93 protein-coding genes, 8 tRNA genes, 1 other RNA gene and 10 pseudogenes (2 of these 112 only partly in view) are annotated in these 115343 nt (G+C 68.9%); 48 read left to right on the top strand and 64 right to left on the bottom strand.

Annotated features, from left to right (window positions below):
• The 3 genes from OG734_RS24320 to OG734_RS24310 all read right to left on the bottom strand — a co-directional run.
• Nucleotides 1-1404: the 5' portion of a DEAD/DEAH box helicase gene (locus OG734_RS24320; RefSeq protein ID WP_330289608.1), read on the bottom strand. It extends 870 nt beyond the left edge of the window; only the first 1404 of its 2274 coding nucleotides appear in the window; the start codon lies at nucleotides 1402-1404; its stop codon lies off the left edge, out of view.
• A gap of 244 nt (nucleotides 1405-1648) precedes the next feature.
• Nucleotides 1649-2209, bottom strand: coding sequence for a hypothetical protein (locus OG734_RS24315; protein ID WP_330289607.1), 561 nt, complete (start codon nucleotides 2207-2209; stop codon nucleotides 1649-1651).
• A gap of 132 nt (nucleotides 2210-2341) precedes the next feature.
• Entirely contained in the window at nucleotides 2342-2692 is a 351-nt protein-coding gene (locus tag OG734_RS24310) for a metallopeptidase family protein (protein WP_330289606.1), read from the bottom strand.
• Nucleotides 2693-2807: 115 nt separating this feature from the next.
• Between OG734_RS24310 and OG734_RS24305 the strand changes: the two genes are divergently transcribed.
• Nucleotides 2808-4412, top strand: a complete 1605-nt coding sequence (locus OG734_RS24305) for a metallophosphoesterase family protein (protein ID WP_330289605.1) — start codon at nucleotides 2808-2810, stop codon at nucleotides 4410-4412.
• A 76-nt stretch (nucleotides 4413-4488) separates the two neighbouring features.
• A tRNA-Glu gene (locus OG734_RS24300) sits at nucleotides 4489-4561 on the top strand.
• A 93-nt stretch (nucleotides 4562-4654) separates the two neighbouring features.
• Here OG734_RS24300 and OG734_RS24295 read toward each other — a convergent pair.
• Together OG734_RS24295 and OG734_RS24290 are read right to left on the bottom strand one after the other, a co-directional pair.
• Complete coding sequence (locus OG734_RS24295) at nucleotides 4655-4933, bottom strand: hypothetical protein (RefSeq protein ID WP_330289604.1); 279 nt, start codon at nucleotides 4931-4933, stop codon at nucleotides 4655-4657.
• A 381-nt stretch (nucleotides 4934-5314) separates the two neighbouring features.
• Nucleotides 5315-5686 (bottom strand): helix-turn-helix transcriptional regulator, encoded by a 372-nt coding sequence (locus tag OG734_RS24290; RefSeq protein ID WP_330289603.1) that lies wholly within the window; start codon nucleotides 5684-5686, stop codon nucleotides 5315-5317.
• A gap of 134 nt (nucleotides 5687-5820) precedes the next feature.
• Here OG734_RS24290 and OG734_RS24285 point away from each other — a divergent pair, with 134 nt between their 5' ends.
• A complete protein-coding gene (locus OG734_RS24285; protein WP_330289602.1) occupies nucleotides 5821-6666 on the top strand; it encodes an ANTAR domain-containing protein in 846 nt (281 codons plus the stop codon).
• Nucleotides 6667-6932: 266 nt separating this feature from the next.
• Here OG734_RS24285 and OG734_RS24280 read toward each other — a convergent pair whose 3' ends face one another.
• Nucleotides 6933-7124, bottom strand: a complete 192-nt coding sequence (locus OG734_RS24280; RefSeq protein ID WP_330289601.1) for a CsbD family protein — start codon at nucleotides 7122-7124, stop codon at nucleotides 6933-6935.
• A 48-nt stretch (nucleotides 7125-7172) separates the two neighbouring features.
• Nucleotides 7173-7833 (bottom strand): annotated as a pseudogene (locus OG734_RS24275) (Ppx/GppA phosphatase family protein); the annotation flags it as partial.
• A gap of 305 nt (nucleotides 7834-8138) precedes the next feature.
• Here OG734_RS24275 and OG734_RS24270 point away from each other — a divergent pair.
• The 5 genes from OG734_RS24270 to OG734_RS24250 all read left to right on the top strand — a co-directional run bounded on the left by OG734_RS24270 (nucleotide 8139) and on the right by OG734_RS24250 (nucleotide 13018).
• Nucleotides 8139-8213 (top strand) — tRNA-Asp (locus tag OG734_RS24270).
• 31 nt (nucleotides 8214-8244) lie between these two features.
• Nucleotides 8245-8318 (top strand) — tRNA-Phe (locus OG734_RS24265).
• Nucleotides 8319-8459: 141 nt separating this feature from the next.
• Nucleotides 8460-12509 (top strand): ATP-dependent RNA helicase HrpA, encoded by a 4050-nt coding sequence (gene hrpA, locus OG734_RS24260; protein WP_330289600.1) that lies wholly within the window; start codon nucleotides 8460-8462, stop codon nucleotides 12507-12509.
• A gap of 94 nt (nucleotides 12510-12603) precedes the next feature.
• A tRNA-Asp gene (locus tag OG734_RS24255) sits at nucleotides 12604-12678 on the top strand.
• 133 nt (nucleotides 12679-12811) lie between these two features.
• Nucleotides 12812-13018 carry a DUF6274 family protein gene (locus tag OG734_RS24250; protein ID WP_330289599.1) on the top strand — a complete coding sequence of 69 codons (207 nt, stop codon included), beginning with the start codon at nucleotides 12812-12814 and terminating at the stop codon, nucleotides 13016-13018.
• A gap of 442 nt (nucleotides 13019-13460) precedes the next feature.
• Here the strand turns inward: OG734_RS24250 and bldC are convergent, their stop codons facing one another.
• Together bldC and OG734_RS24240 are read right to left on the bottom strand one after the other, a co-directional pair.
• Nucleotides 13461-13667, bottom strand: a complete 207-nt coding sequence (gene bldC / locus OG734_RS24245; RefSeq protein ID WP_003949541.1) for a developmental transcriptional regulator BldC — start codon at nucleotides 13665-13667, stop codon at nucleotides 13461-13463.
• A gap of 512 nt (nucleotides 13668-14179) precedes the next feature.
• Nucleotides 14180-15031, bottom strand: coding sequence for a hypothetical protein (locus tag OG734_RS24240; RefSeq protein WP_330293771.1), 852 nt, complete (start codon nucleotides 15029-15031; stop codon nucleotides 14180-14182).
• A 242-nt stretch (nucleotides 15032-15273) separates the two neighbouring features.
• On the opposite strand from OG734_RS24240, the gene OG734_RS24235 reads away from it, so the two are divergent.
• Both OG734_RS24235 and OG734_RS24230 read left to right on the top strand, forming a co-directional pair.
• Nucleotides 15274-16368, top strand: coding sequence for a Leu/Phe/Val dehydrogenase (locus OG734_RS24235; protein WP_330289598.1), 1095 nt, complete (start codon nucleotides 15274-15276; stop codon nucleotides 16366-16368).
• A 288-nt stretch (nucleotides 16369-16656) separates the two neighbouring features.
• A complete protein-coding gene (locus OG734_RS24230) occupies nucleotides 16657-16923 on the top strand; it encodes a DUF3073 domain-containing protein (RefSeq protein ID WP_330289597.1) in 267 nt (88 codons plus the stop codon).
• Between the two features lie 243 nt (nucleotides 16924-17166).
• Here the strand turns inward: OG734_RS24230 and purM are convergent, their stop codons facing one another.
• The 6 genes from purM to OG734_RS24200 form a co-directional block, all read right to left on the bottom strand.
• On the bottom strand, nucleotides 17167-18246 hold the full coding sequence (gene purM, locus OG734_RS24225; RefSeq protein ID WP_330289596.1) for a phosphoribosylformylglycinamidine cyclo-ligase: 1080 nt from the start codon (nucleotides 18244-18246) through the stop codon (nucleotides 17167-17169).
• A gap of 37 nt (nucleotides 18247-18283) precedes the next feature.
• Complete coding sequence (gene purF, locus OG734_RS24220; protein ID WP_330289595.1) at nucleotides 18284-19813, bottom strand: amidophosphoribosyltransferase; 1530 nt, start codon at nucleotides 19811-19813, stop codon at nucleotides 18284-18286.
• A gap of 94 nt (nucleotides 19814-19907) precedes the next feature.
• Complete coding sequence (locus OG734_RS24215) at nucleotides 19908-20747, bottom strand: META domain-containing protein (protein ID WP_330289594.1); 840 nt, start codon at nucleotides 20745-20747, stop codon at nucleotides 19908-19910.
• Between the two features lie 110 nt (nucleotides 20748-20857).
• A complete protein-coding gene (locus OG734_RS24210) occupies nucleotides 20858-21673 on the bottom strand; it encodes a maleylpyruvate isomerase family mycothiol-dependent enzyme (protein ID WP_330289593.1) in 816 nt (271 codons plus the stop codon).
• A gap of 9 nt (nucleotides 21674-21682) precedes the next feature.
• On the bottom strand, nucleotides 21683-21892 hold the full coding sequence (locus tag OG734_RS24205; protein ID WP_330289592.1) for a DUF397 domain-containing protein: 210 nt from the start codon (nucleotides 21890-21892) through the stop codon (nucleotides 21683-21685).
• A complete protein-coding gene (locus OG734_RS24200) occupies nucleotides 21889-22809 on the bottom strand; it encodes a helix-turn-helix domain-containing protein (protein WP_330289591.1) in 921 nt (306 codons plus the stop codon). Before OG734_RS24200 ends, OG734_RS24205 begins: the two co-directional genes overlap by 4 nt.
• 188 nt (nucleotides 22810-22997) lie before the next feature.
• On the opposite strand from OG734_RS24200, the gene OG734_RS24195 reads away from it, so the two are divergent.
• Genes OG734_RS24195 through OG734_RS24185 form a run of 3 tightly spaced genes read left to right on the top strand, consistent with a single transcriptional unit; the run spans nucleotide 22998 to nucleotide 24087 of the window.
• Complete coding sequence (locus OG734_RS24195; RefSeq protein ID WP_330289590.1) at nucleotides 22998-23255, top strand: hypothetical protein; 258 nt, start codon at nucleotides 22998-23000, stop codon at nucleotides 23253-23255.
• Nucleotides 23252-23506: a hypothetical protein gene (locus OG734_RS24190; RefSeq protein ID WP_330289589.1), complete on the top strand. Its 255-nt coding sequence runs from the start codon at nucleotides 23252-23254 to the stop codon at nucleotides 23504-23506. The genes OG734_RS24195 and OG734_RS24190 overlap by 4 nt, the downstream gene beginning before the upstream one ends.
• Nucleotides 23503-24087, top strand: a complete 585-nt coding sequence (locus tag OG734_RS24185) for a Uma2 family endonuclease (RefSeq protein WP_330289588.1) — start codon at nucleotides 23503-23505, stop codon at nucleotides 24085-24087. The genes OG734_RS24190 and OG734_RS24185 overlap by 4 nt, the downstream gene beginning before the upstream one ends.
• 69 nt (nucleotides 24088-24156) lie before the next feature.
• Here OG734_RS24185 and purL read toward each other — a convergent pair whose 3' ends face one another.
• From purL to purS, 3 genes are read right to left on the bottom strand one after another with little or no spacing between them, the layout of a single operon-like run.
• Nucleotides 24157-26415, bottom strand: coding sequence for a phosphoribosylformylglycinamidine synthase subunit PurL (gene purL, locus OG734_RS24180; protein WP_330289587.1), 2259 nt, complete (start codon nucleotides 26413-26415; stop codon nucleotides 24157-24159).
• A complete protein-coding gene (purQ, locus tag OG734_RS24175) occupies nucleotides 26412-27116 on the bottom strand; it encodes a phosphoribosylformylglycinamidine synthase subunit PurQ (protein WP_330289586.1) in 705 nt (234 codons plus the stop codon). Before purQ ends, purL begins: the two co-directional genes overlap by 4 nt.
• Nucleotides 27113-27376: a phosphoribosylformylglycinamidine synthase subunit PurS gene (purS, locus tag OG734_RS24170; RefSeq protein WP_006377276.1), complete on the bottom strand. Its 264-nt coding sequence runs from the start codon at nucleotides 27374-27376 to the stop codon at nucleotides 27113-27115. Before purS ends, purQ begins: the two co-directional genes overlap by 4 nt.
• Before the next feature lie 359 nt (nucleotides 27377-27735).
• Between purS and OG734_RS24165 the strand changes: the two genes are divergently transcribed.
• The 8 genes from OG734_RS24165 to OG734_RS24130 all read left to right on the top strand — a co-directional run bounded on the left by OG734_RS24165 (nucleotide 27736) and on the right by OG734_RS24130 (nucleotide 32359).
• On the top strand, nucleotides 27736-28053 hold the full coding sequence (locus OG734_RS24165; RefSeq protein ID WP_330289585.1) for a histone-like nucleoid-structuring protein Lsr2: 318 nt from the start codon (nucleotides 27736-27738) through the stop codon (nucleotides 28051-28053).
• A 131-nt stretch (nucleotides 28054-28184) separates the two neighbouring features.
• Nucleotides 28185-28256: transfer RNA gene (locus OG734_RS24160), tRNA-Gly, on the top strand.
• A gap of 80 nt (nucleotides 28257-28336) precedes the next feature.
• Nucleotides 28337-28412, top strand: a tRNA-Gly gene (locus OG734_RS24155).
• 135 nt (nucleotides 28413-28547) lie between these two features.
• Nucleotides 28548-29519 carry an ABC transporter ATP-binding protein gene (locus OG734_RS24150; protein WP_330289584.1) on the top strand — a complete coding sequence of 324 codons (972 nt, stop codon included), beginning with the start codon at nucleotides 28548-28550 and terminating at the stop codon, nucleotides 29517-29519.
• A gap of 44 nt (nucleotides 29520-29563) precedes the next feature.
• Entirely contained in the window at nucleotides 29564-30307 is a 744-nt protein-coding gene (locus OG734_RS24145; protein WP_330293770.1) for an ABC transporter permease, read from the top strand.
• A 19-nt stretch (nucleotides 30308-30326) separates the two neighbouring features.
• Nucleotides 30327-31613 carry a sensor histidine kinase gene (locus tag OG734_RS24140; RefSeq protein ID WP_330289583.1) on the top strand — a complete coding sequence of 429 codons (1287 nt, stop codon included), beginning with the start codon at nucleotides 30327-30329 and terminating at the stop codon, nucleotides 31611-31613.
• Nucleotides 31610-32221, top strand: a complete 612-nt coding sequence (locus OG734_RS24135; protein WP_327696382.1) for a response regulator transcription factor — start codon at nucleotides 31610-31612, stop codon at nucleotides 32219-32221. The genes OG734_RS24140 and OG734_RS24135 overlap by 4 nt, the downstream gene beginning before the upstream one ends.
• Nucleotides 32222-32283: 62 nt before the next feature.
• Nucleotides 32284-32359: transfer RNA gene (locus OG734_RS24130), tRNA-Gly, on the top strand.
• 54 nt (nucleotides 32360-32413) lie between these two features.
• On the opposite strand, the gene OG734_RS24125 is transcribed toward OG734_RS24130, so the two are convergent.
• The 6 genes from OG734_RS24125 to ffs form a co-directional block, all read right to left on the bottom strand.
• A complete protein-coding gene (locus OG734_RS24125; protein ID WP_330289582.1) occupies nucleotides 32414-33325 on the bottom strand; it encodes a phosphoribosylaminoimidazolesuccinocarboxamide synthase in 912 nt (303 codons plus the stop codon).
• An 85-nt stretch (nucleotides 33326-33410) separates the two neighbouring features.
• Complete coding sequence (locus OG734_RS24120; RefSeq protein WP_330289581.1) at nucleotides 33411-34931, bottom strand: N,N-dimethylformamidase beta subunit family domain-containing protein; 1521 nt, start codon at nucleotides 34929-34931, stop codon at nucleotides 33411-33413.
• Between the two features lie 217 nt (nucleotides 34932-35148).
• Nucleotides 35149-36969: a hypothetical protein gene (locus OG734_RS24115; protein ID WP_330293769.1), complete on the bottom strand. Its 1821-nt coding sequence runs from the start codon at nucleotides 36967-36969 to the stop codon at nucleotides 35149-35151.
• Between the two features lie 335 nt (nucleotides 36970-37304).
• A complete protein-coding gene (purD, locus tag OG734_RS24110; protein WP_330289580.1) occupies nucleotides 37305-38558 on the bottom strand; it encodes a phosphoribosylamine--glycine ligase in 1254 nt (417 codons plus the stop codon).
• Nucleotides 38559-38720: 162 nt separating this feature from the next.
• The gene (locus OG734_RS24105) at nucleotides 38721-41093 is read right to left on the bottom strand and encodes a DNA polymerase III subunit gamma and tau (RefSeq protein ID WP_330289579.1); all 2373 of its coding nucleotides are present in this window, start codon (nucleotides 41091-41093) and stop codon (nucleotides 38721-38723) included.
• 81 nt (nucleotides 41094-41174) lie between these two features.
• Nucleotides 41175-41271, bottom strand: an RNA gene (ffs, locus tag OG734_RS24100) — signal recognition particle sRNA small type.
• A 73-nt stretch (nucleotides 41272-41344) separates the two neighbouring features.
• On the opposite strand from ffs, the gene OG734_RS24095 reads away from it, so the two are divergent.
• From OG734_RS24095 to OG734_RS24080, 4 genes are all read left to right on the top strand, one after another.
• Nucleotides 41345-41432: transfer RNA gene (locus tag OG734_RS24095), tRNA-Ser, on the top strand.
• 298 nt (nucleotides 41433-41730) lie between these two features.
• Nucleotides 41731-44163 carry a helicase-associated domain-containing protein gene (locus OG734_RS24090; protein ID WP_330289578.1) on the top strand — a complete coding sequence of 811 codons (2433 nt, stop codon included), beginning with the start codon at nucleotides 41731-41733 and terminating at the stop codon, nucleotides 44161-44163.
• A 94-nt stretch (nucleotides 44164-44257) separates the two neighbouring features.
• Nucleotides 44258-44473 (top strand): type II toxin-antitoxin system VapB family antitoxin, encoded by a 216-nt coding sequence (locus OG734_RS24085; protein WP_330289577.1) that lies wholly within the window; start codon nucleotides 44258-44260, stop codon nucleotides 44471-44473.
• Nucleotides 44470-44892 (top strand): PIN domain nuclease, encoded by a 423-nt coding sequence (locus OG734_RS24080; protein WP_330289576.1) that lies wholly within the window; start codon nucleotides 44470-44472, stop codon nucleotides 44890-44892. Before OG734_RS24085 ends, OG734_RS24080 begins: the two co-directional genes overlap by 4 nt.
• Before the next feature lie 185 nt (nucleotides 44893-45077).
• On the opposite strand, the gene OG734_RS24075 is transcribed toward OG734_RS24080, so the two are convergent.
• Nucleotides 45078-46499: an IS110 family transposase gene (locus tag OG734_RS24075; RefSeq protein ID WP_330289575.1), complete on the bottom strand. Its 1422-nt coding sequence runs from the start codon at nucleotides 46497-46499 to the stop codon at nucleotides 45078-45080.
• A 298-nt stretch (nucleotides 46500-46797) separates the two neighbouring features.
• Between OG734_RS24075 and OG734_RS24070 the strand changes: the two genes are divergently transcribed.
• A complete protein-coding gene (locus tag OG734_RS24070) occupies nucleotides 46798-47286 on the top strand; it encodes a hypothetical protein (RefSeq protein ID WP_330289574.1) in 489 nt (162 codons plus the stop codon).
• Here OG734_RS24070 and OG734_RS24065 read toward each other — a convergent pair.
• Nucleotides 47264-48165, bottom strand: a pseudogene (locus OG734_RS24065) (IS3 family transposase); the annotation flags it as partial. The gene OG734_RS24070 and the pseudogene OG734_RS24065 sit on opposite strands and share 23 nt — an antisense overlap.
• A 63-nt stretch (nucleotides 48166-48228) precedes the next feature.
• Between OG734_RS24065 and OG734_RS24060 the strand changes: the two are divergent.
• On the top strand, nucleotides 48229-49923 hold the full coding sequence (locus OG734_RS24060; RefSeq protein ID WP_443064902.1) for an ISAzo13 family transposase: 1695 nt from the start codon (nucleotides 48229-48231) through the stop codon (nucleotides 49921-49923).
• Between the two features lie 11 nt (nucleotides 49924-49934).
• Here the strand turns inward: OG734_RS24060 and OG734_RS24055 are convergent, their stop codons facing one another.
• Nucleotides 49935-50234: a transposase gene (locus OG734_RS24055; RefSeq protein WP_330289573.1), complete on the bottom strand. Its 300-nt coding sequence runs from the start codon at nucleotides 50232-50234 to the stop codon at nucleotides 49935-49937.
• Between the two features lie 1424 nt (nucleotides 50235-51658).
• Nucleotides 51659-52381, bottom strand: a complete 723-nt coding sequence (locus OG734_RS24050) for a DUF5677 domain-containing protein (RefSeq protein WP_330289572.1) — start codon at nucleotides 52379-52381, stop codon at nucleotides 51659-51661.
• 341 nt (nucleotides 52382-52722) lie between these two features.
• Between OG734_RS24050 and OG734_RS24045 the strand changes: the two genes are divergently transcribed.
• Nucleotides 52723-53937 (top strand): IS110 family transposase, encoded by a 1215-nt coding sequence (locus OG734_RS24045; protein ID WP_330285624.1) that lies wholly within the window; start codon nucleotides 52723-52725, stop codon nucleotides 53935-53937.
• A 217-nt stretch (nucleotides 53938-54154) separates the two neighbouring features.
• Entirely contained in the window at nucleotides 54155-54517 is a 363-nt protein-coding gene (locus OG734_RS24040) for a hypothetical protein (RefSeq protein WP_330294044.1), read from the top strand.
• Nucleotides 54518-54644: 127 nt separating this feature from the next.
• On the opposite strand, the pseudogene OG734_RS47990 reads toward OG734_RS24040, so the two are convergent.
• From OG734_RS47990 to OG734_RS24020, 4 genes and pseudogenes are all read right to left on the bottom strand, one after another.
• A pseudogene (locus OG734_RS47990) lies at nucleotides 54645-54853 on the bottom strand (protein kinase family protein); the annotation flags it as partial.
• 55 nt (nucleotides 54854-54908) lie between these two features.
• Nucleotides 54909-55481: a hypothetical protein gene (locus OG734_RS24030; RefSeq protein WP_330289571.1), complete on the bottom strand. Its 573-nt coding sequence runs from the start codon at nucleotides 55479-55481 to the stop codon at nucleotides 54909-54911.
• Between the two features lie 13 nt (nucleotides 55482-55494).
• A complete protein-coding gene (locus OG734_RS24025) occupies nucleotides 55495-56577 on the bottom strand; it encodes an MGDG synthase family glycosyltransferase (RefSeq protein ID WP_330289570.1) in 1083 nt (360 codons plus the stop codon).
• 1014 nt (nucleotides 56578-57591) lie between these two features.
• Nucleotides 57592-59682 carry a pectinesterase family protein gene (locus OG734_RS24020; RefSeq protein ID WP_330289569.1) on the bottom strand — a complete coding sequence of 697 codons (2091 nt, stop codon included), beginning with the start codon at nucleotides 59680-59682 and terminating at the stop codon, nucleotides 57592-57594.
• 176 nt (nucleotides 59683-59858) lie between these two features.
• Between OG734_RS24020 and OG734_RS24015 the strand changes: the two genes are divergently transcribed.
• Together OG734_RS24015 and OG734_RS24010 are read left to right on the top strand one after the other, a co-directional pair.
• Nucleotides 59859-63659 carry an nSTAND1 domain-containing NTPase gene (locus tag OG734_RS24015; RefSeq protein WP_443064901.1) on the top strand — a complete coding sequence of 1267 codons (3801 nt, stop codon included), beginning with the start codon at nucleotides 59859-59861 and terminating at the stop codon, nucleotides 63657-63659.
• A 435-nt stretch (nucleotides 63660-64094) separates the two neighbouring features.
• Complete coding sequence (locus OG734_RS24010; RefSeq protein ID WP_330289568.1) at nucleotides 64095-64952, top strand: hypothetical protein; 858 nt, start codon at nucleotides 64095-64097, stop codon at nucleotides 64950-64952.
• Nucleotides 64953-65145: 193 nt separating this feature from the next.
• Here OG734_RS24010 and OG734_RS24005 read toward each other — a convergent pair.
• The 10 genes and pseudogenes from OG734_RS24005 to OG734_RS23960 form a co-directional block, all read right to left on the bottom strand.
• Nucleotides 65146-65349, bottom strand: a pseudogene (locus OG734_RS24005) (site-specific integrase); the annotation flags it as partial.
• A gap of 347 nt (nucleotides 65350-65696) precedes the next feature.
• A complete protein-coding gene (locus OG734_RS24000; RefSeq protein WP_330289567.1) occupies nucleotides 65697-66332 on the bottom strand; it encodes a CoA transferase subunit B in 636 nt (211 codons plus the stop codon).
• Complete coding sequence (locus OG734_RS23995) at nucleotides 66329-67111, bottom strand: CoA transferase subunit A (RefSeq protein WP_330289566.1); 783 nt, start codon at nucleotides 67109-67111, stop codon at nucleotides 66329-66331. The genes OG734_RS24000 and OG734_RS23995 overlap by 4 nt, the downstream gene beginning before the upstream one ends.
• 35 nt (nucleotides 67112-67146) lie before the next feature.
• Entirely contained in the window at nucleotides 67147-67884 is a 738-nt protein-coding gene (locus OG734_RS23990; protein WP_330289565.1) for an SDR family NAD(P)-dependent oxidoreductase, read from the bottom strand.
• A gap of 11 nt (nucleotides 67885-67895) precedes the next feature.
• Complete coding sequence (locus OG734_RS23985; protein WP_330289564.1) at nucleotides 67896-68861, bottom strand: fumarylacetoacetate hydrolase family protein; 966 nt, start codon at nucleotides 68859-68861, stop codon at nucleotides 67896-67898.
• Nucleotides 68862-68945: 84 nt separating this feature from the next.
• Complete coding sequence (locus OG734_RS23980) at nucleotides 68946-69896, bottom strand: VOC family protein (RefSeq protein WP_330289563.1); 951 nt, start codon at nucleotides 69894-69896, stop codon at nucleotides 68946-68948.
• A gap of 11 nt (nucleotides 69897-69907) precedes the next feature.
• Nucleotides 69908-70915, bottom strand: coding sequence for an amidohydrolase family protein (locus OG734_RS23975; RefSeq protein ID WP_330289562.1), 1008 nt, complete (start codon nucleotides 70913-70915; stop codon nucleotides 69908-69910).
• Entirely contained in the window at nucleotides 70912-72060 is a 1149-nt protein-coding gene (locus tag OG734_RS23970; protein ID WP_330289561.1) for an FAD-dependent oxidoreductase, read from the bottom strand. Before OG734_RS23970 ends, OG734_RS23975 begins: the two co-directional genes overlap by 4 nt.
• A gap of 104 nt (nucleotides 72061-72164) precedes the next feature.
• On the bottom strand, nucleotides 72165-73142 hold the full coding sequence (locus tag OG734_RS23965; RefSeq protein ID WP_330289560.1) for a cyclase family protein: 978 nt from the start codon (nucleotides 73140-73142) through the stop codon (nucleotides 72165-72167).
• Nucleotides 73139-74137: a fumarylacetoacetate hydrolase family protein gene (locus OG734_RS23960; protein WP_330289559.1), complete on the bottom strand. Its 999-nt coding sequence runs from the start codon at nucleotides 74135-74137 to the stop codon at nucleotides 73139-73141. Before OG734_RS23960 ends, OG734_RS23965 begins: the two co-directional genes overlap by 4 nt.
• Before the next feature lie 133 nt (nucleotides 74138-74270).
• Here OG734_RS23960 and OG734_RS23955 point away from each other — a divergent pair, with 133 nt between their 5' ends.
• The 5 genes and pseudogenes from OG734_RS23955 to OG734_RS23935 all read left to right on the top strand — a co-directional run.
• Complete coding sequence (locus OG734_RS23955) at nucleotides 74271-75215, top strand: LysR family transcriptional regulator (protein ID WP_330289558.1); 945 nt, start codon at nucleotides 74271-74273, stop codon at nucleotides 75213-75215.
• Nucleotides 75216-75333: 118 nt separating this feature from the next.
• Nucleotides 75334-76617, top strand: a complete 1284-nt coding sequence (locus OG734_RS23950) for an MFS transporter (RefSeq protein ID WP_330289557.1) — start codon at nucleotides 75334-75336, stop codon at nucleotides 76615-76617.
• 230 nt (nucleotides 76618-76847) lie between these two features.
• On the top strand, nucleotides 76848-77063 hold the full coding sequence (locus OG734_RS23945; protein WP_330289556.1) for a type II toxin-antitoxin system VapB family antitoxin: 216 nt from the start codon (nucleotides 76848-76850) through the stop codon (nucleotides 77061-77063).
• Nucleotides 77060-77483 (top strand): annotated as a pseudogene (locus OG734_RS23940) (PIN domain nuclease). Before OG734_RS23945 ends, OG734_RS23940 begins: the two are co-directional and overlap by 4 nt.
• Nucleotides 77484-77945: 462 nt before the next feature.
• A pseudogene (locus OG734_RS23935) lies at nucleotides 77946-78566 on the top strand (putative T7SS-secreted protein); the annotation flags it as partial.
• Between the two features lie 89 nt (nucleotides 78567-78655).
• Here the strand turns inward: OG734_RS23935 and ltrA are convergent.
• Nucleotides 78656-79915 carry a group II intron reverse transcriptase/maturase gene (gene ltrA, locus OG734_RS23930; protein WP_330289555.1) on the bottom strand — a complete coding sequence of 420 codons (1260 nt, stop codon included), beginning with the start codon at nucleotides 79913-79915 and terminating at the stop codon, nucleotides 78656-78658.
• A gap of 570 nt (nucleotides 79916-80485) precedes the next feature.
• Between ltrA and OG734_RS23925 the strand changes: the two genes are divergently transcribed.
• Together OG734_RS23925 and OG734_RS23920 are read left to right on the top strand one after the other, a co-directional pair.
• The gene (locus OG734_RS23925; protein ID WP_330289554.1) at nucleotides 80486-84427 is read left to right on the top strand and encodes a DUF6531 domain-containing protein; all 3942 of its coding nucleotides are present in this window, start codon (nucleotides 80486-80488) and stop codon (nucleotides 84425-84427) included.
• A gap of 7 nt (nucleotides 84428-84434) precedes the next feature.
• The gene (locus OG734_RS23920; RefSeq protein WP_330289553.1) at nucleotides 84435-84977 is read left to right on the top strand and encodes a barstar family protein; all 543 of its coding nucleotides are present in this window, start codon (nucleotides 84435-84437) and stop codon (nucleotides 84975-84977) included.
• A 37-nt stretch (nucleotides 84978-85014) separates the two neighbouring features.
• Here the strand turns inward: OG734_RS23920 and OG734_RS23915 are convergent.
• The 3 genes and pseudogenes from OG734_RS23915 to OG734_RS23905 form a co-directional block, all read right to left on the bottom strand.
• A pseudogene (locus tag OG734_RS23915) lies at nucleotides 85015-85340 on the bottom strand (transposase family protein); the annotation flags it as partial.
• A 209-nt stretch (nucleotides 85341-85549) separates the two neighbouring features.
• Nucleotides 85550-85831 carry a type II toxin-antitoxin system RelE family toxin gene (locus OG734_RS23910; RefSeq protein WP_330289552.1) on the bottom strand — a complete coding sequence of 94 codons (282 nt, stop codon included), beginning with the start codon at nucleotides 85829-85831 and terminating at the stop codon, nucleotides 85550-85552.
• Nucleotides 85832-85835: 4 nt separating this feature from the next.
• Nucleotides 85836-86117 (bottom strand): type II toxin-antitoxin system Phd/YefM family antitoxin, encoded by a 282-nt coding sequence (locus OG734_RS23905; protein ID WP_330289551.1) that lies wholly within the window; start codon nucleotides 86115-86117, stop codon nucleotides 85836-85838.
• 169 nt (nucleotides 86118-86286) lie between these two features.
• On the opposite strand from OG734_RS23905, the gene OG734_RS23900 reads away from it, so the two are divergent.
• Nucleotides 86287-86484, top strand: a complete 198-nt coding sequence (locus OG734_RS23900; RefSeq protein ID WP_330289550.1) for a SpoIIE family protein phosphatase — start codon at nucleotides 86287-86289, stop codon at nucleotides 86482-86484.
• 88 nt (nucleotides 86485-86572) lie between these two features.
• On the opposite strand, the gene OG734_RS23895 is transcribed toward OG734_RS23900, so the two are convergent.
• From OG734_RS23895 to OG734_RS23875, 5 genes are all read right to left on the bottom strand, one after another.
• On the bottom strand, nucleotides 86573-88252 hold the full coding sequence (locus OG734_RS23895) for a caspase, EACC1-associated type (protein ID WP_330289549.1): 1680 nt from the start codon (nucleotides 88250-88252) through the stop codon (nucleotides 86573-86575).
• A 7-nt stretch (nucleotides 88253-88259) separates the two neighbouring features.
• A complete protein-coding gene (locus OG734_RS23890) occupies nucleotides 88260-88700 on the bottom strand; it encodes a hypothetical protein (protein ID WP_330289548.1) in 441 nt (146 codons plus the stop codon).
• Between the two features lie 244 nt (nucleotides 88701-88944).
• A complete protein-coding gene (locus OG734_RS23885; protein ID WP_330289547.1) occupies nucleotides 88945-89436 on the bottom strand; it encodes a DUF5990 family protein in 492 nt (163 codons plus the stop codon).
• An 8-nt stretch (nucleotides 89437-89444) separates the two neighbouring features.
• Entirely contained in the window at nucleotides 89445-89588 is a 144-nt protein-coding gene (locus OG734_RS23880; RefSeq protein ID WP_330289546.1) for a hypothetical protein, read from the bottom strand.
• A gap of 54 nt (nucleotides 89589-89642) precedes the next feature.
• Nucleotides 89643-89810: a hypothetical protein gene (locus OG734_RS23875; RefSeq protein ID WP_330289545.1), complete on the bottom strand. Its 168-nt coding sequence runs from the start codon at nucleotides 89808-89810 to the stop codon at nucleotides 89643-89645.
• 505 nt (nucleotides 89811-90315) lie between these two features.
• Between OG734_RS23875 and OG734_RS23870 the strand changes: the two genes are divergently transcribed.
• Nucleotides 90316-91149 carry a PIG-L family deacetylase gene (locus OG734_RS23870; RefSeq protein ID WP_330289544.1) on the top strand — a complete coding sequence of 278 codons (834 nt, stop codon included), beginning with the start codon at nucleotides 90316-90318 and terminating at the stop codon, nucleotides 91147-91149.
• A gap of 140 nt (nucleotides 91150-91289) precedes the next feature.
• Here the strand turns inward: OG734_RS23870 and OG734_RS23865 are convergent, their stop codons facing one another.
• The gene (locus tag OG734_RS23865) at nucleotides 91290-94325 is read right to left on the bottom strand and encodes a FlgD immunoglobulin-like domain containing protein (protein ID WP_330289543.1); all 3036 of its coding nucleotides are present in this window, start codon (nucleotides 94323-94325) and stop codon (nucleotides 91290-91292) included.
• A 275-nt stretch (nucleotides 94326-94600) separates the two neighbouring features.
• Nucleotides 94601-95731 (bottom strand): hypothetical protein, encoded by a 1131-nt coding sequence (locus OG734_RS23860; RefSeq protein WP_330289542.1) that lies wholly within the window; start codon nucleotides 95729-95731, stop codon nucleotides 94601-94603.
• Nucleotides 95732-95952: 221 nt separating this feature from the next.
• On the opposite strand from OG734_RS23860, the gene OG734_RS23855 reads away from it, so the two are divergent.
• On the top strand, nucleotides 95953-96822 hold the full coding sequence (locus OG734_RS23855; protein ID WP_330289541.1) for a calcium-binding protein: 870 nt from the start codon (nucleotides 95953-95955) through the stop codon (nucleotides 96820-96822).
• A 150-nt stretch (nucleotides 96823-96972) separates the two neighbouring features.
• Here OG734_RS23855 and OG734_RS23850 read toward each other — a convergent pair whose 3' ends face one another.
• Nucleotides 96973-99936 (bottom strand): SpoIIE family protein phosphatase, encoded by a 2964-nt coding sequence (locus tag OG734_RS23850; RefSeq protein ID WP_330289540.1) that lies wholly within the window; start codon nucleotides 99934-99936, stop codon nucleotides 96973-96975.
• 246 nt (nucleotides 99937-100182) lie between these two features.
• Here OG734_RS23850 and rutA point away from each other — a divergent pair, with 246 nt between their 5' ends.
• The 3 genes from rutA (at nucleotide 100183) to OG734_RS23835 (ending at nucleotide 102867) form a co-directional block, all read left to right on the top strand.
• Entirely contained in the window at nucleotides 100183-101265 is a 1083-nt protein-coding gene (gene rutA, locus OG734_RS23845; RefSeq protein WP_330289539.1) for a pyrimidine utilization protein A, read from the top strand.
• A complete protein-coding gene (locus tag OG734_RS23840; protein WP_330289538.1) occupies nucleotides 101262-101951 on the top strand; it encodes an isochorismatase family protein in 690 nt (229 codons plus the stop codon). The genes rutA and OG734_RS23840 overlap by 4 nt, the downstream gene beginning before the upstream one ends.
• 121 nt (nucleotides 101952-102072) lie before the next feature.
• Nucleotides 102073-102867, top strand: a complete 795-nt coding sequence (locus OG734_RS23835) for an ATP-grasp domain-containing protein (RefSeq protein WP_443065098.1) — start codon at nucleotides 102073-102075, stop codon at nucleotides 102865-102867.
• Nucleotides 102868-103182: 315 nt separating this feature from the next.
• On the opposite strand, the gene OG734_RS23830 is transcribed toward OG734_RS23835, so the two are convergent.
• From OG734_RS23830 to OG734_RS23810, 5 genes and pseudogenes are all read right to left on the bottom strand, one after another.
• Complete coding sequence (locus OG734_RS23830; RefSeq protein WP_330289536.1) at nucleotides 103183-103413, bottom strand: hypothetical protein; 231 nt, start codon at nucleotides 103411-103413, stop codon at nucleotides 103183-103185.
• 109 nt (nucleotides 103414-103522) lie between these two features.
• Nucleotides 103523-103975: a DUF5707 domain-containing protein gene (locus tag OG734_RS23825; protein WP_330289535.1), complete on the bottom strand. Its 453-nt coding sequence runs from the start codon at nucleotides 103973-103975 to the stop codon at nucleotides 103523-103525.
• A 190-nt stretch (nucleotides 103976-104165) separates the two neighbouring features.
• Nucleotides 104166-104357: pseudogene (locus tag OG734_RS23820) on the bottom strand (alpha/beta fold hydrolase); the annotation flags it as partial.
• Nucleotides 104358-104363: 6 nt separating this feature from the next.
• Nucleotides 104364-105070: pseudogene (locus OG734_RS23815) on the bottom strand (HARBI1 family protein).
• 107 nt (nucleotides 105071-105177) lie between these two features.
• Nucleotides 105178-105693: a hypothetical protein gene (locus OG734_RS23810; protein WP_330289534.1), complete on the bottom strand. Its 516-nt coding sequence runs from the start codon at nucleotides 105691-105693 to the stop codon at nucleotides 105178-105180.
• Between the two features lie 135 nt (nucleotides 105694-105828).
• Between OG734_RS23810 and OG734_RS23805 the strand changes: the two genes are divergently transcribed.
• The gene (locus OG734_RS23805; RefSeq protein ID WP_330289533.1) at nucleotides 105829-107115 is read left to right on the top strand and encodes a sensor histidine kinase; all 1287 of its coding nucleotides are present in this window, start codon (nucleotides 105829-105831) and stop codon (nucleotides 107113-107115) included.
• Nucleotides 107103-107753: a response regulator transcription factor gene (locus OG734_RS23800; RefSeq protein WP_330289532.1), complete on the top strand. Its 651-nt coding sequence runs from the start codon at nucleotides 107103-107105 to the stop codon at nucleotides 107751-107753. Before OG734_RS23805 ends, OG734_RS23800 begins: the two co-directional genes overlap by 13 nt.
• 61 nt (nucleotides 107754-107814) lie before the next feature.
• On the opposite strand, the pseudogene OG734_RS23795 reads toward OG734_RS23800, so the two are convergent.
• A pseudogene (locus tag OG734_RS23795) lies at nucleotides 107815-108626 on the bottom strand (alpha/beta hydrolase); the annotation flags it as partial.
• Nucleotides 108627-108999: 373 nt separating this feature from the next.
• Here OG734_RS23795 and OG734_RS23790 point away from each other — a divergent pair.
• The gene (locus OG734_RS23790) at nucleotides 109000-109869 is read left to right on the top strand and encodes a helix-turn-helix domain-containing protein (protein WP_330289531.1); all 870 of its coding nucleotides are present in this window, start codon (nucleotides 109000-109002) and stop codon (nucleotides 109867-109869) included.
• Nucleotides 109870-110031: 162 nt separating this feature from the next.
• Entirely contained in the window at nucleotides 110032-110940 is a 909-nt protein-coding gene (locus OG734_RS23785; RefSeq protein WP_330289530.1) for a hypothetical protein, read from the top strand.
• 198 nt (nucleotides 110941-111138) lie between these two features.
• Here OG734_RS23785 and OG734_RS23780 read toward each other — a convergent pair whose 3' ends face one another.
• The 4 genes in view from OG734_RS23780 to OG734_RS23765 are tightly spaced (at most 55 nt apart) and all read right to left on the bottom strand, a layout consistent with a single transcriptional unit that may run on beyond the window.
• On the bottom strand, nucleotides 111139-113154 hold the full coding sequence (locus tag OG734_RS23780; RefSeq protein ID WP_330289529.1) for a beta-galactosidase: 2016 nt from the start codon (nucleotides 113152-113154) through the stop codon (nucleotides 111139-111141).
• A 55-nt stretch (nucleotides 113155-113209) separates the two neighbouring features.
• Nucleotides 113210-114124 carry a carbohydrate ABC transporter permease gene (locus OG734_RS23775; protein WP_330289528.1) on the bottom strand — a complete coding sequence of 305 codons (915 nt, stop codon included), beginning with the start codon at nucleotides 114122-114124 and terminating at the stop codon, nucleotides 113210-113212.
• Nucleotides 114121-115119: a carbohydrate ABC transporter permease gene (locus OG734_RS23770; protein WP_330289527.1), complete on the bottom strand. Its 999-nt coding sequence runs from the start codon at nucleotides 115117-115119 to the stop codon at nucleotides 114121-114123. Before OG734_RS23770 ends, OG734_RS23775 begins: the two co-directional genes overlap by 4 nt.
• Nucleotides 115116-115343 carry the end of an ABC transporter substrate-binding protein gene (locus OG734_RS23765; protein WP_330289526.1) on the bottom strand. It continues 1083 nt past the right edge of the window, so only the last 228 of its 1311 coding nucleotides appear in the window; its start codon lies off the right edge, out of view; it ends in the stop codon at nucleotides 115116-115118. Before OG734_RS23765 ends, OG734_RS23770 begins: the two co-directional genes overlap by 4 nt.

The raw sequence follows: 115343 nt of genomic DNA, 5'->3' as shown, positions 1-115343 counted from the left end.
CAGTTCGGACGCACGGCGCGTGGCGCGCTCCAGTTCCTTGGTGAGCTGCGAGACCTCACGCTCGGCCTGCTGCGCGGAGTTGCCCGCGGACTCGGCCTGGACCTCGGTCATCGAACGGGCGCCGGTGATCTCGGCGACGTCCGGCTCGAAGGCCGCACCGCCCTGGATGATGTGGCGCGAGGCGTCGACGCCCGCGTCCTCCATCAGCCGGAAGATCTGGCGGCGCTGGTGCGGCAGGGACAGCGACACGACCGTGCCGGAGCGGCCCGCGCGGGCCGTACGGCCGGAGCGGTGCAGGTAGTCCTTGTGGTCGCCGGCCGGGTCCACGTTCAGGACCAGGTCGATGCCGTCGACGTGGATACCGCGGGCGGCGACGTCGGTGGCGACGAGCGCGTTGACGTAGCCCTTCTTGAAGTCCTCGAGCACGCGGGTACGCGCGCCCTGCGTCATACCGCCGTGCAGCGCGTCGGCCTTCACACCGGAGTCGCACAGCTGCTCGGCGATACGGTCGGCGCCCAGCTGGGTGCGGACGAAGATGATCGTGCGGCCCTTGCGGGAGGCGATCGCGGCCGTGACCGGCGCCTTGTCCTTGGGCTTCACGATGAGGATGTGGTGGGACATCGTCGTGACGTTGCCCTGGGCGCTGTCGACCTCGTGCGTGACCGGGTTGGTCAGGTAGCGCTTGACCAGCGTGGAGATCTCGTTCTCCATCGTGGCCGAGAACAGCATGCGCTGGCCGCCGCCCGGGATCTGGTCGAGCAGCTCGGTGACCTCGGGCAGGAAGCCCAGGTCGGACATCTGGTCGGCCTCGTCGAGGACGGCGACCTCGACGTTCGCCAGGGAGCAGGCGCCGCGGTTGATGATGTCGCGGAGGCGGCCGGGCGTGGCGACGAGGACGTCGACGCCGCGCTCCAGGGCGTAGATCTGGTTGCTCATCGACGTGCCGCCGCAGACGACCTTCATCTTCAGGCCGAGGACGTCGCCGTACGGCTGGAGGGCGTCCGCGACCTGCATCGCGAGCTCACGGGTCGGCGTGAGGATGATGCCGCGGGGCTTCTTCTTGTCGGTGTGGCCGCCGGACAGCTTCGTCAGCAGCGGCAGACCGAAGGAGAGGGTCTTGCCGGAGCCGGTACGGCCCCGACCGAGGATGTCCTTGCCGGCCAGGGCGTCCGGGATGGTCGCGGCCTGGATCGGGAAGGGGCTGGTCACACCGTTCTGCGTGAGCTTGCGCACGACGCCCTCGGGGAGACCGAGATCGGTGAAGGTGATCTGCGGCTCGCCGGACTCGGTGTCGGCGGTGTCAGCGGCGTCGGTGTCGGCAGCCGTCTCAGCGAGGTCGAGGTCGATGGCCTCGTCGTTCTCGTTCTCGGGCACGACGATGTGATCAGTACTGGAAATGGACATGCGAATGCGAAACCTTCCGGAGTCTCGTCGGCACGCGCCCGTCAACTCCGTGATTTCGCAATTCGACCGCCTCAATGCGGTCAGCCACGGCAAGGGAGAGTACGCGCCACACGCGGCGCGTCTCTTCAAGGCGCCAGGCAATGGGATCAAACGATCTACTACCATACGCACCCATCACCCACTTAGGCAAATTGGGTACCGTCCTCGCAGGTCAGCACCCTTTCGGGCCCTCCCGTAGCCACCGTCAGGCGGGCGACCCGGCCTCCGGTGCCGGCTCCCGCGTCACCAGCTGCGGCTCGGCCTGCGGCTGCACAGAGGACGACGGTTCCGCGACCGGCGACGAGGGCGGGGGCGGCGGCGGAGGGGTGGGCGACTCCGCCGGCGGTTCCGGCTCCGGCTCGGCGGTCTTCGTCGGCGTCGGAGGCGCCTTCGTCGGCGTCGGCACACCCGGATCGACGGGCCCGGCACTGGCCCCGCCCGGCCTGGCGGGCGCCGACGCCGGGGCGCTCCGCCTGGCGGACGGGGAGGCGCCCGGGGACGCGGGCGCCCCGCCGGCCTCCTTCGCGCCCCCCTTGGCCTTCCCGTGCCCGCGCTTGCCGTCGCCCTCGGAGCCGCCTGCCCACCCGGTACCGCCACCGCCGGTCACCGCGGTCCCTCCGTCGGGCGCCTTCCCGCCCTTCTGGCCGACGGAGTGGGAGGGCTTGACCCGGGCGGCGTCGTCGTCACCCACGCTCATACAGCCGGCGGCAGCGGCGACCGCCACGACCGTGGCGGCCAGACGGACAGGTACATGCAAGGGGCGCACGGGCAGCCACCTCCGGTGGGGAGTCGAGGAGTCAACGTGCTCAACTCCCGTCGCCCACAAGAAGACACGCGCCCCTCAGCAGCCTCCGCGCGCCCGGCCCCGTAGCCCCACCCCCTGTAGCCCCAGGGCCCGTCAGCCGTAGCCGAGCGCGTGCAGCCGCTCGTCGTCGATCCCGAAGTGGTGGGCGATCTCGTGTACGACGGTCACCTCGGTCTCCGCGACCACGTCGTCCCGCGTATCGCACATCCGCAGGGTCGGCCCCCGGTAGATCGTGATCCGGTCGGGCAGCACCCCCGCGTACCACTCCCCGCGATCGGTCAGTGGCGTCCCCTCGTAGAGCCCGAGCAGCTCGGGATCGTCCGTCGGGGGCTCGTCCTCGACGAACACCGCGACGTTGTCCATCAGCCGCGTCAGCTCCGGCGGAATCCGGTCCAGGGCCTCGGCGACCAGTTCCTCGAACTCCTCGCGCGTCATCTCCAGCACACGCCCATTGTCCGGTACGGGCCACCCGTACGGGGGTCATGGACCCGGGCTCTCCGGAAAGCCGTACCCACAGCCACCCCGCATAGCCGCGCCACGCATTGGGCATACGGGACCAATGGCACGCGTACCCGCCAACACCCCGCGCCCCGAAAGCACCCGCACAACCCCTGGTCGCCTCACCCGCCCCTTGACCGCCCTCACCGGCCCGTACCGCGCCCGGCGCGCGCATCCGGCCGCCGAGCTGGTCAATCCGCCGCACCCCTGGACCCGCGCCCTGGGCCTGGTCGCAGTGGTCCTTCTGGGTGCCTGGCTGGGTCTGCTGATCGTCGGCAACGTACGCGCGCCGGTCGGCCCGATGAACACCACGATGACCCTGCGCCCGTCCCTCACCGGCGGCACGAAGATCAACGTCTCCCCGCTGGGCGCCCTGGAACTCAGCAGCCACACAGCCCCCGTCCGCCTCGACGTGAACGTCGACCAGCTGGACCCGGTCCGCGCCCAGGCCCTCGTCGACCACCCCGAACGCCTTTCCGGCCTCCAGGACGAGGTGGCCCAGGACGTCGGCCACGGCACCCTCGACCTGGCCGTGCGCTCCTGCGTCGCCGTCGTGTCCGGAGCCACCGCCCTCGGCCTCGCGGTCTACCGCCGCCCCCGGCGGGCGCTCGCGGCCGGCGGCCTCGCCCTCACTCTCCTGATGGCGTCGGGAGCGACGGCGTACGCGACCTGGAACCCCAAATCGGTCCTGGAACCGAAGTTCTCCGGACTTCTCTCCTCGGCCCCCTCGCTGGTCGGCAACGCGCGCAACATCGTCACCGAATTCGACGTCTACCAGAAGGAGTTGGCCCGCCTGGTGACAAACGTGACGAAGCTGTACGACGTCACGTCCACACTCCCGACGTACCAGCCCGACCCGGCCACGATCCGCGTCCTGCACGTCTCGGACATCCATCTCAACCCGGCGAGCTGGAAGATCATCGCGTCGCTGGTGGAGCAGTACGACATCAATGTCATCGTCGACACGGGCGACACGATGGACCACGGCACGGCCGCCGAGAACGGCTTCCTGGACCCGATCAGGGATCTGGGCGCCCCGTACGTCTGGGTGCGCGGCAACCACGACTCGCGGCTCACCCAGCGCTATCTGCAGCGCATGAAGAACGTGCACGTCCTGGACGACGGCCGCGCGGTCACCGTCGGGGGGCTGCGCTTCGCGGGCATCGGCGATCCGGCGTTCACCCCGGACCGCTCGGCGGGCGAGCAGGACGGCGGCCCGGCCCAGGAGCTGGCCGGCGACCGGCTGGCGTCGGCCATCCTCGACCAGCGGACCCTGGGCACGCCGGTCGACGTCGCGATGGTCCACGAGCCGAAGGCGGCGCGGCGGACGGACGGCGTGGTCCCGCTCGTGCTGGCCGGGCACCTCCACCACGAGGAGATGGAGGTCATGAAGAACGGCACCCGGCTGCGCATCGAGGGCTCGACGGGCGGCAGCGGACTGCGCGCCCTGGAGAAGCGGTACCCGGACCAGATCGAGGCGTCCGTCCTCTACCTGGACCGCGACACCCGTCGCCTCCAGGCCTGGGACGAGATCAAACTGGGCGGCCTCGGACTGACCACGGCGGAGGTGAGCCGCCATCTGCCGAAGGAGAACCAGCCAGGCGCGACACCGGTTCCCTCACCGCCGCCCTCACCTTCGCCTTCTCCCTCGCCCTCGCCGTCTTAGGTTCCGAGCCCATAAACCGTTCCCGTAAACCGTTTTGGCGAAGCTCCCCGGCATCACCTATGCTTCTCACGTCCTCGCCCCCATCGTCTAGCGGCCCAGGACGCTGCCCTTTCAAGGCGGTAGCACGGGTTCGAATCCCGTTGGGGGCACAGGTAAGTACGGTGGCGGCATCCCGCATCAGGGGTGACCGCCATTTCGTGCGTTACGGACGTTGCGGAACGCCAAGAAGGCAACGGTGAAGATCAGGCCGTCGGCTCGTCGGGCACAGGGTGCTCGGGGCGCCGGCTGCCGGAGTGCGGGGCGCCGCGCCTGCCCGTACCGGCTTCGTCCGTGTCGGGGACCTGCGGGTCGGGCCGCTCCTGCGCCTCCGCGCCCGCCGGGTTGTCATCGACCTCCCAGGGGTCCCCGTCGGCGCCCGCCTGCTGGTCGGGCATGTCCCTGGGGAGGGGCTTCGGCCGGGAGTCCGGGTCCTGTGCTCCGTCTCCGTCGTCCCCGGGGGTGTTCATGCGGTGGTCGTTCACAGCACTGTCCCTTCGTCTCGTCCCGTCTCGTCCTGACGGCGGGACCGGTCGCACACGCGGGTACCCCGGAGGGCGCCCGCCAAGGCCCGCCGCCTCGATCTCGCCCTGCGTGGCGGGGTGCCCGAAGGACGCCTCGGCGCCCAGTCGGTCGAGGGCGGGACGACGGTCCGGCCCTGTTCGAAGAGCTCGACCGTCCGCGGCACGGTGGCGTGCCAGGTTCTGGAGTCCTTTGCCGGTACACGAAGAGCCGGGGCCGCCGCCGCTGCGGCGCATGAGCGAGCACAAGGCACGACTCAGGCGCACAGGACATCCCTGACACCACTCCATGTCCCCTACCGACTACGGGAGGGCGGGAAGCACGCGGAGACGACGCTCAACGCCTCACTGGTCGTCCTCCGAGGCTCTCGCGTGCGGGGCCGTCGACTGCAACTCGCGCTGACCGTCGATGTGTTCGACATCGTGCCGAGCGAGGAGAGACAGCAGTTCCGCCACACTCAGCCCCTCGTCGGCGGGATGTCGCAGGATGGTCCCGTCCTCGATGCGATACGCGTTGGAGCGTCCGCGCCGGGTGTGGGTGAGATAGCCGGCCGTCTCCAGATCCGAAACGATCTTCTGTACGGCACGCTCCGTGAGCCTGCAACGTGCGGCGATGTCGCGGATGCGGGTGGTGGGGTCCTCCGCGATGGCAGCCAGCACGCGGGAGTGATTGGTTAGGAATGTCCAACCGGTGTGTGATTCGGGTACTCCACGCATGCAACCCAGGATAGGCCCATCGATTCACGTATTCAAAAGGCCGAACTCAGTTTCATGTATCGCTTGACGTACGAGACCCTTGGGAGCGAATCTGGAGAGGGCGTGAATTGCCGGATGTCTACGGAGTGGCCGCGATGTCAGAACAAGCAGTTACTACGCAGCTCACAGGGCCGGACCGGGTCCCCAAGACCCCGCCCGCCCGTACTCGAAGCGACGGCCGGTACGGCCAGGACGACCAGATGGCACTACTGGGGATCGAGACCCACCCTGCGGGCCACGAAACGCTGGTCGTGGTGTCCGGTGCGATCGACATCGTCACAGAGCAGGCACTGCACAACGGTCTACGCCAAGCCCTTGTCCGCTCGGACCGCGGCATCGCCCTCGATCTGAGCGGCGTGGACTTCTGTGACTGCTCCGGACTCAACGTTCTGCTGCGCCTGCGCAGGCACGCACTCGAACAGGGCAAGTACCTCACCGTTCGGGCGGCCGGCGCCGCGGCACTGCGGCTCTTCTCGATCACCGGCACACTGCCGCTGTTCACCGCCAACGGCCATCCCGACGGAACCGCCGTCACGAGCGTCATGAGCGTCACGAGCGAGGTCGACGGAACCGACCGGCCCGCGGAGGCACCCACGGCCGTGGCACTTCCCCTCGGGGCGGACATCCCACTGGGCGATACGAACCAGGACCTGCGGGTCGAAGTGGCTCAACTCCGGCGGGCCATGCAGACGCGGCCCGTCATCGACCTTGCCCGCGGCGTCCTCATGGCGTCTTTCGGGCTGAGCGCCGAGGACTCCTGGCAGGTGCTGGTCAGGGTCTCCCAGAACACCAACACCAAACTGCGCGAGGTGGCCGACCACCTCGTCAGCGCTGTCACAGGCGACCCGCTCGCCGAGGTGTTCCGGCAGCAGATCGCCGAGACGGTCGCCGGCCTGCGGGCACTGTCGGAGGCCCCGGAGCCCCCTAGTCCTCACCCCTGACGATGTTGCTCTCCTGACCGGAGCCCTCCGACTCACGCTCGCCGACACCTCGACGCTGCCGAGGGCCCGGCGGCACTCTCGCGTCTCGCGTCGACCCGGCCGCCGTGAGGGTGTCCCTTTCGAGCACCCGATACGCCCTGCCCAAACCGACCTCGCACCTGTCGGCCGACGTGGGGTGGGGAGCCCGGCCGTGCCGGGCTCCCCACCCGCAAGGACTTGTCGGACTCGCCGAAGGTGGAACTCGTCGAAGGGATACGCCGAAAAGCTCAACCGCGATCCCGCATGTCCGAGGGCGCGGCCTTCTCGGCACGTTCCTGAGCCTTTCCCCTGATCTTCTTGGCCTCGCCGCGAGCCTGCTCCAGCTTGCCTTCCAGCTCCTGCTCGTGATCGCTCGTGGCCTTACCGGCCACCTCCTTGGCCTTGCCCTTGATCTTGTCGGTCCGGCCCCTGTCCACCATGGCTCCTCCTGGGTTGGGGGTGGCTCGCCCGCTGAGGCGCCGGCATCTCGGGCTCCGGCATCGCGACCGCAGCGGCGTCGGCCCCGCGGGCACTGCTTCATCCTGTTCCTGCTGTTCCTGCTGTTCCTGCTGTTCCTGGGTGATCTCCGCAGCAACACTCCTTCGCGGATGGCCCACGGGCAGATGGTGAGCGTCTTGATCCCCGTGAGCTTCATCGCCGGGTGCCCCACCACCGCTCCGGCCAAACTCTGCAGGGCCCGCGGCGCGGAGATCCCCTCGGGTCGGGCGCCGCGCCACGAACAAACCCTGGCGACCGGGTGCGGCACCGCACAGCCGGGCCAGCTGCTGGAAGGTCCGCCGGCCCGCGCCGAGCGGCAGAGACACCGCGAAGTCGGGCAGCCTGCCACCACGCCCGCAGGCCACCTCCGGCGAGCCGCCCCGATGTCGAACAGCGCGAGAGACCCGGCGCGCCGGCCATCCACCGCCGGGCACCGAGAAACGTGAGCTCGACCTCGGCCTCGCCCGGCAGCGTGCACAGTCATACGCCCGTCTCGGTCCGCACGGTCCGCACGGTCCGCAGTACGTCGAGCCGGTTCGGCGCGGAGCGCACGGCCGCCGTCGCGAAGGCCGGCGGCCCTCCCGCGCCCCACCGCTGAGCGGTCTCGGCGGCCCACGCGACCGCCTTCACGAGCCGCCGCACGGACGCCTCCGCATGCGACCCGGAGTACCGAGCACCGCCCGCTCCAGTCCCTCCGATCTGCCCCAGGGCTGCTCGCAAACCGGACGGAATAGCCCTCGACCTGCACTGTCGCGCGGGCAGAGCACCCCCCGTGGTCTGATACGCTTTTCCAGCGACATCGGCCCGCCAGCCAGCCTCAACCGGTCACTCAGAACCACCAGATCGGCGAGAGCGAGCAGGCAGTCCGGGTTCGCAATCAGTGTCGGTTCACGACGGGAAATCCCGTTGGGAGCATGCGACACGGTGTGCAAGACTTACGTCGCGCACAACAGCAAGGTCCTGTGGAGCAGTTTGGAGTGCTCGCCACCCTGTCAAGGTGGAGGCCGCGGGTTCAAATCCCGTCAGGACCGCTGAGGTTGCATGTTTCACGTGAAACCTCGTGGCTGGGTAGCTCAGTTGGTACGAGCGATCGCCTGAAAAGCGATAGGTCGCCGGTTCGACCCCGGCCCCAGCCACATCCCGAAGGCCCCGTCCGTTGGACGGGGCCTTCGTCGTGCCCACGCCGTGTCTTCAGCGGGATGGGACGGGCAGGGGCGGCGGGGGCGAGACAAAAGGGTTCGCCAGTAATTTGGCCGAGGTGAGATCCTGGACCGCGTATGTCTACGCAACCCGCCTCCGCCCCCGGCCCCGGCGCTCCCGCCCTCGGCGATCTCGCCCCCCGCCTGACCGAGCTGTCCCTGCGCGACGCGCACCGGCTCGGGCGCAGGCTCGAAGGTGCGCGCAGGATCCGCAAGCCGGAAGCCCGTACCGCCGTCCTCGCCGAGATCGAGGCGGAGGTGGCCAAGGCCGAGCTGCGAATGGCCGAGCGGCGCAGCCGTGTGCCCTCGGTCAGCTACCCCGAGCAGCTTCCCGTCAGTCAGAAGAAGGACGAGATCGCTGCCGCCATCCGCGATCACCAGGTCGTCATCGTCGCCGGTGAGACCGGGTCCGGGAAGACCACCCAGATCCCGAAGATCTGCGTGGAGCTCGGACGCGGCGTACGCGGCATGATCGGGCACACACAGCCCCGTCGTATCGCCGCCCGTACCGTCGCCGAGCGGATCGCCGACGAGCTGGACACGCCTCTCGGGGAAGCCGTCGGCTGGAAGGTCCGGTTCACCGACCAGGTGAACCAGGACGCGACGGTCATCAAGCTGATGACGGACGGCATCCTGCTCGCCGAGATCCAGACCGACCGCGAACTGCGCGCCTACGACACGATCATCATCGACGAGGCCCACGAGCGGTCCCTCAACATCGACTTCCTGCTCGGGTATCTGGCGCAACTGCTGCCCCAGCGGCCTGACCTGAAGGTCGTCATCACCTCGGCGACCATCGACCCCGAGCGCTTCTCCAGGCACTTCGGCGACGCACCCATCGTCGAGGTCTCCGGCCGTACGTACCCGGTCGAGGTCCGCTACCGCCCGCTTCTGGAAGAGGACAGCGAGGATTCCGACCGCGACCAGATCACCGCGATCTGCGACGCCGTCGAGGAGCTCCAGGGCGAGGGCAAGGGCGACATCCTCGTCTTCCTCTCCGGCGAGCGCGAGATCCGGGACACGGCGGACGCGCTGGGCAAGAAGAACTACCGGTTCACGGAAGTCCTGCCCCTCTACGCCCGCCTCTCGCACGCCGAGCAACATCGCGTGTTCCAGCAGCACACAGGACGCAGGATCGTTCTGGCGACCAACGTCGCCGAGACCTCGCTCACCGTGCCCGGCATCAAGTACGTCATCGACCCGGGCTTCGCCCGTATCTCCCGCTACAGCCACCGCACCAAGGTCCAGCGGCTGCCCATCGAGGCGATCTCCCAGGCCAGCGCCAACCAGCGCAAGGGCCGCTGCGGGCGTACGTCGGACGGTATCTGTATCCGGCTCTACAGCGAGGACGACTTCGAGGCCCGCGCGGAGTTCACGGACGCCGAGATCCTGCGGACGAATCTCGCCTCCGTCATTCTCCAGATGACGGCGGCCGGCCTGGGGGACATCGAGAAGTTCCCCTTCATCGACCCGCCGGACCACCGCAACATCCGCGACGGCGTCCAGCTCCTACAGGAGCTCAACGCGCTCGACCCCACCGAGAAGGACCCCCGCAGGCGGCTCACCGACACCGGGCGCAAGCTCGCGCAGCTGCCGGTCGACCCCCGGCTGGCCCGGATGGTTCTGGAGGCCGACAAGAACGGCTGTGTCCGCGAGGTCATGGTGATCGCCGCCGCGCTGTCTATCCAGGACCCGCGCGAGCGCCCCGTCGAGAAGCAGGCGCAGGCCGACCAGCAGCACGCCCGTTTCAAGGACGAGACGTCCGACTTCCTCGCCCTGCTCAACCTCTGGCGGTACGTCCGTGAGCAGCAGAAGGAGCGCGGCTCGTCCTCGTTCCGGCGGATGTGCAAGCAGGAGTACCTGAACTTCCTGCGCATCCGCGAGTGGCAGGACATCTACACCCAGCTCCGTACCGTCGCCCGCCAGATGGGCATCCACACCGACGAGACTGCATCCGATCAGGGTGCTCCGCCCCCGGGCGCCCCCGAGCAGAGCATCCACATCTCCGTCCTGGCCGGCCTCCTCTCCCACATCGGGATGAAGGACGTACCGAAGTCAACGAGCGGCGGAACCGGAGCGTCCACGACGACCGGCGACAGCGCCCGCAACACCTCGGGCAAGAACGAGTACGTCGGTGCCCGCAACGCCAAGTTCGCGATCTTCCCCGGCTCCGCCCTCTTCAAGAAGCCCCCGCGCTTCGTGATGTCGGCGGAACTCGTCGAGACGTCCCGCCTGTGGGCCCGCGTCAACGCCAGGATCGAGCCGGAGTGGGTCGAGCCCCTCGCCGAGCACCTCCTCAAGCGCACCTACAGCGAGCCGCACTGGGAGAAGGACCAGGCGGCCGTGATGGCGTACGAGAAGGTGACGCTGTACGGCGTACCGATCGTCGCGCAGCGGAAGGTGAACTACGGGCGCATCGACGCGGAGGTGTCCCGTGAGCTGTTCATCCGGAACGCGCTGGTCGAGGGCGACTGGCGGACGCACCACAAGTTCTTCGCCGACAACCGCCGGCTCCTCACCGAGGTCGAGGAGCTGGAGCACCGGGCCCGCCGCCGGGACATCCTCGTCGACGACGAGACCCTCTTCGACTTCTACGACGAGCGCGTCCCCGAACACGTCGTGTCGGGCGCCCACTTCGACTCCTGGTGGAAGCACAAGCGAACCGAGGAGCCCGAACTCCTCGACTTCGAGCGGGCGATGCTCATCAACGAGCGCGCCGGGGACGTCAGCAAGGACGACTATCCGGACGCCTGGCATCAGGGGCGGCTCAAGTTCCGGGTGACGTACCAGTTCGAGCCGGGCGCTGACGCCGACGGTGTGACCGTCCACATCCCGCTCCAGGTGCTGAACCAGGTCACCGACGAGGGCTTCGACTGGCAGATCCCGGGCCTGCGCGAGGAGTTGGTGACGGAACTCATCCGCTCCCTGCCCAAGCCGATCCGCCGCCACTACGTCCCGGCGCCCAACTTCGCCAAGCGCTTCCTGGACACCGCCACCCCCCTCCAGGAGCCCCTGACCACCACCATGGCCCGCGAGTTGAGGCGCATGGTCGGAGTCCCCTTCACCGCAGACGACTTCGACCAGGACCGGGTCCCCGACCATCTCCGCGTCACCTTCCGGATCATCGACGAGCGGCGCCGCAAGCTCGCCGAGGACAAGGACCTGGAGGTACTGCGCCTCCAGCTCAAGCCGAAGGCCCGCCAGGCCATCTCCCAGGCCGCGGCGGCCACCGCCGAGCGCGCAGGCGGCGAGTCCCTGGAACGCACCGGCCTGACGGACTGGTCGATCGGCACCCTGACGCCGCTCTTCGAGACGCGCCGGGCCGGCCAGCCGGTGAAGGCGTACCCGGCGCTGGTCGACAACGGCGACACAGTCTCCGTACGCCTCTTCGACACGGAGGCCGAGCAGCAGCAGGCGATGTGGAAGGGCACCCGGCGGCTCATTCTGCGCAACATCCCGGTCAATCCTGCGAAGTTCGCGTCCGAGAAGTTGACGAATGTTCAGAAGCTCGCGCTGTCGGCGAATCCGCACGGTTCGATCCAGGCGCTGTTCGACGACTGCGCGATGGCCGCGGCCGACAAGCTGATCGCCGATTTCGGGGGCCCCGCGTGGGACGAGGAGTCGCACCGGAAGCTGTACGAGAAGGTGCGCGCGGAGATCGTCGACACGACGGTCCGTACGGTCAACCAGGTGCAGCAGGTGCTGGCCGCCTGGCAGGCCTGTGAGCGCCGCCTGAAGGGCGTACGCAGCGCTGTGCTCCTCCCGAACCTGACGGACGTACGCAAGCAGCTGGACGCCCTCGTACGGCCCGGGTTCGTGACGGCGGCCGGTCTGCGGCGCCTGCCCGACCTGATGCGCTACCTCGTCGCCGTGGACCGGCGCCTGCAGCAGATGCCCACCAACGTCCAGCGGGACACCACCCGTATGGAGAAGGTGCACGAGATGCAGGACGAGTACGCGTGGCTGCTTGAGCAGTTGCCGCAGGGCCGGCCGGTGCCGTCTGCGGTGCTGGACATCCGCTGGATGATCGAGGAACTCCGCGTCAGTTACTTCGCCCACGCGCTGGGCACGGCGTACCCGGTGTCGGACAAGCGGATCGTGAAGGCGATCGACGCGCAGGCGCCGTAACGACCTCTGCACGTTGGGTGAGTTCGCCCCCGGGCTCACCCTCCTGTACAGTCTCTTTTCGCAGCACAGCGCAACATCAAGTGCCGCGAAACCTGGTCCTGTGGAGCAGTTTGGAGTGCTCGCCACCCTGTCAAGGTGGAGGCCGCGGGTTCAAATCCCGTCAGGACCGCAGTGAAGAACGAGAGGGCCCGAGTCTCACGACTCGGGCCCTCTGGCGTTGCCGTCTTCTTGACGGAGTCACCTTCCCCCGGTACCCAGAGAGCAGGGCCCTCGATGCCCTGTCCCCCTTCCGGAGGTGGCGTATGGCGGCGACCGTGCGACGGCATGAGACGCGTGCTCTGCTTCGGGCCCATCTGTCGGCCGCCAGCGGGTACCCGCATCTCACGCGGCACTGTCCGATCTGCCACCGGTTACAGAGGCTCGCCATGGAGCGCTGCACCGACGCCGACGGGGACGTCGAGAGCGACAGGGCCGACGAGGCACCGCGTGCCAACAGCAGCTCCCTTTAACACTCGTGCAGCAGCGTCAACAAGGCGCGCGGTGTGTGACGGGTGTCACTGCATGAGTTTTTAAAATGTGGGTTCTTACCCCTCACCTACAACTGGTCAATTTAATATGTGCAATTGCACCAGCCTCAGCAGGCTCCCACAGCGGATCCGACACCCCTCCCCAGACTCCAACAAGCCCGCTCACAGCACCCCGTGCCACCCCCGACCGCGGGCACAAAAAAGATCGCGCTGGACCCGGCGGAGTCCAGCGCGATCTCTACGACGCACCCTTGAAGCTGTGGAACTGCCTTGGGCGTCAGGCCTGTTGGGGCAGACCCACGTCGCTTGAAGCTGTTACTGGTGGAGCTGGTGACTCTGGCGTTGCTGGTGACTCTGGTGTTGCCAGTCGGACGACTCGGCCGATAGTTGGGGGACCTGCCGGTTCGTTCGACTATTCAGTTGGTCAGGCCTCGCTGCGCTGCTGCGGAATGCCCGCAAGCAGGGCGCGGACCTCGGCCTCGCGGTAACGGCGGTGTCCGCCGAGCGTGCGGATGGACGTGAGCTTGCCGGCCTTCGCCCACCGCGTCACCGTCTTGGGGTCAACACGGAACATGGTGGCGACCTCAGCCGGGGTCAGCAGCGGCTCGGCATCAGGGGTGCGAGCGGTCATGAGCGGCCTCCTCGGGAGAACCGAACCTTCTCGGTTCATTCCTCTAAATTCTGCACCTTGACCCGCGTTGCCCGAAATGGCGGATGCGGGTCGAGTCGGTTATAGGACGAACGGCTTGTCCTCGGCACTACAACTACACCATCTGTCCAACCGCGTAGGCCAAACCGATGGAATTGCCCTCCCAGGCGTCCATCGGCGACGGAAGCCAATGGACCATGCCATAGCGGACAGTCACGCCACTGTGACGATCAGTCACAGTGGCGATCAGGAGTCACGAGACCCCCCATAGCGTGCAATGCTGAGATTCCACCCATAGCTGGGCAGATAGAGCCTCCCCCGGACTCCTTGTCCTATTTTGGCACGAGGAGGGGCAAGGAAGGCAAGCCACCTGTACGTGCGGTCCGTCACGCTTGACACAAACGCCCGGATCGGGACCTACGTCCCACGGCAGCCCCAAGAGCGTCCCACAAAAATGGAACTCACGTTCCAGGGAGTCTTTTTTTGATGAACCGTCAGTTGGCCGACCGTCGGTCCAGCACCGCCCGCCACCGCTCCACGAGCCGCCCGTACGCCTCCCCGGCCGCCTCGCCGTCCCCGTCACGCAGCGCCTCGATCCCCGCCGCCACGTCCGCCGCCGAGTGGTCGCCCGCCAGATCGCCGGCCGGCAGCACATGCACGAGCCCGCCGTAGTCCAGCTCGACCAGTGAGCGCGGATGGAACTCCTCCAGCCAGCGCCCGACGTCCAGCAGCCCGTCGATGAGCGGCCCTTCGTCGAGGCTGTCCCGCAGGGTCCGCAGCCCCCGCGCCACGCGCCGCCGCGCCTGCACCATGGGCGTCCGGTAGCGCAGCACGGGCGCCGCGCCCCCGTCGGCTCCCGAGCCCTTTTCGTACTCGCGCTCCTCGTCGGACACGAGCACGAACCAGTTGAGCGGCACCTGCCAGGTCGCCGTACGGATCCAGGGCCGGGCGTCCGGGTTGCGGGTCAGCCAGCGCTCGTAGTCCTGGGCGGCCTGGTGGCGCACGAGGGGCGGCAGGACGGCGTCCAGGACCGAGACGGGCAGTTCCTCCCCGAGGTCACCCAGCGCCTGCCAACCGCGCAGCCGGGTGCGCCAGGGGCAGACGCACAGCACCCCCTCGACCTCGGTCACGAACGCGTCGGCACTCTCCTGCACGGGCACCGCGACCGGCGGCGTGGGCAGCAGGTCGGCCAGGGAACGGCGCAGTTCGTCCTGGTACGAGGGCCGGTCGGGCCGCCGGGCGTAGCGAGCCCAGTGGCTGCGTTCCGGCTCGGGGAAGGCCGCCAGCGGCTCGTAGACGCGCAAGTAGGACGCGTACGGGACGATCACTGCGGACACCTTGGGCACCTTGGGCACGCCTGCTCCCTCCCCCGTGGACGACCTGGACAACCCGTGAAAACAGCACACAGCAGCACGGGAAAATTATGCAAACCGTCGTACGGTTCCACGCCACCGGTGGGTGATCCTTGGCACTGCGGGGACGGTTGGCATACGGAGGCCGGGGAGGAGCTTTACTCTCATGCCCACGGAGGCCCGCCACCCGTACGGGCTCCAGCCCCACCCGCCGCTACTTCCCTGGAGTCACCACAGTGACCGACGTAACCGGCGCGCCTGCTGATGTACTGCACACCCTGTTCCACTCGGAGCAGGGGGGTCATGAGCAAGTCGTGCTCTGCCAGGACCGGGCCACCGGCCTCAAGGCCGTGATCGCCATCCACTCCACCGCTCTGGGCCCCGCGCTCGGCGGTACGCGCTTCTACCCGTACGCGAGCGAGGCGGCGGCCGTCGCCGACGCGCTGAACCTCGCACGCGGGATGTCGTACAAGAACGCCATGGCCGGTCTCGACCACGGCGGCGGCAAGGCCGTGATCATCGGCGACCCGGACATCGTCAAGAGCGAGGAACTCCTCCTCGCGTACGGCCGGTTCGTGGCCTCACTCGGCGGGCGGTACGTCACCGCGTGCGACGTCGGCACGTATGTGGCCGACATGGACGTCGTCGCGCGCGAGTGCCGCTGGACGACCGGACGGTCCCCGGAGAACGGCGGCGCCGGCGACTCGTCCGTGCTGACCGCCTTCGGCGTCTACCAGGGCATGCGGGCCTCCGCCCAGCACCTGTGGGGCGACCCGTCGCTGCGCGCCAAGCGGATCGGCATCGCGGGCGTCGGCAAGGTCGGGCACCACCTCGTGGAGCACCTGGTGGCGGAAGGCGCCGAGGTCTTCGTCACGGACGTGCGCGAGGAAGCCGTACGACGGATCACCGAGCGGCACCGGAACGTAGTGGCCGTCGCGGACACGGACGAGCTGATCCGCCTCGACGGACTCGCCGTCTACGCCCCCTGCGCGCTCGGCGGAGCCCTGAACGACGCCACCGTGCCCGTACTGACCGCCGAGGTGGTGTGCGGGGCGGCCAACAACCAGCTCTCCCACCCGGGCGTCGAGAAGGACATCGCGGACCGCGGGATCCTCTACGCACCCGACTACGTCGTGAACGCCGGTGGCGTGATCCAGGTGGCCGACGAGCTGCACGGGTTCGACTTCGAGCGGTGCAAGGCGAAGGCGGCGAAGATCTTCGACACCACGCTGGCCATCTTCGCACGTGCGAAGTCAGACGGGATTCCGCCGGCCGCGGCGGCCGACCGGATCGCCGAGCAGCGCATGGCGGAGGCCCGCCGGAACCGGTAGGCCGGCGGAGCGCGGAGGTACCTGTCGGCGGGGTGTTGGAGAGAACTCTCACTCCCGTCGGCGGGTCGGCCGCGAAGAAGTGGTTAAAATCGCGGTTGACCAGCGAGTACAGGGCACCTCGCGGGTTCTGGGCACCGCCACGTCCTGTGGGCGACGTACCGTATGGGCGTGGGCTCAGGTACCGTGGAAGCCCTACGGACCGGTCTCTCTGCGGAGAGCCCGTTCCAGAACATGAACGCGTGTCAAGACTCTGGGGCCACCGAGCCCCGTATCCGAGGGGGTCGAGCCATGGGGCGCGGCCGGGCAAAGGCCAAGCAGACGAAGGTCGCCCGCCAGCTGAAGTACAGCAGCGGCGGGACTGACCTCTCGCGTCTGGCCAATGAGCTGGGCGCTTCGACTTCGAGCCAGCCGCCGAATGGCGAGCCGTTCGAGGACGACGACGACGAAGAAGACGACCCGTACGCTCAGTACGCGGATCTGTACAACGACGACGATGAGGACGAGGACGATCAATCCTCAGGTCCCGCGTCGTCTCAACAACGCCGTGGGGCTTGACGTCTTACGTCTGCTGCGGCGCGCTGAACAGGTTGCACATTTCCTGTAGGGCATCAGCTGCACCTCACCCGGTCCGGGCGATCCAAGCGCCGGACCGGGTTTCGTGCGTTGCCGCTCCGCTTGGGTTGGGCGGGGGGCGCCTAATAGCTCGGGGCTGCTGTTGTTTGGCGGGTGCGGGTGCGTTGGGGCTGGTCGCGCAGTTCCCCGCGCCCCTGACGGCTCGGCGGCTGCGCCGCCTTGCCGTCAGGCGCGGGCGTAGTCGCCTACCAGTTCCGCGCCCGTCGCGTAGTCGCCTCGGTCGGTGATCTCGCCTGCCACCCATGCCTCCACGCCTCGGTCCGCCAGGGTGGCGAGGGCCACGTCCGCCGAGTCCTCCGGGACGATGGCGATCATGCCGACGCCCATGTTCAGCGTCTTCTCCAGCTCCAGGCGTTCGACGGAACCCGTCTTCCCGACGAGGTCGAACACCGGGGCCGGGGTCCACGTGGAGCGGTCGACGATCGCGTGCAGGGTGTCCGGAATCACCCGGGCCAGGTTGGCGGCCAGACCGCCCCCGGTGACGTGCGAGTAGGCGTGCACGTCGGTGGTGCGGGTGAGGGCCAGGCAGTCCAGGGAGTAGATCTTGGTGGGGACGAGGAGCTCCTCGCCGAGCGTGTGCCCGAACTCCTCGATGTGCGCGTCCAGGGCCAGCCCGCCCTGCTTCAGCAGCACATGCCGGACAAGCGAGTACCCGTTCGAGTGAAGCCCGGAGGCCGCCATGGCGATCACCGCGTCACCCGTACGGATACGATCCGCGCCGAGCAGCCGGTCGGCCTCCACGACGCCCGTACCGGCGCCGGCGACGTCGAAGTCGTCCGGACCGAGCAGACCCGGGTGTTCGGCCGTCTCGCCGCCGACCAGAGCGCATCCGGCCAGTACGCAGCCTTCGGCGATGCCCTTGACGATCGCGGCGACGCGATCGGGGTGGACCTTGCCGACGCAGATGTAGTCGGTCATGAACAGCGGTTCGGCGCCGCACACCACGATGTCGTCCATGACCATGGCGACCAGGTCGTGGCCGATGGTGTCGTACACGCCGAGCTGCCGGGCGATGTCGACCTTCGTGCCGACACCGTCGGTCGCGGAGGCGAGCAGCGGGCGCTCGAAGCGCTTGAGGGCGGAGGCGTCGAAGAGGCCGGCGAAGCCGCCGAGGCCGCCGAGGACCTCGGGGCGCTGCGTCTTCTTCACCCACTCCTTCATCAGCTCGACGGCGCGGTCGCCCGCTTCGATGTCGACGCCGGCGGCCGCGTAGGAAGCGCCGGAGGCAGAGTTGGTCGCAGACATTGCCTGGGATCTTTCGCGTTGATGTGAAGCGGAGGGCTTACGGGCGACGGATCGCGTCGGCCGCGGCCGTGGCGGCGGGCCCTGCGGCCAGCTCGGTCTCCAGGAGCTGCTTTCCGAGCAGCTCGGGGTCCGGCAGGTCCATCGGGTACTCGCCGTCGAAGCAGGCGCGGCACAGGTTCGGCTTGGCGATGGTGGTCGCCTCGATCATGCCGTCCAGGGAGATGTACGAGAGGGAGTCGGCGCCGAGCGAGGTGCCGATCTCGTCGATGGTCATGCCGTTGGCGATCAGCTCGGCGCGGGTGGCGAAGTCGATGCCGAAGAAGCAGGGCCACTTGACCGGCGGCGAGGAGATCCGGATGTGGACCTCCGCCGCGCCGGCCTCCCGCAGCATGCGCACGAGCGCCCGCTGGGTGTTGCCGCGCACGATCGAGTCGTCGACGACGACCAGGCGCTTGCCCTTGATGACTTCCTTCAGCGGGTTCAGCTTCAGCCGGATACCGAGCTGGCGGATCGTCTGGGAAGGCTGGATGAACGTACGTCCGACATAGGCGTTCTTGACGAGTCCGGCCCCGAACGGGATCCCGGAGGCCTCGGCGTACCCGATGGCGGCCGGGGTGCCCGATTCCGGGGTCGCTATCACCAGGTCGGCCTCGACAGGGGCTTCCTTGGCGAGTTTCCGACCCATCTCGACGCGGGAGAGGTACACGTTCCGGCCGGCGATGTCGGTGTCCGGGCGGGCGAGGTACACGTACTCGAAGACACAGCCCTTGGGCTTCGCTTCCGCGAATCGTGAGGTTCGCAGACCGTTCTCGTCGATGGCGACGAACTCGCCCGGCTCGATCTCGCGCACATAGGCGGCGCCGCAGATGTCGAGGGCGGCGGACTCCGAGGCGACGACCCAGCCGCGCTCCAGCCGGCCCAGGACCAGGGGGCGGATGCCCTGCGGGTCGCGGGCTGCGTACAGCGTGTGCTCGTCCATGAAGACGAGGGAGAAGGCGCCCTGGACCTGCGGAAGAATCCGCGCGGAGGCCTCTTCGATGGTCAGCGGACTGCCGTCGTCGTGGGTCTGGGCGGCCAGGAGGGCCGTCAGCAGATCGGTGTCGTTGGTCGCCGCGACGCGCGGAGTGCGGCCGTCGTGCTGCTTGGGCAGGTCGGCGACCATCTCGGCGAGCTGCGCCGTGTTGACGAGGTTGCCGTTGTGGCCGAGGGCGATGGAGCCGTGGCCGGTCGCGCGGAAGGTGGGCTGGGCGTTCTCCCAGGTGGAGGCGCCAGTGGTCGAGTAGCGGGCGTGACCGACCGCGATATGACCCTGGAGGGCGCCGAGCGAGGTCTCGTCGAAGACCTGGGAGACAAGGCCCATGTCCTTGAAGACGAGGATCTTCGAGCCATTGCTTACCGCGATACCCGCGGATTCCTGGCCTCGATGCTGTAGGGCGTAGAGCCCGAAGTAAGTGAGCTTGGCGACCTCTTCGCCGGGGGCCCAGACCCCGAAGACGCCGCAAGCGTCCTGGGGGCCTTTCTCGCCGGGGAGCAGATCATGACTGAGTCGACCGTCACCACGTGGCACGCCACCGAGTGTAGGCGAGATCGACCACTGGTCCGAATTAGGGAATGCGACTGTGACGTAAGGGTGCTGTGGGGCCGTGGACTGCGGTAGGGGCTCAATTGGCGGCGGTCGCGCTGACGGTGGTCCCGTTTGCGCTGGTCAGAGACAGGGCGCGGTGATCGATCTTGTACGCCGTCTTCCCGTCGAAGATCTTCAGCAGCGCCTTCTCGGTCTCCATGAGTGAGCCGTCGCACATCCTTCGGGTGGTCGCCGGGCTGCCGAAAGTGATAGTGCCGTCGCTCACCGTCGCCTCGGCAGAAACGTTGTTGCAACCAGCCTTGCCGCTGACGGTCCCCTTCTTCTGGTCGAGGACGAGATAGGCCTCGGCGCCGGAGGGAAGTGGGGAGACGCTGCCGGCGTCGGTCTCACCGACTGTCGTGATCGTCCACTTGGTGCCGTAGAGGGCGGCGGCCTTGTCTTCGGTGAGGTGGATGGTGGCGCCGGTCTCGGTGGTGAGGGTGAGCTTCCGGAGCTTGTCGTTCTTGGCGTCGGCTTTGGCGTCCTCCCCGGCCTTGGCGGTGAGGGTGCCGTCGGCGAGTGCCTTGGCGAAGCTTGTCTCGAAGGTCATCCGCTCTTTCCCGCAGCCCATGTCGGTCTGCTGGGCCTGTCCGATGTCTATGGCGTCGCCGTCGACCGTGGCGGTGGCTCCGAAGCCGTTGCAGCCGTAGTTGCCGCCGACCTCGCCGTTCTTGTCGATCTTCAGGTAGGCGCCGGCGGGGGCGGCGCTCTTCTTCCCGTCGACGGTGAGGTCCTCGACGGTCCAGCGGACGCCGGTGACCTCCGGTGTTCCCGATCCCGACCCTGTCCCGACGGTCTGGCTGCCGCCACCGTCCTTCTCAGTGCCGCAGGCTGCGGCCAGGGGGAGCACGGCCAGGGTCAGAAGGCCGAGGCTCACGCTCGTCAGTCGCTGCTTTTTCATACCGGTGGGACGGAAGGGGCGGGCGGGCGGTTCCCGTCCGGCCACTTTTCGGAGGAGGCTGCGGATTCTCCGTACGGGGGCTGCCGTCAGGCCATGAGGGGCAGTAGCCCTCCGAGGTCGGCGCGTTCGCCGCTCGCGCTGACCTGGGCGTCATCGAGGGCGTCGGCCCACTGGACCCGGCCGGTGGCCAGGCGGATCCAGGTCAGCGGGTCGGTCTCGACGACGTTGGGCGGGGTGCCACGGGTGTGCCTGGGCCCTTCGACGCACTGCACCACGGCGTACGGCGGGATCCGGACCTCCGTCGAGCCGCCGGGTGCCTTGGCGGCGAGGGTGTCGGCGAGGAGGCGGGTGCAGGTGGCGAGGGCTTGGCGGTCGTACGGGATGTCCAGGCCGAGGATCGCCGCGTTCAGGTCGTCGGTGTGGACGACCAGTTCGACGGTGCGGGTGACCAGGTAGTCGGCGAGGGTCATGGCGCCGGTGCGGGTGCCGAGCCGGCGAGTGCCGGGGGCCGTGGCCAGGCGTTGGGTGAGGCGCTGTTCGGTGAGGGCGTAGAGGGCGTTGAGGGAATCGGGGTCGGGGTGGGCGGCGGCCAGCTCGCGGGTGCCCCCGGCGATGTCTGCGGCGCGGGCGGCGGTGGCGAACGGCCAGTCCAGCAGGGCGAGTTCGGCTTTCTCCGGCTCGTCCCGGTCGAGGTTGCGGCTCACGGTCTCCACGGCCATGGTGACGTGCGCGGCCAGGTCCCGGACGGTCCAGTCCCCGAGGCGGGTGGGGAGGGCGAGTTGGGCGGGGGTGAGGGTGAGGACGGCGGTGCGGATGTTGGCGTACTGGGTGAGGACTGCGGTGCGGGTCTTGGCGGGGTCGTAGGTGCGGGTGCGGGGCTTTGGTTTTTTGGCTGGGGGCATGTGGAGGGGTCAACTCCGGAGGTGGTCGAGCAGGGCGGCGAAGGCTTGTGGGGGGAGGAGGAGGGCGGGGCCTTCGGGGAACTTGGAGTCGCGGACAGCCACCTGGGCTGAGGTGAGGGTGGCTGTCTCGACGCAGCTGCCACCCGCGTCGCTGCTGTAGGAGGATTTGAACCAGGCCGATTCCAGGTCAAGTTCACAGACATCTCGGTGGGCGCTCATCTCTGTTCCATCTCTCGTGCTAGCTGTTCCAGAAACCCAGGAGTTTCCATTGGCGCGGACGCCCCGGCTGCCATGGCGTGGAACCTGCGGGCGTACCGCCAGAGTTCCGTGTCCTTGTCCGTCAGACTCACCGTGTCCAAGGTGTCGATGCTGACCACGCGCGGCAGCGGCGGGTCGAACTCCATGAGGATGAAGTTGTCCGCGGCCCGGTAGACCGGCTGGGACATCGGCAGGATCTGCACGGTCACATGATCCAGTGCAGCAAGTTCCGCAAGGTGTACGTACTGCTCCCGCATGGTCTCCGAGCCACCGTAGACACGCCGCACCGCCGCCTCTTCGAGAATCGCGTGGACCTCGACGGGACGCTCGCTGCGCAGAATGGCTTCCTTACGTCGCATGCGGATCTCAACGTTCCGTTCGACAAACTCGGTTGTCCGCTCGTCGATCGGCTTGGCGATCTCGAACTGTGCCCGCGCATACGCCTCGGTCTGAAAGAGCCCGAACATCCTGTCCGGCTGGTAGACACGCAGGATCTTGGCATCGCCTTCCAGCCCCACACTCATGCCGAACCCCGAAGGCATGAGACTCCGGTACGGCGACCACCAGCCTCGGTGCAACGAGTTCTTGTGGACCTCCAACAGGAACTCCACGTCGTCCGGGTCCGTGACCCCGTACCGGTCGAGGAGTTCCTTGAGGTCCTGGACCTTGGGCAGGCCGGTCAGCCCGTTCTCGACGCGGTACAGCTTCGACTCCGTGAAGCCGAGTCCCTTCACCGCCTGCGCCAACGTCATGCCAGTGCCGTCACCGTCATCCCGAAGGGCGTTCTGACGCAGCCTCCGCAGCTCCTGACCGAGTTGCATCCGCCGGATCGTCGGCCCTGTCTTCGTCGCCACCGTGTCCGCTCCCTCTGCGGTCATGCCCGCCAACAGTACGTCCATGCCTGCCACTTGACGCCTCGTGTCCACCAAGTCACGGAACGTGCACTGAGTGTGGCAGCACTTGCCTGCCTTGCGCAGCCACATGCCAACTTTCCGGCATTTGCCAGTTCTCATGGAATTTCTACGTTCGATTGCCTAGCCGATGGAGCGAAGGAACCGTTGTCCCCATGACCACTCCTCCACTCCACCCCCAGCGCCTAGCCCGCAACGACGGCCCCTTCCTCGTAGGTGACCGAGTCCGCGGCACCACCTACGTCCCGCCCGACCTCCGTAAACGCGAGGCGCCCGAACCCTTCGAGGGCGTCGTCGTTCAGGTCGGGTCCGGTTACCCGAAGGTCGACACCGAGGGTGACTTCCTCTGGGTACGGCTCGCCGACTGCACCGAGCGTCAGGCGCTCACGACCGACACGGAGCCGAACCCGTGACCGGCGTCGAGGCGGACCCCCTATGCGACATCTGCAAGGTCGGCCGCGCCCCGTTCCTGCGCTACGGGACCCTGGAGAACACCGGCCGCATGTGCTCGGCGTGCCTGCACCGGACCCGCCTGTGCGCCATCTGCCAACAGCCCACCAGCACCCCACTGGTCGCCCTGCCCACGGTCGACCAGGCCACGGGGCCAGGTCGGACTACGTACGCGTGCCTGGACTGCACGGACCTGAAGGTCGTGGGAACGTGACTGCCATGGCCGAGCGCACACCCGAGATGTCGGTGGAGGAGTTCGAAACGATCGCCTCCGCCGCCCCCGAGACCGTGACGTTGGAGTTCGTCGGCGGACGCATCAGCGTCAAGAGAACACCGGACGGGGACCGCAGCACCGTCGTCGCCTGGCTGGCTCGGCGCTGTATGCAGGCCAGGCCCGACCTGGATCTGTACCGGGGCAAGGGGCTCCGGGTGGAGACGTACCGCGAGGGCAGAGCGAAGCCCGATGCCGTGCTCACGCCCGAAGCTCACTTCGCCGGGCACGGCGAGTGGGCCGACCCGGACGGGGCGCTCATGGCCGTTGAGGTCACCTCGTACGACTCCGACACCGACCGCCGGGACCGCCACGAGAAGCCGGCCGCCTACGGCCAGTCCGGCATCCCGCTCTATCTCCTGATCGACCGGGACTCCTGCACCGTCACGGTGCACAGCTCCCCGGACCGGAAAGTCGGCGGCTACCGCGACATCCACACCGCGAAGTTCGGCGAGAAGGTACTCCTCCCCGACCCGATCGGCATCGAGCTCGACACGGAGATCCTCAAGAACTACGTGCGTTGAGCCGAAGAAGTCCCGCCCGAACCCGGACGGGACCTCAACCTCGTACAGCCGAAGGACGGCTACAAACAACTACGCCAGCAGCGCCGGAATCGTCGCCTCGTGCGCTTCGCGCAGTTCGGTGAGCGTCAGGGTGAACTCGCCCTGGAGCTCCACCTCGTCGCCGTCGACGACGCCGATCCGCGTCACCGGCAGCCCCCGCGCCCCGCACATGTCGTTGAAGCGCAGCTCCTCCGAGCGCGGAACCGCGACCACCGCGCGGCCCGCCGACTCCGAGAACAGGAGGGTGAAGGCGTCCAGCCCGTCGGGTACGACGAGACGCGCGCCCTTCCCGCCCTGCAGCGCCGACTCGACGACCGCCTGGATCAGGCCGCCGTCGGACAGGTCGTGCGCGGAGTCGATCATGCCGTCACGGGAGGCGGAGATCAGGATCTCGGCCAGGAGCCGCTCCCTCTCCAGGTCGACCTTGGGCGGCAGGCCACCCAGGTGGTCGTGCACGACCTGCGACCACGCCGAGCCGCTGAACTCCTCGCGCGTGTCCCCGAGGAGGTACAGCAGCTGCCCCTCCTCCTGGAACGCGACCGGCGTGCGACGCGCCACGTCGTCGATGACGCCCAGGACTGCCACGACCGGCGTCGGGTGGATGGCGACATCGCCGGTCTGGTTGTAGAGGGAGACGTTGCCGCCGGTCACCGGGGTGCCCAACTGCTGGCAGGCGTCCGCGAGTCCACGTACCGCCTCGGCGAACTGCCACATCACCGCCGGGTCTTCGGGCGAACCGAAGTTCAGGCAGTCCGACACCGCGAGGGGCTTCGCACCCGTCGTCGCCACGTTCCGGTACGCCTCCGACAGCGCCAACTGGGCGCCCGCGTACGGGTCGAGCTTGGCGAAGCGGCCGTTGCCGTCCGTCGCGATGGCGACGCCGAGGCCGGTCGTCTCGTCGATGCGGATCATCCCGGAGTCCTCGGGCTGGGCCAACACCGTGTTGCCCTGCACGAAGTGGTCGTACTGGGAGGTGATCCAGGACTTCGAGGCCTGGTTGGGGGACGACACCAGCTGGACGACCTGCGCCTTCAGCTCCTCCGAAGTCGCGGGCCGCGCAAGCTTGTTGGCGTCGTCGGCCTGGAGGGCGTCCTGCCAGTCCGGGCGGGCGTACGGGCGCTCGTACACCGGGCCGTCGTGCGCGACCGTACGCGGGTCGACGTCGATGATCTTGCCGCCGTGCCAGAAGATCTCGAGGCGGTCGCCGTCGGTGACCTCACCGATCACCGTGGCGATGACGTCCCACTTGTCGCAGATGGCCAGGAAGCGGTCGACCTTCTCCGGCTCGACCACCGCGCACATGCGTTCCTGCGACTCGCTCATGAGGATTTCCTCGGGCGAGAGGGTCGAGTCACGAAGGGGTACGTCGTCGAGGGTGACGCGCATGCCGCCGGAGCCGTTCGACGCCAGTTCGGACGTGGCGCAGGAAAGACCCGCCGCACCGAGGTCCTGGATGCCGACGACCAGCTTCTCCTTGAAGGCCTCCAGGGTGCACTCGATGAGCAGCTTCTCCTGGAAGGGGTCACCGACCTGGACGGCGGGACGCTTCGACGGCTTCGCGTCGTCGAAGGTCTCGGACGCCAGGATCGACGCGCCGCCGATGCCGTCACCGCCCGTACGAGCCCCGTACAGGATGACCTTGTTGCCCGTGCCCGACGCCTTCGCCAGGTGGATGTCCTCGTGCCGCATCACACCGATCGCACCGGCGTTGACCAGCGGGTTCCCCTGGTAGCAGGCGTCGAAGACGACCTCGCCGCCGATGTTGGGGAGACCGAGACAGTTGCCGTAGCCGCCGATGCCCGCGACGACGCCCGGCAGGACGCGCTTGGTGTCCGGGTGGTCCGCCGCACCGAAACGGAGGGGGTCCACGACCGCGACCGGGCGGGCGCCCATCGCGATGATGTCGCGCACGATGCCGCCGACGCCCGTGGCCGCGCCCTGGTAGGGCTCGACGTAGGACGGGTGGTTGTGCGACTCGACCTTGAAGGTGACCGCGTAGCCCTGGCCGACGTCGACGACGCCCGCGTTCTCGCCGATACCGACGAGCAGGGCGTCCGACTGCGGGGCCTTCTCGCCGAACTGGCGCAGGTGCACCTTCGACGACTTGTAGCTGCAGTGCTCGGACCACATGACCGAGTACATGGCCAGCTCTGCGCCGGTCGGGCGGCGGCCGAGGATCTCCACGACCCGCTCGTACTCGTCCTTCTTCAGACCGAGTTCGGCCCAGGGCAGCTCGACGTCGGGGGTCTCGGCCGCGTGCTCGACCGTGTCCAGAGGCGTCCGGCTCATGCGTTGACCAGCTTCTTGAGGATCGAGGTGAAGAAGGGGAGGCCGTCCGTACGGCCGCTGCCGATCAGCGGCTCGACCGCGTGCTCGGGGTGCGGCATGAGGCCCACGACGTTCCCGGCGGCGTTGCTGATGCCGGCGATGTCCCGGAGAGACCCGTTCGGGTTGCCGTATCCATCAGTGGCTTCGCCACGGGCGACGTACCGGAAGACGACCCGGCCTTCCGCTTCCAGCTCGTCGAGCGTGTGCTCGTCGGCGACGTACCGGCCGTCCATGTTCTTCAGCGGGATGTGGATCTCCTGGCCGGCGGCGTAGTCGGCGGTCCAGGCGGTGTCCGCGTTCTCCACCCGCAGCTTCTGGTCACGGCAGATGAAGTGCAGGTGGTTGTTGCCGAGCATCGCGCCCGGGAGGAGGTGCGCCTCGGTGAGAATCTGGAAGCCGTTGCAGATGCCGAGGACCGGCATGCCCGACTTCGCCTGCTCGATGACCGACTCCATCACCGGCGAGAAACGGGAGATGGCGCCCGCGCGCAGATAGTCGCCGTACGAGAATCCGCCGGGCAGAACCACCGCGTCGACCTGCTTGAGGTCCTTGTCCTTGTGCCAGAGAGCTACCGGCTCGGCACCCGCGAGGCGGATCGCGCGCTGTGTGTCCCGGTCGTCCAGGGAACCCGGAAAGGTGACGACTCCAATACGAGCAGTCACTTCTCTTCCCCCACCATCTCCTCCACCTTCACGGTGAAGTCCTCGATCACGGTGTTGGCGAGGAAGGATTCCGCAAGATCATGGATGCGGGCGAGCGCGGCGTCGTCCACCGGTCCGTCAACTTCCAGTTCGAATCGCTTTCCCTGACGTACATCGGAGACACCCTCGAAACCGAGACGCGGCAGTGCACGCTGCACCGCCTGGCCCTGGGGGTCGAGGATCTCCGGCTTGAGCATGACGTCGACTACGACGCGTGCCACTGGCACTCCCGGTGTGTGGTGCTGAGCAGGTTCCTTCAGACTACCCGTACAAAATTTCTACGCGGGTAGATTCGTAGGAATCTACGGGAACCAAGGAGAACGGCATCACGATCCGGTATCGGAGCGGTGCCAGCATGAAAAATTCTGGGAAAGATCCGGGTTCGCATCCAGGATGTCTATTGCGGGGAGACACGCGGACAGATTTAGTCGGGCTTCCCATTGCAATGCCGGGCACTGTACAAAGGAAAAGGCATTAGCCGATACTTTGCCCAATAACAGTCGGACAACCGAGATCTCCCGACACCTCCCGGCGTCTTCGCACGTCGTGGTCGAGGTGTCGCACGAAGGGACCGATATTCGTGGCTCAGCGTGTCGTGGTCACACTCTCCGACGACATCGACGGCTCGGAAGCGGCGGAAACGATCGCCTTCGGACTCGACGGCAAGTCGTACGAGATCGACCTGAATCAAACCAATGCCAAGAAACTGCGTAGGGCTCTGGAGCCGTACGTGGACGCCGGCCGCAAGCGCTCGCGCTCCGGCAAGGCGTACAAGCAGACGGAGATCGCCCCCGACCCGTCGGCGGTCAGGGCCTGGGCCCTCGCCAACAAGTTCGACGTGCCGACCCGCGGACGCATCCCCAAGAAGGTGTACGAGGCCTTCAACGCCGCCCGGTAGCGGCCGGGCAATGCCCCAGCCGCCCCCCAGGAGCCCCTCGGCGCAACCGACTTGCGTTGCCCCCCTGCCGATCAGCTAGAGTTCGGAGCACGCCGAGGGGCGAGGCCAAAAGGCCCGGCTCACGGAGGCTTGCGGGTGTAGTTCAGTAGCAGAACATCCCCCTTCCAGGGGGAAGGCGCAGTGTGCAATTCCTGTCACCCGCTCTGCATCGCCGGTCTGACCACTCTTGTGGATCAGGTAGGCTGGTGCCCGCGCCAGTCGGTGAAAGCCGACTGGAGGCAATGCGGACGTAGCTCAGTTGGTAGAGCGCAACCTTGCCAAGGTTGAGGTCGCCAGTTCGAACCTGGTCGTCCGCTCCAGATCAAGGCCCCGGTCATTCGACCGGGGTCTTCTTCGTGTGCCCCTTTCATGTTTCTCGGACGCCTGACATTTGTCATGCCGGGTGATGACACCACGCACTGCCTCCCCCTCCTTCCGGCCGGGATGCTGAAGGCATGGAAACCAACGAACACGGACACGTGATTGAGGTCACTGACCTGCGGCGTGTGTACGGGGGCGGGTTCGAGGCGGTGCGCGGGGTGTCGTTCTCTGTGGGCCGCGGGGAGATCTTCGCCCTGCTGGGCACGAACGGCGCGGGCAAGACGTCGACCGTCGAACTGCTGGAGGGGCTGGCGCCACCGAACGGGGGGCGCGTGCGGGTGCTGGGCCATGATCCGTACACCGAGCGGGCCGTCGTACGGCCGCGTACCGGCGTGATGCTCCAGGAGGGCGGCTTCCCGTCCGAGCTGACCGTCGGCGAGACCGCGCGGATGTGGGCCGGGTGCACGAGCGGGGCACGGCCCGAGGCGGAGGCGCTCGCGCTCGTCGGGCTGGAGCGGCGGACCGACGTACGCGTGAAGCAGCTGTCCGGAGGTGAACGGCGGCGCCTCGACCTCGCGCTCGCGCTCCTCGGCAACCCCGAGGTGCTGTTCCTCGACGAACCGACGACCGGCCTCGACGCCGAAGGGCGCCGCGCCACCTGGGAGTTGGTACGGGAACTGCGCGCCGGCGGTACGACCGTGCTGCTCACCACGCACTACCTGGAGGAGGCCGAGGATCTCGCCGACCGCCTCGCCATCCTCCACGAGGGGCGCATCGCCGCCGCCGGTACGCCTGCCGAGGTGACCGCCTCGCAGCCGTCCCGGATCTCCTTCGAGCTGCCCCAGGGGTACTTCGTGGGCGATCTGCCGCCGCTCGGCTCGCTCGGGGTGAGCGGGTACGAGCAGGAGGGGCGCGTCGTACGGCTGCGTACCCATGAACTCCAGCGCGCTGCAACACGGTTGCTGGTGTGGGCCGAGGGGGCCGGGGTCACGCTGCGGGGGCTGGATGTGCGGTCGGCCTCGCTGGAGGAGGCGTTTCTGCGGATCGCCCGGGAGGCGTCGGCAGGCGTGGAGAGTTCCGTTGTCACTGAGGAGCGTGTCGCGTGAGCGCGATTGTCGGTACTGGCAGTACGACCACTCCCGCCGGGCGGATGCGGGCGCTGGCCCGGGCCGAGTCGACGTTGTTCCTGCGGAACAAGGGGACGCTCGTCGCCGCACTGTTCGTGCCGCTGGTGCTGCCGGTCAGTGTGCGGTCGGCCATCTCGGAGGTGGACCTGAAGGAGGCCGGGCTCAGCGTCGGGACGCTCGTCGTGCCCGCCGCGGTCGGCTTCTCGCTGCTCTTCGCCGTGTACGCCGCCCTCATCGGCGCCTTCGTCGCCCGGCGCGAGGAACTCGTACTCAAGCGACTGCGCACCGGTGAGCTGCGCGACATCGAGATACTCACCGGGACGGCACTCCCTGCGGCCATGACAGGCCTCGTACAGTGCCTGCTGCTGGCCGTCGGCTGTACCGTCCTGCTGGACCTCGAAGCACCCTCGGCGCCCCAACTCGCCGTCATCGGGCTGCTGTTGGGCCTGGTGACATGCGTGGCGCTGGCCGCTCTCACCGCCAGCTTCAGCCGGACCACCGAGAGCGCGCAGGTCACCTCGCTGCCGCTGATGCTCCTCTCGTTCATCGGCTCCGGGATCACCGTCCCGCTGGAGATGCTGCCCGACCGGCTCGCCTCGTTCTGCGAGCTGCTCCCGCTGACGCCCACGATCACCCTCGTACGCGGCGCCTGGACCGGCGACCTCTCGGCGTACGAGGCCATGGGCGCCGTACTGACCGGCCTGGCCTGGACCGTCCTGTCGGTGTTTGCTGTACGACGGTGGTTCCGCTGGGAACCGCGGCGGTAGGAGACGGGGGATCAGGAAAATGCGCAGGCCCGGGAACTGGTGGGGGCGCAAGAGCACTCCGGCGAAGGTGGAGACGTACACGCGCTGGTCGTTTCATCTGTTCCCCTTCGTCGAGGTCACCGCGATCGGACTGCCCCTCCTCGGGCAGGTGGGGGCGCGGCTCGCGCCCTGGCTGTTCCTGCTGGTGTGCGCGCACTCCGTGCTCTGCGCGGTAACCGCGTCCCGGGCGCTGGACTGGGTCCGCGGGACCCGGGAACAGCCCCTGCGACTGCTGGCCGTGCTCGGCGCCGTCACCGCGGCGACCGGGGTCGTGGCTCTCGTCCTGGCCACCCACGGGCCAGGCGGCGAGGATACGAAGACCGCCGCCGGGAGCCTGTTCGGCGGGGTGATGTCCTTCGGCGCCGGCACCCTCACCCTCGGTCTGCGCAGCAGACTGCGCATGCTGTCTCTGGTGGCCGGGCTGGCTGTGGGCTCGGTCGCCGTGGCCCTCCCGCTGGGCCTCCCGGTGGCCGCGGCCTTCGGCACGGGGCTGGCCGTACTCCTCGGCGCCGGGTTCATCTCGTTCACCTACGCCTTCTCCGTCTGGCTGCTCAGAGCCGTGTACGAACTCGACGAGGCCCGCGAGACCCGGGCCCGGCTCGCCGTCGCCGAGGAACGGCTGCGGTTCGGGCGTGATCTGCACGACGTGATGGGGCGGAACCTGGCGGTGATCGCCCTCAAGAGCGAGCTGGCCGTGCAGCTCTCCCGACGCGAGCGGCCCGAGGCCGTCGACCAGATGATCGAGGTACAGCGGATCGCACACGAGTCGCAGCGGGAGGTACGGGATGTCGTACGGGGGTACCGCGAGGCCGACCTCGGTGCGGAACTCCTCGGTGCGCAAGGGGTGTTGACCGCCGCGGGGATCTCGTGCGAGGTGACCGGGGAAGCGGTCGGGCTGCCTGGTGAGGTGCAGTCGGCGCTCGGGTGGGTGGTGCGGGAGGCGACGACCAACGTGCTGCGGCACGGGGATGCCGGGTGGTGCGGGGTGGAGGTTCGGGTCGGTGACGGGCGGGTGGTGCTGACCGTGGAGAACGACGGGGTCGGCGGTGGGGGTTCCGGTGGGGGCATCGGGTCGGGGACGGGGTCCGGGCTTGTCGGGCTGCGGGAACGGTTGTCGGCCGTCGACGGGCGACTGGAGGCGGGGGTGGTCGGTGCGGGCGAGGACCGGTTCCGGGTGGTCGCCACCGTGCCCCTCCCCGCGGGTTCGGGCTCGGGGTCTGGGTCTGGGTCTGATGCAGGGATCGTTGTGAGTGGGGTCACTTCATGAGCGGTGTACGGCTGCTGCTCGCCGACGACGAGCACCTCATCCGGGGTGCGCTGGCCGCGCTGCTCGGCCTGGAGGACGACCTCGTGGTGGTCGCCGAGGCTGCCACCGGGCCCGAGGCGCTGGCCATGGCCCGGGCGCACCGGCCCGACGTCGCGGTGCTCGACCTTGAGATGCCGGGCGCGGACGGTGTGAAGGTCGCCACATCGCTGCGGGCCGAACTGCCCGAGTGCCGGGTGCTGATCGTGACCAGTCACGGCCGCCCGGGGCATCTGAAGCGGGCGCTTGCGGCGGGTGTGCGGGGGTTCGTCCCCAAGACCGTCAGTGCCCAGCGGCTCGCCGAGATCATCCGTACCGTGCACGCCGGAAACCGTTACGTCGACCCCGAGTTGGCCGCCGACGCGATCTCCGCCGGGGACTCCCCGCTGACCGCGCGCGAGGCCGAGGTGCTCGAACTCGCCGCCGACGGCGCACCGGTCGCGGAGATCGCGGAACGGGCCGCGCTGTCACAGGGGACCGTACGGAACTATCTGTCGTCGGCCGTCTCGAAACTCGGGGCGGAGAACCGGCACGCGGCTGTGCGGCTCGCACGGCTTCGGGGTTGGGTATAGTTGGTCTCGCGCCACGGCACGTACGGCATGTATGACACGTACTGCACGTACTGGGACGCGATGCGGACGTAGCTCAGTTGGTAGAGCGCAACCTTGCCAAGGTTGAGGTCGCCAGTTCGAACCTGGTCGTCCGCTCCAGATCAAAGCCCCCCGGCTCCGGCCGGGGGGCTTTGTCGTGCGCGGGCGCCGTCGCTACGTCCAGCTCAGGCCCGTCAGGCGCTCGTACGCCTCGATGTACTTCGCGCGGGTCGCGTCGGTGACGATCTGCGGGAGCGGCGGCGGCGGCTGCTCGCTGGCGCGGACCCAGCCGGACTCCGAGGACGTGAGCCAGTCCCGTACGAACTGCTTGTCGAACGAGGGCTGCGCGTGGCCCGGCTCCCACTGGTCGGCCGGCCAGAAGCGGGACGAGTCCGGGGTGAGGACCTCGTCGGCCAGGATCAGCCTCTCGCCGCTCTCGGTGCTCTCGTACCCGAACTCGAACTTCGTGTCCGCGAGGATGATGCCCCGGTCGCGGGCGATGTCGCGGGCGCGGGAGTACACGGCGAGGGTCGCCTGGCGAAGCTGCGCGGCGGACTCGGCGCCGACCTGGCGGGCGACCTCCTCGTACGACACGTTCTCGTCGTGCTCGCCGACCGCGGCCTTCGTGGCCGGGGTGAAGATCGGGGCGGGGAGCTCGGAGCCGTCGGTGAGGCCCTCGGGGAGGGCCAGGCCGCAGACCGTACGGGAGACGTTGTACTCGGTGAGGCCGGAGCCGGTGAGGTAGCCGCGGGCCACGCACTCCACCGGCATCATGCGCAGGGACTTGCAGATCAGGGTGCGGCCCGCCCAGTCGGCGGGGGCGCCCGGCGGGAGGTCGGTGCTCAGGACGTGGTTGGGGGCCAGGTCGGCGAGCTGGTCGAACCACCAGAGCGAGAGCTGGGTGAGGACGCGGCCCTTGTCGGGGATCTCCGTCTGCAGCACCCAGTCGAAAGCGGAGATGCGGTCGCTGGCGACCATCACGAGGTCGCCCGCCTCGTTCTGGTACAGGTCGCGCACCTTGCCGGTGTGCAGATGCACCAGACCCGGAACCTGAAGGGGCTCGGGCTTTTCTACGAATCCGGACACGGTTCCTCCCCGTGGTGATGACCAAGTGGCTCGATTCTCCCGTATGCGGAGCACTCGTTCTCGCCAGGGGCAGGAGGAAGGCGGCTCAGTCCCGTTTGCAGATGCGGTCCAGGAGGTTCGCGGTGGCCCGCTGGACCCTGGGGTCCACGTGGCCGGGGCGGTCCAGGGACGGGGACCATGCGAACGTTCCGGACGCGAAGACCAGGGAGCCGGAGGGCGCCCTGTAGAGGGAGGTCTCCTGGTGACGGAGGGCGCCTTCGCTGTCGGCGTACGGGGAGTGCGCGAGGAGGATGCGGTCGTCGTGCTCGGGGAGCTGGGTGCGCGGGAAGTAGCGGTCGGCCTCGCCGGCCACCATGCCGTCGATCTCGTCGCCGTCGTGGGCGCCGGTCGCCTCCCACATCCAGTGGTCGGCGTTGCGGACGACCAGGGGAGTGGGCTCGGGGACCCGGCCCGCGTACTGGATGCCGATCAACTGCTGCTCGGGGCGGTCGATCTCGCGCCACAGGGCCGACTTTCCGGGGCCGCGCCGCTTTCGGCAGGTGAGGAGGCGGTCCGGGACGCCCGACGGGGACGGGCCCAGCTCCACCTGCCAGTACATGGTGTTGGCGGAGAGGAAGACGAGGGATGTGCCGTTCTCGCGGGCGAGTTCGGTGGTGCGACGCATCGACGTGGACCAGTACTCGTCGTGGCCCGGGAAGACCAGGCCCCGGTAGCGGGTGGGGTCGACGCGGCCGGCGTGCAGGTCGCGGGCGTCGGCGTAGGCGAGGTCGTAGCCGTAGCGCTCGGCGAAGCGGATGAAGTCGTAGGCGTGGCCCACATGGAGAGGGAGGCCCGCGCCGGCGTACGGGCGGTCGAAGGAGACGGTGGTCGCGGCGTCGGCCTCGCCGAGGAGCCGGCCGTCCTTGTCCCAGGCGTGGTAGAGACTCGCGCCGGTGCGGCCGTCCTCCGGGTAGAGGTTGTACGCCTGCCAGGTGATGTCCGGCAGGAGGAGCAGCAGGTCCGCCGGGTGGTTGTCGCGGACCGTGAAGGGGATGTGGGAGCGGTAGCCGTCGACAGTGGTGAGGACGGCGACGTATGCCCCGATGTTCCAGTACGTCGGGATCTGCAGGCGCCAGGACAGCCACCAGTGGTGGCAGGAGACGGTGCGGTCGGCGGTGAGCGGCGGGGGCTGGACGATGCCCGAGAGGCGGGGGCTCGTCGTGATCTTCGCAGCGCCGTCTCCGCCGTAGTGGCCGATCCGGTAGATGTCCACGGCGAACTCTTGCGGCGGATCGACGGTGATGTGGAAATCGATCGATTCGCCGGGGGCGGCCGGGCCGGTGGAGGCGAACCCCTTGATCTGACGGTGCACGTCGTCGGCGGCGCGGGGGCCGCCGGTCGTGGGGGGTGCGGTGCGGGGGGCGGGGACTCTGGCGGTGCCTTGGGCTCGGGCGGTGGGGGCGGGTGTGGGGTCTAAGGGGTCGACATACCAGGGGACCACGTGGCCGGTGTCGTCGAAGTAGGTCTCGCTGCCTCGGAGCCAGGGGACCGGGCCCAGGCCGAAGGGATCCGTGACGGCGTGCGCGAGTGCTCCCGACTCCCAGCGTCGGATCGGCTGCGACCCCATGACACCCTCCCTGGCTCCCCCGTCAGCTGCCTTACGTCCCGTGTCCTATGTCCCGAGCGATTGCCATGTGCGTGTTCGGTCCCAGCACATCACATTACGCACGCAGTCCGTCACCATTCGTCGCGAATTGGCCATAAGCGGAAGGGAGGGGTCCGACCGGTTTCTTCGCCCCCGCCACCCCTACCCGTCCCATCCCGTTCCCGGAAAGGCCTCGGGGTCAGACCAGGCGTACCGGCTTCTCCGGGCGTACCCCTGTCGTGCGGAGCCATGCCTCCAGGGGGGCCGGGTCGCCCGTTTCTATGAGGGTCAGGACCTTTGGGCCCAGGTCGGCCGCTCGTTCGCCGTGCAGGAGGAGGGAGGGGCCGTCGAGCCAGTCCAGGCCCGGTGTCGCGCCCGCCGTGTCCATCGCCGCGCAGCACACCATCGCGGTGACGTGATCGGCGAGCAGTTCGCGGCCCGTGCGCGGGGGCTGCAGCGGGAACAGGGGCAGCGTGCCGTCGTCCCAGAAGGCCGCTTCCGAGCCCTGGCTGCTCAGCCCTGCGGGGGCCTGTTGCCGGCCCGCCGGCGCCGCCGCCTCCTCCTCCCGGGCCACCTCCGCACTGAGCCCGGCGGCAAGAGCCTCACCGCGCTCGCTTCCCACCCGTTCGTCGTCCCCGTCCCCGTCGACCTCTCCGTCGACATCCCCGTACTCGTACTCGTCCTCTGCCGACTCCATCGCCGTCGTCGTCGCGGGGGTCTGGGGCGTCGCCAGGTGGTTCATCACCCGGGACAGGGTCGGGGCGACGGGGGCCTGGGGCGTGGGTGTCGTGGTGCGGTGGACTCCGAGGGCGTCCAGGACTCGGTGCAGGCGGGCCGCATCCGTACGCCACTTGCGGTCGACCACCTCGTCCGGGTACTCCTGCCAGTCGACCGGCGCCCAGTCCGGGCCGGACTCGGCCGGGCCGCCGTGGAACAGGCGGGCAGCCAGCAGTGAGGCCGCCTCGTCGACCAGGCCGGGCTCTTCCAGCAGGTCGCAGGCCGGGCGTTCGCCCAGACGGGAGGTGAAGCCCTCGGCCAGCCGATCGCGGCGGGACAGTTCCGTGAGCGCCGCGACGACGCCCGCGTCCAGCCGGGCCGGCCAGCGGCCCATCCGCCAGGCGGGAAGCGCGACCCGGGTCAGCAGCCGGTCCCAGCCCGCGTACGCCAGGCCGACCTGCTCCTGTGCAACGATCCGCAGCCCGTAGTCCACAGCCTGTGCACGCTCGGCGGCGGCCGACGCGACCCCGCGCTCCATCTCGGTCGCATGCACCCGACAGCTGCGCAGCAGCAGCCTCGCCACCCAGCCGACGCCCGCGAGCGCCGCACGGGACACGGGGCCGCGCTGCGGCGCCGTGGCCACGGCCACCGCCGCGTCCAGGCCCCGTACGAAGCGCCGGGCCCCCGCTATGTCCGGATGCGCCGAGGGCCCCGTACCCGCGACGACCGGGGCGAGGACCGCGCGCAGCTCGGCGACGCGCATCCACCACAGGAACGGCGAGCCGATCACGAGGACGGGGGACGCGGCCGCCGTCGTACGCCGGCGCTGCCCCTGGAAGGCGGGGCGCAGGCCTCGTACGCCCGATATCTCGTCACGGCCCGTCGGCGGGGGCGGGGCGTTGGCGGGGTGGGTGCGGTCCTCCAGCCAGCTGTCGCAGTCCGGGGTGAGCGCTATCGCGGAGGGCGCGGGGACGCCCAGGCGGTCGGCCAGGTCGCGCACCAGGTGGTAGAGGTCCAGGGCCGATTCCTCGGCGATCGGGACCGTGGGGCTCATCGCGGGGCGGGCACGGGCGACGACCAGGGCGATGACGGCCGCTGCGAGGAGTACGACGACTGCGGCGGCGCTCGTGATCAAGCGGGCCAGGTGCCAGCCGCCGCCCACGAGGTGGTCGGTGGAGCCGCCGGCCCAGAGCACTACGGCGAGGGCTGCGGGCAGCAGGGCGACGGCCAGAGCCCTGCTGCGGATGCGCAGCACGGCGAGGGCCCGGGAACGCGCGACCTGCGCGCCCGCCTCCACACCCATACCGGTCACGACCGGATGTCACCCCCTACCTTTTCCGCACACACCTGACATTGCTCACTCCCCCACTGTGGCACCCGGCACTGACATCGCAATGCCGGTGGGCCAAGTGCCGGAACGCTTGCGCCGCACCATAGTTGGGGGCTCGGTCGTCGTCAGCCGGATGGGGGATCGGTCACTCGATGGAATGGCTTTGGGGAGAGGTGGATGACACACGGCGACGACAAAGTTGCAGTTGGGAGAGGTTCGAGAGCCCCGCGGACGCGTCACAAAGACTCTCGGGCCCCGCATCCTTAGACGGATGCGGGGCCCGAGAGGTTCATCGCCGTGTGTCCGGACTACTCCCCTGCTGCCGCCTTCGCCGCGATGTCCGTGCGGTGCTGGGAGCCGTCCAGGTGGATGCGGCCGAGGGCGGTGTACGCGCGGTCGCGGGCCTGGCTCAGGTCATTGCCGGTCGCTGTCACGGAGAGCACCCTGCCGCCCGCGCTCACGACCGCGTCGCCGTCTCGCTTCGTACCGGCGTGCAGGACGTACGCGTGCGGGGCGTCCTCGGCGGCCACGTCGGCGAGGCCGGTGATCGGGTCGCCGGTGCGCGGGGTGCCGGGGTAGTTGTGCGAGGCGATGACCACGGTGACCGCCGCGTCATCGCTCCAGCGCAGCGGCTCCAGGTCGGCGAGGGTGCCGTTTGCCGCCGCGAGGAGGATGCCCGCCAGCGGGGTCTTCAGGCGGGCCAGGACCACCTGGGTCTCCGGGTCGCCGAAGCGGGCGTTGAACTCGATCACGCGGACGCCGCGCGAGGTGATCGCGAGGCCCGCGTAGAGGAGACCGGAGAAGGGGGTGCCGCGGCGGCGCAGTTCGTCGACCGTCGGCTGCAGGACCGTCTGGAGGACCTCCTCGACCAGCTTCGGGTCGGCCCAGGGGAGCGGCGAGTAGGCGCCCATGCCGCCCGTGTTCGGGCCCTCGTCGTCGTCCAGCGCGCGCTTGAAGTCCTGGGCGGGCTGGAGCGGGAGGACCGTCACGCCGTCGGTGATCGCGAAGAGGGAGACCTCGGGGCCGTCGAGGAACTCCTCGATGACGACGCGGTCGCAGGAGTTCGCGTGCGCGGCGGCCTCTTCGAGGTCGGCGGTGACCACGACGCCCTTGCCGGCCGCGAGTCCATCGTCCTTAACGACGTACGGGGCGCCGAAGGCGTCGAGGGCTTCGTCGACCTCCTCCGGCGTCGTGCAGACGTACGAACGGGCCGTGGGGACGCCGGCTCCCGCCATGACGTCCTTCGCGAAGGCCTTGGAGCCCTCCAGCTGCGCGGCCTCCCCGGAGGGGCCGAAGACCGGGATGCCCGCCTCACGCACGGCGTCGGCGACCCCGGCGACGAGCGGCGCCTCCGGCCCCACGACGACCAGTTCGGCGCCCAGCTCCAGGGCCAGCGCCGCTACGGCCTTGCCGTCGAGGGGGTCGACCTGGTGCAGCTCGGCGACCTCGGCGATGCCGGCGTTGCCGGGGGCGCAGTACAGCGCGGTGACGTCGGGGTCTAGGGACAGGGAGCGGCACAGGGCGTGTTCGCGGGCACCGTTACCGATGAGGAGGACCTTCACGGAGGTCAGCTTAGTGGTCGGGGTGGAGTGCTTGGCGGTGTCGGTGCGGGGCTCGCTGGGGGCTGGGGGTCAGGGGCCAGGGGGCTGGGGGCTGGGGGCTGGGGACTGGGGACTGGGGGCTGGGGGGTGCCGAAGGGGTTCCGGGAGCGAGTGGTGGGTGAACTACTCGTTCGAGAACTCCTCCACCACCGTCGCCCCCAGTTCACGCACGATCAGTTCATGGCCGGAGAGGGCGGACTCGTCGAGGTCGGGGTCGTCGTCCTCGGCGGTGTCGTCCTCGGGGGCGATGGGCGGCGGGGGTTCCGGGGCCGAGGGCTGCGGGACCGGGGCGGAGGACTGGGGGCGGGGAGCGCCGGATGCCTGGGAGGCGGCCGGTGCGGGTGGCGGGGGGGCCGGCTGCTGGTGGGAGGCAGGCGTCGTAGCCGCGCCGCCGTAACCGCCACCGCCGCCTCCGCCGCCGTAACCACCGGGGGCGCCGCCTCCGCCGTAGCCGCCGGTCGCCGGGGCTGCCTGGCCGCCGCCCGTCGGGTCGACGACCGCCTCGATCCTCCACTGGACGTTGAACTGCTCCGCCAGCGCCTGCTTCAGCACCTCTTCGCTGCCGCTGCTGGAGAAGTTGTCCCGCGCGCCCGCGTTCATGAAGCCCAGCTGGAGAGTGGTGCCGTCGAAGCCGCTGACCTGGGCGTTCTGGCTGAGCAGGATCCAGGTGAACCGGCGGCGGTTCTTCACCGACTCCAGGATGTTCGGCCAGAGCATGCGGGGGTCGAGGCCGCCGGGCACGGGGGCGCCGGCCTGCGCGGCGGGGACCTGAGCCGGACCCTGGGCCAGGGATTGGGGCTGGGGCTGGGGCTGGGATTGGGCATAGGCCGCTGCCGGAGCAGGCGCGGCGGATGCCGGGGGCTGTCCGCCCCCGGCAGGTGTCGCCGTGGGCCAGCCACCGGGGCGTCGACCACTGCCCGCGGTCGTCGCGGTGGGCCAGGCGCCGGGGGCGGGGGCGGCCTGGGCGGGGGCCGGCGCAACCGGAGCCTGGGCCTGGACTTGGGGCTGGGCTTGGGGGGGCTGGGCTTGAGGCTGGGCCTGGGGTTGCGGGGCAGGCGCTCCGCCCGTGGCCGCCGTACCGGGTACGCCGACCGGACCCTGCGTACCCGGCATGCCTGATTCACCGGGCATGACCGGCGCGCCCGGGGCATCCGCCCCCCTCGCCGCCGCCCGCGCAGCCGCGACCCCGCCGCCCGCCGGAATCGGCGCGCCCGCAGGACCACCGCCGGGTACCGATCCCTCGTGTACCGGGGCCCCGCCATGCGCACCGGGTCCCGGCACGTACCCCATGGGGATTCCGGCGCCTCCCATGCCCGCCGCTGGGCCGCCGGAGAAGTTGACTCCGCGCTCCAGTTTGTCGAGCCGGGCCATGACCGAGCGCTCGTCGCCGTACGCGGCGGGGAGCAGCACGCGCGCGCAGATGAGCTCCAGCTGGAGTCGGGGAGAGGTCGCGCCCCGCATCTCCGTGAGTCCGTCGTTGACGAGGTCGGCGGCGCGGCTGAGTTCGGCGGCGCCGAAGACGCCGGCCTGGGCCTGCATACGCTCCACCACGTCCACGGGGGCGTCGATGAGCCCCTTCTCCGCCGCGTCCGGGACAGCGGCGAGGATCACCAGGTCGCGCAGCCGTTCGAGCAGGTCGGCGACGAAACGGCGCGGGTCGTTGCCGCCCTCGATGATGCGGTCCACGACCTCGAAGGCCGCCGCTCCGTCCCCGGAGGCGAACGCCTCGACCACGGAGTCGAGCAGCGAGGCATCCGTGTAGCCGAGCAGGGAGGTGGCCATGGCGTACGTCACGCCGTCGGCACCGGCGCCGGCCAGCAGCTGGTCCATGACGGACATCGAGTCTCGTACGGAACCCGCACCGGACCGGACGACCAACGGGAGCACGCCGTCCGCGACCGGGATGTTCTCGTGCCCGCAGACCTCCGCGAGGTACTCGCGGAGCGTGCCCGGCGGGACCAGCCGGAAGGGGTAGTGGTGGGTCCGGGAGCGGATCGTCCCGATGACCTTCTCGGGTTCCGTGGTCGCGAAGATGAACTTGAGGTGCTCCGGCGGCTCCTCGACGACCTTGAGCAGCGCGTTGAAACCGGCCGGCGTGACCATGTGGGCCTCGTCGATGATGTAGATCTTGTAGCGGCTGCTCGCCGGCCCGAAGAAGGCCTTTTCGCGCAGGTCACGCGCGTCGTCCACACCACCGTGCGACGCGGCGTCGATCTCGATGACATCGATCGACCCCGGCCCGTTGCGCGCCAGGTCCTGGCAGGACTGGCATTCGCCGCAGGGCGTCGGCGTGGGCCCCTTCTCGCAGTTCAGGCAGCGCGCCAGGATGCGCGCGCTGGTCGTCTTCCCGCAGCCACGCGGCCCGCTGAACAGGTACGCGTGATTGACCCGGTTGTTCCGCAGCGCCTGCTGCAGCGGGTCGGTTACATGCTCCTGCCCGATGACCTCGGCGAACGACTCCGGGCGATAGCGGCGGTACAGCGCAAGGGACGACACGCATACGACGATATCGGGCCCCACTGACAGTCGACCCCGCTCGCCCGGCTCACCCCGTGCGGGACGCCTCTGACCAGGCACACAGAAGACCCCCCACGCACCCGCCAGAGCCAACCTACCCTTGCTGCCTTCCGGCCCTGGGGGAGTTCAGTCAGATAGCGCCGCGTGAGGGGCTGAGGCCCAGCGTACCTGATCGCAGGGGGTCCGAACGAGTTCGCAAGCACCACCCACGGTCATGTAATGTTCGCGTCGGAGGATTCGCCTAGTGGCCTAGGGCGCACGCTTGGAAAGCGTGTTGGGGGCAACCCCTCACGAGTTCGAATCTCGTATCCTCCGCCAGTGCCTCACCGGGCACGATGTCGAAGGGCCCCACCGCTCGCGGTGGGGCCCTTCGCTGTGCGCTGGTTGCAGTTTTGGTTGCGTTTATGTACGCCCATTAAGGATATTTCGACAGCGGGTAGCCCGCGTCTTCTTCTGCCGCCGGGCACCTCCTGCAGGACGAGCCCGGCGGGGGAGGTGCCCCGGACTCTGTCTTCGTACGGCATCCGCGGATCATGGAACTGCGCCATCCTTGACCATGGCGCCGAAGCGGCTTCGGCCCGCCCGTGACGTTCCCTGTCTGTCGAGGTGCACCCTCATGAAGTCCCGATCGGCGCTTGCGACTTGGCTGAGCAAACTCGACGGTTCCCGCCTGGCACGCGTACTCGCCATGCGGAAGGACGCAGCCTCCTCTCCGGAACCGCGCTCGGTTGGGGAACTGGCGGACCGTCTCCAACGGCCGGGGTCCGTGGCACTCGCCCTGCCCCAACTCACGCTGCCGTGCTTGCAGGTCGCTGAGGCGCTGGCAGCCCTGGGAGCACGAGCGACCCGGGACAGCCTCGCGGAGTTGCTCGGCTCGACATCTCCTGCGGCGGTACACGCGCTGGACGCGACCCTGGAGGCGCTGTCGGATCGGGCGCTCGTGTGGCACGACGGCAACGAGGCACTCCGCATGCCCCCGCCCTTGCGGCAGGCGTGGAGCACGCCCCTGGGACTTGACGCTCCGCTGGAAGAGCTGGCGGCCGGCACCACCTCGGAGGAACTGCGCGGCATGCTGGCCGTCCTGGGTATCAAGCCACCCGGCACCAAGCAGCAGCGGCTCGCGGCTCTGGTGGAGCATCACAGTGACGCGGAACGGGTCGCCGCGTTGGCGGCCGAGGCACCGGCGGCCACACGGAAGTTGCTTGAGCAGAGTGCCAGGTCCACGCCGCGTCAGTCGCTGTTCATGGTGTTCGGGGCTCCTGGCCGCGACCGCCGGCCAGGCGCCCGATGGGCACTCGACCGCGGGCTTCTGCTCCAGGACCGTCACCGGTACGGGCCCGTCCGGATGCCGGTCGAGGTGGCCTTGGCTCTACGGGGCCCCGATTGGCACGCTCCGTTCGAACCCCTGCCGCCCGTCACACAGTTGGTGCCCATCACCTCCTCGGAGGTGGAGCGGGAGGCCGCCGTGGCCGCCACCTCGTTCGCGGCCCAAGCCGCCTCCGTTCTCTCGGCGTGCGCGACCACTCCACCGACCCGGCTGAAGTCGGGCGGGATCGGCGCGCGTGAACTGGCCCGGCTCGGCAAGGCAGCCCAAGCGGACGACGCCGTCGTACGCATCGTTCTGGAGACCGCGTACGCCGCCGGACTGCTGGCCCGCGACGGCGATGGTGTACCTCCCACCGAGGCGTACGACGCCTGGGCCGAGCAGGAGCCCGCAGAACAGCTCGCCGTACTGCTCCGGGCATGGCGGGACCTGCCACTCACCCCCACCCGGGCGCGCGACGACGACAAGGCGCTTCCCGCGCTCGCCGGTACGCCTGACTGCGGCGGCTGTCTACAGGCCCGCCACGGACTGCTCACCGCGGCTGCGGAGCTCCCGGCAGGACAGGGAGTGAAGGTCGCTTCGGAGCTGGGGCCGCTCGTGGCCTGGCACCGTCCGCTCGCCGACGACGTCTCGCCCGAGAACACGGCAGCGTTCAGCGCCGTGATCCGCGAAAGCGAACTGCTGGGCGTGCTGGCGCGGGGTGCGCTGTCCCCGCTCGGCGTCCACCTGGCCGCCCACGCCGACGAAGAGCTCGACATCACGGCCCGGCGGCTGCTGCCCCCCGCGACCACGACCGCCCGGATCGGCGCCGACCTCACCGCCGTCGTCACCGGCACCCCGTCCGCTCGACTCGCGGCGCTGCTGGGTTCGACGGCCGACCGGGAGACCAGTGGCACGGCGTCGGTATGGCGCTTCAGTACCGGCAGTATCCGCCGGGCTCTGGACGCCGGCCGCACCCCCGACGACATCACGGCCGGCCTGGCAGCCGCCTCCGCCACGGCCCTGCCACAGCCGCTGACCTATCTCATCGCCGACACCGCACGAGGTCACGGACGGGTGCGTATCGCCCCCGCGGCCTGTGTCATCCACGGCGACGAACCCGCGCTCCTGGCCGAACTCGCCGCCCACCGCGCACTGTCCAAGCTCGCCCTGCGGCGGCTCGCCCCGACGGTCCTGGTCAGCGACAGCCCACCCGCGACGACTCTCGCCACGCTCCGTGCCGCGGGCTACGCCCCGGTCGCCGAGACCGCCGGGGGAACGGTACGCATCGAAAAGCGCCTGCCTCAGAGGGCCGCCGCTGCCGTCCCGCCCCCGCGAGGGAACGTCGGGCGGCGCGGCCCCCGGACCACCGCGACCCACGCCTCGAAGATGCCGATCGACGCCGGGACGGACGTGGACGTCCTGGCCGACCGGTTGCTCAAGGCACCGCCGAACGCCCCGGAACCCGACCCGTTCGGCAGCGGGGTGCCTTTCGCGACGGACACCGAGGAGATCGTCGCCGGATACGCGAAGCACCTGTCGTACAGCGACGTCCGCCAGGTCGCCCATGCCATCGACGTCGGTGCGGCCATCACGGTCGAGTACATCGCCGCCTCGGGCAGCCGGACCGTACGCACCCTCAGCGACCTCGAACTCGACCCGCCCTACCTCAACGCCTGGTGCCACCTGCGCGAAGCGGAACGCGTCTTCACTCTCTCGCGCATCCATGGCGTAATGCCCGCCTAGGACTCGGCGGCCAGGGTCGTGTGTCCCGGCGAGCCACCCCCACGGTCACCTCTTGAGATATGCCTGACTCCACATTTGATATCAGGAGGCGTACATGACTCGGACAGTTATCGACCTGGACGACGACCTGGTCGCGGACGTGGCGAAAGCCCTCGGGACGAACACCAAGAAAGAGACCGTCAACACCGCTCTTCGCGAGGTGCTGGAGAGTCGGCGTCGCGCCCTGGCACTCGCCCGGCTGCGGGCCTCGGCCGGGGACGGCGCATTCGATCTGGAGCTGTTCGAGAACAAGGGGAACTACCGTCGGTGAACGCGGCCCAGCTCCTGATCGACACCAGCGCGCTCGCTCGATTCATGCGCGAGGACGCGGAGCAGTACGGCTGGGACCAGGCTGCAGCCGCCGGGCTCATCGCGACCTGCCCGATCACCGAGTTCGAGTTCTTCTACAGCGCACGGTCGGCCGCCGACCGGGCGCGCCGCATCGAGGACATGCGGCTGATCTTCGGCTGGGTTCCCGTCGACGACCGCGCCTACGACCGCGCCTGGCAGGTCCAGGAAGCCCTCACCAAGCAGGGGAAACACCGAAGTGCCGGAGCTGTCGACCTCGTCGTCGCGGCGACCGCTGAGCTGCAGGGACTCACCCTGCTCCATCGCGATCACGACTTCGAGTGCATCGCCGCAGTGACCGGGCAAGCCCTCCAGTGGTACGGCCCAGAACACGGCAAGTAGGTCAGCAGTGGTTGCGGTTCTGGTTGCGTTCATCGCCGTACGACATCGTTCAGAAGCCCCACCCGAGTCGGCTGCACCGCAGGTCAGAATGCTCCCGCACATCCCCGAACCCCCGGACGAACATTTGGAAAGCGTGTTGGGGGCAACCCCTCACGAGTTCGAATCTCGTATCCTCCGCCAGTGCCTCACCGGGCACGATGTCGAAGGGCCCCACCGTTCGCGGTGGGGCCCTTCTTCGTTGTCCGTCTCAGTTTCCGTCTCATCCGAAAATGGAGGGTTCGGAAGGCGTGCGTCATCAGCCCGTGGGCGTGGTGCCGGCGGGCGGGCGGTGTCGCTGTCACGCAGTGGGGGCGAGAGTGACCTCGAAGCCGAGGGCTTCGAGGTGGCGAATGTGCTGGCGCTTGCGACGTTCGGGGTCGATGCGGGCCTCGTAGTAGTCGGAGCCCAGGTCGTGGAAGCGGGCATCTGGGGCCGACAGCAGGTGCCAGATCACCACCAAGAGTGAGCGGCCGACCGCGACCAGGGCCTTCTTTCTTGCCCCGCCGTCGCCCGATGCGCCGGTAGCGTTCCCCGAGGAAGGTGTCGGTCTTGCCGGCGGCGGTGGCGCAGTTGCCGAGCACGCGGGCCAGGTATGAGTTGCCGTGACCGGTGGTGCCCCGGCCCTTCTTCTTCCCGGCGGACTCCTTGACGCCGGGGGCGAACTTCGCCCAGGAGGCGAGGTGGGCGGCGGTGGGGAACCGGGTCATGTCCAGGCCGATCTCGGCGATGATGACGTGGGCGGCGACCGGGCTGATGCCGGGGATCTCGCTCAGCCGGGCGATCGCGTCGGCGTAGGGGGCGACCTCCGAGCCGATCCGCGCATCCAGCGCCGTGATGTCGGCGTTGATGGCGTCGATGCGGCCGAGCATCTGGATGAGCAGGAACGCGTGGTGGTCGGTGAAGTGGCCGGTGAACGCCTCCTCCAACTCGCTGAGTTTGGCGCGCAGACGCCGACGGGCGTACTGGGCCAGCACTTTGGGGTCACGCTCGCCCGTGATGAGCGCGGCGAGCATGTCCCGCCCGGACGGGCCGAAGATGTCGGTGGCCACCGACGTGACCTTGATCTGCGCGTCCTCCAAGAGTTTCTCCACCCGCTGCTTCTCGCCGGTGCGCGCGTTCACCAGGTCGGTGCGGTAGCGGGTCAGGTCCCGCAACGCGCGAATCTCGCGGGGCGGTACGAAGCTGGGGCGGATCATCTGCCGCTCGGCGATCTTGGCCAGCCAGACCGCGTCGAGCTTGTCGGTCTTGGGCCGGCCCGGCAGGTGCTTGACGTCCCGCGCGTTGACCAGCCACACCTCGAAACCGGCCGCCCCCAGGATGTAGAACGCCGGCCGCCAGTAATCCGAGGTGGCCTCCATGACCACTCGTATCACCCCAAGGCAACGCAGGTGGCCGGACATGCCCAGCAGCGAGCGCGTCATCGTCGGGTGGGTAGTGACCTCCTGCATGCGCCGCCTCGCGGGCCCCTCGCCCGGGACCCGCGTGCAGCACACGACTTCGGCCTTGCCGATGTCCAGCGCGGCGACCCGTTCGATGACCTCCTCGGTGTCCTGCGTCTCCACCAGCACAACTACCTCCTCAGTTCCCGGGCGGTTGCTGCCTGTGGGAGCCAAGGGGCTGGTGGAGGAATCTCATCCGCGTGCTCGAAGCGACACCGAAGGCGCCCGGTGGCTGGCTCCCTGCACCCGGCTCAGTTGCGACCTCGAAGATCACAGACGAATCGGCGTCAACAGACAGCAACCACACCCATTTTCCGCCCGGAACGGGCGTCGCCGCAGGGGATCCGATGGGCTCAGTTGATGGTTGACAGGATGGCGTCGGGTGATGCTTGACGTCTGACCTAGACATCGTGGCTTACTGGCTGCCATGGCGGACCGTTTCTCTGAGATCACCTCCGTTGAGGAGTTCATCCGGCTGCGGGAGAGCGAGGACCCGGCGGAGTACAACCGCTCGGCGTGGGCAGCCATGCCGCTGCCCGTCTGGTGGAACCTGGTGCGTAACCATCCCGACATGCGTTTCTGGGCTGCACATAACAGGACGGTGCCGTCGGAGATCCTGGCCGAGCTGATCAAGGATCCGGACTGGCGGGTTCGAGACCGGGTGGCCAGTAAGCGCAACTGCCCGCCTGAGCTGCTGGAACGGCTGGTCGACGATCCGCATGACGCCGTACGGAGGCTCGTCGCAGGCCATCCGCAGTCGCCGCGGTCGGCGGTTGTGCGTTTGGTTGATGACCCGTGGCCGGTCATTGCGCAGGAAGCCCGCGTCCGGCTGGCCAACTGGCCGTCCGTGCAGCCGTCCGAACCGGGCCTTGACCCGGAATCTTGGACACGGGTTATGCGGCTGGGGCCAGGGTAGTTGCTGTTGAGTCGAGTGCTGTCTCGTAAGCGATGGGGCTACGTTGTCCGAGGCGGGAGTGACGGCGTCGGGTGTTGTAGCGGTTGAGCCAGCCGAATGCGTCGAGGCGGGCCTCGCGTTCGTTGGACCAGGTCTTGCGGCCCTGGAGTGTCTCGCGTTTGAACGTCGCGTTGAAGGACTCGGCAAGCGCGTTGTCCGCGCTGGAGCCGATCGCGCTCATGGACTGGCGGACGCCGGCTCTGCGGCAGGCGTCGGCGAAGGCCCGGCTGGCGTATTGGGCTCCGTGGTCGGTGTGCAGGATCGCCCCGGCGAGGCTGCCGCGGGTCCGTTCGGCGGCGGCCAGGGCGTCGGTGACGAGGTCGGTGCGCATGTGGTTCGCGATCGCCCAGCCGGCCAGGCGGCGTGAGGCGAGGTCGATGACGGTGGCCAAGTACAGGAACTTCCCGCCCTCCAGCGGGAGATAGGTGATGTCACCGACGTACTTCGTGTTCGGCTCACTCGCGGTGAAGTCGCGGCAGACGAGGTCCGGGGCCTTCGCCGCGGCCGGGTCCGCAACAGTGGTGCGATGTCTGCGGCGCAGGCGAACGCCTGCCAGACCGGCGCCCCGCATCACCCGCGCGATCCGCTTGTGGTTGATGCGCTCGCCCGCCTCGCGGAGCTCGGCGGTGATCCTGGGGACGCCGTAGGCGCCGTCCGACTCGCGGTGCACGGCCCGTATCCGGGCGGCAAGGCGGGCGTCGGCCGCCTGCCGGGCGGCCCGCTCTGCGGCCGTCCGGCGCCAGTAGTAGAGCTGGAGCGGGCGATGCCCAGGATGGTGCACAGCCGCTTCACGCCGTAGCGGCGGTGGTGGTCGGCGACGAACTGGAAGCGGTTCAGGACCCGTAATTTAACTACTGCCGGATTCGGGCCGATACCTCGCTGCTGCCATGCAGTTGGGCTGTTGTGGCGATTCCGGATGAAGTCCTGGCGGTACTGGACGCGAAGTTCGCGGTGGTGCTCCCGCATCTGGACGAGCGGCAGCGCCGTCTGTATCTGGCTTCCGAGGCCGAGGCTCTGGGGTACGGCGGGATCACGGCCGTGGCCAGGCTGGCGGAGGTTTCGGAGTCGACTGTCGCACGAGGGCGCGAGGAACTCGCGGGCGGAGCAGAGGCGTTGGGGCGGGTGCGCAGACCAGGCGGCGGGCGCAAGTGCGCTGCCGAACGCGACCCTGGTCTGGTGGCGGCTCTCGAGTTGTTGATCGAGCCGCGTGCAGTGGGTGATCCGGTGTCCCCGCTGCGCTGGACCACTGCCTCACTGCGGGACTTGTCCCGGGAGCTGACCGATGCCGGGCATCCGGTCAGCGCCCCGGTGGTCGGCAGCCTCTTGCGTGCCATGGGCTTCAGTCTGCAGGGCATGGCCAAGACCCGGGCCGGCAGCCAGGTGCCCGACCGGGACGCCCAGTTCCGGCACATCAACACCGCCGCCGAACACTTCCTGGCGCGGGGCCTGCCCGTGGTGAGCGTGGACACGAAGGCGAAGGAGCCGATCGGTGACTTCGCCCGGCCCGGCCGTACCTACCGGCCCAAAGGCAAGCCGATCACTGCCCCGGACCACGACTTCATCGACCCGGATACCCCGTTCGCCATCCCATATGGCATCTACGATCTGGGACGCGACAGCGGCTGGGTCAACGTGGGAACCGACCGGAACACCGCCGCCTTCGCGGTGGAGTCCCTGCGCCGTTGGTGGAAGATCCAAGGGCACCTCGACTACCCCGGTGTGGACCGCTTGCTGGTCACCGCAGACTCCGGAGGAGCCAACTCGGCCGACTCCCGTCTGTTCAAGATGGGCCTGGCCGATTTCGCCGACGAGTGTGGGCTGAGCATCACCATCATGCATTTCCCGCCAGGTACTTCAAAATGGAACAAAGTGGAACACCGGCTGTTCTCCCGAATCACCCACAGCCTGCGTGGGCAGCCTCTGACCACCTACGAAGTGCTGCTGGAGACCATCTCTGCCACCCGCACCAGCACCGGACTGACGGTCCATGCCGCACTGGACGAGAACGCGTACCCCACCGGCCACGTGCTCACCCGGGCCGAGCGCAAGAACGTCGACCGGCGGGTCAAACGCGACGAGTTCCACGGCGAGTGGAACTACACCATCGCCCCACAGGACCCCGACCAGCAGGTTCCGGAAGACCCACTCGACGAGTCGGGACCTCCGGTCCCGGCCGAGGCCACCTTCCTCCTCACCCACCCCGCACTCACCGGCATGTCCCGTGAACAGTTCGAACAACTCGTGCTCCAGCTCGAACCCTGCCAACAGATTCTCACCGAAGCCGAACGACAGCGTGAAGGCAGGGACGGTCGTGGTCGCAACCCCGGCTTCGGCGTTCTCGATCACCGCCACCGCGTCCTGGCCGCCGTGCTCCGCAGCCGCAACACCGTCACCTTGACCCTCGCGGCCGAGCTGATGGGACGCACGCGCAACATGCTGAGCTACCACGCCGGGAAGTCCAAGCCAATGCTGGCCTTCGCCGGGCCCGAACTCGCCAGAGTCCTCGTCTTCCGCCGGACCCACCCTCCCCGCACACTCGAAGCCCTGAAGCGCCTAACCGAGCACCACGACAGCGAGATCAACTCCGGCAGTAGTTAAATTACGGGTCCTCACCAGCGCGTCTCCCCGGCGAAATACTTCGCCGCCTTGCGCAGGATCTCGCGTTCTTCCTCCAGCTCGCGGACCTTCTGGCGCAGAGCGGCGTTCTCCGCCTCCAATGGCATCGGCGGCTCGGTCGCCACCTCCGTCCGGCGTCCCCGCGGCCGGCTCGCGCCGACTGCCCGCACCCAGTTCCGCAAGGTCTCGGGGTTGATTCCCAGATCGGCAGCAACCTGCCGGATCGTCGCCTCGGGCCGCGACTGGTACAGCGCGACCGCGTCCGCTTTGAACTGCGGCGGATAGTTCTTCATGACCACGAGATGTCCGTTCTCAGATCCTCAGGATCCAGTGTCTCGTGTATCCAGGATCAAGAGTCAAGGCCCTACGCCGGGCACACCCAGAAAATGATCAACCGGGACCTGAACGCCCTGCAGGATATGAGCCTGGTGCACCGGACGCGTTCGGGGGTGCAACCTGCCATCGATCAGATGCGAGCTTTCTTGCCCCTGAGGGCGGCAGAGAACCACCAGCCGGGTAAGGAGTAGGACTGTGCAGCACCACCGCGGACCGAGTGTCTAACTGCGTGACAAGGCCGACGTACAACGACGGACATCCGGGCACACGTGTGGACTACCGCAGCAGGTGAGAGGGCGATCAGCCCAAGGTCGAGCGCCCTCATAAGTTGATTCGGGACGAAGAGGTCCCTGCCAGCTGGGGTTGGAACCAAGCGGTGCTCCGGCATGGCTACAGTCCCAAGGCGAACCCGAACTCGCTAGCCGAGTGCCGCAGTCGGGTCGTCCAGGGCAAGGCTTGCCAGCCGGCGGAACTCTCTCATGTCTTCTCTGGCGGATGACGTAATTGTTGCTCGCGGAGGAAGTGGGGGCGGAGCGTGGCGCAGCCGTGGGCGCGGTTCGTGTCGATACCGCGAATCGCTGATCCACTGTTGCAGGGAGCGTGTCAGCTTGGTTGCCGCCGCTGCTACGTCCTGCGGCCCTTCGACTGCGACTACGGCAGCAGCTTTCGCAAGCGAACTGTCGAGTTCCGCCGCTTGGTCGAGGAGGTTCTGCAGCTCCTGGCTCCGCGGTCCATCTGCCTGGGCGAGTACGGATGCACGTGCGGCAATTGAGCTGTAGTCGGTAGCAACGCTGACGAATGCGGTGTAGGCGTCCCTTCGACCTTGCCGACGCCAGTGTTCGTGTTGGCTGCTGCGTTGCGTGCGGCTGTTGTGTCTGGCCGCGCGCACAGCACCCCAGGCACCCAGTGCGGCAGCAACTACGGCTGCTGCAGCGGCAGTTAGGGCCGTACCCCCAATATTCATGGCACGTATTGTGTCAGGGCTGAGCTAGCGCTTCGGGAGGGCGCTCCTCAGCGCCGTTCTCCTCAGCGAGAAGAGCGATCCGGCCGCCGCTGGCGGAAGCTAGTCTCCCTCGTCGCCTTGTGACCACCAGCTTTCACGACGGCCGTGCCAGACCCGTGCCAGATCGTGCGGGGAACCACGGGGAATGGCAGGGACCAGGCCGCCAACCAGTCAGGCGCCGTAGCCGTTCCGCCGCAGGTCGGTGCAGCCATCGCCCCTGGAAGACCCAAGCTTCCCAAGCTGAGAGTGCGAGTTCGATTCTCGTCACCCGCTCCATGCGAAACCCCCAGGTCATAGACCTGGGGGTTCTTTGTTGTCTAGACCAGCAGGCGGGGCGTGCACCACAACCGCACCACTATGGTCGACCGCACCACATGGCTAGTTCACTGGAGGCAGGATCGGAGCCAACCCGAGTTCCCTCGCAACCGAGCGCAGGAACTTCTTGCGCGGCTTCCCGTTGATCATTTCGTCGAAGGCACGGCCCGCCCAAATTAGGCACATGGCGAGAGTAACCTCCACCAAGGAGGCGGCACTCTCCTTGGGCTGGGTCCGAAGGCTAGGCGGCTCGGTCGTCCACTCGACAAACTCAGAGGCGCTGGTTGCGCTGGGGTGCGCATAGCCACACAGGAAGCGGTACACGGAGTACAGCTCCCGCTTGGGAGCTATTTCATCGCACTGCGCCTGAAATTTGCGGAAGATCTCGCTCTCGTCGGTCTTCTCGGCCGGCGCACCCTTGATCGAGTCGATGAGATCCTGCGGCACATTGAACCCCTTCTGCATGTCGTCAGCGGCAGCTCGGTTCAAGCGGGTTCCCTCGGCAAACACTCCGAGCGCACCAGCGTCACCCTTCTGCGAGAGCCAGTGCAGGCTGATGGTGGTCTCGAACATGGTGCGGAGAAGAATCAGTGCCTCATGGCCGTAGCCCCGATCAACAAGATGCAAGGACGCCTCCGCAAGACGGTGCACCTCGTTGCACCAGCCATGCCCAATGAGGACCGATCGGTACCTGCGCTGCTTCGTCTCGATCGGTCCGGCCGCCCGATAGTCGGCGACCATCCTCTCGACGGCCTCACGGTACTGCTGCGGAGTGACGCTGCTCATGAGCCTTCCCGTCTCGAATGGGAGAGTCAGGCTACTTGAGCACGAACAGACTGGTTCACGAATTTCCTCCTCCCCCGCCCCCGTTATGTTTTCCGCGGTCCTGCAAGAGGGCCGCTGGCCTCCGGGTCCGGCATGACTGTGTCCCCCTGTCGAAGGCATGACCTGGGGGGTGGTGTCACCGGGCCCGGGAGGTGCCGTCGGAGACGCTGATGAGAGGTCCGGCCGCCGCCCGGTCCGGCGCAATGCCGGACAGCTCGCGGGCGGCAGGTCTGCATAACGTGGATGCGCGCGTACGACACCACCGCCGGGGCCGGCACGTTCAACCCGCCTGGAGGGGCGCGATGTTCGACACCGAAGACGTGGGCGTGTTCCTCGGCCTGGACGTCGGCAAGAGTGCTCATCACGGCCACGGGCTCACGCCGGCGGGGAAGAAGGTCCTCGACAAGCAGCTGCCCAACAGCGAGCCGAGACTGCGGGCCGTCTTCGACAAGCTGACCGCGAAGTTCGGCACCGTCCTGGTGATCGTGGACCAGCCTGCCTCCATCGGCGCCCTCCCGCTGGCCGTGGCCCGGGACGCGGGCTGCCAGGTCGCCTACCTGCCCGGCCTGGCGATGCGCCGGATCGCCGACCTGTATCCGGGCGAGGCGAAGACCGACGCGCGCGACGCGGCGGTGATCGCAGACGCGGCCCGCACCCTGCCGCACACCCTGCGCTCGCTGGAACTCACCGACGAGATCACGGCCGAACTGACCGTCCTGGTGGGCTTTGACCAGGACCTCGCGGCCGAGGCCACCCGCACCTCCAACCGGATACGCGGCCTGCTCACCCAGTTCCACCCCAGCCTGGAGCGCGTCCTGGGCCCCCGCCTCGACCACCAGGCCGTCACCTGGCTGCTGGAGCGCTACGGCTCCCCCGCCGCGCTGCGCAAAGCCGGCCGCCGCAGGCTCGTCGAGCTCATCCGGCCCAAGGCCCCGCGCATGGCCCAGCGGCTGATCGACGACGTCTTCGAGGCGTTGGACGAGCAGACCGTCGTGGTCCCGGGGACCGGCACCCTCGACATCGTCGTGCCCTCCCTGGCCCGCTCGCTCGCCGCCGTCCACGAACAGCGCCGGGCCCTGGAAGCCCAGATCAACGCCCTGCTGGAGGCCCACCCTCTTTCCCCGGTCCTGACGTCGATGCCCGGCGTCGGCGTCAGGACCGCCGCTGTCCTGCTGGTCACCGTCGGCGACGGCACCAGCTTCCCCACCGCCGCCCACCTCGCCTCCTACGCCGGCCTCGCCCCCACCACCAAGTCGTCGGGCACCTCGATCCACGGCGAACACGCACCCAGAGGCGGCAACCGCCAGCTCAAACGCGCCATGTTCCTCTCCGCCTTCGCCTGCATGAACGCCGATGCCGCCTCCCGCGCCTACTACGACAAGCAACGCGCCCGCGGAAAGACCCACACCCAAGCCCTCCTCCGCCTCGCCCGCCAACGCATCAGCGTCCTGTTCGCGATGCTCCGCGACGGCACCTTCTACGAACCCCGAACCCCCGCCGTCACCCTCGCAGCATGAACGCGATCAATGCCCTCAAAACGACGGCGTGGCCTTGACGAAGGACATAGAGGCACCCCCCCCGCCTCAGGCCCCTACCGTCCGCCAACTGGCGTGCGTGAGGGAAAGTTTGGAACCTTCCCTCACGCGTGATGCGAGGCCTAACCTCGGCATTTCATGACGGCTCGTCGGTGCAACTGGCGGGCCGTCATGAAATGCCGAGGCTAGACTCCCGGTCGTGGCATATGAGCTGCACTCCCTACTTAGCCGCCTCGTCGGCTTCCGGTTGTACTCGGTGCAATTTGTCTTGGACTATGTCCAACTGCGGTTCGACGGCCCGACCGACGAGAGGCCCATGCTCACATCCGACGTGCTGCCCACCGTCACACTGTCCGGACAACGGTTCTCGCCGACGGAGACCGGCTGGACCGACGCACTACGTGGACTCATCGCCCAGAGTGTGACCTCCACTCACGAGAAGACCGGCATCGGGGTCAAGGTCGACTTCGTGACCGGCTGCATCCAGTTTCACCCAGCCCATGGCGAACTCGTCGGTCCAGGATCGCGACGCTCAACGGTTTCGATGATCGCTCCTGGATGACCTGGCGGCCCGGCGAGGACGCCTTCAAAGACCTGTAGCCGCAGCTACAGCAGCCCGCACGGCCCGCAGCCACACGTCGAATGCGTGTCGAAGGTGACGGGCAAGGTACCGTCAGGCCGCACGTACCCCGCCAGCCCGTGGCGGAGATGAACAGCGACGCACCGAGTGCGTAGATGTCGGCTTCCTGCGTCGGCTCCGCTTCCCCGTGTCGAGCACACTGCGCTCGATCTCCGGTGCCTCGTAATGGACGAGGCAGCCGCGGAACGGGAAGTCGTACTCCTTGGGTACCTGTCCGCCCTGGGCCAGAGCAAGGTCGATGAGGTGAGTTCGTTCCGGCTCGCTACGCCGAATCAAGACGGGCCCAATCCCGCGTTCGCCATGCGGCGTGTGTTTACGGCGTAAACCCGGAATCGCTTTCCCTGGCTGCCTTGTACGCCAGCCCGTACGCTCGACTGAGCTCACGGACAGAACTCACTAACGAAAAAATCGAGAGCAGTATCGCCGCTGCGTACAGTATCCAGTATTGATGGTAATCCCGAAGAACGGCTTGCAGGCCGAGCATAAAAGTTCCAAGGAGCAGAAGCCCTACCGTTAGCTGCATGCTCACCACACCAAGGCGGCCGAACCAGTGATCCCCCTGCCGCGTGGGCGCGACTGCGCTTTCCTCAAGGTAAACGGAATCCCCCAGAATTCCGTTTAGCTTTTCCTCCAAATACTTTTTATGCCCGGCACGACTCAGACCTTCCGCGTTGAGCGAGAGCAGGTAGCCTACGATAACTGCCAGAGGGAAGGGCACAACTGCCATGACGATAAAGTGTCCTTTCGTCAAGGCAATACCCGCACCTCCCACGGAAAAAACGAGTGCAAAGTTCAACATGCGATCGAATGCGAAAATCAAGGTTTCGCAACTGGCGCGTAACTCCGAAATTTCTGAACGCAGAGCGGCGACAATCTCTTCCTCCATCGAAGGCAAGTTGCTACCACCTATCCCATGCCCATTTTTTCAAATCGTCGGCAAGATCGTCCGCCCAAGCGACGGAAAGCATTTCATTGGTAAAAGAGAAATCGTCACGCAAGGCCGACTCCGAACCTGCGTAGTGCTGCACCACCGCTGGCACTTCGATCGGGCTGACCCGGCGTCCCACCCGGGCCTTCTCGGCGAAGGAGCAGTTCCCCTCTTCCTGTCCGGGAACAACATCGACGATTAGTGTGGGGCGATGGGCCGAAATCGCCTCGTTCAAAGTCAACCACCCCGCCTTACCGACAACAAGATCACATGCCGCCAGCATAAGCGGGAAGTCTGAGGAAAATCCGGTGACCGTGCAACTGGTTCCCGAAGTGCAAAGATCGGTGAAATCATTGAGCAACTCGGCATTTTTGCCCGCATTCAGTAGCAATTGCACGTCAGTTCGTGCCGCGACCAGTGCGCGTGCGGCTTCCAGAATGCCTTTCCCAAGGCCCAAGCCGCCCCCGGTCACGAGCACCGTGAAGCGGTCTTCAAGCTTAAGATCTCGACGGGCTTGTTCCTTAGCTATCACCCCGCCCGCCGATATGGGCGGACGCACAAGGGAAACACGCTCACTTTCGACATCGCAGAGCATGGCCACGGAATAGCTACCGGAATCGGGCACAATATGTCTGTCGATCGATCCGTAAAACCAAATACGGTTGACCGGTCCGGCATCTGTTACGAAAGAGACCACAGGAGCTCTCCCGCTCTCCCCCAGGAGATATCCGAGCAGCGAGAAGGTCGAAATGAAAAAGTCCACGGGCCCAATGGAATTCAACCACGCTTTGAAGCGCCGACCAAACACGATGTTGACGATTTTAGAAACGCTGGCCGGGTGACGGTCCGCAAGTCGGTAAAGGGCAACATGGACAGACCCATGCCTCCAGTTAACCGCAAACCGGTACAACCAACGGAGCGCTCTGGTCAGCGGGAACAGAGAGCACAGGTTTTCCGAAGGGTCGTACACCGAGGCTTGGATGCCATCGCTCCGCAGAACGCTCGCGATGACATGGGCGGCCGCCGTGTGACCGTTCCCGAGCGGCAGGGTCAAAATAGCTACCCTCCGAAGCCCGGGCGCAGGTCCACGCACCTTCTCAGTTCTGCGCTGTGACACGGGAACTTTCCAGATCCTGTCGAGTAAACACCAATGGCTGCCCAACGATATGGCCAATCATCAACGGTGCGCGCCCTTACCCCACATGTTTTTGATCCGATCTGAGCCACCGGCGCGGGGCGGGCTGGGGCTCTGCTCCGCCATGGTGTCGCGCGTGTCAGGGTGGCGGGAGCGCGCGGCGCCGGCCATACGGCAGCAGGTGGTTGTTATCCCGCAGGCGCAGTGGCACATGACCGTCTGGTCAGTACCTGCGGAGGACGTTGATGAGAACGCGCGTGGAGCTCGTGGCGGAACAGGCGGCGTGACCCCCATGAGAGCTGAGCGCGGCGGCCACGAGGGACACGTGATCACCAACCTGAGCAGGCAGGGTCGAGGATCCCCGGCTCTACTCACGGTGTGCTTCCCGATCCTACGGATCAGAAGGTCGAGCGTCCCTTGAGGCGGCCCAGCCACAGGCCGAGCCGTCTCAGTTTCCGTCTCATTCAGCACCGTTCACGGCCGTTCAGACGGGACCGAAGCCCGTAGCTACTTCCGCGACCGCCCGCCGATGAACGCAGGTGAACGGCCCCGTCCGAGGCACCAGAGCCCACCACCACAGTTGGAAAGCGTGTTGGGGGCAACCCCTCACGAGTTCGAATCTCGTATCCTCCGCCAGTGCCTCACCGGGCACGATGTCGAAGGGCCCCACCGTTCGCGATGGGGCCCTTCTTCGTTGTCCGACTCAGCCGCAGGTGCGTTCCAGGGGCCGGACCACCTTGCGCGGGCCGTCGTAGGGGCCGGAGAAGCTCAAGCGGGCTGCGCAAGCTCGCCGCCGGGCGGGGCGGGGCGGGGCGGGGCGGGCAAAGGTGAGGGCCTTCTTCGCGAGGAAGAGTGACCGGTGAGCGGCGTCTACCGGTTCGTCCGCGCGGAGAAGGCCCACTTCACCGTCGTGCTGCTGTGCGTCGGCCGATGTCAGCGGACCGGGTTCCAGCCGTCGGTGCCGGCCAGGTACTTCTGGGCGGTGTAGTCGGCGGCCTCGGCGTCGGTCAGCTTCGGTGCGTTCGAACCGATGCCGGCTCCCTTACCGATGTTGTGGTACTCCCGGAACCGGGCCTGCTGCCAGTGGTAGTCGGGCATCATGTCGACCCAGGGCTGCGTTTCCTTGATCATGTAGTCGAGATCGGTGTCACGGATCACAGCCTGGGGCCAGGCGTCCGGCGAGTTGTGCCACGGCCGACCGAGGTAGTAGGAATCGTTCGGCACGCCACTGGAACCCACCTGGCTCCCGGTGATGAGGATTCCGTACTTCTTGCGGCGGTCGGTGTTCGGCGCCACGATCGTGCCGCCGGGCCAGTCGTACACCTTGAGGATGGACCGGTCGATCACCGCGGTCGCGTTACCGAAGATGAAGTCCACCGTGCCCTCGATGTAGCAGTCGTGGAAGTACTGCCGGGCCTGGTCCGTGGGTGCGTTCCCCTTGACCAGCAGGGTGTCCTGGCGGCCGATGATGTCGACGTGGTCGAACACCTGGCGGTCGCCCTTGGCGGCCACTGCGACGGCCTGGGTCTCGAACGGGCCGATCTCCGGGTGGTCCTTGGCGTTGAACTGGTTGACGATCTCGACGTCCTGCACGGTCAGGTCGTTGGCCTTGAACGTGGCCGTGGCGCTGCCTTCGGTGCCGTACTTGGTGCCGTCGGGCCTGAGCGTCCCGTGGGCTCTGTTGTTGTAGATGTAGACCTCGTGGGTGACCCCGGTGGCGCCCTTGATGGTCAGGTGGGTCTTGTCGCTCGGGACGGTGATGGCCTCGCGGTAGATGCCCTTGTCGATGACGATGGTGTGCGCGACGCCGTCCGCGGGCACGGCGTTGATCGCGGCCTGGATGGTCCTGTAGTCGCCGGAGCCGTCGGGCGCCACGATGAACGTACGGTCCTGGGTGAGCTGCCTCCTGGGCTTGCTGTATCCGTGGAACGTGTTGGCGACGTACAGCACGCTCGCGAACTGGTACGCCCAGCGAAGCGTCTGCTCGACTATGTCCCCGCGGGAATTCCGGGTCCACACCCTCATGGGGGTCTCGGCGGGGTCGAGGCCCGCCTCGTTGCCCTGCGCGGCGGCGAAGTGGGCGCTGAGGGTGCCCCAGACGTTCTCCTGGGCGACGAGGTGGGAGTCGATGGTGGTGTGCATGTCGTACGACTCCCAGTCCTCCTCACCGAACGCCCGCTCCTCGATCCAGTCGCCGATGTCACGGAGACGGGTGGCCTCGGAGACGAACTGCGCGAAGTACACCACCGCCGCAGCCGCGCGCCGTCGCCCGGCTTCGGTACCGTCGGAGTTCCACAGGCTCATGGCGTGGTTCTCGGTTTCCACCCGGCCGTACTTCAGGGTGTCGCGGGTCACGTTCCCGAGGCCCTCGAGGTCGCCGTAGCTCGGGGTGCCGACCAGCAGCCGAGGGTCGAGCTGAAATTCCGCCGGGACCTGCGCCTCGTCCCGGGGACCGAGGTAGTTGTAACGGCCGTCCCGGTCGAACCAGCCCACGAGGTACATGTCGCTCACCCGGAACCGGAGGCGCACCTCATGGCTGTCCTCGGTGATGATGGTGACTTCGGTGAAGGTGGAGTTCGCGGGGTTGAGGTGCTCGACGGTGAGGTCCGTGCCCTGGACCCGGCCGTCCACGGGCGTACCGTCCGGAGACGTCCCGTGATAGGCCACGTTGGCGCGGAACTGGTCGAGGAAGCGGCGGTAGCCGGCGCGCGTGGCGGTGGAGCCGTCCAGTCTGAAGACCGGCGTCGTGTGATCGCCGTCCGCGGCGCTCACGTTCTGCACCATGCCCAGCGGGCCGAGCAGGGTGGCGAAGATCGACAGCACGATCGTGGTGACGATCGATACGACGGTGAACTCGCCTGCGCGGCGACGGCGCGGTGGCGACGGCGGCTGAGGTACCCCCTGGTCGGGGAGCGCCTTGGTGTCGGTGAGGGGCATGCGCTGTTCTCCGGGTGACTCGGTGTGCCAGGGGTCCGGGTTCGGACTGACGTGACCGAGGCTGGCAGCGCCCGCGTTGTTGCTCACCCCCGTCTCATCAGGGAAATCAATCCCGCCCGGCGTCGCCGGGTTGATTCGCGGGCCGGTCCCGGGACTGTCATCAACGCCACATCTCGGCGGAAAGCGGTGACTTCAGACCGGCGGGAAAATATGTTTAGCGGCCTTACGAATCCCTTTCACCGTTCTGCGGTACCTGTCCGGAAGTGGGTGAGCCTGTGGCGCGGCCCGAGAGACCCCTCGATCCCGCGGCCGGCCCGGCGCAGCGCTTCGCCCATGCGCTGCGGGATCTGCGCCGGGCCGCGGGCAGCCCGGCGTACCGGACCATGGCCGACGCGGCGGGGTTCTCGGCGGCGACCCTGTCCAAGGCGGCGTCCGGGACACGGCTGCCGTCGCTCGCCGTGGTCCAGGGATACGTGCGCGCCTGTGGGGGCGACCCGGGCGACTGGGAGCCTCGCTGGAAGGAGGCCGAGGCCGAGGCCGCGGGGCAAGCGCGTCAGGACGCCGAGGGCGCGACACCGCCGTACCGGGGGCTGGCCCGTTTCGAGCCCGGCGACCGCGATCTGTTCTTCGGCCGGGACCGGCTGGTGGAGGAGTTGCAGGAGCTGGTGTGCAACCGCCGGTTCGCGGTCGTGTTCGGGGCGTCCGGCAGCGGCAAGTCCTCGCTGCTGCGGGCCGGGCTGATCCCCCGGCTGCAGGAGAAGATCGCGGACCTGGGGTACCCGGCGGCGCTGCGCATCCTCACCCCGGGCCCACGGCCTGCCACCGCGTACGGGCACCTGCTGGCCCCGGCCGAGGGCGATCCGGAGAGCTGGGTGGTGGTGGACCAGTTCGATGAGGTGTTCACCCTGTGCCGGGACCGCAAGGAGCGGGACAGGTTCATCGACCTGCTGCTCGCCTCCCGCGACCCGGACAGCCGGCTGAAGGTGCTCATCGCCGTACGGGCTGATTTCTACGCCCGCTGTGGCGAGCACCGGAACCTGGCGGACGCTTTGCGTGGCGCCGGCCTCCTGGTCGGCCCGATGACCGCGGACGAGCTGCGCCAGGCGGTCGTCAAACCGGCACAGGCGGCCGGCCTTCTTGTCGAGCGGGAACTGACCGCGCGGCTCGTCGAGGAGGTGCTCGACGAGCCCGGCGGTCTGCCGATGCTCTCGCACGCCCTGCTGGAGACCTGGCGGCGGCGCCGGGGCCGGGCGCTCACCCTTGCCGGATACCAGGCGGCGGGTGGCGTGCGCGGCGCGATCGCGGCGACCGCGGAAGCGGTGTTCGGGCAGCTGTCACCGGAGCAGGCCCGCACCGCCCGGCACCTGCTGCTGCGGATGGTCGAGCCGGGCCAGGGCACCCCCGACACCCGGCGCCCGCTCACCCGGGCCGAGACGGAGGAGTGGGCCGAGCCCGACGTACCGGTGGTCGTGGACCGGTTGACCCACGCCCGGCTGCTGACCGCCGACGAGGACGGCGTCCAGCTCGCCCACGAGGCGCTGATCACCTGCTGGCCGCGGCTGCACGGCTGGATCGAGGAGGACCGCGAACGGCTGCGCCACCACCGCCGCCTGGCCGAGGCCGCCCACGCCTGGCTGGAGCACGACCGTGACCCCGGCGCCCTGTACCGGGGCGCCCGGCTGGCGCGCGCGGAGGAACTGTTCGCGGACGACGACGGCATGCTCACCTCGGCGGAGCGGGCCTTCCTCACCGCCGCACTGGACGTCCGCGAGGCGGAGCTCCGCGCCGCCGCCCGCTCGGCGCGGCGGTCCCGGGCGCTGCTGGCCACGCTCTCGGCCGTCCTGGCCGTGGCCCTGGTCACCGGCCTGACCGCCTGGACGGAACACCACGACAACCAACGGCGCCGTACCGACGCGGCGGCCCGCCGCGTCGCCGCCGTAGCCGACGCCCTGCGCACCACCGACCCACGCACCGCCCAACTGCTCGGCGTCGCCTCCTGGCGAACCGCCGAGTCGCCGGAGACCCGCCGTGCCCTGCTCGGCGCCCTCGGCCAGCCCGAAACGGACACCTTCACCGACCCGACGCCCGGCAGCGGACCCGCCCGCTTCCTCACCCGTTCCGGCCGCACACTGCTCAGCGCCGACGACGGCAGCTGGCGCACCTGGGACGTGGCCACGCACCGCCCGCTCGCATCGGGCCGGCTGCCGGACGGAACGGTCGTCGGAGCCGGTCCCGACGGGCGGCTGCTCGCGATCGCCCGGGACGACGGCGTACGGCTGTGGGACACATCCACCGGGCAGTGGAGCGGCGCCCCGGCGCCGGCCGACGTCACCGTGGACTTCGGCCCCGACGGCCGCAGCTACGCGGAGCGCAGTCCGTACGACGACCGGGTGCGGCTGCGCTCGGCCGTGGACGGCACACCGCTGCTCGCGACCCGGGTGACCGGCCTCGCGAACATCGCGCCGAGCACCGACGGCCGGCTGGTCGCCGGCTGTCCCGCCGGTAAGGCCCCGCAGGTGTGGGACACCGCGCGGCACCGCATCCTGCCCGGCGCCTGGGAGGACGCGGGTGCCCTCTGCGACAACGAGCGCTCGATGCTGGTGTTCGGCGGCCCGGGAGGCGCCGCCGACCGGTTCGCCGTGGTCTCCCTCGGCGGCGTCCACGTCTGGGACACGGCATCAGGACGCCGGATAGCCGACCTCGCGGACCCGGGCGTGCGCAGCGTCGCCTTCAGTGCGGACGGGACCTTCCTGGCGACCACCGACGGCAGCGAGATCAGGGCCTGGCGCCTCACCTCGTCCACGACGGACACCCCCGCCCCGGTGTTCCGCCATCCTCTGAACAACGAGCACCTCCACGGCGGCCTCGCCTGGGACCCCGACCGGCCGCTGCTGCGCTACCTCGAAGGCGGCACCGTCCACACACTGAACCTCGCGAACGCCGTGACCTCCGCCTGGCGCGACGACCCCTTGGACGCCGTGCTGCTCAGCCCGGACGGCCGTACGCTCGCCACCGCCGAAGGTACCGGGGCCACCGGCTACCGCTTCCAACTGCGCGACACCCGCGACGGGCACGTGCTGCGGACGCTGCCGCCGATACCCCTGCCTGTCTCGCGCGACCCCGACGAGCCGGTCGTCGCGCAGGACACCCTTGCCCTGATGGCCTTCAGCCCCGAGAGCGGCACCCTCGCCTACGGCGTTTCCGCATCCGCCCACCTGGCCGCGCCGCAGCGCGTCGCGCTCTGGGACCTCGCCGGAGCCCGCGCACGGACCACGCTGGACCTGGCGACGCCGGCATCCGACGGATCGGTGGTCACACTCGCCCTGGGCCCCGGCGGCGACACCCTGTACGCCACGCGCACACCGGGCTTCGGTGAGCTGAGCAACGAGGTGTGGGACACCGCGCGGCACCGGCGAACCGCCGTGTACCCGGACGCGGCCGGCCCCGAGCTGACCGTCCGCCCCGACGGACGGCTCCTCGTCGCCGCCGACCGCGCTGTGCGCCTGCCCTCCGACGGGGGTCCCCCTGCTCGAGCGAAGCCGGGGGTGGAGGAGGCCCGCGTCCACGACCTTGTCCAGGGTGACGAGATCGGTGCCCTCGCCTTCGCCCCCGACGGCTCCCGGCTCGCGGCGGGAGACCAGTCCGGGCGGGTCACCCTGTGGGACGGCACCCTGGAATACCGCGCGGGCGTGCTGCGCAACGTCTTCCCCAGCCCGCTCGGCGAAACCGCCGAGGCGGTCAGCGCCCTCGCCGTCAGCCCTGACGGCCGCACCCTGGCCGTCGGCGGCGACGCCGGCGCCCTCCAGCTGTGGGACATCGCCACCCAACAGCCCCTCGGCGGCCCGCTGACCACCCCCGGCGATGCCATCGCCTCCCTTGCTTTCAGCCAGGACAGCACCACACTTCACGCGGCCGGCACCCACGCGGCACTCCAGCGGTACAGCATCGACCCCGCCCAGGCCGTCACCCGGATCTGCGCCCGCACCGGCGAGGCCGACCCCACACCCGCCCAATGGCACGCATACGTGCCCGACCTGCCGTATCGCAAGGTGTGCGGCCACTGAGGCCGGGGCGTCACAGCCCGCCGGGAGGAACGTGTGGTCGTCGCGCCGGCGTGTCCAGGACCGGGTCGGTCGGCACGGCAGCCGTGGCAGCGGCTCCGCCGACCGAGGAGATCGGTACCTCCACCACGGCCATCGGCTGAGGACTCCCCGCACCAGGGGCGAGCAGGCCAGGGCGCCGTGAACCACGGGGGGCCGGGGACCGGTGACACGTCGGCGTCGGTCGACCACTACAGCACGCTCCGGTACACCGGCCGGGTGCAGCCGCTTCCGGCTGCAGATCCCTGGGCCGTTGGGCGTCGGATGAGTTGATTCCTGCCTTGGACGGGGTTGGTCAACAACTCGCGTCGCCAAAAGACTGCTCGCAGCCGACTCACGGCTAGCGACCGCCCGGCCTCATACGTGTGGTCTCGCATCCAGTGCAAGGACGTGGGAATCGTGCCAACCATCAAGAAGTGCCTCCTGACGGGCGCCGCCTTCGTTATGGCGATCGGCGGCCTGACCCTCGGCTCCGCCCCGACCGCGATCGCATCGACGGACGTCAACGGCGTACACGACTGGCTGCTCCCGAACATGTGCCAGGACGGCTCCAACCGGAGCGGCCAGAGCGTCTGGTACTACAACGTCGACAGCAAGCGGCTGCTCGACAGTCGCCATGGAGGCCTGGGCAACCTGCCGGTCTGGCGATTCATCAGCGGCAGCAAGGCGGGAAGGGTCTTCGCCATGAACCCGGGCTGGCGTGAGATCAAGGGCCACTGCTTCTACCCGGCGTCGTCGTCCTGGACGTACGAGGGGAGACAGACGGCGTACTCCGACCAGGTGACCAACTGCTCGTGGGGAGGCAACGTCAGCCAGAGGGTCGAGCAGAACTACAGCACGACGACGACCACCACGAAGACGGTGAGCGGCAGCCTCAGCGTCTCCCCCAACGTCAGCAAGATGTTCGGTGTCGGCCTCGGTGCCGAGTTCTCGTACTCGTGGGCCTACGGCAAGACCGTCGGCTGGAACCGTTCCGTCTCCATAGACGTCCCGCCCGGCAGGACCGCATGGCTCACCGCGGCGCCCATCAAGCGCGTGGTGCGCGTCAACCCGCACTTCTGGATCGACGAGTACAACTGGTACGACGGGACCCAGAAGAAGGGCCACGACAAGTGGGGCATCTACGGCACCCAGCGAGACATCGTGGACTACGACTACTACTACGACGGAACGTCCGACGAGCTCCGCAACGGGCAACCGGCGTTCAGGTTCTACAAGCACGACCGTCCGAACGGGCGGAGTGAATGCCTGCGCTGAGACGCCGCCGCGCACGAAGACCCTGAGTGCCCGAAGACCTGAAGCCGACGGGCGCTCCGAAGTGTGAACCGACCCAGTCCGGTCTCAGTTCTGGTCTCATTCGCTCCCGTCCGGCGTCGTCCGGAACCTCCACCACGGGCACGATGTCGAAGGGCCCCACCGCTTGCGGTGGGGCCGTTCTTCGTTGTCCGTCTCAGTTCGTTTTCGGGAGCTCCCAGAGAGCGTCGCCGACTTGCTGCGCGACCTTGCGGAGCATGGTCCCCGTCACGTGCATGTACCGGGCGCGCATCCGGGCCGCTCCCCCGGGCTCCCAACCCATGATCGAGTCGATCACGACGTCCGGGACGCCGAGGATCAGGAGAACGGTCGCGGCGGTGTGGCGAGCGTCATGGAGACGGCGGGGGTGGGACCGGAATGCGAGCGAAACGTGCCACACGCCAGCGGTCAGGACGTCACGGGCACGAACCGGTCTCGTAGGCGGTGGCGAGGACGTCCGCCGACTCGAAGAGACGACAACGCGGACACTGAGGTTGTTTCATAGGTGGTCGCTCGTGAAACACGGCGACGGTCGCCGATCATGCTGGGGTTTCACGTTTCATGAGTTGTTGCAAACGCCTGGAAGGCTGAAGCACCCTTCCCCCTGGACGGCCGCCGCTTCTACCTCTCCGAGACCGTGACACGGCGGGGGTGATCCGAAGGTCTGTTACTGGCCCGACAGTGCGCTGCGGCCGGGTCGGCGTGTCGTCAGGGGGCGGTGTGCAGCTTCGCGGCAGTGACCGCTGTGATGGCCTCGGCCGTGACGCCGGGGGCGGTCTCGACGAGGAGCAGGCCGTTGTCGGTGACGTCGATGACGCCGAGGTCGGTGATTACGCGGTGGACGCAGGCCTTGCCGGTGAGGGGCAGGGTGCACTCGTCGAGGATTTTGGGGCTGCCGTCCTTGGCGGTGTGTTCCATGAGGACGATGACGCGCTGGGCGCCGTGGACGAGGTCCATGGCGCCGCCCATGCCCTTGACCATCTTGCCGGGGATCACCCAGTTGGCGAGGTCGCCGTGCTGCGAGACCTGCATGGCGCCGAGGACGGCGGTGTCGATGTGGCCGCCGCGGATCATGCCGAAGGAGAGCGCGGAGTCGAAGAAGGAGGCGCCGGGGAGGACGGTGACGGTCTCCTTGCCCGCGTTGATGAGGTCGGGGTCGACCTCGTGCTCGTGGGGGTACGGACCGGTGCCCAGGATGCCGTTCTCGGAGTGCAGGACGACGTGAACTCCCGGCGGAAGGTGGCCCGGGACGAGGGTGGGCAGGCCGATGCCGAGGTTGACGTGACTGCCGTCGGTCAGTTCGGCGGCGGCGCGGGCGGCCATCTGGTCGCGAGTCCAGCTCATGCGGGTACGGTCCCTCGTGTCGAAAATGCGGAAATTCGAAGGTGCTCTATGCGCTTGTCGGCGGCCTGGGCGGGGGTGAGGGCCACGACCCGCTGCACGAAGATGCCGGGGACGTGGATCGCGTCGGGGTCGAGGGCTCCGGGCTCGACGAGTTCCTCGACCTCCGCCACGGTGATGCGACCGGCCATGGCGGCCAGCGGGTTGAAGTTGGCGGCGGCCTTGTTGAAGACCAGGTTGCCGTGGGTGTCGCCGCGCCAGGCGCGGACGAGGGCGTAGTCGGTGGTGATGCCGTGTTCGAGGATGTGGTCGCGACCGCCGAAGGTGCGGGACTCCTTCGCCGGGGAGGCGACGGCGATGCTGCCGTCGGCCGCGTAGCGCCAGGGCAGACCGCCGTCGGCGACCTGGGTGCCCACGCCCGCCGGGGTGTAGAAGGCCGGGATGCCGGCGCCGCCGGCTCGCAGCCGCTCGGCGAGGGTGCCCTGGGGGACGAGCTCGACCTCTAGTTCACCGCTGAGGTACTGGCGGGCGAACTCCTTGTTCTCCCCGACGTAGCTGCCCGTCACGCGGCTGATGCGGCCCTCGGCGAGGAGGACGCCCAGCCCCTGGCCGTCGACGCCGCAGTTGTTGGAGACGACCTTCAGGTCGGTGGCGCCCTGAGTGCGCAGGGCGCCGATGAGGGTGGCCGGGATGCCGGACAGGCCGAAGCCGCCGACTGCCAGCGAGGCCCCGTCGGGGATGTCGGCGACCGCCGCGGCGGCGCTCGCGCTGACCTTGTTCACGTAGGGGGTCCTTTCGGTCGGAGGTCAGTTGGCGGTCAGTCGGAGGCAGGCCGCAGGGCGTCGGAGATGGACTTGGCGCCGCCGTGTGCGGTGAAGCCGCCGTCTACGGGAATCTCCGTGCCGGTGATGAAGGACGCGTCGTCGGAGAGGAGGAAGACCACCAGCGGGGTGATCTCGTCGACGGTGCCGGTGCGGGCCAGCGGCGTCTCGCGGATGTTCGCCTCGCGGAAGGCGGGCGCGGCGGAGGCGGTCATCTCGGTCTCGATGAAGCCGGGATGGATGGTGTTCACTCGGATGCCCCGGGGGCCCAGCTCGACACAGGCCGCCTTGGACAGGCCGCGCAGCGCCCACTTGCTGGCCGTGTACGCGACCGGGTAGTGCCCGGTGAGCCCGGCGGAGGAGCCGACGTTGACGATCGACGAGCCCGGCGGCATCAACGGCGCCAGGTGCTGGATGGCAAGGAGCGGGCCGGTGACGTTGACGGCGTGGACGCGGGCGAAGTCCTCGGGCGTGACCTCGTGGAGTCTCGCGCGCCAGGTGATGCCGGCGTTGTTGACCAGGCCGTGGACCTCTCCGTACTGGCAGCGCAGCTCTTCGGCGAGCGCCGCCCACTCCTTCGCGTCGGTGACGTCCAGGCGCCGACAGCCCGGAGCCTGAGTCACATCGGTGGCGACGACCACCGCCCCCGCGCGGGTCAGCGCCTCGGCCTCGGCCGCGCCCTGCCCACGCGCGGCTCCGGTGACGATCACGACCTTGCCGTCCAGCCTGTTCACGGCCCCGCCGTTCACGGGCGCAGCCGCGGGCGCTTGCGGGCCCGGGGGACCAGTACCGGTCCAGCGCCGGGCACGACGGTGTTGGTGACGGTGCCGATGCCCTCGACGGTGAGGGCGACGGTGTCACCGGGCTTCAGCGGTGGCGGATCCTGGCGGCCGCGTACGCCCCACAGCTCGGCCAGGCAGCCGCCGTTGCCGCAGGTGCCGGAGCCGAGCACATCGCCGGGACGGACGTATGTGCCGCGCGAGGCGTAGGCGACCATCTCCTCGAAGGTCCAGCTCATGTTGGACAGCAGGTCCTTGCCGACCACATCACCGTTGATCTCCGCGGTCAGTGCCAGACGCAGGAACCCGTCCGTGTCCCGGTACGGCTCCAGCTCGTCGGCGGTGACCAGGTAGGGGCCGAGGGTGGTGGCGGTGTCCTTGCCCTTGCAGGGGCCCAACCCGACCCTCATCTCGGCGGACTGAAGGTCACGGGCGGACCAGTCGTTGAAGATCGTGTAGCCGATGATGTGGTCGCGGGCCTGCTCGGGCGTCAGGTCGCGGCCCTCGACGCCGATGACGGCGGCGACTTCGAGTTCGAAGTCCAGGACCGAGGAGCCGGGCGGCACGGGCACGTCGTCGTGCGCGCCGATGACGGCGTACGGATTGGTGAAGTAGAAGGTCGGCGCGTCGTACCAGGCGTCGGGGACCCCGGCCGTGTTGTCGATGCTGCGTCGTACGCCCTCGACGTGTTCCTCGAAGGTGACGAAGTCCCGTACGGACGGCGGCTGGAAGGGCGGCAGCAGTCGCACCTGCGAGACATGCGGGCCACCCGGCACGGCCTGCGTGGCGTTGCCCGCCTCGCGCAGCGCCGCGGGGCCCGCCCCGAGCAGGTCGAGCAGCGAGGCACGGCCGGGGAAGGGGTGGAGGGTGCCGTCGTCCCCGACGGTGGCGACGCTGTGGCGGCCGTGGTGTTCGTACGTGGCGAAGCGCATGGCATTCCTGAAGTCCGGGGGCCGGGGACGGGGGCGAGTCAGGGCATGGACCGTTCCGCGCCCCCGGCGCCGAGCCGAGAGGGATCAGACCGGCGGGGCGACGAAGACACCGCGGTCGACGTCGTTGAAGGACTCCTTGGCTACCAGTTCGTTCATGGGGTTGGCGGTGCCCCACTGGTCGGTGACTTCGGGCCGGGAGAAGTCGTAGACGTGCGGATGCCAGGTGTCCTCGTCGATTTCCTCCAACTCCGTTGTGTACTCGACGGTGTTGCCGTGCGGGTCGAGGAAGTACGTGAAGGTGTTGTCGCCGGCCATGTGCCGGCCCGGGCCCCAGATCTTGCGGGCACCGGAGCGCATCACGCGTCCCGAGCCGCGCATGTACTCGTCCAGGCCGCGCATCTCGAACGAGACGTGGTGCAGGGAGGTGTGTGGCCCCTTGGCGAGGGCCATCGAGTGGTGCTGGTTGCTGATCCGCATGAAGTGCATGACCTCGCCCATGTGCGGGGAGCTGAGCGTGTCGGACAGCCGGAAGCCGAGGTGGCGCTCGTACCAGGCGCGGGTGGCGTCCAGGTCTGGGGAGTTGAGGACGACGTGTGAGAGGCGGACGGGGATGGCCTCCTTCTCCTCGATACGCCGGTGCTGCCGGGCCTCGACCTCCGCCGAGACCTCGACGGTGCGGCCGTCGCCGTCGAAGAAGCGGAAGCCGTAGCCCCCGCCGGGGGTGTCGACCTTGCCCGGCTGCGAGATCAACCGCACGCCCTCCGCGAGGAGTTGCCCGGCGAGCGTGTCCACGTCGGTGGCCGACGCGGCGCCGTAGGAGACGAGGTCGAGCCGCTTCTCCTCGGCCTTGCGGAGCCGTACGACGTACTGCTCGGGGCTGCCCTCGGCGGCCAGGAAGGAGATGCCCGAGTCCTCGGCGACCTTGGTCAGGCCCCAGACTCCGGCGTAGAAGTCGAGCTGCTTGTCGTAGTCGGGCACGGCGAGGTCGACGTGCCGCAGGTGGGTGAGCAGGCGGTTGGACGAATCGTCGGTCATGTCGGGGCTCCTCAGGAGAGGCGCAGCAGCGCTGCCGCGTTGCCGCCGCGTACGGCGTGGAAGTGGGGGTCGGGCAGGTCCGCGGCGGCGCGCAGCGCGCCGACCGGATCCTCGGTGCCCATGTCGAAGGGGAAGTCCGAGCCGAGCAGGACCCGGTCGGGGCCGGCCACCCGGATCAGCTCGCGCAGGACGTGCGGGTCGTGGACGAGCGAGTCGAAGTACAGCCGCTTGAGGTAGCTGCTGGGCTCGGACGCGCAGCCCCGCGTGTCCGGTCTGGTCCGCCAGGCGTGGTCGGAGCGGCCGATGTGGGTGGGCAGGTAGCCGCCGCCGTGCGCGGCGATCACCTTCAGGCCAGGGTGGCGGTCCAGCACGCCGGAGAAGATGAGGTGGGAGAGCGCGACGGCGTTCTCGGTGGGCTGCCCGACCGTGTTGGACAGGTACCAGCGGTCCAGGCGCTCGTCGAGCGTGCAGCCGAAGGGGTGCAGGAAGAGCACGGCGCCGGCCTCCTCGGCGCGCGTCCAGAAGGGTGCGTACGCCGGGTCCGACAGCTCCAGGCCGGGCGCGTGCGAGGAGATCTCCACACCCAGCAGCCCCTGCGCGAGGGCGTGGTCCAGCGCCTCCACGGCCAGCACCGGATGCTGCAGCGGCACCAGACCGAGGCCGAGGAGCCGTTCGGGGGCCCCCGCGACGTGCGCGGCGGTGCCGGAGTTGGCCAGCTCCCACACCGTGCGGGCCAGGCCCTCGTCGGCCCAGTAGTGGTAGTGCGAGGGGGACGGCGAGACCAGTTGGATGTCGACGCCGGCGGCGTCCATCGCGGTGAGCCGGGCCTTGACGTCGGTCAGTCGAGGGATGCGGTCGCGGACCATCGGGCCGCTGACGGCGAGCGCCTCGGGGCCGTTTCGGCGGGCGTCGAGGCTGCGGGCGGCGGCCAGCCCGGGGTGTCCGGCGACTGCCTGCTCGACCTGTGGAAGCAGGACGTGCGCGTGGACGTCGATGGTGGGGGTGGCCGGGGTCGTCACGGGGTCTCCTTCAGGACGGACATCGTGCGGCCGATCAGGCCGGGCACGTCGGCGTCACGGACGCCGTCCAGCTGCCACTGGCCGAGCAGCACCGAGGCCTCGACGACCGTGCGGACACGGTCGATGCGGCGCTCGTGGTAGCGGGTCAGCAGGTCGTCGAGGGTGTCGAGGGAATCCCACGACTCCTCCGCGCTCAGCAGCTCGGCCAGTACGGAGGCATCCTCCAGCGACATGGCCGCGCCCTGCGCGAGGGTGGGCGGGCAGGCATGGGCGGCGTCGCCGACCAGCACGACCCGGCCGCGGTGCCAGGAACCCTCGACGAGCAGCCGGTCGAACCAGGTGTAGTTGACCTTCGCAGGGTCGGTGATGCCGGCGGCGATCTCGGGCCAGGCGCCGCCGTACGGAGCTGCGAGGCGTCGCATCTCGTCCGCGTACGAGGCCGGGTCGATGGAGGCGCGGTCGCGGTTGGCCTCGACGAGATAGGCGTAGATGGTGCTCTCGCTGGTGGGGCAGTAACCGGCGATGTAGCAGGGCCCGCCGTAGGCCAGGTCCGTGCGCTCCACGCCCGCCGGGCGGGGTGCGGCGACGCGCCAGATGGCCATGCCGGTCGGCTCGGGTTTCTCACTGATGCCGATCATCGCGCGGGTCAGGGAGTTGAGACCGTCGGCGGCGATGACGAGGTTGTAGCGGCCCTCGGTGCCGTCGCTGAAGCGGGCGGTGACGCCGGCCCCGTCCTGGACCAGCTCGTCGGCGGTGGTGCCGAGGCGGACCGTCGCACCGCTCGCCCGGACCGCCTCGCACAGGATCTCCTGGAGCCGGGGCCGCCGCATGCCGATGGTCGCGGGCAGGTCGTCGCCGCCGGTACGGATGTCCTGCTGGACGTGGAACACATGGCCGTCGGGCGTGGCCAGGCCCACGGAGTCGAAGGTGTAGCCGCTCTCCTGGACCTTGTCCCACACGCCCAGTTCGCGCAGTACGCGCAGCGCGTTGCCCTGGAGGGTGATGCCGGAGCCGAGGACGTTCCAGTCGGGCCTGGCCTCGATCAGGTCCACGGTGATGCCCGCTCGCCGCAACAGCACGGTCACGGCGTTGCCGGAGGCGCCACCGCCGATGACGAGGACGGTGCGGGGGCGGGGGTCGGTCATGGGATCTCCCTGCGGTGGGGCCGCGCGACTTCGAGCGGCAGGGGTGGTGGTGCGAGCCGGACGGGTGCGGCTGTCGGGGCGGCCCACTCCGTCGGTCCGGGGCGTTACTTGACGGCGATCGGGTTCACGGGGGAACCGACGGCTCCGGTGATGGGCAGCGGAGCGGCGGTGAGCCAGAACTCGTACCGCCCGTCGGCCGCACAGTGCTCGGCCAGCGCGTCGAGGTCCCACATCTCGCCGATGAGCAGGCCGATGTTGGGGATGGCGACCTGGTGCAGCGGCTGGAAGGCGTGGTCGAACTCGTTGGGCCGGACCTCGAAACCCCAGGTGTCGGTGGCGATCCCGGCGATCTCGCTGCCGTGCAGCCAGCCGGCGGTGGTGAAACTCAGCCCGGGCGAGGGACCGCCCGCGTACTCGCCCCAGCCGTCACGCTTGGCGCGGGTCAGCCGTCCGGTGCGGACGAGGACGAGGTCGCCGCGGCCGACGGTGACGCCGTGCGCCTCGGCGCTGGCGGTCAGGTGCTCCTCGGTGATGGCGAAGCCGTCGGGCAGTTCGCCGTTCTCGCCGACGACCAGACCCACATCGAGGAGGACGCCCCTCCCGGCCACGTACGGCGCCATGTGCTCGATGCCCGTGACGAGGTCGCCGTCGGAGGTGACGACCTTCTCGGCGGCTCGCCCGTTCCATGCCTTGCCATGGTCGAAGATGTGACCGAGGCCGTCCCACTGGGTGGAGCACTGCAGCGGCATCGCGATCACGTCGTCGGCGCCGCCGATGCCGTGCGGGAAACCCTGGTTGCCCAGGGCGGCGTCGGTGCCGGTGTCGAGCATGGTGTGCACCGGATTCGTACGTCGCCGCCAGCCCTTCTGCGGGCCGTTCATGTCGAAACGCTGGGAGAGCGAGAAGCTGACCCCGTCGCGGACGAGGGCCGCGCCCTCGCGGCGCTTTCCGGCGTCCAGGAAGTTGAGCGTGCCGAGGACGTCGTCCTCGCCCCAACGGCCCCAGTTCGAGTACGCCTTGGCGGCCTCGGCGATCGCGCCCTCGGCGTCTGCCGCATCAGGCACGGTGGCGCTGCCGCTCACGACGCCTCCTCCGCGACGCAGTGGGTGCGCTGGGCACCGAGCCCCGTGACGGATCCGTCCATCACGTCGCCGTCGCGCAGCAGCCGGCCCCAGTGCATGCCGTTCCCGGCCGGGCTGCCGGTCAACACCAGGTCACCGGGAAGGAGTTGGGAGGTCTGGGAGATGTACGAGACCAGACGCGCCACGCCGAAGATCATGTCCTTGGCGGACTCGTCCTGCATGGTGTCTCCGTTGAGCTTCAGGGTGACCTGCAGCTCGGACGGGTCGGCGACGGACCCGGCGGGGACGATCCAGGGGCCCAGCGGGGTGAAGCCGGGAGCGTTCTTGCAGCGCAGCCAGTCGGTGCCGATGGCGGGCATGTCCCGGCGGAAGACGGTGGCCCGGTCGGTGAGGTCGTTGGCGATGGTGTAGCCCGCGACGTGGTCAAGGGCCTCTTCCACCGTGACCCGGTAGGTGGGGCGGGAGATCACCGCGGCCAGCTCCAGCTCCCAGTCGGGCTTCTTGGCCCAGGCGGGCAGTACGACGTCGTCGTAGGGGCCGGTGATCGTGGTCGGCAGGCCGATGAAGACGTACGGGAGATCCTCGGTGGCCCGCTTGTCCATGATCGCCGCGATCTCGGCGCGGGCCTCCTCGGCGGTGCGCGGGTCGTCCGGGGAGCGGTGCGCGACCTCCAGGTCGATCACGTGCTGCCGGTAGTTGGCGCCGGACTGGAAGATCTGCCGGGGCTCGACGGGCGCGTGCACGGACAGGTCGTCCAGCGGCAGCCAGTCACCGGCCGGCTCGTCCGCGAGGCCGCGCAGGCGAGGCAGTTCCTCGTCCCAGCGCTCCAGGAGAGCGAGGGTGGTCAGGGCGGGTTCGTCCAGTGCCGTACGCAGGTCGAGCACGCGGCCGTCCGGCAGCACGAGGCCGGGGAACGCGGCCCCGCCCGGAACGGAAAGAGTGCCGATGGCCAAGGGGCCGGCGAAGAGGGGCGCCGACGTGGCTGCGGATTTCACGGAGATGTCCTCCCGATTGCGAGGCCACTAATCTGACCCGTAGATTGCGATCAGGGAAATAGATTCCTTGGATGCCAGGCATCCAGGCGGCGAATACTCACGCCACCGTCTCCTGCTCCGTAAGGGATTTCGCGTGAACCTGGCCAGCCTGGACCTCAACCTCGTCGTCGCCCTGCGGGCCCTCCTGGAGGAGCGCAACGTCACCAACGCGGGCCGGCGCATCGGGCTCAGCCAGCCCGCCATGAGCGCCGCCCTGGCCCGGCTGCGCCGCCACTTCGGCGACGACCTGCTCTCCAGGGTCGGCGGACACTACGAACTGACCGCCCTCGGCCTGGCCCTCCTCGCCCGCACCGCCACCGCCTGCGACCTGCTCGAACGCGTCTTCACCAGCCAGGCGGTGTTCGACCCCGCCCGTGAGGAGCACGAGTTCACCCTGATCGCCTCCGACTACGCGGTGGCCGTCTTCGGTGCCGAACTCGCCCGCACCGCCCACAACGAGGCGCCGGGGATCAGGCTGCGCTTCAGGCAGCCCCCGACGGACCTCACCGAGAACACCGGGGCGCTGCTGAGCACCGCCGACGGGCTGCTCCTGCCGCACGGCATCATCGGCGACTTTCCCGCCGTGGAGCTCTACCGGGACCGCTGGGTCTACCTCGTCGCCGACGACAACCCCGAGGTCGGCGAGCAGCTCACCCTCGACGACCTGGCCCGGCTGCCGTGGGTGACGTACCAGCGCACGTACGACGCACCCGCCGCCCGTCAGATCGGCATGCTCGGTATCGAGCCGCGCGTCGAAGTCTCCGTCGACAGCTTCCAGTTGATGCCCCTCCTGGTCGCGGGCACCCGCCGGGTCGCCCTGATCCAGGGGCATCTCGCCGACCGGCTCGACGGACTCGTCCCCGTACGGGTCATGGAACCGCCCTACGACGCCGTGCCGCTCCGGGAAGCCCTGTGGTGGCACCCGGTGCACACGCACGACGCGGCGCACATCTGGCTGCGGGAGACGGCGGCGCGGGTCGCGGAGGCCATCCACGGCAAGGATGATCGCGATCCGGCAGATCGATCGGACAGAGGCTAGGCAGGGCTGGGCCGCTCACTCATAGTCGACCCCAGTTCCTCCGCACGCTCCTCTTCCCGGGGTGTCTGTTCCCCGGTGGCGTGCCGTCCTCCCCAACCACGCCACGTGGAGTTCCCGCATGCCCGCTTCCGTGCCTCCGCCCCCGCCCGCTTACGTGGAACCAGTGCCGCCACCCGGTGCGATCCTTCCGACGTCCGGTGCCGCGCACCGGCTGCGCGTCGCTCTCCTCATGGCCGGCAGCTGCCTGCCGATCCTCGGGGCCGTCCTCATCGCCCCCGTGCTGCCCAAGATGCAGGACCACTTCGCCGACGTGCCCGGCGCAGGCGCCCTGGTCCCGATGGCCCTCACCGTCCCTGCCCTGGCGCTGGGCCTGCTGGCACCCTTCGCGGGCGTCATCGTCGACCGGCTCGGCCGCAAGCGCCTGCTGATCGCCGCGACCGTGCTGTACTCGATCTTCGGCACCGCCCCGCTGTGGCTGGAGTCGCTGGGCGCCATCGTGGCCAGCCGCGCCCTGGTAGGTGTCGCCGAGGCCGCCATCATGACCTGCTGCACCACGCTGATCGGCGACTACTACAGCGGTCGGGTACGGGACCGCTACCTCGCCCTGCAGACCATGTGCGCCTCCGCCTCCGCGACCGCGTTCTTCGTCATCGGCGGTGCCGCGGGGTCGGTCGGCTGGCGGGCCCCGTTCTGGATCTACGCCGTCAGCCTGCTCATCGCCCCGCTCATGGCCATCGGGCTGCCGAAGCCGACCGCGGCCACCGGTGCCGCCGCCGAGGACGGGGACGGGGAGAGCACGGACACCACGGTCGTGCCGAAGCGCTCCTTCCCCTTCCGGCAGCTGGCCGGTATCTGCGGACTCACCGTGTTCGGGGCCCTCGTCTTCTACACCGTCCCGGTGGAGATGTCCTACCTGCTGGACGACCTCGGCGTGACGGCGACCAGCGTGATCGGGCTGGCCACAGCGATCGCCAGCGCCGCCACCGTGGCCGGCGCGATCACCTTCGCCAAGCTGCGCGGGGCCCCGGGGCCCCGGCTGCCACTCGTCTTCGCCCTGTGCTCGGCCGGGTTCGCGGTGATGTGGCTCGCCAACAGCGCGCCGCTGCTGATCGCCGGCGCCGTACTCAACTGCCTCGGCACCGGTCTCCTGCTGCCTTCCCTGCTCACCATCGCCATGTCCAGGCTGGACTTCGCCGACCGAGGCCGTGGCACCGGCCTGTGGACCGCGTCGTTCTTCATCGGCCAGTTCATCTGCCCGCTGGCGCTGATCGCGGCCGAGTCCGCCCTCGGCACCCTGGCCTCCGCCGTCGGCCTGCTCGGCCTGACCTCGGCCGTCGTCGCGGCAGGCCTCTTCCTGACCGCCCGGCGCAGGGCCGCGGCCGTCGCACCGTTGCCCCAGTAGCAGGAAGCCGCCCCGGACCGTACGCACCCTCAGCGACCTCGAACTCGACCCGCCCTGCCTCAACGCCTGGTGCCACCTGTGCGAAGCGGAACGCGTCTTCACTCTCTCCCGCATCCATGGCGTGATGCCCGCCTAGGACTCGGCGGCCAAGGCCGGGTGCCCCGGCGAGCCACCCCCGCGGGCACCTCGCGAGACATACTTGACTCCACGTTTGATATCAGGAGGCACACATGAGTCGGACGGTCATCGACCTGGACGACGACCTGGTCGCGGACGTGGCGAAAGCCCTCGGAACGAACACCAAGAAGGAGACCGTCAACACCGCTCTTCGCGAGGTGTTGGAGAGCCGGCGTCGCGCCCTGGCTCTCGCCCGGCTACGGGCCGCGGCGGGCGACGGCGCATTCGATCTGGAACTGTTCGAGAAAAAGGAGAACTACCGCCGGTGAACGCGGCCCAGTTCCTGATCGACACCAGCGCGCTCGCGCGGTTCATGTGCGGGGAAGCGGAGCAGTACGGCTGGGACCAGGCCGCCGCGGCCGGACTCATCGCAACCTGCCCGATCACCGAGCTCGAGTTCTTCTACAGCACACGGTCAACTGCCGACCGAGCGCGCGGCATCGAGGACATGCGGCTGATCTTCGGCTGGGTTCCCGTCGACGACCGCGCCTATGACCGCGCCTGGCAGGTCCAGGAAGCCCTCACCAAGCAGGGGAAACACCGAAGTGCCGGAGCTGTCGACCTGGTCGTCGCCGCGACCGCCGAGCTGCAGGGGCTTACTCTGCATCCATCGCGACCACGACTTCGAGTGCATCGCCGCAGTGACCGGGCAAGCCCTCCAGTGGTACGGCCCGGAACACGGCAAGTAGGTCAGCAGTGGTTGCAGTTCTGGTTGCGTTCACCACCGTACGACATCGTTCAGAAGCCCCACCCGAGTCGGCTGCACCGCAGGTCAGAACACTCCCGCACACCCCCGAACCCCCAGACGAACAGTTGGAAAGCGTGTTAGGGGCAACCCCTCACGAGTTCGAATCTCGTATCCTCCGCCAGTGCCTCACCGGGCACGATGTCGAAGGGCCCCACCGTTCGCGGTGGGGCCCTTCGACGGTTTCCGTCTCAAAGCCGGAGGGCTGGTCGCTGCTGTCCGCCAACGCGGTCGGCGACGCCTGGCGGGCTCTGCGTGGTCGCCGCCGGCGCTGAACGCAGTGCGCGCCGGGAGAGCGCGCGTCCACCTGCCTCCGCCCGGTTGACCTTTCCATCGGACGACCGTGACCTGTAAGTTCGCGTGTGCATACGGTTGTTGGCGGGCTGTCTGTGACGGGGGTTGCGTGGTGGCGGGTTATCGGCCGACGGACTGGCATGTGCTGGACCTGGACAAGGATCCGACGCCGGGGGATCCGGACCGGGTTCGGTCGCTGGCAAGGCAGCTGCATGACTTTGCCGATGATGTCGCCGATGCGCTCCGCCTTGTCAAAGGGATGGCGGAGGAGGATGCCGTCCTGACATCGGTGGGCAAGACCGCCGATGTGTTCCGGGACGAGTTCTCCAGTGTCCCGAAGAATCTGAAGAAGCTGAAGAAGTCGTACGACCTGGCCGGGGATGCGCTGGCGGCGTACTGGCCGAAGCTGGAGCGGGCTCAGGCGCTGGCGGACAGGGCGCTGGCCAACGGGCGGGACGCGCAGGCCGACCTGTCGTCGGCCAAGTCCCGTCTGTCCACGACCGATTCGTGGGTGACCCGCGCCAATAAAGAGGCCGACAAGTACAAGGAAGCGGGCAAGGACGTCCCCAAGCCGGACGAGTCCAAGGTCCGCGCCACCACCCGGGACGCGCAGAACGCCGAGTCCGCGCACACCTCCGCCCAGTCGGACGTCACCTCCGCCTCGAACGCGCTGGCCGCGGCGAGGAAGATGGCCGAGGACGCGCGGACGATGCGTGAGGAGGCCGCGGGGGAGATCGAGTAGCCGAGGGGGATCTCACCCCTCGGCTCTCACAGAACCGTGCGTAAAAGTCTCCCGTTACACGGCTCTTGTCGTCCTGATCTTCAGATCGTGCAGGCGTCGGTGGAGAGGCTCCAGTGAGCGAACATCCGTGGGTACCGCTTGGCGATCTCCACGAGCTTCGCGTGGGCCCTCTTCGTGCCGTCGAGCCGTTTGTACTTCCGGCGGATCCAACGCACCAGGTAGGCGTTGATGCGCATCAAGAAGGGCAACAACTCCCACGGCCGGAACCGGCCGTAGTAGTTGATCCAGCCCCGAACCGCAGGGTTGATCCTGCGGGCGAGGTCTGCGAAGGAGATTTCGGTGCGGTAGTGCAGTTGCCAGGAACGCACCTCGCGACCAATCCGGGTCAGGGCCTGTCTGCTGATGGCCGGCTCGAACGACAAGAACTGCTTGCCGTGCCGATTCCGGCTCTTCCTGGGGCGAAACGTGTACCCGAGGAACGTAAACGACGTGTGCTCGTAGGAGCCACGCCGGTCCGAGTCCTTGCAGTAGACGATCCGGGTCTTGTCCGGGTGCAGCTGCAACCCGACTTCGACCAGCCTGTTCCTGAGCGCGGCCAGCACATGACGGGCCTGGCGCTCGGTGACGCAGTGCAGCACCGCGTCGTCCGCATAGCGTTCGAACCAGACGCTCGGGAACTTCCTGGACATCCAGGTATCGAACGCGTAGTGCAGGAACAGGTTCGCCAGGACGGGAGACACCGGGGCCCCTTGCGGGGTCCCGCGTTCCCGTTCCAGCCGCGAGCCGTCGGGCATGACGAGCGGGGCAGCGAGCCACCGCCGCACGTACAAGTTCACCCAAACGGCGTCGGTGTGAGTCTCCACCGCCTTGACCAGCAGGTCCCAGGGCACGCTGTCGAAGAACTTGGTGATGTCGAACTCCACCACCCAGTCCCGCTTCCAGCAGCGCTTCCGGCACCTTTCCACTGCGTCCAAGGCGGACCGTCCAGGCCGGTATCCATAGCTGTCCGGGTGGAATACAGGGTCCACCCTTCGCATCAGATGCCGGGCCACGACGGTCTGCGCCACACGATCGGCGACAGCAGGAATGCCGAGCAATCTCATGCCGCCTCCGTTTGGCTTCGGGATCTCCACCGCGCGCACCGGCGGCGGGAAGTACGAGCCCGATGACATACGGTTCCAGACCTTGTAGAGGTTGCCCTTCAGGTCTTTCTCGAAGTCGTCGATGCTCTGCCCGTCCACGCCGGGTGCGCCCTTATTGGCCTTGACTTCCTCCCACGCCTCCTTGACTTCCCACTTCGAGATATCAAACGACTTGATCTGAGACTTCAACTGGCCCATCGCACTCCTCCCGGGCTGCTGCCCGGTTGATGTGATCAACTCAGTCACGAACGACCCGGCCCCTTCGCTCCACCCCCGTTACAGGGGCTTCGTCACTACTACGGGCCGGTCTGCCAGCAGGGTCCGCATCGGTACTCGACCCCTTGCGGTGTCCACCGCTTGGGGCACTCCCTCTCCCCCGACGGTGCGTCAGGGCGTATCGGACCTGCCTTCTCCTGTTCCATGCGAGAGCCGCAGACCGGACTCACGTCGCCTCCATGCCGGACACCACCTGGCCAATAGACGGGCACCCGCCAGGCTCATCCCGGAGTTCTTGACACACCCCGGTTTCGATGTCGTCTGCTTTCCTTACGACACGTCAGCAGCGATTCACTTGCGTTCGTCTTTCCGGTCCCTACCTGACGCCTCTAACGACGCCTTTTCCTCATCGCTCACCACGACAGTCTTCAGCTAACGCAGCATGAGGCGGTTTGAAGCCTCCCCCCGCAGGGCGGCTCCGAAGGGCCACAAAACCTTCATCTCTCGCACAGCATCACTTCTGGAAACTGCTCCTACAAACAACTTCCTTCCATGTTCAGGACACACGCCAAGCGGAAACTCGACGAGGCGTCCGACGCGGGCATTCAGAACCGCAAGTGGTACGAGGAGGTCGGTGACTGGGTCTCCGACAACTGGGACACCATCGTCACGGTCTGCAAGGTTGTCGTCGCAGTTGTCGGCATCGTCGCGATGATCATCGGTGGGCCGATCCTCGGCGCAATCGTCCTGATCGCCGCGCTGGTCGTCCTCGCCGATACGCTCAACAAATACGCCAAGGGCCAAGCCTCTCTGTGGGATGTGGCGTTCGCCGCGCTGGACTGCATACCCGGTATGAAGGGCCTGACCACCCTCGGCGGACTCGCCAAGGGCCTCAAGGGCATGGCGGCGATGAAGGGCGGCCTGAAGGGTATGGGGCTGGCGGCCCGCGGCCTGGGCAAGAACGCCCGCGGCGTGGTCGCCGACGGCGCCAAGGGGGCCTACAACCGGGCCAAGAACCTCGTCCGCTCCAAAGGCAGCGACCCCGTCGACATGGCCACCGGCTCCATGTACCTGCCGCAGACCGACGTGGAGCTGCCGGGCCTGCTGCCGCTGGCGTTCACCCGTCGGGTCGCCTCCGACTACCGCTGCGGCTGGTGGTTCGGCCCCGGGTGGGCCTCCACCATCGACCAACGCCTCGAAACCGACGAGGACGGCATCGTCTTCGTCACCGAGGACGGCCTGCTCCTCGCCTACCCGCACCCCTCTAGTGCGCAAGTCCCCGTCATACCCGAGGCCGGTCCCCGCCGGCCGCTGACCCGCCTGGACGACGGCGGCTACCGCATCGACGAACCGCTGACCGGCCACACCCATCATTTCACCCGCCCCGCCGCCGATGGCATCGCGCTTCTGGCCCGCATCACCGACCGCAACCAGCACACGATCACCTTCGACTACGACGAGCACGGCACCCCCCTTGCGATCCGCCACTCCGGCGGCTACCACCTCAAGCTCACCACCGACGGAGGCCGCGTCACCGCCCTGAGCCTGGCCGGGGCGGCCGAAGACGGCATGGACCTCGTCATCAAGCGCTACGGCTACACCGACAGCAACCTCACCGCGGTCACCAACTCCGCAGGACCGCCGCTCAAGTTCACCTACGACGAGCGACTGCGTGTCACCTCGTGGGAGGACACGAACCGGGGCCGCTACCACTACGCCTACGACGACCAGGACCGCTGCATCGCCGAGGGCGGCGAGGCCGGGCACATCACGATCACCCTCGCCTACGACGAGACTGATCCCGCCCGGCCCGACTGCCGCATCACCACCCTCACCACCGCCGAGGGCAACGTCCGCCGTTTCGTCATCGACGACCGGTGCCTGGTCGTCGCCGAGACCGACCCACTGGGCGGCACGGTCACCACCACCTACGACGCCCATCGGCACGTCACCGCGACAACGGATCAACTCGGGTACAGCACAACCTTCGTGAACAACGAGGTGGGGCAGCCGGTCAAGGTGACTCGGCCCGACGGCTCGATCGTTCGCGTCGCCTACGACGAGCAGCGTCTTCCTACGGCCATAACCCTGTCGGACGGCTCCTCCTGGCAGTACGCCAACGACGAGCGCGGAAACGTCACCGCCATCACCGACCCCGTCGGCGCGACCACGCACTTCATCCGCGGAACGGACGGCAGCCTCATCGAGGCCCTGGACGCATCCGGCCGTACCTCCGCCTATGCGAACAACGCCGCCGGCCTCCCGCTGGCCGTGACCGACGGCCTCGGCAACACCACGCGCTACGCGTACAACGCCTTCGGCCTGACCACTGCGGTGACCGACGCGCTCGGCCACGAGACCTGCCTGGAATGGACCGTCGAGGGCCTGCTCGCCGGCCGCACCGACCCGGACGGGTCGTGCGAGAGCTGGGAGTACGACAGCGAGGGCAACTGCGTCCGCCACGTCGACGCCGTCGGTCAGGTGAGCACGTTCGAGTACACCCACTTCGACCGGCTCAGCGCACGCACCGGTCCGGGAGGCGAGCGCGTCACCTTCACGCACGACGCCGAGCTCCGCCTCGCCCAGGTCACCAACCCTCAAGGACTGACCTGGAGCTACACCTACGACGCGGCGGGGCAACTCCTCACCGAATCCGACTTCGACGGCCGCACCACCCGCTATGCCTACGACGCGGCGGGCCGTCTCGCCACTCGAACCAACGCTCTCGGCCAGAGCATCCGCTACCAGCGGGACGCTCTGGGGCAGATCACCGCCAAGGACGCGGACGGCACGACCACCGTCTACACGTACACGGCGAACGGTTCGCTGACCAGGGCCGTCGGCCCGGACAGCAGCCTGCACGTGGAACTCGACGCGGCCGGCCGTCGCATCAGGGAGACCGTCGACGGCCGAACCCTGAGCTTCGCCTACGACGCCTCCGGCAACCGGACGCTGCGCACCACCCCTTCGGGCGCACGCAGCAACTGGGCGTATGACGCCGCAGGACGCACCTTCCAGCTGGCCACAGCAGGTCACACCATCGACTTCGTGCACGACGCGGCAGACCGCGAAGTCATCCGCCGAATCGACGGCGCACTCACCTTCACTCGCGGCTACGACAGCCTCGACCGGCTGATCACGCAGGAGAGCACGGCTCCCGGAGACCACCGGATCGCAGAGCGCTCCTACAGCTACCGCCCCGACGGCTACCTCACAGCAATCCAGGACTCCCGCACGGGCAGCCGACGCTTCGATCTCGACACCCAAGGCCGCGTCACGGCGGTGCACGCGGCGGGCTGGAGCGAGCGCTACGCCTACGACTCCGCGGGTAACCAGACCGAGGCCGCGTGGCCCGCGAAGCATCCCGGCCACGAGGCCGCCGGGTCGCGCGAATACGCAGGAACGCGGCTGACGCGAGCGGGAGGTGTTCATTACGAGCACGACGCCCAGGGCCGAGTGGTCATGCGCCGCAAGACCCGGCTCTCCCGCAAACCCGACATCTGGCGGTACGAGTGGGATGCCGAGGACCGGCTCACAGCCGTCATCACACCGGACGGCAGCCGCTGGCGCTACACCTACGACCCACTGGGGAGACGGACCGGAAAGCTCCGTCTCGACGCCGACGGGAAGACTGTCCTGGAACGCACCGTCTTCACCTGGGACGGCAACACGCTGTGCGAACAGACCACCGAGCGGGGCGACACAGGCGGGCGCACCACGCTCACCTGGGACCACGACGGGCTGTCTCCCCTGAGCCAGGCCGAACGCATCTGGGCAGCCGAAGCGCCCCAGGAAACCATCGACGAGCGCTTCTTCGCCATCGTGACCGATCTCATCGGCACCCCGACCGAACTGGTCTCCCCGGACGGAGAGGTCGCCTGGCACACTCGGTCCACTCTCTGGGGAACCACCGCCTGGAACCATGACGCGAGCGCGTACACCCCGCTGCGCTTCCCCGGCCAGTACCACGACCAGGAGACCGGTCTCCACTACAACCATCACCGTCACTACGACCCCGAGACGGCTCGCTACGCCAGCCCGGACCCCCTCGGCCTGCTCCCGGCGCCGAACCCCGTCACTTACGTTCACAACCCCCATAGTTGGTCCGACCCGCTGGGTCTCGCGCCTTTGTGCCATCAGCACGGCGGCGACACCGGCAGCCCCGACGGCCTCGGGCTTCTCCCTGGCCCTGCGCCACAACACGCTGTGGACATGCTGAACAACGTCAACGCCCGGCCCGGAGGCATCGGAAAGGTCGACGGCTACCATGGCAACGCGAACTGGGGTAACAACAAGTCCGTCCTGCCAGGGGGCAAGTACAAGGAATGGGACGTCAACGCCAAGGTCGACCTCCCCCAGTGCAGCGCGCCAGGCTGTGGCAAGGAAATCAGAGGCCCCGAGCGCCTCTTGACTCCGAAGGACGGCCCCGGCCCTGCGTATTACACGCCGGACCACTACGGAACTTTCTACTACGTTGGCGAATTCACAGGGTGATCCAGGAATGACCAGTTTCGACATCACAGGGACCTCGGAACCCTGGGTCGTCTTCGTTCCCCAAGGGGTGGCCGAGGTTCATCGGCAACTGTCGAGGCTGGAGGCGACAGGCGGGCGTGTCTGCCACTTCGACTCTCGCGATCTGATGACCGAGCAGGGAATCTACCGTTCGTTCGCGGAAGCCCTGCAGTTCCCCGGTTATTTTGGAAGAAACTGGGACGCCATGGTGGACTGCCTGGACGACTTGTGTGGTGCTGTCACCGGTGGAGTCGGGGTTGTGGGCATCATCCATGATGCGGATCGACTACTGGAAGCGGAACACTTCCCCCTGTTCGTATCCGTCCTCTGCCAAGGGGCGGACCGTGCGAATTCGGCGGTAGACCTCGATGGATTCCCCCTGGATCGGCCCGCCATTGCCGAACACTTCGTTCTCGAATTCCGTCAATTCGATCGTGAGAAGGTCGCACGCCGGGTCGGACAGCCTGACCTGACCGTCACCACGGGGGACGGATTTGTCGCTGCCGCTCTCAATCCCGAGGAATGGCATTGAGCTTCTCGATCGAGACGAGTGCGGCACGGGCAACCCGTGGGTGATCCCTGCATCCATGGCATCGCCGAGCGGCGTTGACAAGTCCGTGGGCGCGGGCGCAGGTGGCATCGTGCCGGCCCGGGCGAACCGTGGAGACCCGCAGCGGCCAGCCGTCCGGAGGCGGAGATGACCTGGACGTTCTCGCCGTGATGCTTGCGCGTGCCGCGTGTTTTCCGGACCACCACAGATCCACGCCATTGGGGCCGCGGCGACGCGGTCAGTGCGGATAACGGTGCCATCCAGGCTGAGATGGGTGTACCACTCTGCCGCCGCCCGTTCCAGCCCGATGGACGGATCCGGTGCGTGGTCGGCGAGCACAGACAGCTCACGGATTCGAATCTCGTATCCTCCGCCAGCGCCTCGCCGGGCACGATGTCGAAAGGCCCCACCTTTCGCGGTGGGGCCCTTCGCCGTGCGTGGGTTGCAGTTTTGGTTGCATTTATAGGCGACATTCAGAACATCTCGGCAAACGGGCAGGCGCACGCCCCTCGACCTCCAGCGGGCAGTCGGCACCAACCTGCACCGCGGATGGCCTACGGAACTTGGCGGTAGATGTCGCGGCGGTTGCCGACGGCCAGGACCCACACGATCAGCTGACCGTCCTCAACGGTGTAGACAACGCGGTAGTCGCCGACCCTGAGCCGCCAGCGGGCGCTGTGCCCCTGGAGGGCTTTGATGTCGAACGAGGCGGTGTCGCCGACGTCCAGCGCCTTCTGGAGTTCGGCGAGGCGGTACAGAATGCGCAGGACATCCGGGCGTGGGACCTTGAGCATGCTCCGCTGGCAGTGCGGCGTGAAGCGCGTGACGTACCCCATCAGGTCAGCCCTGATCGGCACGCAGCAGGCGGGCCATCTCTTCGAGCGAGACCGAACCCTCCGCCCCCTCGGACTCGGCTTCGTCGGCCAGCCGGTTGAGCCACGCCTCCTCGGCGTTCTCCGCGATCTCACGCAGGCGCTGGTACTCCTGGATGTCGATCACGACGGCCTCCTGCTTACCGCGCCGAGTGATGATCGTCGGGGTTTCCTCCCGCCGGGCGCGATCAATGACGTCAGCGAGGTGACTGCGGACATCCGCCATGGATTCGATCACCGGTTCACTCATGTCATGAATGTAGCAGATGTACATAAAGGCAATACCGGGCGGCCACGGCGACATCGATCTCCGCGGCGTTCTCACCCCACAAAGAGCCTCGCGAGATACCGATCACCGAGCTCGAGTACTTCTACAGCGCACGGTCGGCTGGCGACCGGGCGCGCGGCAGCCGGGAGAGGTGCTCCTGCTGTACACCGACGGTCTGGTCGAACAGCGCCGGATGGACATCGATGCCTCACTGCGGCGCCTGACCGACCTCAACCTGGACGTGGAGGGCCCGCTGGAGGACGTGCTCGACACGGTGCTCGCACGTCTGGTGCACGGGCTCACCGAAGACGACGTCACCCTGCTCGCCGCCCGCCTGCGGGCCGCATGACGCGGGCTCGCGGACGCGGGTCATCCGGCGGACCAAACTTCCGGATCGAGCCTTCGAATCCGGGCGCCTTTCGCCATGGTTCGCGGTACTACGGCCGCCCCTCCTCGACAGCATCTCCCTGACGAAAGGACCAGCGAGCCACCTTCACACGCACCAGGAGGTCACCCGAGCCACCACCGCTGCGATGCTTGACTCCGCGGTCCGGCAAGCGGAGCACTCGACCGGACCGAATTCCACAGGGGATGCGGATCGTCTTGGTGCCGTCCAGAGTCTCCACCGGGACCACTCCCCCGGACATCGCGATCGCACGAGGGATAGTCACAGTGCAGTGGAGATCGTCGCCGCGACGCTTGAGCACCGGGTGGGGGCGTTGCCTTACTTCGACATACAGGCTTCCCGGCGGGCCCCCGCCGTAGCCGGCCTCTCCTTCACCCGCCAGCTTGATCTCGGAGCCGTGTTCGGTACCGGCCTGAATCCTGACGGCGAACGTGCGCTGCGAGCGGACTCGTCCTTCGCCTGCGCACGATGGGCACTGGACCACCAGGACGGTGCCGTAGCCATTGCAAGCCTTGCACTGCCGCAAGTACTTGGCGCACACCATCTGGCCGTTTCCACGGCAGGCTGTGCACACCTGCTCCACCTGCTCCGCCTGATCCGCCTGATCCGCCTGATCCGCCTGATCAACCGTGGCCCCACCGCCCGAGCACGAAGTGCAACGCACCATGGTCTCGATCCTGATGTCTTTGGAGGTGCCCCGCACAAGCTCGGCAAGATCCAGATCCAGTGGGACGACGACGTCCTGTCCCCGCCGGGCATGCAGCCGCAATTTCCTCGGCTGCGGCCGGTCGGAAGGGGCCCTCATGGTGCCGGACGAGTCTGCAGGGACCGCTCGCACAGAGCCGTCAGCCAAAGGCACAGGGGTTGGCGCCCCGTCCGCCCCAGGCGAGGGCGTTACCGTCGAACGGCGCGTGTCCACGGAGAGGGGCGGCCCTTCCTGTGTACGCGGACATGACCCTGCCACCTTGGCGAGTGTGACCTGGTAGTCCAGATCCGCCCACATCCGCGGCCGCTGTCGGACCCCCGCACGGTGCAGTGACTCGCAGACGTACTCATACAGATCAGTGGCGGTGATCCGGCCGTCGCCGTTGCGATCGGCCACACCTGTCCGCAGCCCCTCGATGAGTGCCCCGGTGAAGCGCGAAGGCTGTGGCACCTGGGACTCCAGGCGCTCGCCCTCCCAGGCGTATTCGGTGCGGCTGGTGGCGGTCAGGACCACACGGCCATGGCCGCCGAGTTCATCCTGCACGTGGACGACGTCATCGCCCTTGGCCCCGGCCAGGAAGGCTCCGCTATAGCAGCAGTCAAGGAGGACCACGATGCTCCGAGCACGGCAGCGCTCCATCCGTTCGCGCAGGAACGCGGCGGACATCGCCGTGGAGGCCAGAAGGGAGCGGTTCGTATCCCGCGCGGCGAAGTGCAGGTTTCCGTCGTCGTCTTTGATGCCATGGCACGACACATGGAGGAGGAGAAGATCGCCACGGCTGCGGTTCTGAAAGAACCGCTCCACGGCCTGCATCACCTCATGGGCCCGGGCGTCCTTCAGTTGGTTGGTGTGGAAGTTCCCGATGAGTGGATTGGCAAGCACGTCGACCAGCCCTGCGCAGTCCTGGTCCGGTGAGCGAAGTGCTTTGAGTCCTGTGTCGTCGTACGTGCCGGTCGCGATCAGCAGCGCGTCCCTGCCACCGGGGCCGGAGTTGGGGTCGGTCATACGGCCATTACTCCCGAGCGGACGGTTCTCCGCTGGAGGATCCGCCGCTCGAATCGGCAGATCCTTCCGGTGTCAGGTGGGCATCGGAACGGGTCTGTTGGTGAGTGACAAATGCCTCGAGCAGACGTCGCCGATCTTCCTTGGAGGCGCTGCCGAGATCGATGCTACGACCGTCCAGTTCGACCCTGACGGAACGCACAGGCCGGTTCTGCATCCAGGTCTCAACCATGCGAAGGGCGGGACGCAGCACGGCTGGTGCGAGGGTTACGACGAGCACTCCGAGTGATACAAAATGCCCCGACTTGGCACCCTCGGGCACCTCGCCATCGACTTGGCCCGGACGCACGTCGTCCACGTCCAGTTCAAGCAGGAGCCTCTGCAACTGGCCAGTCAGCGCATCAAGTTCCTCCGCGTCCACATCCGTCTGGCCTGATACGACCAGCCGCATCCCGCAGCCCATGACCATCCCGCCCCCATGCACACCGAATACCTCGAATCAGCATAGCGACGGATACCTTGGCATTGATCCGGAACAGCAGACTTTATGGGTTATCGACACCCTTGCGAGTGATCTGGCTATTGGCCGCCTTCTCCTCGTGGGCTGTGAGTTCGCGGACGCGGCCCAGGAGGCCGTACAGCAGCTCAGTTGTTGTGAGGGGGCGGGGGCGGATCTCGGCGAACGGTGATCCGGTTCACGGTGACGGTCGGTCCTCGTCAGCGGATTCGGCGGTCCAGGTGATGCGCGGTGGCACGATCCGTGCGCACAGGGGTCCGCCGCGCGCGTCGGTCAGTCCGAGGCGGCCCACCAGCAGGCCGGTGAGGGTGGCGGCTTCGAGTGTCTCGGCGGGCACGGCGTCGAGCATGAGTTTGGCGCGGCGGAACATCGTGAAGGTGCCGGAGTCTTCGACGGTGCCCCACGTCAGGTAGACGAACCGGCCTCCTGGACGGCCCTGAACGTGGGGTCCTTTCACATCGGTGCCGCCGGGTGAGGCCGCTGTGGTGCACTCCAGGGTCCAAGCCGCCGAGGCGGCGTCGCCGGGCTGGGGATCGAGGAGTTCGGCCGGACGATCACGGCGTTGCACGGCGACGTGGATGTTGCGGTACTCCGGAACGTCGTCGCCGACGAATGCTCCGGGTGGACAGGTGCGGCCGGGAAGGTCGACGGCCTCGATACGGATGCGCATGTGAGCCATCATCCGCGTGGGGCGTACATGACGACGGTCATACCGGGGCTCCGATGGGGCAGCGAACCTGCGGCCATCGCCGCCAGGTAGATCGCGACCTGGTGGTGTTCCATCCGCTCGACCAGGGCCCGCGGTCCCTGCTGCTGCGGCACCCGAACTGCTCCTTCGCACATATCAAGGGCCGTCGGCAGACGGGACCCGCCACCTCAGCGCCCGCTCTCCGCCACCTCGGACTGGTCCGGACCCTGGCCGAGGGTGGGTATGCCGAGGTCGGTGGGGACCGGAGCCGTGCGGCAGGCCGCGTTCCTGCGCCGCCGTCGGAGCATGAGCATGCCGAGTCCGGCAGCCACGGCCGGCACCGCGAGGACGGGCATCCACAGCGCCCCGACCCTCCCTGGACGGCGAGGAGCGGTCCCGCGCAGCACACCGCGCAGGCGGCGAGCGCGGCAGCACCGGGCGGGGAGAGGAGAGGAGGGCGTGGTCGTGTGGTCACTCCGAACGGGTCGGTCAGCATGCCGGCGGCGCTCTCGGGCGCGGACATCCAGCCGGAGAGCGCGTCCTCGTCGGCAGGCCCAGCTTGCGATGCTGCGAGCCGGTCGCCACGATGACGGCCTGGCCCGGTCTCGCCGAGGGCCGCGGTGAGGCAGGTCGCGCCTGTACGTCGTTCGCGTTGAAACGCCGGCGTCTGGAAGGCCGAGCGGCCGTGTCGGGAACAGCCGGTCCGGCCGGCGCGGTTGCATCGAGCGAGGGACCGGCGGCGCACGGGCGGGGAACACGGAGGCCACAAGGTCGTCCGCCCCACCAGGATCCGGGCCCCAGGATCGCGGTACGCCCGCCGCGCACTCGGACCAATACGTATTTCTGCAGGAGGACTGTTTGATGACTGACCGGCCCTTGACGCTCATGGCAGTACACGCCCACCCCGACGACGAGGCCACCGGAACCGGAGGAGTCCTCGCGCGGTACGCGGCGGAAGGCATCCGCACGGTTCTCGTGACGTGTACCGACGGCGGTTGCGGTGACGGACCGGATGGCGTCAAACCGGGTGATCCCGGGCATGATCCGGCAGCGATCGCCTTGATGCGCCGTCAGGAACTTGAGGCGAGCTGTGACGTCCTGAAGGTCAGCGATCTGGAGATGCTGGACTATGCCGACTCCGGGATGATGGGCTGGCCGAGCAACGACGCCCCCGGATCCTTCTGGCAGACCCCCGTGCAGGAAGGCGCGGCCCGACTCGCGGAACTCATGCGGCACTACGAGCCTGATGTGGTCGTCACCTACGACGAGAACGGCTTCTACGGCCACCCCGACCATATCCAGGCCCACCGCATAACGATGGCGGCGCTGGAGATGACCGCGCTGAAACCGAAGGTGTACTGGACCACGATGCCCCGCTCGATGATGCAGCGGTTCGGCGAGATCATGCGCGAGTTCCATGAGGACATGCCGGAGCCGGATCCTGCCGAGGCCGCCGCGCTGGCCGAGATCGGCCTCCCCGACGACGAGATCACCACCTGGGTGGACGCCACCGCGTTCAGCGGTCAGAAGTTCGACGCGTTGGCCGCGCACGCCAGCCAGGGCGAGAACATCTTCTTCCTCAAGATGGGCAAGGAGAGGTTCGGTGAGTTCATGGGCATGGAGACCTTCGTACGTGTCCAGGACGCCACCGGCGCGGCCGTACCCGAGAACGATCTCTTCGCCGGACTGCGCTGATCCGGCTGTCCGACCTACCCGCACTGCCGGCCCGCCACCGCGCTTGTCCCCAGACCGCTCGGGCCGGGGGCAGCGGGCACGATGAAGGGCCCCACCGTTCGCGGTGGGGCCCTTCGACGTGGTGGCCGGCGTCAGAAGGCTCAGTACAAGGCCTTGTAGCCCTGCCAGCCGGTGGCGATACGGGTCTTCCTGCCGAAGGTGGCGGACGCTGTTCCGTTCCAGCGCCACAGGGCGCCCGCGCGGTCGCGGCCGAGGAGGTCGGGGCGGCCGTCGCCGGTCAGGTCACCGGGTACGACCAGGGCGTTGACGTTGATCCCACCGGCGATCCGGACCCGGCTGCCGAAGGCGCCCCTGCCGTTGCCGAGCCACCGCCACAGCACGCCCGCACGGTCCAGGCCGACCATGTCGCCGATGTGGTCACCGTTCAGGTCACCCGCGCCGACCAGCCGGGTGTAGCCGCCCTGGCCCGCGACCAGCCGGACGCGCGCTGCCAGGCCGCCCTTGCCGTCGTCGGAGTAACGCCACAGCACACCGGCCTTGTCGCGGGCGATCAGGTCGGCGCGGCCGTCACCGGTCAGGTCACCGGGGGAGGTCAGCACGTTGTACCCGCCGAAACCGGTGCCGATCAGGCGGTGCGGGGTCCTCGGCGAGAACCAGGAGCCGTAGCGGGCGTCGTACCGGGTCAGCCGCCCGGCGGAGTCCCGGACGAGGAGGTCGTTGCACCATTTGCCGCTCAGGTTTCCGAACGGCACGAAGGTCGACGAGGTGGGCCAACCGCCGCCCAGGGCCTTGTGCGCGGTGTCGATGGTGCCGCGCCCGGAGCCGGGCTGGACCGCCACCCGGCCGGCACTGTCGAAGGTGATCAGATCGCCGATGCCGTCCTGGCCGAAGTCGTGGCGCTCCACCGACCGTACCGGCACCTGCTTGTCGTAGAGCAGCGTGTCCGTCGTGCCTTTCACGGCCCGGGCGGTCAGTTTCATCCGGTAAGTACCGGTATGGGCCACCACTCCGTTCTCGTCGCGCCCGTCCCAGGTCGCGGTGAGTTTTCCTCGCGCAAGGCCACCGGTGATGGTCCGTACGGCGGCGCCGGTGGAGGTGGTGACGGTCAGCTTCCAGCTCTCGGCCGGCCTGTTCAGGTGCCAGACGCCCTGGAAGCCGTTGCCCTTGCGCAGGTCGGCGGAGGCGGGGTCGGGGGCGTCGATCGCCGCGAGCGGGGAGGTGGTCACCTGCGGCCATTTCACCGTCACGTCACCGGACGCCGTCTGATAGGCGACCGGACCGCCGAACCGGTCGACGTTCCAGAACCGACCGCGGCGGTCGGCTGGAGGGTACGGCGAGGACGGCAGCGGGCCGAGCTCCTCCGTACCGCTCCAGCCGTCGGGAGCCGCGCCCCTGAGGTAGGTGATCAGCAGCTTGTCGGCCTCGTCGTCCTGGGAGACCAGGTAGCCGTCTGCCAGCTGCGCGTAGCCCTTCGGTACGGTCTGCCTGTCTCCGCTTTGCTGGTCGATGACGCCGGCTTCCGTGTCCGGGCCGCAGGACCAGTAGACGTACCGGCCCACCACCTGCAGATCGGACAGGGGGCAGCCGCCGAGCCACTGTGACTCGCTTCCCAGTCGCCGCATCGACGGCAGGGAGAAGCGTTCCAGCAGGGTCCGGTCACTGTTCGTCGCGTCGGTCTTGGCCGTCCACAGCGTGTTCCCCCACAGCGCGGCGGCCGACCAGGAGCCGGTGGCCAGCACCTTGTTCTCCCAGCCCTGCAGCCGTACCTGCAGGGTGTCCTGCTTTCTGATCACCCTGTACGGGCCGGACGCCGCCACAGCCGGCGGTTCCTCGTTCCACGGGTAGGAGATCGAGCCCTCCCCGTTGCCGGTGAGCCGCAAGCACTCCTCGTAGCAGTAGACCTGGTAGGGCCCGTGCTCGGAATCCCACCCTGTGTAGTAATCGAGTGCGTTCACCCGCTCCGGAGGCGAGGCGGTCAGCGTGCCGTCGGCCGCCAGGGAGAGCGCGGAGGAGGTGAGATCGGTGCCGTCGTCCGGGACGGACGCGGCCGCCCGCTCGGTGCCGAGCAGCAACTGTCCCTGGTCGACCACGACACCGCCGGCCTCGTACACGGAGACCGGGGGCAGTGGCACCAGTGGCTCGACGGCCGGAGCCCCGTCCGCGCCCAGGGTGACGCGCTGGACCGCCCAGTGCTCCGCGTCCGTACCGCCCTCGATGGAGAGGCTGCCGTCACCGCCGTCGACGAATGTGCCGGTCGAGGCGGTCAGCAGTGTCCGCTCCGGGCCGCCGGTCACCGACACGGCACGGATCGTGTTCTGGCGGGTGTCCGGGTACAGCACCCAGTCGCCGATCGCGCGAGCCTTGTAGCGGACGTCTCTCGGAACGTCGACCAGGTGACCGGGGACCTCCGGACGACTGCGGTCGATGCTGTACACGCCCGCGCTCTGCCGGTCCTTGTCGTAAGCGTGGAAGAGCACTTTGTCGCCGGCCAGGTGGGGGTCTCCCAGGGCACCGAAGCCGTCGCGCGGCACGTACGTCACCGCGGCGGTGTCGAAGTCGAGCAGCACGGTGCGCGAGGGAGTGCCGACGGCCCCGGACCAGTAGGTGAACGAGGCTCCCCGCGCGTCCGACGTGTCGTCGTACAGGTCCCCGTTGAAGGTGTCCTCCACGCCGGTCACCGGCCGGTCGGCCGGTTGTCCGCCGCCCGCCGGCATCTCCAGCAGGCGGAGCGTCCACTTTTCGTCGACCTTGCGGGCGACCAGCAGGCGGTTCTCGGCGAAGACTCTGGTAGCCCGGTCACCGGCCCGCAGGTAGAACCGCGTCACCTTGCCGGTGGCGAAGTGCCGGATCTGGATGATGTTCGTCGTGTTCGGGACTTCTTCCCGCCCGAAGCCGCCGTTGTTGTAGGTGTACCAGCCGCGCGGGAGGACCCTGGTCGAGCCGTCGCGGCCGGTCCACACCGCCGGGTAGCCGGACGGCCCCCGCCTCGGCACGGACAGGTACCCCGTGCCGTCGGCGGCGGTCATGAACGCCTGCCGCGGCGCGGCCCGGTGCGGGCCGGTCAGTGTCACGGACGGCATGTCCGCGCCGTCCGCCGCGACAGCCGGCCCCGATGCGAACTGCAGCAGCCCGGCCACCACCGCCAGGGCCGCCGCGACCGAGACCGCCCCGGTCATCGGCCGTTTTTTTCTTGGCGCCGTACGCAAGGTCGTGCGTCTCACGCGTCCTACCCCCATCGGTCATCCCCTGAAAGTGCGCCGGCAAGGTGCTGCGACCCCCGTCAGGAGCGGCCGCCAACGCCTGTCGCCCTGTCAGACTCGCGTCGCGGCAAACAGTTGTACGGGGGAGGAGTGGTTCAGGAGGACTGGGCGAACGACGTCGCCGTGAACGTCGGCAGGTCGAGGGGCGTGCTGATGCCGGGGAGTGGACGCGCAGACGGGCAGGACGGCGTTCACGGAACAGTGACCGCGCGCACCACGGAGTGTCTGCGTCGCCGGTCCCGTACCGGCCAGAACAGGACGTACGCGGTGGAGACGGTGACGAAGCCCAGGCGGACCAGGCCGCGGGCCGCGTCGTCGGGGACGGCGAAGACGCTGCCGTACAGGGTGATCAGCGCGATCCAGCTCCACCAGGGCACCAGGCGCCGCTGGCCGATCACGTCCCAGAGCAGGGTGCCCAGCAGGACCGAGGCGGTGTAGTACGTGTAGACGCTGGGGTCCAGGACGATGCGGGCGTTGGCGCCGAGCAGTACGACGGCGGGCCAGCGTCCGCGCCATACCGCGACGCAGCCCAGGGCCACGCCCGCCGCGGCCTGGGCGGGGCGCACCCAGGGCGGGGTCACCGGGTCGCCGACGCCGAGGCGGCGCAGTGCGGACGCGGGCTGGTTGGGGATGACGAACTCGGCCGCGGCGAACGAGTGCGGGGCGCCGAGGAAGAACGGCAGCCAGACGACCGCGACCAGGCCGGCGCACCACAGTCCCGCGCGCAGCCACTGTCCTTTCGGCAGGGCGAGCAGGAGGGGGAGGAAGGCGATCGCGGTCGGTTTCGAGTCGACGGCGAGGGCGAGGAGGACGCCGGTCGCCGCCGCGTCGCCGCGTGTGAGGGAACGTACCGCCAGGGCGGTGAAGAAGAGGGCCAGGACGTCGTCGAGGTGGCCGAAGCGGACCGCGACCTCGATCCACATCGGGATGAAGGCGAGACCCGCGATCAGCACGCGCTGGCGCAGCCGCTGGTGGTTGGTGCCGGTGCCCAGGAAGTACTGGGCGGCGCTGCGTCCGGCCAGCACCAGGATCATCAGGCCGAGCAGGGACATCACGGCGGCGGCCAGGAACTGGCCCACGTGCTCGGGGAAGGGGTTGAGCAGGCCCGCCGCCAGGAAGCTGACGGGGCCCATCTGGAGTTCGGGGTGGTGGGCGTAGAGGTTCAGCCCGCCGTCGGGGCTGTCCGGGCTCTCGTAGATCAACTCCCCGCCGGTGCGCAGATAGTGCCAGGAGAACCCGCCATGCGGCTCGACCAGGGCGAACCACAGGATCGTCCAGGCAGCGAGCAGCACGAGGTGCGTCCGCTGGCCTATGACCGGCACTTCTCTCCTGGCTCCTTCTGCTCACTCCCCCTCCTACAGAGGGTCGAACGGGGGTGCGGGTTCTCTCCGGAACCTGTGATTCAGCGCGATTCGCCGTGATTCGCAACTATTCCGACGCGAACCGCTGCAAATCGGGTTTCCGGTACAACCTCCGTGCCGGGCCCGCTGTCTAACGGGTAATCAGAACCCACGGCACCACTCCCGCGAAGGGGCTGCTCGGCATGCGTACACCCAGAAGGATCGCCACCGCGACAACCACCGCTCTCGCCCTCACCTGCGCCCTGGGCGCGGCCACACTCGCAGCCCCCGCCGCCGGGGCGGCCACACCGGCCGCGGGTACGCTGCGCGACGTCGCGCGCTACGGCGAGCACGACCTCTGGTACAAGGACGACGTCGGCCGGACGAACCGGCTCAGCGTCTCGATGAAGTTCGAGAGCCGCGACGGCGGGAACGACGCCTACTACATCCTCACCTTCCGCGACCGCGCCCCCATCACCATCGACAAGAGCGCCGCCGAACACTACGAGTGCGTGCACCCCTCGGCCACCGACCGCACGATCGCCCGCTGCGCGGTCCACATCCCGGTGGGCACCGACTTCACCGACGACTACTACATCGACCTGGGCAACGGCGACGACTCCGTGGCGATCCAAGCCGACAACTACGCGTACGCCACGATCTACGGCGGCAAGGGCAACGACGTGCTGGTGGGCAACCGCCAGACCGAGCTCTACGGCCAGGACGGCAACGACCGCACCGTCGGTGGGGGCGAGCAGCGGGGCAACGGAGCGCGCGGCGGAGCCGGGAACGACGTCCTCACCGGGTGCTATGCGTGCTACGGCGACGCCGGCAACGACTCGCTCACCGGCGACGCCACCGGCAACCTCCTGGACGGCGGCGACGGCAACGACATCCTGCGCGGAAACTCAGGCGCCGACGACCTCTATGGCGGCAGGGGCAACGACCGCCTGTACGGCGACCGGGGCAACGACCGTCTGTGGGGCAACAGCGGCAACGACGTCCTGTACGGCGGCCCGGGCAACGACACCCTCTCGGGCGGCCCGGGAACCGACAAGGTCTACCAGAACTAGGGCACACTCCAGTGTTTCAGGGGCGCGGGGCCGCGACATCTGCGGCTCCGCAGCATGGCCGCGACCGGCCCCCACCGGCTTCAGGGGCGCGGGGAACTGCGCGATCAGCCCCCACCGCCCCGCAGAGACCCAACTACCGGACAAGCGAGCTCAGTTCAGATCCCCAAGCCCCCGCAACTCAGCGATGTCCTCGAACTCCCCGGAGTTCATGAACATCAACTCCAGCGCATCCTCCGGCCCATCCCCCCGCCCACCCTCCGGAGGATGCAACGCCTGCTCCGTCCAGATGCACTTGCCGGTAGGCGTGTAACGCGTCCCCCACCGCTGCGAGAGCGCGGTGATCAGCTGCAGCCCCCGACCGCCCTCGTCCGTCTCCGTCGCCCGGCGGATACGCGGCATCGTCAGGCTGCCGTCGAAGACCTCGCAGATCAGCTCTGCGCCGTGCAGCAGGCGGAGTTGGACGGGACCCTTGGCGTGCCGTACGACGTTGCCGACAAGCTCGCTGGCCAGGAGTTCCGTGGTGGGCGTGAGGTCGTCCAGGCCCCAGGCGGAGAGCTGTTCGCGGACATGGCGGCGGGCCTGACCGGCCGCCCTCGGGTCCTCGGGCAGCGGCCAGGAGGCGACCCGGTCTCCGGTGAGGGCGTGCAGACGGGCGACGAGGAGGGCCGCGTCGTCCGCGCTCGGCTGCTCGGCGGGGAGCAGTCCCGCGGTGATCGTGTCGCAGATGCCTTCGAGGTCCCCTTCCGCTCCGGCCTCGTACACACCCCTTAACAGGCGGGCCAGTTGACCCATGCCTTCGTCGATCTCCCGCTTCGACGACTCGACCAGTCCGTCCGTGTACAGCACCAGCAGGCTGCCCTCGGGAACCTTCAACTCGACGGTCTCGAAAGGGGGTTCGGCCGCGCCGAGGGGCGGGTCGGCAGTGAGGGCCGGGAAGTACACGGTGCCGTCGGGGTGGACGACCGCCGGCGGGGGATGGCCGGCGCGGGTGATGGAGCAGGTCTGGGTGATGGAGTCGTAGAGGGCGTACAGGCAGGTGACGTACGACTCCTCGCCCATGTTGCCGACGATGTCGTTGAGGTGGCTCATGATCTCGTCGGGGGGCAGTTCGAGGTCGGCGAGGGTATGGACGGCGGTGCGCAGCCGTCCCATGGTGGCCGCCTGGGGCAGGCCGTGGCCCATGACGTCGCCGACGACGAGGGCGACCTGGCCGCCCGAGAGCGGGATGATGTCGTACCAGTCGCCGCCGACGTCCACGCCCTCGGCGGCGGGAAGGTAGCGGGCGGCGGCCGTGCAGGCGGGCAGGTCGGGCAACTCGCTCGGCAGCAGAGCGCGTTGGAGTTCGCGGGAGCGGCTGCGCTCGTCGTCGTAGAGGCGGGCCCGGGCCAGGGCCTGGGCGACGAGGGCGCTGATCGTGGTGAGGAGGGTGCGTTCCTCGTCGGTGAAACCACGCGGGCGGTCGAAGCTGACCGAGCAGACGCCGAAGGTGTTGCCGGAGGCGGTCAGCGGCAGGAACGCCCAGGCCTGTTTGCCGCTGCGCCCGGGCAGGTCGGCGAGCGCGGGATAGTGGGCGGCGAACTCCTCCGCGGACGCGAAGAACGCGGGGGTCTCGGTGATGATCACGTCGCAGCTGGGCCAGCCGGGCGTCAGTGGGGCGTCGCTGATCTGGCTGAGGAAGTCGTCCTGGTAGCCGATGGCTCCGACGTTGCGCAGGCGGTCGTCCTCGATGGTCTGGACGATGAGGCCGGCGGCGGCGAACGGCGGCAGTACGCGCCGGGCGACCGCGTCGACGACGTCCCGCGAGGTCGTCGCCTTGGCGAGCGCGGCCGTCAACTCCGCGATACGGGCGGCTCGTTCGGACGCGGCGTACTCGTCGGCCCGTCGTTCCTCCTCGTGCCGGCGCTTCTCGGTGACGTCCTGGAGGTAGAGGGTGCGGCCGTCGGGGCCCGGCACCAGCCGCAGGTGGTAGCGGCGTCCGGTGCCGGGCACGCGTATGTCGAAGCCGACCGACTTGTCCTCGGCGGCGGCCTTCCGGCAGCGCCTCTCCAGATCGGGCAGCTCCCGCACGGTCGGCAGGTCCCACAGCACCCGCCCGAACAGCTCCGCCTCGGAGAGGCCGAGGGTGCGTTCGGCCTCCAGGTTGGCGAAGGTGACCCGCCAGCTGTCGTCGACCGCGAGGAACCCGTCGCTCATGTGCCGCAGGGCGCGGCTGAGCGCGTCCCGGGCGGTCCGCGACTCGTTGCTGTCCCAGCCCATGCCGATCATCCGCAGGGGCTCGCCGTGCTCGTCGTACGTCGCCCGGCCGCGCGCCTGGTGCCAGCCGTACGTGCCGTCGAAGGCCCGTACGCGGTACTCGGCCTCGAACACCGAGTGGCCGCGGATCGCCTGGTCGACGAGGGCCAGGGTCGGTCCCAGGTCATCGGGGTGGACGCAGCGCATCCAGTTCTCGACGCGGGCGGTGTACTCCTCGGGACGGGTGCCGTACAGCTCCATCGCGGCTTCGTCCCAGATCAGTTCACCGTTGGCGATATGCCAGTCCCACGACCCGACCCGCACCTCCTTCAGTGCCTGGCGGAGCCGGTCGCCGCTCATCTCCGAGTGCACGGGACCGGCCGGCAGGGGCGCCTGGACCATGCGTTCCTCGGTCCAGGCGACGACCGCTCGCAGGAACTTCCAGTGGCTGGGCGTGGGTTCACCGTGGTCACCGGTGATGACGGTGAGGGCGCCGATGCTGCGTTCGTCGCGGATGACGGGCACGGCGGCGAGTCCGCTGCCGGGGATGGGCGCGCTCGACGGGCAGATGGGAACGGTGGGGTCGACGCGGTCGGCCGCCACCCCGGGTATCCACACCCCCCTGCCCGCGTGGTCGCCCTCGTGCAGGGCGCGGGCGGGGGCCAGCGGGCCCTCCTGGTCGATGATCTCCCAGGGGCCGGTGAGAGCCGTGGGCAGACCGGTGGCCGAAACCAGGCGCAGGGCCGACATCGGGCCGCGCAGGTGAATCGTTCCCCCAAGCGCGCCCAGCTCGGCCACCGAGTGCTGGAGAGCCAGCCGGAAGACCTCGCTCTCAGCGACACCGGTGTCCACCGAGCCGAGCAGTGCCAGCCGTGCGTTCATACTTGAAGTTTTACCGTTCGAATGGCACCTCAAGCGAGACTTTGCAGGAAACTCACGTCCACCTCTGTCCACCTTCACCAGCTCTGATGGCATCAACGCACGTGGTTCCAGGGCAGGTTGTGTGACATTTTGCCGTCATCGGGGCCATGTAGCGTGCGATTGAAGGACAGTTGAGATTTGAACGTAACTGACTGTCGAGGACTTCACATCTGAGGGTCCGTCCAGAGGATCTCTCCAAGGAGTGGCATGGACATCGGCGTTTTCATCCCCATCGGCAACAACGGCTGGCTGATCTCGAAGAGTTCGCCCCAGTACATGCCGAGCTTCGACCTCAACAAGGCGATCGTGCAGAAGGCGGAGGCCCACGACCTGGACTTCGCCCTCTCCATGATCAAGCTGAAGGGCTTCGGCGGCGACACGGAGTTCTGGGACCACAACCTCGAGTCGTTCACCCTCATGGCAGGCCTGGCGGCGGTGACGGACCGCATCAAGCTCTACGCCTCCACTCCCATCCTGGCCCTGCCCCCGGCGATCGTCGCCCGGATGGCGGTCACCGTCGACTCGATCGCCCCCGGCCGCTTCGGCATCAACATCGTGACCGGCTGGGCCCCCGGCGAGTACTCCCAGATGGGCCTGTGGCCCGGCGACGACCACTTCGGCAACCGCTACGCGCGCGCCGTCGAGTACGTCACCGTGATGAAGGACCTGTGGCGCGACGGCGTCAGCAACTTCAAGGGCGAGTTCTACGAGATGGACGACTGCGTCCTCTCCCCGCGCCCGGCGAACGGACACATCGACATCGTCGCGGCAGGCCAGAGCGGCACCGGCATGAAGTTCGCCGCGGACCACGCGGAGTACAACTTCATCCTGGGCACGGGCGTGAACACCCCGACCGCCCTGTCGGGCAGTACGGCGACGCTGGTCGAGGAGGCGGAGCGCACTGGCCGGGACGTGGGAGCCCTCTCGCTCTTCATGATCATCGCAGCGGAGACCGACGAGGAAGCCCAGGCCAAGTGGCAGGACTACCACGACAACGCGGACCGCGCGGCGCTGGCGTACATGGCGGGCGAGACGGACGCGGACACGACGTCCACGGGAACCTCGACGGCGCGGACGATCGCGCTGCCCGAGGGCGCGGTCAACTTCAACATGGGGACGCTGGTCGGCTCGTACGAGAACGTGGCGAGGATGCTCGACGAGGTCGCCGGGGTCGAGGGCACCAAGGGCGTCATGCTGGTCTTCGACGACTTCCTGGAGGGCCTGGAGAACTTCGGGACGCGCATCCAGCCGCTGATGAAGTCCCGGGCAGGGAGGGGGAGTTCGACGTGAGCCCGGCCGACGGCAGGGCCAGGGAGGGGGATCCGGAGCAGGATAATCCGGAGATGAATCCGGAGGAGGATTACGAACGCGCCGGTCTGGGTGGACAGTTGACCCCTGGCGCCTCCCCCGCCCTCCTCCTCGTGGACCCGGCCCGGGCGTACGTCGATCCTGCCTGCCCCCTCTACGCGGGGGCGGGTGCGGAGGAAGCCGTCGAGGCGATGCGAGAACTGCTGTCCGTCGCCCGCCGGGCCGGTATCCCGGTGATCGTGACGCGCGTGGTACTGCGCCCCGACGGCAGCGACGGAGGCGTCTTCTACCGCAAGGTGCCGAGCCTGCGGGCGTTCGTTGAGGGCAGCCCGTACGGCGACTTCATCGAGGGACTGGCGCCGAGGGACGCGGAGTTGACGGTGACGAAGCAGTACCCGAGCGCCTTCTTCGGCACGGCCTTGTCCGCCTATCTGACTTCGAGCGGCATCGACACCCTCCTCATCGCCGGCCTGACGACCAGCGGCTGTGTACGGGCGACGGCGCTCGACGCCATGCAGCACGGGTTCGTTCCGGTGGTGGTGGAGGAGGCGGTGGGGGACCGGGACGCGGGGGTCCACGCGGCGAATCTGTTCGACATCCGGCACAAGATCGGTGAGGTTTGGGGCGCGGGTCGGGTGACCGAGTACCTGTCCCCGGGCGGGATCTGACAGGGGACACGGGAGGGGGCTGGTCGTGGGCGGCGATGGTGGGCCGGGGTCGGTGTTCCTGACCTCGGGGCAGCGGACCAGTACGTCGGCGCTGCTCGCGGAGGCGGCGGCCGGGCGGGGGATGGAAGTGCGGTCGCTGGACTCGGCGTCGGCCTTGACGGGGCTGGCCGGTTCGGGGGACCGGCCGGGGCTGTCCGGTTCGGGGTACCGGGCGGGACCGGCCCGTCCAGGAGACCGGGCGGTGTATTGGTACGGGGGCCCGCTCGCGTACGACGTCCGGATCGCCGGTGTCCTCGACCTGGGGTTGCTGGAACCGTCCGACGGCTGGCTCGCCGAACTGCCGGAGGAGTTCACGGGACGGCGCGTGCAACTGACGACCCTCGCGGAAGCGTGGCAGGTCGGGCGCCCGGTGTTCGTCAAGCCGCCGAGCGCCAAGTCGTTCCCGGCGGCGGTGTACGCCGACGGTTCGCGGCTTCCCCGTACGGGGAAGGACGTGGGCCCGGACACAGCGGTGCTGGTGTCGGACATCGTCACCTTCGCGGTCGAGTACCGCCTGTTCGTACTCGACGGGCGGGTGGTGACCGGGAGCCGGTACGCGGTGTACGGGCGGCTCGATCCGGCGCCGCTCGACGGGGACGGGCGGGAGTCGGAGGTCCTCCGGTTCGCGGATCAACTCCTCGCCGCCGAGGGGCACTCCCTCCCGAGCGCGGTCACCGTCGACGTCGGCCTCGTCCAGGATCCCGACCGGGGAGGGCGCGAGCGGTGGGCGGTGGTGGAGGCCAACATGCCGTGGTTCTCGCACAGTTACGGGGCGCGGGTGGAGAGAGTGCTCGATGTCGTGTTGCGGGCGGCGGGGCCTCGGGGGTGGGTTGCGGCGGCGGACGAGGGGTTTCTGCGGGTACTGCGGGACGGCTGACTCCGTTGCCCAGACGGGGACTTGAGACGATTGCTCAGGTGGACGCCGGACTGGATTCCCCACCGCCGTCTTCGACGACACCTGCGGCAACCTGATCCAGATCGCGAAGCAGCCGCAGCCGCAGTAGGCGATCGACCACCTGCGGGGCCTGGCCTGGCCTGGCCACAGCGAGGTTCGAGGCCGGCAGGCAGCTCACCGAGTTCCTGCGGGTTCTGCTGGATCCAGTGGCCGCAGCCGTCCACGTACCTCACCTCCAACGGCATCGACGCACGAGTACGACGACGCTGGGGATTCAGGGGATCGGGCGTGCACTGGTCATTCGATGTGTCCGGTGTCAGGGTCGACCTGCGAGAGGAAGTCACGGATGGACTCCTCGAGATCGGCCCTGCCGGCCTGCACCGGAGGGTGGGTGCTGAACCCGAACCCGTACTGGGGGTCGGGCCCGGTCAGCCAGGTGAAGTGGTAGCTGCCCGGCTTGCCGTCCGGCTGGCTGACCTCGAACTCCTCACCGTCGACCGACATCCGCCACGGCTCGTTCGCCGCCATCACGGCCTGCCTTCCGTCAGCCCCGGAGACCGGGGAGAGCCGGGGCGGAGGGCGCACCCGGCGCCCACCGCGCATCCGCCACGATCACATGTACGTGTGCACATGCGGATCACGCCACGGTGAAGTCCGCGGCCTTGGTGACCAGCTTCGTCTCGCCGTCCTTGGCGGTGGCCAGGACAGCGACGTGCCACACACCGCGCGGGGACGCCTCGGCGTCGACACCGGTGACCTTGACGGTGTAGGTGCAGCGCGCCGTGTCCCCACCGGACGGCTTGCACACGGCCGACTCCACGGAGGCCATGTCCTTGGCGGTCAGCCCCTTCTTGGCGAAGGACGAGTTCGCCGGCCAGGCCAGCACCTTCAGGTCCTTGACACCGGAGGACGCCGTGACGTCAGTGGTGAAGGTCAACGAGCCGTCGCGCTCACCGACGGGGGCCGCGTAGCGGGCGGCGCTGTGCGCCACCGAGGGAGGCTGCTCCCCGGCGTAGGCGAGAGCGAAGGCTCCGGCACCTCCGAGAACGACGACACCAGCAGCCACGGCCAGAACGGTACGACGCGCCATGAGAAATTCCCCCAACAGACTCAGCAGGATCAACCCGGCGCGCTTGGCTGCGCCGTTGCACCCATCCTGGCCGCGCAACAGCCACCGGGTATGAGCGCACGTACTCAACTCGGGCCTGAGTAGAGGCTGTTCGACAGTGAGGAGAGGAAGCAGACGTAAGGCGGGCAGCTGCAATAGACGCTGAATTCCCTTACTTGGAAAGGGAATTGAGCCACCCGGTCAGGAGCGCGTTGGTCTCCTCTGGACGTTCCTGCTGGATCCAGTGGCCGCAGCCTTCGAGGATGTGGGAGCCGGTGAGGGCGGGGAGGGTGACCCTGTGGGCGCTGATCGCGTCGGCCAGCCAGGTGGTGGATGCGTCCATCGAGCTGCCGATGAACAGTGAGCTTCTTCAGCGTTGCCGCTCCAGGGTGAGGACGGCTTTGGCGATTGACGTCATGCGGTTGGGGCTGCATCGGGATCTGCGGAAGATCCGCCAGGACTTCAGCCGTGCGACGCCGCGTTCGACCGGTGCCCGCGCCGCGGCCAGCGCCTCGTTGAGGGTCTTTTCGGTGGGGGTGAGTTCCTGCAGGGGCCTGCGCTTGATGCCGGTGGTCAGCCAGGGGCCGGCGCCCGGTAGGCGAGATCGGCCATGATGGGGACGCCCTGCCGCTCGCAGATGCAGATGATCTTGTGGGTGCGGGCGGCGGTCAGGTCGTGGGCTCGGCCCGGCAGCGCGGGTGAGAGCCACAGCAGCCGGCCGTCCGGATCGGTGACCACCTGCACGTTCACCCCGTGGCGGCGGTGCTTGGCCGAGTAGTCAGCCCGACTGTCGCCGACCCTGTCGCACTCGGCGAGCGTACCGTCCAGCAGGACGAACTCGGGATCTGCCTCGCGCAGGACGAGCACATCGAGCTGTCCCTCCGGCCCGAGCTGCGGGGCGACGTGCAGCGACTGCAGGCCGGTCCCCGGGCCGATCTCCAGCATCCGCTCCCCCGGTCGCGGCCACAGTACGGCGTCCATCCTGCCGGCAGTCAGGAACGGCAACGGCACGTCGAGCAGGCCGCGTTGGGCGTACGGATAGGGCGCTGTGTCGCCCAGCCACCAGGCGGCGGCCAACGCGGCGCCCGCGCCGGGATCGGGGCGACGGGGGCGGTGGTGATGCGGTGCATGGGTGTTCTCCGGTGGATCGATTCGGTCCGTGGTACGCAGTCGGGCGGTCGGCGTCACGCGGGCCGGCTCAGCGTCCGCAGCGCCAGCCGGCCGCACAGCGCGGCGAGCGGCAGCTCGGCGCCGAGCGCCATGGCGACCGCGGTGGCGAAGTCGCCGCCCGGGGCCGCGGTCGTGGTGTCGAACCAGGCGTCCACCACAAGCAGCGCCGCGGTCGCGGCGGCTGCCAGGGCGTGCCGCCGGTCGCCGCGGGCGGCGAGGAGGCCGGTGGCGATCAGGCCGAGCGCCTCCAGCGCGTCGAGCCCGACCCAGGCGACCGGCCAGTGCGCCGCGGTCGCGGTGGCCGGCAGGCCGGTGGCCAGCACGTACAGCCACGGCAGCAGGGCGAGCCCGCAGGCGACCAGCAGCCACCCGGCCCGCCGCATGCCCCGCGCCGGGCGCGGCTCCTCCGCCTCTTCGTGGAGCGGGATGACCTCGGCGCGGTCGGAGCCCTCGGCACCGGCCACTTCGTCATTGCACAAAACCAGTTGACGCATCGTCTTCTCCCGCTCCCCGCCGGCTCTCCCCTTCATGTGCTCCACCCTCCGCCGCACACCAGGGCGCCGTCAGTCACGCAGGGTTCCGACCCGGGGTGGAGATAAGTGCACCCCCGAACCGGGCGGGAGCGTCATGGCACGGGGATGGCCTGCGGCTTTACCGTTTGACGCATGCAACTCACGACGTGGCTGCAGCTGGTGCTGGGCCGACCGTTCCGCAGGGCGGGACAACGGACCGCGCTCGTCGCCGCCGGCCTGCCGCTCCACCTCGCCGTGGTGCCACTGTGGCTCTGGCTGCTCGGCACGATGGCGGCGTTGGTGCCGGCCGTGACTCCGCTGCCCGTGCTGCTCACGCTCGTGGCGCTGCCCGTGCTGCTCACGCTCGTGGTGACACCCCTGCTGACCGTCGGGCAGCGGCGGCGCTACCGGGCGCTCGTCGGCAAGGACCTCCCGCGCCCCGCCGTACTCGGGCCGGGACGCAACTGGAAGTCGGCGGTGCGCCGGCTGACCACGCGGGCCTTGTGGCGGCAGGTCTGCTACCACGCCGTGGCGGGTCCACTGCTCGCCGTCCTGGACCTCGCCGTCCTCGCCGTCTGGGCCGCCGCTCTCGTGGCCGCCTCCATCTACGTGTGGATCTGGGCGCTGCCCCCGCAGTGGCGGGTCACCGACCTCGGGTACACCACGCAGGCCGCGTACATCACCGCCGGCGGCCTCGCCCTGTTGTTCCTCGGGCCCCGGCTGACCGGCGCTCTGGTGCGGCTGGAGACCCGTGCGGCCGAGGTCCTGCTGGGCCCCAGCCGCACTGAGAAGCTGGCCCGCCGGGTCGCCGACCTCGCCGAGAGCCGGGCCGGTGTGCTCGACGCCGCCGACGCCGAGCGGCGGCGGATCGAGCGCGACCTGCACGACGGCGCGCAGCAGCGCCTCGTCTCACTCGCCGTCAACCTGGGCCTGGCCAGGGCCACCCTCGGCGACCTGCCGGCGGATGCCCGCAAGGTGATCGACGAGGCGCACCGCGAGGCGAAGGAGGCGATCGCCGAGCTGAACAACCTGGTGCGCGGCCTGCATCCGGCCGTCCTGGAGGACCGCGGCCTCGACGCCGCGCTGTCCGGGGTGGCCGCCCGCTTCCCGATCCCGGTGCGCGTGGCGGTGGACCTGCCGCAGCGCCCCTCACCCACGGTCGAGGCCGTCGCGTACTTCGTGGTCTCCGAAGCCCTGACGAACGTGGTCAAACACGCCCAGGCGACCCGGGCGGACGTGACCGTGGAGCGGATCGGGGAGACACTGCTGGTGGTCGTTGCGGACGACGGCGCGGGCGGCGCGGATCTCGCGGCGGCCGGCGGTGGCACCGGGCTCGCCGGGCTCGCCAAGCGCGTCGCGTCCGTCGACGGCACGTTTTCCTGCCGCAGCCCCGCCGGGGGCCCGACTGTCATCACCGTGGAGCTGCCGTGCGCGCCGTGATCGCCGAGGATTCCCTCTTGCTGCGCATCGGCGTGGTCAAGGTGCTGGAGGCGGCTGGCTTCGAGATGTGCGCGCAGGTCGCCGACGCAGAAGGGCTGCTGGCGGCTGTCGAGGAGCACCGGCCCGACATCGCCGTGGTCGACGTGCGCATGCCGCCCGGCTTCACCGACGAGGGAGTGCGCGCCGCGCTGGTGATCCGCCGCCAGTACCCCAGTACCGCCGTGCTCCTGCTGTCGCAGTACGTGGAGGAGCGGTACGCCGTCGATCTGCTCGCCGCCAACACCTCGGGCGTCGGCTATCTGCTCAAGCAACGGGTCGCCGACGTCGAGGAGTTCGCCGAGGCGGTACGCCGGGTGGCGGCCGGCGGCACCGCGCTCGACCCGCAGGTCGTCGCGCAGCTGCTGGTGCGCCGGCACAGCGGTCCGCTCGACCGGCTGACGCCGCGCGAGCGGGAGGTGCTGGAGCTGATGGCGGGCGGTCGGTCCAACTCCGGCGTCGCCGCCGAGCTGGTGGTGAGTGAGAGCGCGGTCGCCAAGCACATCAACAGCATCTTCACCAAGCTCGACCTGCCCAAGGCCGACGCCGACCACCGCCGCGTCCTAGCGGTGCTGCGCTTCCTGGGCGTTGTGACCGCATAGTGCGCGATCACGCCCGCATACCCAGTCGACAACGGTGCTGATCGGCGCCGGTGTGGCCGCCGTTCGTCAGGTCCTCCCAGTCGCGGTCCATGTTCCGGTAGCGGGCGAGGGCGCCGGTCATTCCGGTGCGCTCGAACTCCTCTGCGTATACGTCGAGTTCGCGTTCGGGGAGCCAGGCCGGCCGTCGGTCGTGGGGGAAGCGGTCGCGCAGGGTTCCCTTTCCGTCGCGCGTCACGAAGTGCGGGGCCGGGGCGCCGGGTTCGGGCATGGTGTCGGCGGAGAGGGCGGCGTAGAAACCGGCCAGCCAGCCGCGTACGTCGGGTTCGATCTCGGCCTCGGCCCGGCCGGGTTCCTGGAAGTAGGAGACGTAGAACTCCTCTTCCTCTCCACCGATGTGCGCGAAGACCTCGCTGGGCCGGGGGCCGCCGGGTGGGCTGTACGGAACGCTCAGCAGGGCGACCGCACGGAACACGTCCGGGCGGACCAGGGCGGAGGTCGCGGCGATCGTCGCGCCCCAGTCATGGCCGACCAGCACCGCGGAACTCTCCCCGAGGGCGTGTACGACGGCGACGTTGTCGTCGACCAGGTCAAGCATCCGGTACGCACTTGTCGGCTCGGGGCGCGAGGAACGGCCGTACCCGCGTACGTCGATGGCGACGGCACGGTATCCGGCGGCGGCCGGGGCCGGGAGCTGGTGCCGCCAGGAGTACCAGGACTCCGGGAACCCGTGCAGCAGCAGGACCAAGGGGCCCGTGAGACCAGGTGGATGCGGCCGGCGGGGGAGGGGACGAGGCGGTGGGTGAGGGGGTGCGGGTGGGGCACGGGGCCTCCGTACGTCGTAGGCGGGCGGCCGTGTCGGCAGTCACCGGCCATCGTGCGGTGGGCGCGCGGCGTACGCGAGGTCTGTTGCCGGTTCGGCAAACGGGTCCGCCGGAGCACGGAGAGGTGCGTTCCGGTGACGTGTGCGCAGGCGGGCCCCGCGCTCTTCCAAAGAAACACGGGAGAGAAAGAAACCCACCAAGCCCCACCTTCCCTCCCGTTCGCCGGAGACGGCGACCACGGCCGCTTCCGCGCAAACTCACTCCCCCGAGTGAATATCGCCAACTCAAGTGGATTCGTGCCCGGTTGCCTGCCTTACGCTCAGCGCAGCAGCACCACGACAAACAACCCCAGACATGCGACGGCCCTCGCCGGGAGTGCAATCCCAATGCGAGGGCCTGACCGCCGAGGAAGAAGAAGCTTCCCGATGGATACGCAAAACCCTAGCGCGCCCCCGTGCGCCCAGACCCGTAGCCCGGGCAAAAATCACCCCCACAGGCGCCCCAATTCCGGCGTCTCCGGCGTCATCCACGACAACGCCCGCCACAACGACCGCTTCACGGTGATCGGCAACCACCTCGCCCAGCACCCCGAGTTGTCCCTGCTCGCCATCGGCCTGAGCGTCCACATCCAGTCGCTGCCCGCCGGTGCCCGCGTCGACATCAAGACGCTCACCGCCCGCTTCCCTGAGGGGGCGGACCGTATCGCCACCGCCCTGCGCGAACTGGAAACCCACGGCTACCTGCGCCGCTCCCGCGAACGCACCCCCGCCGGTCGCATCGTCACCCGCACGGTCTCCTGCAACCGGCCCGGACACCACGCCACACCCACGGCGGACGACGCGTCCAAGCCCCCCGCCCGCCGCGCCACCCCGGCCCAGAAGCCCCCACGCCGCGCCCTGCCCGACGTACCGAAACCCTCGTACCCCCACCCCACCCTCATCCAGCAGGCCACCGACGTCCTCTCAGGCCTCCGCCGCCACGACCCCCGCCTGCTGCTCTCCGCCACCGACGCGGAACACCTGGCCCCCGGAGTCGCCGCCTGGTTGGAACGCGACCTCACCCCCACCGCCGCGCAAGAAGCCCTGGCCACGCACCTGCCACCCGAGCCCCTGCAGCGCCCAGCCGCCTTCCTGGCCCACCGCCTCGCCGCCCAACTGCCGCCACCGCCTCCGCTCCGCGCACCCGCCGGGCCACCCCCCGTCCGGCACCCGCTCCAGAACTGCGACAACTGTGACCGCGGGTACCGCGGCCCGGAGCCGGGCTGCTGCGGCGAATGCCGCCGCCTCCACAGCTGACCGGCTCCCGGAGACCTTCACCCTCCAGGGTGAAACATCGCCAACTTGGCTACTTCCAACCTGCGTTGGGCTCCTATGCTCACAGCGGGATTCACTTTGGCACATGCCACAGGCAATTCCTCTCCGTACGACTCGTACCACCTCACACTCACAGGGACCCTTATGGTCGTCGCGCCCCACGAGGCGATGCACCGCATCTTCCAGGAGTACCCGGAGCTCTTCTCGCGGGTCTCCGAGGTGCTGGGCGTCACCTTCACCTCACCCATCTCGACCACCCTTCTGCCCACCGACCTCACCGAGACTCAGCCGGTCGAACGCCGCGTCGACACCCTGTTACGGCTGGAGACAGAGGACGACGAGCCGCTTCTCCTCGCCATCGAGTCCCAGGGTGAGAAGGACCCCCGCAAGCCCGCGAGCTGGACGTACTACGCCGCCTACCTACTCGCGAAGTACCGGCTGCAGCCGATGCTGCTGGTCGTCTGCCAGGACCGCGCGACCGCCGAGTGGGCAGCCCGCCCGGTCTCCTTCGGCCCTCGCCAGTGGCCCCTTCTCACCCTGCGCCCACTCGTCGCGGGCCCGCACAACATGCCGGTGATGACCAACCCCGCCGAGGTTCGCAAGGACCTCCCGCTCGCCACGCTGGCCGCGATCACCCATGCCAAGCATCAGGACATCGGGGCCATACTCAAAGCAATGACGACCGTTCTGCAGGACCAGCCGGACGCCGTCAAGAATCCCGTCATCGAATTCATCTCACAGGGCCTGGGCAAGCTGCCCGCCGCAGCGCAATGGAGGACACTGGTGGCCGTGGACCTTTCTTTCTACAAGTCGCCCCTCTTCGAAGAAGTCCGCGACGAAGCGCGGACCGAGGGCCGGACAGAGGGCCGGACAGAGGGCGAGACGCAACGCGCCGCCGAGGACATCCTGATCGTCCTCACCGAGCGCGGTATCGATGTCCCCGAAGACGCCCGTGAACGCATCACTGGCTGCAGTGACCCCGAGACCCTGAACCGCTGGCTTCGCCGCGCCGTCACCGCCTCGTCCGCCGTAGAGATCTTCGAGGCCGAGTAGCGCAGACGCGGGCCCTTCACCCCGCAAGAAGGACGCCTTGGAACGGCTCTGGGACGAAGCATTCCGCCGTGGGCAAGCCCAAGGCCCACACCCATGAGGTCATGGGAAACAAGTAGCCGGAAACAGGCAACCGGACCAAACGGATGCCCTGGTCTTTGCGGGCCGGTGGCCCTCACGGCCAGTGCACGCCTGGTGAAGCTAAAGCCGCGCCTCCCGTACGACCGCCACCCCACCCGGCAGAACCCGCACCGAACCGCCGACCACCCGTTCCCCGGTGAGGAGTTCGGTCGCCCCCTCCGCCACCGCGACCTGCGCCCCGTCCCCCGCATGGTCGATGAGGAAGAGATAGTCGGCATCCGGTCCCCGCCGAACCACCGCCTCCACCCCCACCGGAGTCGCCCGGACCCCCTCGACACCGGCCTCCGCGCACATACGCCCGAGCAGCGCACCCAGCGTCGACGGGTCCGGCCGGGTCGCCAGATACCAACCGGCGCCCGTGCCGACCGAGTTGCGTGTCACCGCCGGGACCCCGGCCAACGGACCGTCCGTGTACGACAGCACCGCCTCCGCCCCCGCGCCCTCCAGCCGCAACCGCTCCGACCAGAGGGTTCCCGTGCCGTCGCCGCCGCTGAGGCCGACCGACTCCCCCGGCAGCAAGGGGAACAGCTCGTCCGCCCGCACCCCGAGGGCCTCTCGGAACGCGCCCGGGTAACCCCCGAGCCGTACATGGCAGTTGGCGTCCACGGCACCGCTGTGGAACCCGACGGCCAGCGTGCCGCCGCGCTCCGCGAAGCCCGTGAGGTTCCCGGCGCCCTCGTCGTCGATCAGGTACAGGCTCGGTGCCAGCACCAGCCGGTATCCGTCCAACTCCGCGTCCGGCCGTACGAAGTCCACCGCCACGCCCGCCCGCCACAGCGGCTCGTACCAGTCCCGTACGAGATCCTGGAAGCGGAGTTCGCTGTTCGGCTGCGAGGGGAGTTCCAGGGCCCAACGGGCGTTCCAGTCCCAGACGATGGCCACCGAAGCCGTGCCCGAGCTGCCACGCACCTCCGCCAACGCCCTTAGGTCCGCGCCCAGTTGGACCACGTCACGCCAGATCTGGCTGTCCGTGCCGGCGTGCGGAAGCATCGCCGAGTGCCACTGTTCCGCGCCCGCCTTCGCGGCCCGCCACTGGAAGTACGCGATGCCGTCCGCGCCGTGGGCGACATGGGCGAGGGCGTTGCGGCGCAACTCCCCTGCCGTCTTCGCCCTGTTGACCGGCTGCCAGTTCACCGCGCCGGTGGAGTGCTCCATCAGGAACCAGGGGCCGCCCGCGAGGGACCGCATCAGGTCGCCGCTCAGCGCGATGTCGATCTGCGACTCGGGGTCGGTCGAGCGGAGGTAGTGGTCGTTCGCGACGACGTCCAGCTCCGGCGCCCAGCGCCAGTAGTCCAGCGCGTCGAAGTTGTACATCACCATGAAGTTGGTGGTGGCCGGGAGGGAAGGGGCCGCCGCCCTCAGCACGTCCCTCTCCGCCTTGTACAGCGACAGCAGCTCGTCGCTGCAGAAGCGGCGCCAGTCCAGTTGGTGGGTGGGGTTGGGGACGGCGCCGGTCGCGCGGGGCGGGATGATTTCGGCCCAGTCGTAGTACCACTGGCTCCAGAAGGTGGTGCCCCAGGCGTGGTTCAGTGCCGCCAGGTCGTTCCCGTACCGTGCGCGCAGCCAGTGGCGGAAGGATTCCGCGCTGTCGTCGCAGTAGCAGGCGGGGTTGTGGCAGCCGTACTCGTTGTGGACGTGCCACATGACGACGGCCGGGTGGTCGGCGTACCGCTCGGCCAGCGCGCCGGCGATCCGCAGGGCGGCCTCGCGGTAGGCGGGGCTGGACGGGCAGAACGTCTGGCGGCTGCCGTACGAGAGTCGGCGGCCGTCCTTGTCCACCGGGAGTGCCTCGGGGTGGGCGCGGAAGAACCAGGCGGGCGGTGCCGCCGTCGGGGTCGCGAGGTCGGCGGCGATGCCGTTCTGCGCCAGCAGGTCCAGGAGTCGGTCCATGCGCGTGAAGTCGTAGACGCCCTCGGCCGGTTCGAGCAGCGCCCAGGAGAAGATGCCGACGCTGACCATGGTGACCTCGGCCTCGCGCATCAGACGCATGTCCTCGGCCCAGACCTCCTCGGGCCACTGCTCGGGGTTGTAGTCGCCCCCGTACGCGATACCGGGGACCGCGAGTTCGCGCTTCATCGGTCAACAACTCCACTCGGTCGACACTCGGTCGACACTCGGTTGGACGCGGGCGTCAGCCCTTGTTTGCGCCCAGGGTCAGGCCGCTGACGAACTGCCGCTGGAGTGCGAAGTACACGACCAGGGTGGGGATCGCGGTCAGCAAAGCGCCCGCGGCGACCAGGTTGGGGTCGGTGAAGTACTGGCCGGAGAGGTTGTTGAGGGCCGAGGTGATCGGCATGTTCTCGCCGGTGGAGATCAGCACGATCGCCCAGAAGAAGTCGTTGTAGATCCAGATGGAGAGCAGGGTGGCCAGAGCCGCCATCGCCGGGCGGCACAGCGGCAGCACGATCTGCCAGTACATCCGCCAGACGGAGGCGCCGTCGACCAGGGCGGCCTCGGTCAGCTCGTGCGGGAGCATCCGCATGTAGTTGGCGAGCACGAACGCGCAGAAGCCCGACTGGAAGGCGATATGGATGAGGACCAGGCCGAGCGCGGAGTCGTACAGCTTGCCCGAGGCAGTGATTCCCGGCAGGTCCACGAGCAGGTAGAGGCGGTACAGCGGGGTGATGATCACCTGCTGCGGAAGCAGGTTGCCGGCCGTGAACACCAGTAGCAGGGAGATATTGACCCGGAAGTCGAAGCGGCTCACGTAGAAGGCGACCATCGACGACAGGAACAGGGTCAGCAGCACTGCCGGTACGGCGATGATCAGCGTGTTGCCGAAGTAGTGCAGCATGTCCGACTGCGTGAACGCGTTCGTGAAGTTGGCGAAGCTCAGCTTGTCGGGCCAGGAGACATAGCCCTTGTCGCTGGTCTCCGAGTAGGGGCGCAGGGCCGCGAACATGGCCCACAGCAGGGGCGCCAGCCAGGCCAGCGACATGAGGACGAGGAACACGTGCAGCAGCACGCGGGCGGGGCGGACGGGGGCGCGCTGCCCCTTCACGGAGCCCTTCACGGGCCCCTGCGCGGCCAGGGTGGGAGCGCTCATGCCCGCCGCTCCTTCCGGAAGGTGCTGATCAGATACGGGATGATCACGACGAGCGAGATCACCAGCAGGACGACGGCGATCGCGGACCCGTAGCCGATACGGCTGGACTCGCCGATGATGTTGTTGGTCACGAGGATCGACAGCAGTTCGGTGCCCTGGGCGCCGCCGTTGAAGACGTACACGAGGTCGAACGCGCGCAGCGACTCGATGATCGTGACGACCAGGACGATGGTGTTGGTGGGGCGCAGGGTGGGGAAGATGACGTTCTTGAACGTCTGCCACTCGTTGGCGCCGTCGAGCGAGGAGGCCTCGCGCAGCGACGGGTCGACGCCCTTCAGACCGGCTAGGTAGAGGATCATCATGTAGCCGGTGTGCCGCCAGCAGGCGGCGACCAGGACGGCCCAGAGGTTGAGGTCGGGGTCGCCGATCCAGTCGATGTAGTGGCCGGGCTTGTTGGCGCCGATGAGGCTGTTGATCAGGCCCGTGTCCGGGTTGTAGACCAGCTGCCAGACGAAGCCGGTGACCGCCAGCGACACCACGACCGGCAGGAAGAACGCCGTCTGGTAGACCCGGGTGAACCGGATGTTCTTGTCCAGCTGGACGGCCAGGAACAGGCCCAGCGGGGTCGGGATCGCGATGAGTACGACGAACCAGATGACGTTGTGCTGGACGGCCGGCCAGAACTGCGGGTTGCTGTCGAAGAGTTCGCGGAAGTTCTGCAGCCCGACCCACTTGATGGAGTCGAAGCCGATGCCGTCCCAGGTGGTGAAGGCGAGCACGACCGAGGCGAAGGCCGTCACCCACACCAGGGCGACGTGCAGGAACGTCGGCACACCCGCCATGAAGCCCAGGGCGACCCGGTCACGGCGGGTCAGCAGCCGGCGGTGGCCCGAGGCCGGCTTGCGGCTCTGCGGGGAGGAGGGAGTGCCGGTACCGCCCGGGGGCGGCTCGTCGGCCGCCCCCGGGACCACGGGGATCGAATCGAAGGTGCTCATGAGGAGGCGAAGATCGCCTTCTTCTGGCGCTCGATGGACACGAGCAGGCTGTCGATGCCCTTGGGGTCACGGATGAACTTCTGCAGCGCGGGCTGCATGACCGTGGAGGTGAAGTCCGGGCGGCTGTCGCGGTCCATGAACTGGGTGAGGTTCTTCGCGCCGCTGATCATCGCGTACGCCTTCTTCTGCAGGGGGCTGTACGAGGAGGTGTCGGCGGTGGTGGA

The sequence above is a fragment of the Streptomyces sp. NBC_00576 genome, from assembly GCF_036345175.1.
In the GTDB taxonomy this organism is placed as follows: domain Bacteria; phylum Actinomycetota; class Actinomycetes; order Streptomycetales; family Streptomycetaceae; genus Streptomyces.
Note: the sequence above shows the minus strand (reverse complement) of the source record. Positions and strands in the feature narration are given on the sequence as shown.

Bases quoted from the DNA above. Each gene is read 5' to 3' on its own strand.
- OG734_RS24305 (WP_330289605.1), top strand. From the start codon at position 2,808: ATGGCACGCGTACCCGCCAACACCCCGCGCCCCGAAAGCACCCGCACA.
- OG734_RS24290 (WP_330289603.1), bottom strand. From the start codon at position 5,686: ATGCGTGGAGTACCCGAATCACACACCGGTTGGACATTCCTAACCAAT.
- OG734_RS24285 (WP_330289602.1), top strand. From the start codon at position 5,821: ATGTCAGAACAAGCAGTTACTACGCAGCTCACAGGGCCGGACCGGGTC.
- OG734_RS24280 (WP_330289601.1), bottom strand. From the start codon at position 7,124: ATGGTGGACAGGGGCCGGACCGACAAGATCAAGGGCAAGGCCAAGGAG.
- hrpA (WP_330289600.1), top strand. From the start codon at position 8,460: ATGTCTACGCAACCCGCCTCCGCCCCCGGCCCCGGCGCTCCCGCCCTC.
- OG734_RS24250 (WP_330289599.1), top strand. From the start codon at position 12,812: ATGGCGGCGACCGTGCGACGGCATGAGACGCGTGCTCTGCTTCGGGCC.
- bldC (WP_003949541.1), bottom strand. From the start codon at position 13,667: ATGACCGCTCGCACCCCTGATGCCGAGCCGCTGCTGACCCCGGCTGAG.
- OG734_RS24230 (WP_330289597.1), top strand. From the start codon at position 16,657: ATGGGGCGCGGCCGGGCAAAGGCCAAGCAGACGAAGGTCGCCCGCCAG.
- purM (WP_330289596.1), bottom strand. From the start codon at position 18,246: ATGTCTGCGACCAACTCTGCCTCCGGCGCTTCCTACGCGGCCGCCGGC.
- OG734_RS24210 (WP_330289593.1), bottom strand. From the start codon at position 21,673: ATGCCCCCAGCCAAAAAACCAAAGCCCCGCACCCGCACCTACGACCCC.
- OG734_RS24205 (WP_330289592.1), bottom strand. From the start codon at position 21,892: ATGAGCGCCCACCGAGATGTCTGTGAACTTGACCTGGAATCGGCCTGG.
- OG734_RS24200 (WP_330289591.1), bottom strand. From the start codon at position 22,809: ATGACCGCAGAGGGAGCGGACACGGTGGCGACGAAGACAGGGCCGACG.
- OG734_RS24195 (WP_330289590.1), top strand. From the start codon at position 22,998: ATGACCACTCCTCCACTCCACCCCCAGCGCCTAGCCCGCAACGACGGC.
- purL (WP_330289587.1), bottom strand. From the start codon at position 26,415: ATGAGCCGGACGCCTCTGGACACGGTCGAGCACGCGGCCGAGACCCCC.
- OG734_RS24150 (WP_330289584.1), top strand. From the start codon at position 28,548: ATGGAAACCAACGAACACGGACACGTGATTGAGGTCACTGACCTGCGG.
- OG734_RS24145 (WP_330293770.1), top strand. From the start codon at position 29,564: ATGCGGGCGCTGGCCCGGGCCGAGTCGACGTTGTTCCTGCGGAACAAG.
- OG734_RS24140 (WP_330289583.1), top strand. From the start codon at position 30,327: ATGCGCAGGCCCGGGAACTGGTGGGGGCGCAAGAGCACTCCGGCGAAG.
- OG734_RS24135 (WP_327696382.1), top strand. From the start codon at position 31,610: ATGAGCGGTGTACGGCTGCTGCTCGCCGACGACGAGCACCTCATCCGG.
- OG734_RS24120 (WP_330289581.1), bottom strand. From the start codon at position 34,931: ATGGGGTCGCAGCCGATCCGACGCTGGGAGTCGGGAGCACTCGCGCAC.
- OG734_RS24115 (WP_330293769.1), bottom strand. From the start codon at position 36,969: ATGGGTGTGGAGGCGGGCGCGCAGGTCGCGCGTTCCCGGGCCCTCGCC.
- OG734_RS24090 (WP_330289578.1), top strand. From the start codon at position 41,731: ATGAAGTCCCGATCGGCGCTTGCGACTTGGCTGAGCAAACTCGACGGT.
- OG734_RS24085 (WP_330289577.1), top strand. From the start codon at position 44,258: ATGACTCGGACAGTTATCGACCTGGACGACGACCTGGTCGCGGACGTG.
- OG734_RS24070 (WP_330289574.1), top strand. From the start codon at position 46,798: ATGGCGGACCGTTTCTCTGAGATCACCTCCGTTGAGGAGTTCATCCGG.
- OG734_RS24055 (WP_330289573.1), bottom strand. From the start codon at position 50,234: ATGAAGAACTATCCGCCGCAGTTCAAAGCGGACGCGGTCGCGCTGTAC.
- OG734_RS24050 (WP_330289572.1), bottom strand. From the start codon at position 52,381: ATGAGCAGCGTCACTCCGCAGCAGTACCGTGAGGCCGTCGAGAGGATG.
- OG734_RS24045 (WP_330285624.1), top strand. From the start codon at position 52,723: ATGTTCGACACCGAAGACGTGGGCGTGTTCCTCGGCCTGGACGTCGGC.
- OG734_RS24030 (WP_330289571.1), bottom strand. From the start codon at position 55,481: ATGGAGGAAGAGATTGTCGCCGCTCTGCGTTCAGAAATTTCGGAGTTA.
- OG734_RS24000 (WP_330289567.1), bottom strand. From the start codon at position 66,332: ATGAGCTGGACTCGCGACCAGATGGCCGCCCGCGCCGCCGCCGAACTG.
- OG734_RS23985 (WP_330289564.1), bottom strand. From the start codon at position 68,861: ATGCGCTTCGCCACGTACGAACACCACGGCCGCCACAGCGTCGCCACC.
- OG734_RS23980 (WP_330289563.1), bottom strand. From the start codon at position 69,896: ATGACCGACGATTCGTCCAACCGCCTGCTCACCCACCTGCGGCACGTC.
- OG734_RS23970 (WP_330289561.1), bottom strand. From the start codon at position 72,060: ATGACCGACCCCCGCCCCCGCACCGTCCTCGTCATCGGCGGTGGCGCC.
- OG734_RS23950 (WP_330289557.1), top strand. From the start codon at position 75,334: ATGCCCGCTTCCGTGCCTCCGCCCCCGCCCGCTTACGTGGAACCAGTG.
- OG734_RS23945 (WP_330289556.1), top strand. From the start codon at position 76,848: ATGAGTCGGACGGTCATCGACCTGGACGACGACCTGGTCGCGGACGTG.
- ltrA (WP_330289555.1), bottom strand. From the start codon at position 79,915: ATGGGCCAGTTGAAGTCTCAGATCAAGTCGTTTGATATCTCGAAGTGG.
- OG734_RS23925 (WP_330289554.1), top strand. From the start codon at position 80,486: ATGTTCAGGACACACGCCAAGCGGAAACTCGACGAGGCGTCCGACGCG.
- OG734_RS23920 (WP_330289553.1), top strand. From the start codon at position 84,435: ATGACCAGTTTCGACATCACAGGGACCTCGGAACCCTGGGTCGTCTTC.
- OG734_RS23910 (WP_330289552.1), bottom strand. From the start codon at position 85,831: ATGGGGTACGTCACGCGCTTCACGCCGCACTGCCAGCGGAGCATGCTC.
- OG734_RS23905 (WP_330289551.1), bottom strand. From the start codon at position 86,117: ATGAGTGAACCGGTGATCGAATCCATGGCGGATGTCCGCAGTCACCTC.
- OG734_RS23895 (WP_330289549.1), bottom strand. From the start codon at position 88,252: ATGACCGACCCCAACTCCGGCCCCGGTGGCAGGGACGCGCTGCTGATC.
- OG734_RS23890 (WP_330289548.1), bottom strand. From the start codon at position 88,700: ATGCGGCTGGTCGTATCAGGCCAGACGGATGTGGACGCGGAGGAACTT.
- OG734_RS23885 (WP_330289547.1), bottom strand. From the start codon at position 89,436: ATGCGCATCCGTATCGAGGCCGTCGACCTTCCCGGCCGCACCTGTCCA.
- OG734_RS23875 (WP_330289545.1), bottom strand. From the start codon at position 89,810: ATGCCCGTCCTCGCGGTGCCGGCCGTGGCTGCCGGACTCGGCATGCTC.
- OG734_RS23870 (WP_330289544.1), top strand. From the start codon at position 90,316: ATGACTGACCGGCCCTTGACGCTCATGGCAGTACACGCCCACCCCGAC.
- OG734_RS23865 (WP_330289543.1), bottom strand. From the start codon at position 94,325: ATGACCGGGGCGGTCTCGGTCGCGGCGGCCCTGGCGGTGGTGGCCGGG.
- OG734_RS23855 (WP_330289541.1), top strand. From the start codon at position 95,953: ATGCGTACACCCAGAAGGATCGCCACCGCGACAACCACCGCTCTCGCC.
- OG734_RS23850 (WP_330289540.1), bottom strand. From the start codon at position 99,936: ATGAACGCACGGCTGGCACTGCTCGGCTCGGTGGACACCGGTGTCGCT.
- rutA (WP_330289539.1), top strand. From the start codon at position 100,183: ATGGACATCGGCGTTTTCATCCCCATCGGCAACAACGGCTGGCTGATC.
- OG734_RS23835 (WP_443065098.1), top strand. From the start codon at position 102,073: ATGGAAGTGCGGTCGCTGGACTCGGCGTCGGCCTTGACGGGGCTGGCC.
- OG734_RS23830 (WP_330289536.1), bottom strand. From the start codon at position 103,413: ATGGCGGCGAACGAGCCGTGGCGGATGTCGGTCGACGGTGAGGAGTTC.
- OG734_RS23825 (WP_330289535.1), bottom strand. From the start codon at position 103,975: ATGGCGCGTCGTACCGTTCTGGCCGTGGCTGCTGGTGTCGTCGTTCTC.
- OG734_RS23810 (WP_330289534.1), bottom strand. From the start codon at position 105,693: ATGAAGGGGAGAGCCGGCGGGGAGCGGGAGAAGACGATGCGTCAACTG.
- OG734_RS23805 (WP_330289533.1), top strand. From the start codon at position 105,829: ATGCAACTCACGACGTGGCTGCAGCTGGTGCTGGGCCGACCGTTCCGC.
- OG734_RS23790 (WP_330289531.1), top strand. From the start codon at position 109,000: ATGGATACGCAAAACCCTAGCGCGCCCCCGTGCGCCCAGACCCGTAGC.
- OG734_RS23785 (WP_330289530.1), top strand. From the start codon at position 110,032: ATGGTCGTCGCGCCCCACGAGGCGATGCACCGCATCTTCCAGGAGTAC.
- OG734_RS23780 (WP_330289529.1), bottom strand. From the start codon at position 113,154: ATGAAGCGCGAACTCGCGGTCCCCGGTATCGCGTACGGGGGCGACTAC.
- OG734_RS23775 (WP_330289528.1), bottom strand. From the start codon at position 114,124: ATGAGCGCTCCCACCCTGGCCGCGCAGGGGCCCGTGAAGGGCTCCGTG.
- OG734_RS23770 (WP_330289527.1), bottom strand. From the start codon at position 115,119: ATGAGCACCTTCGATTCGATCCCCGTGGTCCCGGGGGCGGCCGACGAG.